This is a genomic window from Mucilaginibacter aquatilis, from assembly GCF_009755275.1.
Classification (GTDB): Bacteria; Bacteroidota; Bacteroidia; order Sphingobacteriales; family Sphingobacteriaceae; genus Mucilaginibacter; species Mucilaginibacter aquatilis.
This window is the reverse complement of the sequence record NZ_WQLA01000007.1, coordinates 57,672-173,014: the sequence shown is the minus strand read 5'-3', so window position 1 is coordinate 173,014 and position 115,343 is coordinate 57,672. Positions and strand designations below refer to the sequence as shown.

At 40.8% G+C, this 115,343-nt stretch carries 92 protein-coding genes, 1 tRNA gene and 1 pseudogene (1 of these 94 only partly in view); 59 read left to right on the top strand and 35 right to left on the bottom strand.

Annotation, left to right across the window (positions count from 1 at the left end; translation table 11 throughout):
- The 12 genes from GO816_RS16705 to GO816_RS16650 all read left to right on the top strand — a co-directional run.
- A protein-coding gene (locus GO816_RS16705; protein ID WP_157543092.1) for a glycosyltransferase family 4 protein crosses the window boundary here: on the top strand, positions 1-923 show its 3' portion. The gene continues 172 nt to the left of window position 1, outside the view; 923 of the gene's 1,095 nt are visible here — the last part of the coding sequence; its start codon lies beyond the left edge, outside the window; it ends in the stop codon at positions 921-923.
- Position 924: 1 nt separating this feature from the next.
- Positions 925-1,494 (top strand): acyltransferase, encoded by a 570-nt coding sequence (locus tag GO816_RS18990; RefSeq protein WP_157543091.1) that lies wholly within the window; start codon positions 925-927, stop codon positions 1,492-1,494.
- A 192-nt stretch (positions 1,495-1,686) separates the two neighbouring features.
- Positions 1,687-2,712: a glycosyltransferase family 4 protein gene (locus GO816_RS16695; protein WP_157543090.1), complete on the top strand. Its 1,026-nt coding sequence runs from the start codon at positions 1,687-1,689 to the stop codon at positions 2,710-2,712.
- A 4-nt stretch (positions 2,713-2,716) separates the two neighbouring features.
- Positions 2,717-3,955: a glycosyltransferase family 4 protein gene (locus GO816_RS16690; RefSeq protein WP_157543089.1), complete on the top strand. Its 1,239-nt coding sequence runs from the start codon at positions 2,717-2,719 to the stop codon at positions 3,953-3,955.
- Between the two features lie 14 nt (positions 3,956-3,969).
- On the top strand, positions 3,970-5,337 hold the full coding sequence (locus GO816_RS16685; protein ID WP_198171549.1) for a hypothetical protein: 1,368 nt from the start codon (positions 3,970-3,972) through the stop codon (positions 5,335-5,337).
- Positions 5,334-6,479: a glycosyltransferase family 4 protein gene (locus GO816_RS16680; protein ID WP_157543088.1), complete on the top strand. Its 1,146-nt coding sequence runs from the start codon at positions 5,334-5,336 to the stop codon at positions 6,477-6,479. The genes GO816_RS16685 and GO816_RS16680 overlap by 4 nt, the downstream gene beginning before the upstream one ends.
- 4 nt (positions 6,480-6,483) lie before the next feature.
- A complete protein-coding gene (locus tag GO816_RS16675) occupies positions 6,484-7,149 on the top strand; it encodes an acyltransferase (protein ID WP_157543087.1) in 666 nt (221 codons plus the stop codon).
- Between the two features lie 6 nt (positions 7,150-7,155).
- Positions 7,156-8,298 (top strand): XrtY-associated glycosyltransferase XYAG1, encoded by a 1,143-nt coding sequence (locus GO816_RS16670; protein ID WP_157543086.1) that lies wholly within the window; start codon positions 7,156-7,158, stop codon positions 8,296-8,298.
- Between the two features lie 24 nt (positions 8,299-8,322).
- On the top strand, positions 8,323-9,102 hold the full coding sequence (locus GO816_RS16665) for a glycosyltransferase family 2 protein (RefSeq protein ID WP_157543085.1): 780 nt from the start codon (positions 8,323-8,325) through the stop codon (positions 9,100-9,102).
- An 85-nt stretch (positions 9,103-9,187) separates the two neighbouring features.
- Positions 9,188-10,000, top strand: a complete 813-nt coding sequence (locus GO816_RS16660) for a polysaccharide biosynthesis/export family protein (RefSeq protein WP_157543084.1) — start codon at positions 9,188-9,190, stop codon at positions 9,998-10,000.
- Positions 10,001-10,043: 43 nt separating this feature from the next.
- Positions 10,044-12,446 (top strand): GumC family protein, encoded by a 2,403-nt coding sequence (locus GO816_RS16655; RefSeq protein WP_157543083.1) that lies wholly within the window; start codon positions 10,044-10,046, stop codon positions 12,444-12,446.
- Positions 12,447-12,521: 75 nt separating this feature from the next.
- The gene (locus tag GO816_RS16650; RefSeq protein WP_157543082.1) at positions 12,522-13,100 is read left to right on the top strand and encodes a WcaF family extracellular polysaccharide biosynthesis acetyltransferase; all 579 of its coding nucleotides are present in this window, start codon (positions 12,522-12,524) and stop codon (positions 13,098-13,100) included.
- A gap of 7 nt (positions 13,101-13,107) precedes the next feature.
- Here GO816_RS16650 and GO816_RS16645 read toward each other — a convergent pair whose 3' ends face one another.
- The gene (locus GO816_RS16645) at positions 13,108-13,665 is read right to left on the bottom strand and encodes a hypothetical protein (RefSeq protein ID WP_198171548.1); all 558 of its coding nucleotides are present in this window, start codon (positions 13,663-13,665) and stop codon (positions 13,108-13,110) included.
- 128 nt (positions 13,666-13,793) lie between these two features.
- On the opposite strand from GO816_RS16645, the gene GO816_RS16640 reads away from it, so the two are divergent.
- Positions 13,794-14,012, top strand: coding sequence for a hypothetical protein (locus GO816_RS16640; protein WP_157543081.1), 219 nt, complete (start codon positions 13,794-13,796; stop codon positions 14,010-14,012).
- Positions 14,013-14,134: 122 nt separating this feature from the next.
- Here GO816_RS16640 and pruA read toward each other — a convergent pair whose 3' ends face one another.
- From pruA to GO816_RS16625, 3 genes are all read right to left on the bottom strand, one after another.
- Positions 14,135-15,769, bottom strand: coding sequence for an L-glutamate gamma-semialdehyde dehydrogenase (gene pruA, locus GO816_RS16635; RefSeq protein ID WP_157543080.1), 1,635 nt, complete (start codon positions 15,767-15,769; stop codon positions 14,135-14,137).
- A 154-nt stretch (positions 15,770-15,923) separates the two neighbouring features.
- Positions 15,924-16,148 carry a hypothetical protein gene (locus GO816_RS16630; RefSeq protein ID WP_157543079.1) on the bottom strand — a complete coding sequence of 75 codons (225 nt, stop codon included), beginning with the start codon at positions 16,146-16,148 and terminating at the stop codon, positions 15,924-15,926.
- 137 nt (positions 16,149-16,285) lie between these two features.
- Positions 16,286-18,187, bottom strand: coding sequence for a rhamnogalacturonan lyase (locus GO816_RS16625; protein WP_157543078.1), 1,902 nt, complete (start codon positions 18,185-18,187; stop codon positions 16,286-16,288).
- Positions 18,188-18,403: 216 nt separating this feature from the next.
- Between GO816_RS16625 and GO816_RS16620 the strand changes: the two genes are divergently transcribed.
- The 5 genes from GO816_RS16620 (at position 18,404) to GO816_RS16600 (ending at position 23,699) form a co-directional block, all read left to right on the top strand.
- Positions 18,404-18,964 (top strand): hypothetical protein, encoded by a 561-nt coding sequence (locus GO816_RS16620; protein WP_157543077.1) that lies wholly within the window; start codon positions 18,404-18,406, stop codon positions 18,962-18,964.
- 142 nt (positions 18,965-19,106) lie between these two features.
- Positions 19,107-19,649: a hypothetical protein gene (locus tag GO816_RS16615; protein WP_157543076.1), complete on the top strand. Its 543-nt coding sequence runs from the start codon at positions 19,107-19,109 to the stop codon at positions 19,647-19,649.
- Positions 19,650-19,724: 75 nt separating this feature from the next.
- Positions 19,725-20,780 (top strand): tetraacyldisaccharide 4'-kinase, encoded by a 1,056-nt coding sequence (lpxK, locus tag GO816_RS16610; RefSeq protein ID WP_157543075.1) that lies wholly within the window; start codon positions 19,725-19,727, stop codon positions 20,778-20,780.
- Positions 20,752-21,567 (top strand): purine-nucleoside phosphorylase, encoded by an 816-nt coding sequence (locus GO816_RS16605; RefSeq protein WP_157543074.1) that lies wholly within the window; start codon positions 20,752-20,754, stop codon positions 21,565-21,567. The genes lpxK and GO816_RS16605 overlap by 29 nt, the downstream gene beginning before the upstream one ends.
- Positions 21,568-21,620: 53 nt before the next feature.
- Complete coding sequence (locus GO816_RS16600; protein WP_198171547.1) at positions 21,621-23,699, top strand: putative porin; 2,079 nt, start codon at positions 21,621-21,623, stop codon at positions 23,697-23,699.
- A gap of 36 nt (positions 23,700-23,735) precedes the next feature.
- Here GO816_RS16600 and GO816_RS16595 read toward each other — a convergent pair whose 3' ends face one another.
- On the bottom strand, positions 23,736-24,917 hold the full coding sequence (locus GO816_RS16595; RefSeq protein ID WP_232336604.1) for an asparagine synthetase B: 1,182 nt from the start codon (positions 24,915-24,917) through the stop codon (positions 23,736-23,738).
- 241 nt (positions 24,918-25,158) lie between these two features.
- Between GO816_RS16595 and GO816_RS16590 the strand changes: the two genes are divergently transcribed.
- Together GO816_RS16590 and GO816_RS16585 are read left to right on the top strand one after the other, a co-directional pair.
- Positions 25,159-25,596, top strand: a complete 438-nt coding sequence (locus tag GO816_RS16590; RefSeq protein WP_157543071.1) for a peptidylprolyl isomerase — start codon at positions 25,159-25,161, stop codon at positions 25,594-25,596.
- 72 nt (positions 25,597-25,668) lie between these two features.
- Entirely contained in the window at positions 25,669-26,103 is a 435-nt protein-coding gene (locus tag GO816_RS16585; protein ID WP_157543070.1) for a DUF5606 family protein, read from the top strand.
- 39 nt (positions 26,104-26,142) lie between these two features.
- On the opposite strand, the gene GO816_RS16580 is transcribed toward GO816_RS16585, so the two are convergent.
- The 3 genes from GO816_RS16580 to GO816_RS16570 form a co-directional block, all read right to left on the bottom strand.
- On the bottom strand, positions 26,143-27,426 hold the full coding sequence (locus GO816_RS16580) for an alkaline phosphatase family protein (protein ID WP_157543069.1): 1,284 nt from the start codon (positions 27,424-27,426) through the stop codon (positions 26,143-26,145).
- A 70-nt stretch (positions 27,427-27,496) separates the two neighbouring features.
- Positions 27,497-27,730 (bottom strand): hypothetical protein, encoded by a 234-nt coding sequence (locus tag GO816_RS16575; RefSeq protein WP_157543068.1) that lies wholly within the window; start codon positions 27,728-27,730, stop codon positions 27,497-27,499.
- 179 nt (positions 27,731-27,909) lie between these two features.
- A complete protein-coding gene (locus GO816_RS16570) occupies positions 27,910-28,554 on the bottom strand; it encodes an ankyrin repeat domain-containing protein (protein WP_157543067.1) in 645 nt (214 codons plus the stop codon).
- 96 nt (positions 28,555-28,650) lie between these two features.
- Between GO816_RS16570 and GO816_RS16565 the strand changes: the two genes are divergently transcribed.
- Together GO816_RS16565 and GO816_RS16560 are read left to right on the top strand one after the other, a co-directional pair.
- Positions 28,651-31,332, top strand: coding sequence for an FtsK/SpoIIIE family DNA translocase (locus GO816_RS16565; protein WP_157543239.1), 2,682 nt, complete (start codon positions 28,651-28,653; stop codon positions 31,330-31,332).
- A gap of 94 nt (positions 31,333-31,426) precedes the next feature.
- On the top strand, positions 31,427-32,098 hold the full coding sequence (locus tag GO816_RS16560) for a LolA family protein (RefSeq protein ID WP_157543066.1): 672 nt from the start codon (positions 31,427-31,429) through the stop codon (positions 32,096-32,098).
- A gap of 52 nt (positions 32,099-32,150) precedes the next feature.
- Here the strand turns inward: GO816_RS16560 and GO816_RS16555 are convergent, their stop codons facing one another.
- From GO816_RS16555 to GO816_RS16540, 4 genes are all read right to left on the bottom strand, one after another.
- Entirely contained in the window at positions 32,151-34,037 is a 1,887-nt protein-coding gene (locus GO816_RS16555; RefSeq protein WP_157543065.1) for an acyltransferase family protein, read from the bottom strand.
- A gap of 126 nt (positions 34,038-34,163) precedes the next feature.
- Positions 34,164-34,811, bottom strand: coding sequence for a uridine kinase family protein (locus tag GO816_RS16550; protein WP_157543064.1), 648 nt, complete (start codon positions 34,809-34,811; stop codon positions 34,164-34,166).
- Positions 34,798-35,721 (bottom strand): DPBB and LysM peptidoglycan-binding domain-containing protein, encoded by a 924-nt coding sequence (locus GO816_RS16545; protein ID WP_157543063.1) that lies wholly within the window; start codon positions 35,719-35,721, stop codon positions 34,798-34,800. Before GO816_RS16545 ends, GO816_RS16550 begins: the two co-directional genes overlap by 14 nt.
- A 12-nt stretch (positions 35,722-35,733) precedes the next feature.
- Complete coding sequence (locus GO816_RS16540) at positions 35,734-36,495, bottom strand: DUF4905 domain-containing protein (protein WP_157543062.1); 762 nt, start codon at positions 36,493-36,495, stop codon at positions 35,734-35,736.
- A gap of 103 nt (positions 36,496-36,598) precedes the next feature.
- On the opposite strand from GO816_RS16540, the gene GO816_RS16535 reads away from it, so the two are divergent.
- Entirely contained in the window at positions 36,599-37,078 is a 480-nt protein-coding gene (locus GO816_RS16535) for a Dps family protein (RefSeq protein ID WP_157543061.1), read from the top strand.
- A gap of 214 nt (positions 37,079-37,292) precedes the next feature.
- Positions 37,293-37,655 carry an SRPBCC domain-containing protein gene (locus GO816_RS16530; RefSeq protein WP_317163660.1) on the top strand — a complete coding sequence of 121 codons (363 nt, stop codon included), beginning with the start codon at positions 37,293-37,295 and terminating at the stop codon, positions 37,653-37,655.
- A gap of 46 nt (positions 37,656-37,701) precedes the next feature.
- Here GO816_RS16530 and GO816_RS16525 read toward each other — a convergent pair whose 3' ends face one another.
- Complete coding sequence (locus GO816_RS16525; RefSeq protein WP_157543060.1) at positions 37,702-38,829, bottom strand: metallophosphoesterase family protein; 1,128 nt, start codon at positions 38,827-38,829, stop codon at positions 37,702-37,704.
- A 107-nt stretch (positions 38,830-38,936) separates the two neighbouring features.
- Here GO816_RS16525 and GO816_RS16520 point away from each other — a divergent pair, with 107 nt between their 5' ends.
- Positions 38,937-39,773: an endonuclease/exonuclease/phosphatase family protein gene (locus GO816_RS16520; RefSeq protein WP_157543059.1), complete on the top strand. Its 837-nt coding sequence runs from the start codon at positions 38,937-38,939 to the stop codon at positions 39,771-39,773.
- Positions 39,774-39,776: 3 nt separating this feature from the next.
- Here GO816_RS16520 and GO816_RS16515 read toward each other — a convergent pair whose 3' ends face one another.
- Positions 39,777-40,334: a CAP domain-containing protein gene (locus GO816_RS16515; protein WP_157543058.1), complete on the bottom strand. Its 558-nt coding sequence runs from the start codon at positions 40,332-40,334 to the stop codon at positions 39,777-39,779.
- Between the two features lie 315 nt (positions 40,335-40,649).
- On the opposite strand from GO816_RS16515, the gene GO816_RS16510 reads away from it, so the two are divergent.
- The 4 genes from GO816_RS16510 (at position 40,650) to GO816_RS16495 (ending at position 43,196) form a co-directional block, all read left to right on the top strand.
- Positions 40,650-40,877, top strand: coding sequence for a hypothetical protein (locus tag GO816_RS16510; RefSeq protein ID WP_198171546.1), 228 nt, complete (start codon positions 40,650-40,652; stop codon positions 40,875-40,877).
- 68 nt (positions 40,878-40,945) lie between these two features.
- Positions 40,946-41,305 carry a hypothetical protein gene (locus GO816_RS16505; RefSeq protein WP_157543056.1) on the top strand — a complete coding sequence of 120 codons (360 nt, stop codon included), beginning with the start codon at positions 40,946-40,948 and terminating at the stop codon, positions 41,303-41,305.
- 47 nt (positions 41,306-41,352) lie between these two features.
- Positions 41,353-42,408 (top strand): nucleoid-associated protein, encoded by a 1,056-nt coding sequence (locus GO816_RS16500; RefSeq protein WP_157543055.1) that lies wholly within the window; start codon positions 41,353-41,355, stop codon positions 42,406-42,408.
- A 179-nt stretch (positions 42,409-42,587) separates the two neighbouring features.
- The gene (locus GO816_RS16495; RefSeq protein ID WP_198171545.1) at positions 42,588-43,196 is read left to right on the top strand and encodes a DUF1349 domain-containing protein; all 609 of its coding nucleotides are present in this window, start codon (positions 42,588-42,590) and stop codon (positions 43,194-43,196) included.
- A 15-nt stretch (positions 43,197-43,211) separates the two neighbouring features.
- Here the strand turns inward: GO816_RS16495 and GO816_RS16490 are convergent, their stop codons facing one another.
- The 4 genes and pseudogenes from GO816_RS16490 to proS all read right to left on the bottom strand — a co-directional run bounded on the left by GO816_RS16490 (position 43,212) and on the right by proS (position 47,284).
- The gene (locus GO816_RS16490) at positions 43,212-43,586 is read right to left on the bottom strand and encodes a hypothetical protein (protein WP_157543054.1); all 375 of its coding nucleotides are present in this window, start codon (positions 43,584-43,586) and stop codon (positions 43,212-43,214) included.
- 63 nt (positions 43,587-43,649) lie between these two features.
- Positions 43,650-44,495, bottom strand: a complete 846-nt coding sequence (locus tag GO816_RS16485; RefSeq protein WP_157543053.1) for a TIGR02757 family protein — start codon at positions 44,493-44,495, stop codon at positions 43,650-43,652.
- A gap of 93 nt (positions 44,496-44,588) precedes the next feature.
- Positions 44,589-45,731 (bottom strand): annotated as a pseudogene (locus GO816_RS16480) (cystathionine gamma-synthase); the annotation flags it as partial.
- Positions 45,732-45,811: 80 nt separating this feature from the next.
- Positions 45,812-47,284: a proline--tRNA ligase gene (gene proS, locus GO816_RS16475; RefSeq protein ID WP_157543051.1), complete on the bottom strand. Its 1,473-nt coding sequence runs from the start codon at positions 47,282-47,284 to the stop codon at positions 45,812-45,814.
- 105 nt (positions 47,285-47,389) lie between these two features.
- On the opposite strand from proS, the gene GO816_RS16470 reads away from it, so the two are divergent.
- The 15 genes from GO816_RS16470 (at position 47,390) to GO816_RS16400 (ending at position 74,078) form a co-directional block, all read left to right on the top strand.
- Positions 47,390-48,283, top strand: coding sequence for a hypothetical protein (locus GO816_RS16470; protein ID WP_157543050.1), 894 nt, complete (start codon positions 47,390-47,392; stop codon positions 48,281-48,283).
- A 23-nt stretch (positions 48,284-48,306) separates the two neighbouring features.
- Positions 48,307-49,779: an OmpP1/FadL family transporter gene (locus tag GO816_RS16465; RefSeq protein WP_157543049.1), complete on the top strand. Its 1,473-nt coding sequence runs from the start codon at positions 48,307-48,309 to the stop codon at positions 49,777-49,779.
- Between the two features lie 178 nt (positions 49,780-49,957).
- A complete protein-coding gene (locus GO816_RS16460) occupies positions 49,958-50,527 on the top strand; it encodes a chemotaxis protein CheB (RefSeq protein ID WP_157543048.1) in 570 nt (189 codons plus the stop codon).
- Between the two features lie 152 nt (positions 50,528-50,679).
- Positions 50,680-52,881 carry a right-handed parallel beta-helix repeat-containing protein gene (locus GO816_RS16455; protein ID WP_157543047.1) on the top strand — a complete coding sequence of 734 codons (2,202 nt, stop codon included), beginning with the start codon at positions 50,680-50,682 and terminating at the stop codon, positions 52,879-52,881.
- A 237-nt stretch (positions 52,882-53,118) separates the two neighbouring features.
- Positions 53,119-54,888, top strand: a complete 1,770-nt coding sequence (locus GO816_RS16450) for a hypothetical protein (protein WP_157543046.1) — start codon at positions 53,119-53,121, stop codon at positions 54,886-54,888.
- A 165-nt stretch (positions 54,889-55,053) separates the two neighbouring features.
- A complete protein-coding gene (locus GO816_RS16445; RefSeq protein WP_157543045.1) occupies positions 55,054-59,187 on the top strand; it encodes a hybrid sensor histidine kinase/response regulator transcription factor in 4,134 nt (1,377 codons plus the stop codon).
- A 117-nt stretch (positions 59,188-59,304) separates the two neighbouring features.
- Positions 59,305-61,596 (top strand): right-handed parallel beta-helix repeat-containing protein, encoded by a 2,292-nt coding sequence (locus GO816_RS16440; protein ID WP_157543044.1) that lies wholly within the window; start codon positions 59,305-59,307, stop codon positions 61,594-61,596.
- 21 nt (positions 61,597-61,617) lie between these two features.
- The gene (locus tag GO816_RS16435; RefSeq protein WP_157543043.1) at positions 61,618-63,339 is read left to right on the top strand and encodes a glycoside hydrolase family 3 protein; all 1,722 of its coding nucleotides are present in this window, start codon (positions 61,618-61,620) and stop codon (positions 63,337-63,339) included.
- The gene (locus tag GO816_RS16430) at positions 63,339-65,321 is read left to right on the top strand and encodes a sialate O-acetylesterase (protein WP_157543042.1); all 1,983 of its coding nucleotides are present in this window, start codon (positions 63,339-63,341) and stop codon (positions 65,319-65,321) included. Before GO816_RS16435 ends, GO816_RS16430 begins: the two co-directional genes overlap by 1 nt.
- A gap of 287 nt (positions 65,322-65,608) precedes the next feature.
- Positions 65,609-68,743 carry a SusC/RagA family TonB-linked outer membrane protein gene (locus tag GO816_RS16425; RefSeq protein WP_232336603.1) on the top strand — a complete coding sequence of 1,045 codons (3,135 nt, stop codon included), beginning with the start codon at positions 65,609-65,611 and terminating at the stop codon, positions 68,741-68,743.
- 12 nt (positions 68,744-68,755) lie between these two features.
- Complete coding sequence (locus GO816_RS16420; protein ID WP_157543041.1) at positions 68,756-70,369, top strand: RagB/SusD family nutrient uptake outer membrane protein; 1,614 nt, start codon at positions 68,756-68,758, stop codon at positions 70,367-70,369.
- Between the two features lie 18 nt (positions 70,370-70,387).
- Positions 70,388-71,287 carry a DUF5017 domain-containing protein gene (locus GO816_RS16415; RefSeq protein WP_157543040.1) on the top strand — a complete coding sequence of 300 codons (900 nt, stop codon included), beginning with the start codon at positions 70,388-70,390 and terminating at the stop codon, positions 71,285-71,287.
- A gap of 46 nt (positions 71,288-71,333) precedes the next feature.
- Positions 71,334-72,005: a GDSL-type esterase/lipase family protein gene (locus GO816_RS16410; RefSeq protein WP_157543039.1), complete on the top strand. Its 672-nt coding sequence runs from the start codon at positions 71,334-71,336 to the stop codon at positions 72,003-72,005.
- A gap of 174 nt (positions 72,006-72,179) precedes the next feature.
- Positions 72,180-73,022, top strand: coding sequence for a hypothetical protein (locus GO816_RS16405; RefSeq protein WP_157543038.1), 843 nt, complete (start codon positions 72,180-72,182; stop codon positions 73,020-73,022).
- Positions 73,023-73,139: 117 nt separating this feature from the next.
- Complete coding sequence (locus GO816_RS16400) at positions 73,140-74,078, top strand: hypothetical protein (RefSeq protein ID WP_198171544.1); 939 nt, start codon at positions 73,140-73,142, stop codon at positions 74,076-74,078.
- Between the two features lie 164 nt (positions 74,079-74,242).
- On the opposite strand, the gene GO816_RS16395 is transcribed toward GO816_RS16400, so the two are convergent.
- The 5 genes from GO816_RS16395 to GO816_RS16375 all read right to left on the bottom strand — a co-directional run bounded on the left by GO816_RS16395 (position 74,243) and on the right by GO816_RS16375 (position 82,212).
- The gene (locus GO816_RS16395) at positions 74,243-75,082 is read right to left on the bottom strand and encodes an endonuclease/exonuclease/phosphatase family protein (protein WP_157543037.1); all 840 of its coding nucleotides are present in this window, start codon (positions 75,080-75,082) and stop codon (positions 74,243-74,245) included.
- A gap of 21 nt (positions 75,083-75,103) precedes the next feature.
- Complete coding sequence (locus GO816_RS16390) at positions 75,104-76,888, bottom strand: RagB/SusD family nutrient uptake outer membrane protein (RefSeq protein WP_157543036.1); 1,785 nt, start codon at positions 76,886-76,888, stop codon at positions 75,104-75,106.
- A gap of 24 nt (positions 76,889-76,912) precedes the next feature.
- Complete coding sequence (locus GO816_RS16385) at positions 76,913-80,506, bottom strand: SusC/RagA family TonB-linked outer membrane protein (RefSeq protein WP_232336602.1); 3,594 nt, start codon at positions 80,504-80,506, stop codon at positions 76,913-76,915.
- A 129-nt stretch (positions 80,507-80,635) separates the two neighbouring features.
- Positions 80,636-81,610, bottom strand: coding sequence for a FecR family protein (locus GO816_RS16380; protein WP_157543035.1), 975 nt, complete (start codon positions 81,608-81,610; stop codon positions 80,636-80,638).
- Positions 81,611-81,690: 80 nt separating this feature from the next.
- Positions 81,691-82,212 carry an RNA polymerase sigma factor gene (locus tag GO816_RS16375; protein ID WP_198171543.1) on the bottom strand — a complete coding sequence of 174 codons (522 nt, stop codon included), beginning with the start codon at positions 82,210-82,212 and terminating at the stop codon, positions 81,691-81,693.
- Positions 82,213-82,475: 263 nt separating this feature from the next.
- Here GO816_RS16375 and GO816_RS16370 point away from each other — a divergent pair, with 263 nt between their 5' ends.
- Positions 82,476-83,216 (top strand): SDR family oxidoreductase, encoded by a 741-nt coding sequence (locus GO816_RS16370; RefSeq protein ID WP_157543033.1) that lies wholly within the window; start codon positions 82,476-82,478, stop codon positions 83,214-83,216.
- 40 nt (positions 83,217-83,256) lie between these two features.
- Positions 83,257-84,162 (top strand): helix-turn-helix domain-containing protein, encoded by a 906-nt coding sequence (locus GO816_RS16365; protein WP_317163659.1) that lies wholly within the window; start codon positions 83,257-83,259, stop codon positions 84,160-84,162.
- Positions 84,163-84,293: 131 nt separating this feature from the next.
- Here GO816_RS16365 and mnmE read toward each other — a convergent pair whose 3' ends face one another.
- Positions 84,294-85,673, bottom strand: coding sequence for a tRNA uridine-5-carboxymethylaminomethyl(34) synthesis GTPase MnmE (gene mnmE, locus GO816_RS16360; protein WP_157543032.1), 1,380 nt, complete (start codon positions 85,671-85,673; stop codon positions 84,294-84,296).
- A 202-nt stretch (positions 85,674-85,875) separates the two neighbouring features.
- On the opposite strand from mnmE, the gene GO816_RS16355 reads away from it, so the two are divergent.
- Positions 85,876-86,631 carry an SDR family oxidoreductase gene (locus GO816_RS16355; RefSeq protein ID WP_157543031.1) on the top strand — a complete coding sequence of 252 codons (756 nt, stop codon included), beginning with the start codon at positions 85,876-85,878 and terminating at the stop codon, positions 86,629-86,631.
- A gap of 97 nt (positions 86,632-86,728) precedes the next feature.
- Here GO816_RS16355 and ssb read toward each other — a convergent pair whose 3' ends face one another.
- From ssb to GO816_RS16335, 4 genes are all read right to left on the bottom strand, one after another.
- Entirely contained in the window at positions 86,729-87,061 is a 333-nt protein-coding gene (gene ssb, locus GO816_RS16350; RefSeq protein WP_157543030.1) for a single-stranded DNA-binding protein, read from the bottom strand.
- 246 nt (positions 87,062-87,307) lie between these two features.
- Complete coding sequence (locus GO816_RS16345) at positions 87,308-87,958, bottom strand: response regulator transcription factor (protein ID WP_157543029.1); 651 nt, start codon at positions 87,956-87,958, stop codon at positions 87,308-87,310.
- A gap of 327 nt (positions 87,959-88,285) precedes the next feature.
- A tRNA-Ser gene (locus tag GO816_RS16340) sits at positions 88,286-88,372 on the bottom strand.
- Between the two features lie 80 nt (positions 88,373-88,452).
- Positions 88,453-90,516 carry an HD family phosphohydrolase gene (locus tag GO816_RS16335; RefSeq protein ID WP_157543028.1) on the bottom strand — a complete coding sequence of 688 codons (2,064 nt, stop codon included), beginning with the start codon at positions 90,514-90,516 and terminating at the stop codon, positions 88,453-88,455.
- Positions 90,517-90,661: 145 nt separating this feature from the next.
- On the opposite strand from GO816_RS16335, the gene GO816_RS16330 reads away from it, so the two are divergent.
- The 5 genes from GO816_RS16330 to GO816_RS16310 all read left to right on the top strand — a co-directional run bounded on the left by GO816_RS16330 (position 90,662) and on the right by GO816_RS16310 (position 95,376).
- Positions 90,662-91,579 carry a hypothetical protein gene (locus tag GO816_RS16330; RefSeq protein ID WP_157543027.1) on the top strand — a complete coding sequence of 306 codons (918 nt, stop codon included), beginning with the start codon at positions 90,662-90,664 and terminating at the stop codon, positions 91,577-91,579.
- A 355-nt stretch (positions 91,580-91,934) separates the two neighbouring features.
- Complete coding sequence (locus GO816_RS16325) at positions 91,935-93,653, top strand: peptide MFS transporter (RefSeq protein WP_157543026.1); 1,719 nt, start codon at positions 91,935-91,937, stop codon at positions 93,651-93,653.
- 115 nt (positions 93,654-93,768) lie between these two features.
- The gene (locus GO816_RS16320) at positions 93,769-94,503 is read left to right on the top strand and encodes a polyprenol monophosphomannose synthase (RefSeq protein WP_317163658.1); all 735 of its coding nucleotides are present in this window, start codon (positions 93,769-93,771) and stop codon (positions 94,501-94,503) included.
- A gap of 250 nt (positions 94,504-94,753) precedes the next feature.
- The gene (locus GO816_RS16315) at positions 94,754-95,122 is read left to right on the top strand and encodes a SpoIIAA family protein (RefSeq protein ID WP_157543025.1); all 369 of its coding nucleotides are present in this window, start codon (positions 94,754-94,756) and stop codon (positions 95,120-95,122) included.
- Positions 95,123-95,151: 29 nt separating this feature from the next.
- The gene (locus GO816_RS16310; RefSeq protein WP_157543024.1) at positions 95,152-95,376 is read left to right on the top strand and encodes a hypothetical protein; all 225 of its coding nucleotides are present in this window, start codon (positions 95,152-95,154) and stop codon (positions 95,374-95,376) included.
- A 39-nt stretch (positions 95,377-95,415) separates the two neighbouring features.
- Here the strand turns inward: GO816_RS16310 and GO816_RS16305 are convergent, their stop codons facing one another.
- Together GO816_RS16305 and GO816_RS16300 are read right to left on the bottom strand one after the other, a co-directional pair.
- Positions 95,416-96,276 carry a polysaccharide deacetylase family protein gene (locus GO816_RS16305; protein WP_157543023.1) on the bottom strand — a complete coding sequence of 287 codons (861 nt, stop codon included), beginning with the start codon at positions 96,274-96,276 and terminating at the stop codon, positions 95,416-95,418.
- Between the two features lie 120 nt (positions 96,277-96,396).
- Entirely contained in the window at positions 96,397-98,691 is a 2,295-nt protein-coding gene (locus GO816_RS16300; RefSeq protein WP_157543022.1) for a GH92 family glycosyl hydrolase, read from the bottom strand.
- 86 nt (positions 98,692-98,777) lie between these two features.
- On the opposite strand from GO816_RS16300, the gene GO816_RS16295 reads away from it, so the two are divergent.
- Positions 98,778-99,542: a GDSL-type esterase/lipase family protein gene (locus tag GO816_RS16295; RefSeq protein WP_157543021.1), complete on the top strand. Its 765-nt coding sequence runs from the start codon at positions 98,778-98,780 to the stop codon at positions 99,540-99,542.
- 31 nt (positions 99,543-99,573) lie between these two features.
- Here the strand turns inward: GO816_RS16295 and ruvB are convergent, their stop codons facing one another.
- Complete coding sequence (gene ruvB, locus GO816_RS16290; protein WP_157543020.1) at positions 99,574-100,596, bottom strand: Holliday junction branch migration DNA helicase RuvB; 1,023 nt, start codon at positions 100,594-100,596, stop codon at positions 99,574-99,576.
- Between the two features lie 188 nt (positions 100,597-100,784).
- On the opposite strand from ruvB, the gene GO816_RS16285 reads away from it, so the two are divergent.
- Positions 100,785-102,740, top strand: a complete 1,956-nt coding sequence (locus tag GO816_RS16285; RefSeq protein WP_157543019.1) for a glycoside hydrolase family 97 protein — start codon at positions 100,785-100,787, stop codon at positions 102,738-102,740.
- A 156-nt stretch (positions 102,741-102,896) separates the two neighbouring features.
- A complete protein-coding gene (locus tag GO816_RS16280; protein WP_157543018.1) occupies positions 102,897-103,379 on the top strand; it encodes a tetratricopeptide repeat protein in 483 nt (160 codons plus the stop codon).
- Positions 103,380-103,460: 81 nt separating this feature from the next.
- On the opposite strand, the gene glgB is transcribed toward GO816_RS16280, so the two are convergent.
- Entirely contained in the window at positions 103,461-105,899 is a 2,439-nt protein-coding gene (gene glgB, locus GO816_RS16275) for a 1,4-alpha-glucan branching protein GlgB (RefSeq protein ID WP_317163657.1), read from the bottom strand.
- A gap of 487 nt (positions 105,900-106,386) precedes the next feature.
- Between glgB and GO816_RS16270 the strand changes: the two genes are divergently transcribed.
- From GO816_RS16270 to GO816_RS16255, 4 genes are all read left to right on the top strand, one after another.
- Positions 106,387-108,858, top strand: a complete 2,472-nt coding sequence (locus GO816_RS16270) for a glycoside hydrolase family 31 protein (RefSeq protein WP_157543017.1) — start codon at positions 106,387-106,389, stop codon at positions 108,856-108,858.
- 119 nt (positions 108,859-108,977) lie between these two features.
- Positions 108,978-109,868: a glycoside hydrolase family 25 protein gene (locus GO816_RS16265; RefSeq protein WP_317163656.1), complete on the top strand. Its 891-nt coding sequence runs from the start codon at positions 108,978-108,980 to the stop codon at positions 109,866-109,868.
- A gap of 150 nt (positions 109,869-110,018) precedes the next feature.
- Positions 110,019-111,182, top strand: a complete 1,164-nt coding sequence (locus tag GO816_RS16260) for a zinc-dependent alcohol dehydrogenase (RefSeq protein WP_157543016.1) — start codon at positions 110,019-110,021, stop codon at positions 111,180-111,182.
- A 59-nt stretch (positions 111,183-111,241) separates the two neighbouring features.
- Positions 111,242-112,033: an SDR family NAD(P)-dependent oxidoreductase gene (locus GO816_RS16255; protein ID WP_157543015.1), complete on the top strand. Its 792-nt coding sequence runs from the start codon at positions 111,242-111,244 to the stop codon at positions 112,031-112,033.
- A gap of 54 nt (positions 112,034-112,087) precedes the next feature.
- Here the strand turns inward: GO816_RS16255 and GO816_RS16250 are convergent, their stop codons facing one another.
- From GO816_RS16250 to proB, 3 genes are all read right to left on the bottom strand, one after another.
- Positions 112,088-112,594, bottom strand: a complete 507-nt coding sequence (locus GO816_RS16250) for an SRPBCC family protein (protein ID WP_157543014.1) — start codon at positions 112,592-112,594, stop codon at positions 112,088-112,090.
- Between the two features lie 239 nt (positions 112,595-112,833).
- On the bottom strand, positions 112,834-114,081 hold the full coding sequence (locus GO816_RS16245) for a glutamate-5-semialdehyde dehydrogenase (RefSeq protein ID WP_157543013.1): 1,248 nt from the start codon (positions 114,079-114,081) through the stop codon (positions 112,834-112,836).
- Between the two features lie 3 nt (positions 114,082-114,084).
- Entirely contained in the window at positions 114,085-115,167 is a 1,083-nt protein-coding gene (gene proB / locus GO816_RS16240; protein WP_157543012.1) for a glutamate 5-kinase, read from the bottom strand.
- Positions 115,168-115,343 lie beyond the last annotated feature (176 nt).

The following is a 115,343-nucleotide window of genomic DNA, read 5'->3' as shown; positions in this document are numbered from 1 at the left end:
AAGCCTATCAGTATTTTAAAGGCCTTAAAATAAAGCCTGTTAGTTTCATTGTTCATGAACCTTCCGCAGGTGTTTTTGCAAAAAAAGGTATACCATGTTTTGTAGAAAGCCATGGCGTTGAGCGTCGGTATTGGGATGCAACCTTGAATGGCACAGTACCCGGAGCCGATGATGAACCTATTAAGTGGCGCACAAAGATACTTTTCCCTATATGGCGCTTAAGCGGATGCGATAAAGGCCTACGCCATGCTGACAAGCTTTTACTGATTAATACAGACGATAAAGAATACGTTAAACAAAAGTATAACCGTAGCGAGCAAGACATCTATGTATTTAAAAATGGTGTAACGCCAATTGCTGATGTTAAGGTGTCTGAACATGCCGGTTTTACAGTGCTGTTTAATGCAAGTTGGGTTATACGTAAAGGCATTAAAATTTTAGTTAAAGCCGCCGAACTACTGCAAAAAGAAGGTTTGCAGATTAATTATCTACTGATTGGTACAAGTAAAGACGAGCAAACCGTTTTAAACGACTGGCCCGAAACTCTTAAGCCAAACGTGAAAGTGGTTCCGCGCTTTAAACAGCAAGATGAGGTTAATTATTTAGCCAAAGCCTCTGTGTTGGTGTTACCCAGTTATGCCGAAGGTCAGCCCCTTAGCCTATTACAAGCTATGGCGGCGGGCAAATGCGTCATTACTTCCAACAGCGATGGGCAAAAAGATATGATTACAAATGGCGTAAACGGTTTCCTGTTTACAAATGGAAATTATATTGAGCTTGCAACAGCTATAAAACATTGTTATAGTAACCCGCAAATAGTTGCCGAAGTTGGGAAAAACGCTCTGGCTTATACGGCAAACCGTAATTGGCAAAAAGTATCAGACCAGGTTGTTGAATTTGTTTTAGCTAATAGCAAATCATAATATGAGCTACTTTTTACAGCACGGCTTTTTTGTGTTAAAAGTAAGATACTTAAATAAATTAAGCAGTGGGTTACGCAAGTTACGCTACGGTTTACTGGGAATGAAAGTTGGCGAAAACACTACATTGCCATCAGTTCACGTTACGTGGCCACATCAGGTAGCCATTGGAAACAATTGTTTACTTGAGCGTAGTATCTATTTTAAATATGACGGAATTTGGAAACTAGGTCCGTCAATTAATATTCACAACAACGTTTTTGTAGGAACGGGATGTGAATTCAATATCACTAAAGGCATAACCATTGGCAACGACTCACTTATTGCCTCAGGATGCCGTTTTATTGATCACGATCATGGTATGCAGCAAGGCCAGTTAATGCGTATACAAAATGGCCCTGAAGAAGCTATTAGCGTAGGCCAGAATGTATGGATTGGCTGCAATGTAGTAGTATTAAAAGGCGTAACGATTGGTGACGGAGCAATTGTGGCTGCGGGCTCAGTGGTTACCAAGAGTATTCCTTCAAATGAAATTTGGGGAGGGGTGCCTGCAAAAAAAATTAAAGACAGGTAAAACCAAAAAGCATTAATATTAAAGGATAGTCTGATAGTTAAATGTTACTATAAAATAAGGAATTTAAATATTTATATTATCTTTAGCCATTGTAAGTAAAAACGATAATAAAATAAGGTATTTTTTGAAAGAATTAATAAATTCAATCATTTAAAATTCAATTTTTGTCACTTACTACACCATCTACCTGTTTTGAAAATATTATTTTTATCATACAAGTTCTACCCTGATGTGGGTGGCATTGAAACCATGTCTGACGTGGTTTGCAATGCTTTACACGCCCGCGGATATGAGATAAAGGTAGTAACTACATCCGCAGCAAACGCTGCAACACAAAACCGTGATTATCCTGTAATTCGAAATCCATCAAAAATGCAGTTGCTAAAACTACATTTTTGGGCCGATCTTGTATTTGAGAATAACCCTAGCCTGAATTTGTCATGGCCAAATTTGCTAAGCGGTAAACCTTTAGTAGTAGCATTACACACCTGGATTGCCAGGGTTGATGGTCAAAAGGGTATTCAAGATAAGCTTAAACAGTTTTGGTTGAAAAAAGCCGAAAGTGTAATAGCATGTAGTAAAGCCATTGCATTAGCCTGCCATCCTGGAGCCACCGTAATACCAAATCCTTATAACGACGACTTGTTTAAAGTTAAACCCGAAATTCGTCGTGATAAGAAGTTTGTTTTTTTGGGTAGGTTGGTTTCTGATAAGGGAGCAATTATAGCCTTAAAGGCTTTTCACGGGTTCATTACAAAGTCAGGAGATACAAACGCAACTCTAACTATTATTGGTCAGGGTCCTGAGTTAGAGAGTCTTCAACGTGAGGCTCAAAATCTTCAGATAGATGGTAAAGTGTTTTTTGAAGGCACCAAAAAAGGTGAGGCTTTAGTAGATACGTTAAATCAGCATCAATATATGCTCATTCCTTCTGTTTGGGAGGAGCCTTTTGGCTTGGTGGCTCTTGAAGGGATGGCCTGCGGCTGTATACCTGTAGCATCAAATAGCGGCGGATTAAGTGAAGCTGTAGGTAAAGGAGGCATCTTATTTGAAAAAGGAAATGTTGACGATCTTGTTGCTAAACTTCTTAACTTAGAAAACGACCAACAACTCAAACAAACGCTTCTACAAAACGGCGTTGAGCACCTCAATTTGCACAAACAAGCTTATGTTATGGATAAATATGTTCATGCTATTAATCAGGCACTAAATAAATAACAGCATGGGTAAAGTTATTGTATTGCATCCAACCGGAAATACGTTTTTAAGAGCAATTGCAACAAGCTTGGCAAATGCAGGCAAGTTGGAGGCTTTTTACACTTCAGTGGCTTCTTTCCCTGGTTCAACGCTGCAAAAGCTTGGTGGAATTGGGCCGTTGAGTGAAATTAAACGTCGTGAATTTGATCCCATTCTGCAGCCTTATACGCATATGTACCCGTGGATTGAGTTAGGGCATGTAATAAGTAATAAACTTAAATTCAAAAGTCTTACTGCACACGAAAAAGGTGTGTTTAGTATGGATAACATTTATCAAAGTTTAGATAAGCATGTTGCTGGCCAGCTTTCAAAATTTTCAAAAGCGAGTTTAAGCAGTGTTTATGCGTACGAAGACGGTGCATTGGCCACGTTTGAAAAAGCAAAAGCCATGAATTTAAAACGCGCATATGATTTACCCATTGCTTATTGGGAAACGGGCCGCAGACTAATGAGCGAAGAAGCTGAGCGTTTGCCACAATGGGCGGTAACGCTGGGTGGTGGTATACAAGATTCGCCAGCAAAGCTTGAGCGTAAGGTTGCCGAATTGCAACTGGCAGATGCGGTTATAGTGCCAGGCAATTTTGTAAAAGATTCACTGCCTGATTGGGCTCAAAATAAAGAGGTTATAGTTTCTCCTTTTGGTTCGCCGGTAACTCCAAGCTATAATGCTGCTACAAAACAACGCGACCCTAATAAGCCGCTACGAGTATTATTTGCAGGTTCAATGGGTCAGCGTAAAGGGTTAGGAGATTTGTTTGAGGCTGTAAAAATGCTTAACACTGCTAATGTTGAATTGGTGGTTATGGGTTCATTATTAACTGATGCAGGTTTCTATAAAAATCAGTTCTCGGGTTTTACTTACGAAAAAGGACGTCCTCATGCGCAGGTGCTCGAATTAATGCGCACTTGTGATGTTTTCTGCTTACCTTCAATTGTTGAAGGCAGGGCATTGGTTATGCAGGAAGCCATGAGCCAGGGACTGCCGCTTATTATAACGCCTAACACCGGTGGTGATGATTTGGTTATAGAGGGCGAAACAGGTTTCCTGGTGCCAATCAGATCGCCAGAATTAATTGCCGAAAAGATTACATGGTTTCTTGAAAATAGAGACAAGATACAACATATGGGCTTACGTGCACAACAACATGCGGCAGCCTATACCTGGGAGAAGTACGCAAGTAACATTTTGCCTGCTATTATTTAGTAAATGAGATTGCCTTGATAATAGTCAAAGACATATTAAGTTTTTTAAAGAGCTTTAAAAAGGACAAAAAGCGTCGTTTAAGTAATAAAGAAAAACAGATTGCTGATTTAAAGCGCTGGATTTGGATATACTTTTGGCTTTTGATTTTTGAAGGTGCTTTGCGTAAATGGGTGTTGCCTTTTTTGGCTACGCCACTCCTCATTGTGCGCGACCCTATAGCTATAATTCTTATTGTTAAAGCCCAAAACGCCGGCTATTTTAAAATTAATACAAATATAATGGTGGCGTGGCTGGTCACTGTTATATCTTTAATTATGGCGTTGCTGGTTGGGCATCATAATATTTATGTGGCACTTTTTGGTGCGCGTATAATGTTTTTGCACTTCCCTTTGATATTTATAATTGGCGCCATATTTAACCGGGATGATGTTTTAAGGCTGGGTGAGATTGTGCTATGGCTAGCCATACCGATGACTGTTTTAATTGGATTACAGTTTTACAGTCCGCAAAGTGCCTGGGTTAACCGTGGCATAGGTGGTGATGAGGCCGGAGGTGGCTTTGCCGGTGCCATGGGTTATTTCAGACCACCCGGAACGTTTTCTTTTACCAATGGGGTCGTATCATTCTTTGGTTTAGTTGGAGCCTACGTTTTCTACTTTTGGCTGGATGAAAGTTTAGTTATCAAAAAGTGGTTTTTAATAGTGGTTACAGGCTGCCTTGTTGCGGCTATACCGCTTTCAATCAGCCGTACATTTTTGTTTCAAATTATTATTAGTGCCCTGTTTGCTACTATTGTAGCCATACGTAATCCGCGGCTTACCGGTAAATTTGCTATGGCGGGCATTGCTGTATTTATATTGCTTACCGTATTAGGTAAAGCCAGTTTTTTTCAAACAGGTACGCAGGCATTTAATGAGCGCCTCACCGTAGCAAACAACGCTGAAGGCGGTACAGAGGGCGTGTTTTTCGGGCGCTTTATTGGTGGTTTGCTTGGCGGTTTAACTGAAAATGAAAAGGTGCCGTTTTTTGGATATGGCTTGGGTTTAGGCACCAACGCAGGTGCGCGCTTGCAAACCGGTACAAACAAATTTCTCTTCAACGCCGAAGTTGAATGGGGGCGTATAATTGGCGAAATGGGATTTTTGCTTGGCGTAATAATCATTTTTATAAGGGTTGGCGTTACGCTCGATGTTACACTAAAGTCATACTCGGCATTGGCAAAGAAGAATTTTTTACCTTGGATGCTGCTTAGTTTTATTTTGGTAAATCTTGCCCAGGGACAATGGGCGCAGCCAACAGCTTTAGGATTTGGTGCGTTAACCGGAGGCTTAATCTTTGCCGCTCTGAGACAGAATAAGAAAAAGTTTATAGCTCGTTCATGAAAATTATCCTGATATCAAATTATATACCCGACAGGCAGGAAAGCATGAAACGTTTTGCCGAAATGTTGCATCGCGAATACCCGAAACGCGGCGTTGAAACCGAATTGTGGTTCCCCAATGTGATATTAGGAACAGGATTTAAATCAACCAATACAGGCATAGGTAAGTGGTTGGGGTATATTGATAAATGGATTTTATTTCCACTTATAATTCGCTGGCGCATTCTGATTAAAGGCTTAAATAAGCCCGACGTTTCATTTCATGTTTGCGATCATTCAAACTCTCCTTATCTGGCGCACCTCCCCGCAAATAAAACGGTGATTACGGCGCATGATATGATTGCCATACGTGGTGGTTTAGGATATGCCGATTCGCATCAGCAGGCTTCTTCTTTTGGCAAAATCCTCCAAAAGTGGATTTTGGGTAACCTGAAAAAAGCGAAAAAACTTGCATCTGTATCTGCATTTACACTTAACCAGTTAAAAGAGCTTGCACCCGACGCAAGTGCCAACTACACAAACTGGAAAGTTATATTAAATCCATTCAACGCTGATTTTGGAAAACTAAACGCCGATCAGATTCATCAAATATTATCTACATCAGGGTTAGCCATAAACCAAAACTTTATATTGCATATTGGTTCGGGCCTGCAGCGAAAGAACCGTGTTATGCTGGTAAAAATGGTAGAGGAGCTAGGGACAAAATGGAGCGGTTTGGTTTGTTATGCAGGTGAAGAACCTGACACAGACCTTTTAAACGCTGTTGATAAAGCAGGCCTCAAAGAGCGTGTTATTTTTATCAGCAAACCCTCACATGAATTATTACGTGCGTTGTACAATGCTTGTGAGGCCTTTGTATTTCCATCATTTAACGAGGGCTTTGGCTGGCCTCTTATTGAGGCACAGGCATGTGGTGCTGCAGTAATAGCAAGTAGTTATGAACCCATGCCCGAAATTAGCGGCGGAGCAGCGCTTTATGCCGATCCTCATAGTCCTTCAGAATTTGCTCAAGCATTGATCAAGTTGCAAGATGAAGCGCTAAAAAATGATTTGATTACAAGAGGTTTTCAAAATTGTGAGCGTTTTGAAATGGAAAAAATTATTCAGCAATATATAGCATTAGATAAACTGCCGGTAGCTTAATAACATGTTTTTAAAACTAATAGCATTAATACTTCCTTGGTCGCTAAAAAGGCGGGCACTGCAAAAGTGGTTTGGATATAATATTCATCCCTCAGCTAAAGTTGGTTTAGCCTGGGCATTTCCACGAAGTATGACAATGAAGGCAGGTTCGCGCATTGATCATTTTACTACCGCTGTACATCTTGATTATATTGAGCTTGGACAAAATGCCACAATAGGCAGAAGTAACTGGATTACCGGTTTCAGTACTTATGATACGCAAACCAAACACTTTAAGCATCAACAAAATCGTAAAGCCGAATTGATATTAGGCGAAGAAGCAGCAATTACAAAAAACCATCATATTGATTGCACCAGTGCTATTCATATTGGAAGGTTTTCAACTATTGCAGGTTATAACTCGCAGTTACTTACTCACTCAATTGATGTATTTGAAAACAGGCAAGACAGCTCACCAATAACAATTGGCGATTATTGCTTTGTAGGAACTAACGTTGTGGTTCTTGGGGGATCTGTTTTACCTTCACATTCGGTTTTGGGTGCAAAATCGTTATTAAGTAAAACATTTTCTGATACCTGGACATTGTACGCCGGAGTTCCGGCAAAGGCCATTAAAATCATACCGCAAACTGCTAAATATTTTACCCGAACAGAAGGCTTCGTGCATTAATCGCTTATGAAAATTCTTTTTATCGTTCCTTCTTACAAGCCGGCTTACATTTATGGAGGCCCTATAGTTGTGGTAGCCTTACTTGCCGAAGAGTTAGTTAAGGCCGGGCACGAAGTTGTTGTTTACACCACAACGGCCAACGGCAAAAGTGAATTGGATGTTATTCCCGGACAAGAGCTTTTAGTGGATGGCGTTAAAGTAACTTATTTTAAGCGCGTAACTGGCGACCATACCCACGCCTCTCCGGACTTATGGAAGCACCTGGGAAAAACGGTAAAGCAATTCGATGCCGTTCACATACATTCCTGGTGGAACTTGTTGGTAATTGGTGCAGCATGGGTTTGCAGGCGTAATGGTGTTAAACCTATTTTGTCGCCGCATGGTATGTTCAGCAATTACATTTTGGAGACTAATAACTCCGGCAAGAAGCGGTGGATTCATAAACTGTTAGGAAGAAAGTTGCTTGAATATAGCTGGCTTCACGTTTCAACTCAATTGGAGTGGGAAGAATCAAAGGCTATAATACCAAGCTGGAAGGGCGCGGTAATACCTAACCTGGTGAAGTTATCTGATAAGCGATATCCGCGTGTTAAAAACGACATCTTCACAGTAGCTTTTTTGTCGCGTGTTGATCCGAAGAAAGGCCTTGATGTTTTGATAAAGGCTTTGAGTAAGGTTGATTTTGATTATCATTTGAAAATTGCTGGTTCTGGTGAAGAAGAGTACCTTAACTCGCTTAAAGAATTAGCAAAAGAGTGCGGTAACGCCGATAAGCTTGAATGGGTAGGTTGGAAAAGCGGTGAAGATAAATTTGAGTATCTTTCTGGTGTAGACTTATTTGCGCTTACCTCTCATAGCGAAAACTTTGCTATAGTTGTAATTGAGTCGCTTTCGGTAGGCACACCTGTGATGATAAGTAAAAACGTAGGCCTTTACAACTATGTACAAAGTAATAACCTGGGCTGGGTTACGAGCATGGATATTCAAGAAATTGCATCTCAGCTAAATACAATAGTACAGTCTAAGGAAAAGCTCGAGCGCATCAATACTCAGGTACCGGAAATTATTCATCATGAATACAATGGACAAGTGTTGGCCAACCAATATTTAGATTTGTACCAAAAGGCAGGTTCAGGTAAGCTGAAATAATTTTAAACATCTAATTTTTACCATATGGAAATTGGACAAAGTGTTTTGCAAGTACTAATACTTACAAAAAACGAAGAGCCTAATATTAAGAGAGTGCTTGACAAGCTAACCTGGGCTGAAAAAGTTGTTATACTTGATAGTGGAAGTACAGACGAGACACTAGCAATTGTAAACCATTACACTAATACAGAAGTAGTTTACAGACCATTTGACAGCTTTGCACAGCAGTGCAACTACGGGCTTTCATTGCTTAACAGCAAATGGGTATTAAGCCTTGATGCCGATTATGTTTTGACAGATGATTTTATTACCGAAACCAAGCAAATACTTTCACTAACAGGTGATACTAATGTTGGTTATTATACAAAGTTTGAGTTTTTAGTATTTGGCAGGCAATTATTGAGTAACAATACTACACCGCGGGCTGTATTATTCAAGCATGATGCAGGATCTTATTTTGATGACGGGCATGCTCATCGCCTTAAAATTGAAGGCCCAACCGGTAACTATAAAGCCAAAATTTTGCATGATGACAGGAAGTCGTTATCAAGATGGTTGGCTAATCAGGATGGATATTCGGTTAAGGAAACGCATAAATTATTGCATAACAACGGCGAAAAGTTGTCATTCAGTGCCAGAATCCGCCGTAACAAGGTAGTGGCGCCCTTCTTTGTATTCTTTTACTCACTATTTGTAAAAGGATTGATTTTTAACGGTTGGGCCGGATGGCACTACACTTTACAGCGCACCATGGTTGAAATGCTAATGGCTATAAGGCTTATAGAAGAAGAAAAATTAAAATAGATCACGCTATATTGATTTTCGGCAACACGTTTTTTTTGAATAACTTACACAAGTGTTAATCAACTTACTTTAAATATCTAATCTCTTGAAAAACAATAAATTACCTATTGTTGCACAGTTCCTTGGGCTATTCGTAGCACTTGTTTTCTTTTCATCATGTTCATACAGGTCTAAAAACACGCTTTTTCATACGCGTGAAAAGTTAAATGTTGATAGCGTTAAAGATGTTTATGTGATGCAACGTGGCAGCGATCCCGACCAAAAAGCTCATATAATTTCTAGAAATGATATTATAACAATTCGCAACCTTCAAAATCCTAATCTTATATCTGGTTTATCATCAGGTATGGAGTTTGCTACAACGGCAATGGTTTACAGGGTTGATGTTGACAGCACAGTAGCTTTGCCGGTAATTGGTCGTGTTAATTTGGTTGGTCTTACCATAATACAAGCTGAGAACAAGCTCAAAGAAATTTATCAGAAGCCGCCACTTATGCTGCGCGATCCTATTATAAATATTCTGGTTACTAACGCAAAAGTAACAGTGTTGGGCGAGGTAGGCAGGCAAGGTAATTTTTTGCTTACCAAAGAGCGTACAAGTTTGATTGAATTACTTGGCGATGCAGGCGGATTAACGCCTCGCTCTAATAAGAAAACGGTTCAAATTATCAGAGGTAACCCTAAAGATCCTCAGGTGATTTATGTGAATATGCGAAACATTGACGTTTTAGCAAGCGATAAAATTTATCTTCAAAACAATGATATCGTTTACGTTCAACCAAACCGTTTCTCGTTGGGACTTGAGCAATTACAGCAAACATTGCCCTTTCTTAGTGCCTTTACGTTGCTGTTAAATACAGGTTTGCTTATCGACAGGTTGAGCAATTCCAACCGTTAATATTTATTGTCCGGATAAAAATTATAAAGAATAAAAGTCTTTTATGGAAGATAGAAGTGCCGAAATTGAAAATGAGCCGGCAGGTGGTAAGATTAACATAGGGAAAATCCTTCGTGTATTTCTTAGCAAATGGTATTGGATAGTTGCCTGTATTGCAATAATGTTGGCGGGTGCATATGTGTACCTAAAATTTGCTAAAGAAATTTATGCTACAACGGCTATCATCCGTATGGCCGAAACTAAAACTGAGTTTACCGAATTGGTAAACCTTGGAGATCAATCAGCCAGTGACGAAAATGAAACAGAAATGTTCATTTTGAAGTCGCAGAGCTTGTTAGAGAGTGCAGTTAATAATCTTGACTATCCGGTTACTTACTACACTAAGGGTCGTGTTAAAGACGTGAATATTTATCCGCAAAAGCCTTTTCCTATTGAAATTGTTTCAGCCGATAGTTTGTTGCGCGGCGTACCCGATTTTGAGGTTACGCGTAAGGATGGTGCAAGCTTTACCCTGGCTTACGAAAAAGGTGGCGATGAGGTGAAACGCAACTACAAATTTGGACAGATGATCACCTTTGATCAGCTTAAGTTTATTATTCGTAGTGGTTTAAATATGGGTAGCCATACCTACCGCATTCATTTCAACACAGTACCTGAATTGGTTAATGAAGTAAGAAGGGGTTATAGTATAACACCGGGTGGCAAAACCAAAATTATGTCTTTGAGACTATCAGGACCTAATCCGGTTTTGATTGCCGATATTTTAAATACAATTATTGAAGAATACATCAAAAATGACGCTGGTCGTAAAAAACAGGCTGCAACACAAACCATTGATTTTATTGATAGCCAGTTATTGCAATTTTCACAGCAGGTTAATAAGTCACAAGATGAACTTTCGAATTACAAGAAGAATAATGATATAGTTAACCTGAGTGCAAAGGGCAACCAATTGTTAGCGGAGGTAAATTCAAATGAGCAAGCTAAAAATCAATTAGAAATTGAACAGCTTTATATTCAACAACTGGAAACAGAGATGAAGCAAAACCGTAATGCTATTACCCTTAACCTTGGTTTAGGTGGTCAAACGGAATCTTTGTTATCTACGCTGATAGCAAACCTCAACAACCTTATTAAAGATCGTAACGTTAAATTAGAGCAGTTCGACGAGCAATCATCATTAATCCAGGTTATCGACAATCAAATTAACGAGATTAAAAGGGCTGCTATGAATAACATACGGTTGTTGAAAGACCGTAATAATAAAACAATAAGATTTTTGGATAGTGAAAATGCCAAATTAAAACAGAATTTGCGCGCCTATCCAACAGATGAGCAAAACCTATTTAACCTGCAAAGCAATTTCGATATCAAACAAAAGATATATACTTACCTTAACGAAAAAAAGCTTGAATCGGAGATAAGCAGGGCAGCAACTGTAGCTAACGCAAGTGTTGTTGAAAATGCTAAACCCAACTTTGCATTGGTTAGTCCTATATCTGCAAGCATCTACCAGAATGCCATCATTTTTGGCTTGATGCTGGGCTTGGGATTGATCTTTTTAGCGCGTGCGCTAAACCCTTATTTGCATGACCCTGCGGAGGTGCAAATAGCTTCTACCGTGCCTATTTTAGGTATGATAAAGAAGAACAATGAGGTTTTGAACGAAGATGAGAAACAAAGCCTTGATCTTTTAAGTTCAAAGTCGGCTTTTGCTGAAGCAATACGCTCGGTAAGAACCAACCTGAGCTTCATGCAAGCCGATCAGGCGTCAAAGATAATTTGTATAACTTCTGAAGTTGCGGGTGAAGGTAAATCATTCGTATCGGTCAACTTATCAAACAGTTTATGCCTTATGGATAAAAAGGTAGTGCTTATAGCTGCCGATTTAAGAAGGTCACGCCTTCATAAAACTTTTGATATGTCTCCTGATCATAAGGGTTTAAGCGAATACCTATCTAATCAGGCGTCACTGGAAAATATTACCAACAAAACTGTTATTGAAAACCTGACATTTATATCATCAGGAAAAATTCCACCAAATCCGTCGGAGTTATTGCATCGAGATAGAATGAAAGAGTTGCTGGTAATTTTAAGACAGCAATATGATTACATTATTATTGATACGGCACCGGTAGGACTGATTTCCGATTCTATTCCGCTTATTCAGATGTCTGACATTAACATTTTTGTCATTCGTTCAGGTGTATCAAAAATAAGCGCTGTTAAACTTCCTGCACGTATTGACCGTGAATACCGCATGAATAAATCGAGCATTATTATGAATGCGTTTGAACCAAACGCATTCAGGGCAAGTTTCTTCTCGGCAGATAGCACTGAAGGAAATTATAATAGTTATTATTACGCCGATTACAATTACAACTCGCCGTATTACGATGATGAGCCGGTGAAAAAATCTTTCTGGAAAAAGATTTTCGGTAAATAAATATTGAATGAATAATTTAACCCATTAACATAGCTTACGCTGGTTAATGGGTTTTGTATTTAAAGATTTTGTTAAATGAGTGACATTCTAAAGGAAACTGCACAGCCCTCAAGAGTAAGGTTAGGTGATTTTAATTCAGCAGGTTTTGAGCGTGGAGCAAGTAAATTAAAAGAAGTTTGCTGGTATCTTATTAAGATGATGTTCTTTTTAACAGCGTTTCCATTTCCAAGTAGCTTGAAATGTGCTCTCCTCAAGTTGTTTGGTGCTAAAGTGGGTAACGGTGTAAATATAAAGCCACGCGTAAACATTCATTTCCCTTGGAAAATTTCAATTGGTAATGACTGCTGGCTTGGGGAAGAGGTATTTATTTTGAACTTTGAGAACACCACAATAGGTAACAACGTTTGCATATCACAACGTGCTTTTATTTGTGGAGGTAACCATGATTTCAAACAACCATCCATGCCTTACCGTAATGGTTCAATAACGCTTATGAATGGTTGTTGGGTTGGAGCATCATGCTTTATAGGGCCAGGTGTTACTATTGGAACTGATAGTGTTATTACTGCCGGCAGTATAGTTACCACTAACATTGAAGGTAACGGCATTTATAGGGGTAACCCTGCAACATATGTAAAACAGCGGTGGGCGTAATAATTTGTTACTTTTCAAGTTCTGCTAATACTTGGCAAAAAGCTATATATACAGGTTTTAATAGTTCAGGTGCGGTTAAACCTAAATTTACATTTAGTTCCAGGTAGGGTTGCTCATCGTCACTACCTTCAGGAGTATGTAAGTGTATGCCAAAGTCAAAGTCTTTTAAATTGGTAAATACGCTACGTAATTCCGGGTTTGCAAACAGTTCTCTAACCCGGGTCTCATGGTTTGTTTTTATAATGACGTGCTTATCAAATTCAGGATAGCCGGTGTGTAAATCTTCCATGCCCAAAAATTTGCCAATTGAATCCAGAAAATCTTCATCATGCAGGGCAAATCTAAACGGCGTAGCCACAGCTAATGGAGCAGACAGTTGTGTTATTTCTGAGCCGCCTTCAAATCCGCCGCCCAAGTCAATATCAATGTATAGTTTTATGGTTTTGCCTTCCTGGTTTATTAAAGCTTCGTAATTAAGTATCCCTTGGTCGGCTTGTAAGTCGGCTTCAATTTGTTGCCAGCTATCATTTACACTGCTGCCATTAATCATTTTTTGTGTTTCCATATGCTTATTTAACAGCTCCAACAAACTAATTGTTTATGACGTTTAATCTGCTCCGTTACAGACGCTGTTACACAATTGCTAAAACAATTCAACTCATCGTTTACTTATAATTTAAAAACTATATAACGATGGAAGCTGAAAACACCACACCAATAAACGAAGAAGAGAATCAAAAGGCAAGTACCCGTAATGCTGAGGATACAGAGCTAGGCAATGCACATGATGTTGAGAATAAAGATGCCGGCGAAATGGAAGCCTGGCAGCACGCCTATGATGCATCAACGCCATCATACGAATTAAACGTGGATGTAGGAATTGCTGACAAAACTGAAGAGGGAGAAGAATAGTAGTATTTTTTATTCCTAAAACTTCAAAGTAAACAAAAAGGTCATTTCAATTTAAACCGAAATGACCTTTTTGTTTTGATGCTTAAAGACTGATAAAAGAGTCAAGCAATATTGTAGAGGCGTTATACCTCTTTATCTAAAAATGGGTAGCGGTAATCTTTAGGCGGATCAAAAGTTTCCTTAATGGTGCGTGGTGATGACCAGCGCAGTAAATTTTGCATTGATCCTGCTTTATCATTCGTTCCCGAGCCACGTGCACCACCAAAAGGTTGCTGGCCAACTACAGCACCTGTAGGCTTATCATTTATATAAAAGTTCCCCGCTGCATTTCTTAATCGGGTAGTAGCTTGTGTAACAGCGTAACGGTCTTGTGCAATTATCGAGCCCGTTAATGCATAAGGAGAGGTATTGTCAATGATATTCATGATCTCCTCAAACTGCTCATCCTCATAAACATAAATACTTAAAACCGGCCCAAACAGTTCCTCGCACATGGTTACGTAATAAGGGTCCTGAACCTGTATAACTGTAGGTTGCACAAAGTATCCAACTGATTTATCATAAGTTCCACCCGTGATAATTTCAACATCAGGGTTAGCTTTCGCTTCATCAATGTACTTAGCAAGTTTATCAAATGAAGCCTCTGTAATTACGGCGTTTACAAAGTTTTCAAAATCTTCGGTTGGGCCAACTTTGAAGCTTGCAATATCAGCAATCATCTTTTCTTTCACTGCAGGCCATATTGACTTAGCAATATATGCACGTGAAGCAGCCGAACATTTTTGTCCCTGATATTCAAATGCACCACGTACTAAAGCAGTAGCTACCACTTCGGCGTTAGCGCTTGAATGGGCAAGCACAAAATCTTTGCCGCCTGTTTCGCCCACAATACGTGGGTAACTACGGTAATTGCTGATGTTGTTACCAATTATCTTCCATAAATTTTGGAAAACGTGGGTAGAGCCTGTGAAATGTAAACCAGCAAAATCGCGGTGGGTGAAAATTACATCGCCGGCAACAGGGCCGTCAACATTTATCATATTTATTACACCCGGAGGTAAACCTGCTTCGTTAAAAACCTGCATAATAACGTTTGCAGTATAAAGTTGGGTAGGTGCAGGCTTCCAAACCACTACGTTGCCCATAAGTGCAGGGGCGGCACAAAGGTTACCGGCAATGGCCGTAAAGTTGAAAGGTGTAATTGCAAAAATAAATCCTTCTAAAGGGCGGTGTTCAACCCGGTTCCATACTCCTTTAGATGAAATGGGCTGTTGTGCGTAAATCTCGGTCATGTATTGCACGTTGAAGCGCAAAAAGTCTATAAACTCACATGCCGCATCTATTTCGGCCTGGTAAGCGTTTTTGGATTGGCCCAACATAGTAGCTGCATTGATTTTTGCACGGTAAGGACCAGCCAACAAATCAGCAGCTTTTAAAAATATGGCGGCGCGTTGCTCCCAAGGCATGATTTCCCAGTTTTCTTTGGCAGCTAAAGCCGCATCTATAGCAGCTTTTACATGGCTTGCATCGCCTTCATGAGCGTTAGCCAATAAGTGTTTATGGTCATGCGGAGGACGTACTTCAAGCGTTTTGCCTGTACGCACCTCTTCGCCACCAATATACATAGGTATATCAATAACCTGCGCACGGCCTTCGGCCAGGGCAGCTTTTAAAGCGGCACGCTCAATACTACGCGGACCGTAATTTAAAACCGGCTCGTTTTGAGGTGCCGGTACATTGAAAAATCCTTTTAACATAGGCTTATCTATTTACATACAAAGATACGGGTTAATATGTATTACCAACAATATCTTAAACGTAGCCATATAAAATTACGTAACAATTGCTTTGTTCAAGTGCTAAACAAAGTGTTTCACTGCAATGCTATTAACTCTTACACAATGCCGCCAATTATAATTTGGCTTCAAACCTGTTTTTTATGTTGCGGGAGATATATGTTGCAAGGCCCTTTCCGATAGTGGCAAGATGTTTCATTTCTTCAACATGGCGTTTTCCGGGTTTTGCGTATGAATATAAATAAACATCGCCGCCTTTGAAACGTATTTTTATATAATTGTTGCCAATGTCATAAGCTTCAACGCCTGAGTTGCCACTCAAATCGCTGTATTTAACCATGTATTAATAATAAGTAAATGAGCTCTTTGTTTACTTAGAAGCTTTAGAAAAACGTAAGTTTTAAAGGAGGCTATAATTAAGCAATCCGGCAGTTTATAAGTGCCGGATTGCTTATGTTTTATATTATGCGAGAATGTTTATTTTTTGACATCAACAACCACAATGTTTGGTTTAGGTGGTGTTTTCATGTCTTTGCCAATAAAGAAGCTGGTATGTGGCGGCTGGTTGTAAGCAACATTTTGCCAGGCAATGCTTAGGCGGTATTGCGGGTCGTGCATAAAGGTATAAAAACGGTTTTTAGCCGGAATGGTAGTTGTGAAAATTCGCAATTCTTTTCCATCGCGGGTAGCATAAATCGCTTCTTCGCGCCAATCGCCCAATATATCACCGCTAAGTACCGGGTTTTGCTTAGTGCCGTTGTTGCTTACACAATCATAATTGGCGGCGTTGAACAACATGTCTGCCTTTGAATTCTGATAGTCCCATTTGGTAATGCGCGTGCCATCCAATAGTTCACTTAGCATATCATCATCCCAAAATATTCCAAAGTTAACTGAAGGATTGCGTTCAGATATTTTATTTCCCTTAACGTCAAACATGCCACTTATACCTGCACCTGCAACCCACGATTCGAATCCTGGATAACGGGGATCAACATCTAATGATAAACCTCTTCCGGGACCTTCACCATCTTCACCCGCCTTAACTGATGGGATTTTCCATATCATTTCACCGGTACGCGCATCCCTGAAATTAGCACCTGCATCACCGAAGCGTTCTTGGATATCAAAAACTTCCAGCCCCGGACGATTCGGATCCAAATCAGATACATGCAATGCATCAGCGTGCCCCGTACCGGTGCTGTAAAGACCTTTTCCATTATCATCAACCACCATGGCACCGTACACAATTTCGTCTTTGCCGTCATTGTCAACATCGGCAATGGTCAAATTATGATTTCCCTGTCCGCGGAAACGACGGTTTTCGGCATTGGCGTCGCTATCAAATAACCAGCGCTGTTTTAACTTGCCTTTTTGAAAGTCCCAGGCAACAATAACGGTGCGGGTATAGTAACCACGGCACATTATTAAACTGGGGTGCTTGCCGTCAAGGTAGGCAACCGCTGCAAGGAACCGGTCACTTCTGTTACCCCTGCCATCGCCCCAAACTGCCTTTAATTGTTCCGTAGTAGGATTTTCAGTGTCGGGATGACGTACCGCAACAAAGCCTGTGGTATTAATGGCGGCACCTGTTTGTCCGTTAAAAATGGTTAGATATTCCGGGCCGCTTAAAATATGCCCGTTTTCGTTACGCCATGTTTTGGTTGAATCGCCTATTACTTTTCCCTGGCCATCAATAGTACCATCGGCGGTTTTGCACACAATCTCCGCTTTACCGTCTCCATCAAAATCATAAACCATAAACTGGGTATAATGCGCACCCTCGCGAATGTTGCGCCCTAAATCAATACGCCACAACATAGTGCCGTTGAGTTTATAAGCTTCCAAAATAGGATTTGATGTGATTCCGTTGTGCGAGTTATCATGACCGCGACTTACCTGATGCAAAACTATTTCGTATTCACCATCGCCATCCAAATCACCAACAGATGCATCGTTAGGCTTGTAATCAGCCATGGTTTGCAGCGGTATTGAAAGGTAAGGCTTAGCACCGTTATTTGCCGGTAGTAAAAATGGCTTGCTAACTTCCGATTCCTTGCCGTTTAAAACCGTTTTTACAAAGTAGCTGGTTGCTGCGGTGGAGTCAACATTGCTATCAACGTAATTTGTAGTAGCAGTAATAGGAGAAGAATTGAGTTTAACGGCCGCTTTATTACCTGTACTCTTGTATATATTAAAGGCAATATTATCAGGATCGGTACCCAGCATGCGCCAGCCTACATAAATTTTGCCACCTCCCTGGTTAATTGCCACTACGCCACGCCCAAGTTTTTCCATCATACGTTGTGAAAAGGCGGTTTGATAAGTAATAAAAGACAGCAGGCATGCCGAGCATGCTGCAATGAAATTAAATCGCATAATTGGGTTAGTAAGTCTGGTTATAATTTGCACTAAAATAATATTGCACAGATAGGTAACTGTGCTGTACTATGGGGTTTTACTTGTAACTATTTTGTGATATGACTGTTGCAGTTAATCCATTAACACAAATTGTAGTCTGCACTATAAAAAGTGTTACGAGTTAAAACCTTGATTTTTTGATGGGGTTTAACACTAATCTGCTATAATTGTATCATGATAAATAGATATTTACCTTCAATAAGCAAAACATACATATTTAAGGCTATAATGGTGCTTTGTGCTGTATTTGTTTCGTTGCAGGTAAAGGCACAAACAGCCGCATCAGACATTGATCGTTTATATCAAAAATACAAAGGCAATACCGAAACAACCATATTTGTTGGCGATAAGGAGGTTAACGCGCGTGTGCTTATAAATTACAATGCACATAACAAACCATACCGTATTATTATTTATGGCGAAGCCCTTGCAGACAGCGATATGGACGAACTGATTGACCAGCTTTGTGATGCAAAGATTAAAGCCGGCTACAGACGTTCACCATCAAAAAATGTTGTAAACTTTGATCAAAACGGCATTTACGAAAATAATATTGATGTATCCACCTTTCAAAAAGGAACTCAATACGCCAAGTACGGCATAAAAAAAATGGAGGCCCGAAACCAATTAGTTGGCGAAAATGGTACACCCAAGTATTCAAGCGACTTTTTTTACTTTGAAGTAGGGGATAATGCAAGAAAGCGAACTTCAAAACCTGAGAAGTTTGATTTCTAATGCCAATTGGGCGTAGCTAACCTATTAGCTTTGCAATATTTGTAAAATACATTATCTGTTAGCTTCAATGTGAAGGGCACTTAATCATTAATTGCTTAAATATTGTATTTTTGCGTATATAAATAAGCGTACCGGCAATAATATGAAACGGATATTTTTTGTACTTGTAAGTGTTTTACTATGTAGTGAGCTTTGGGCACAAAAAAAGGTTTCTGAACCCGAACTTGATGTTGACCGGATATACAATCTTTATAAAGACACTAGTGACATTGTTATAAAAACAGGTGGCAAGGAGATTAAAGCTAAAATAAAAATCACCTTAAACGCATTTGATAAACCATACTCGGTTATAGCATATGGCGAAGCAGATGCCGAAGTGGATGACGTTTTGCAAAAGTTGAAAACCGAACTTGGTGTAGCTAAGTTGCAAGCCGGCTACAAACAATCGCAAGGTACATTTCCGGTAACGTTTAACCCAACAGGTAGTTATGAGCATACCTTGCAAATTTCTTACTTCCAAAAGGGAACGCAATCAGCCAAGTACGGTATCCAAAAAATCATGTATAATGATCAGGATATTAATGGCTTGAAAGTACCAAGGCATGTAAGTGACTTTTTCTACTTTGAAGTTTGTGACGAGGGAAGACGTAACGCAGCTAAGACCGAAGAAAAATTTGTTTTCTGATCAAATAATCGCTTACCCGTACACCGTTAACCCAAGCCTATCTTACTGGCTTTTTATATATTTGGGGTAGCTGGTATGAAAAAATTACGCTTACTCTTGTTTCCGTTTACCGTATTGTACGGGTTTGGCGTGGTTGTACGTAACTGGCTGTACGATGCAGGAGCTTACGCAAGCGTTAAATTTAACCTGCCGGTAATTGTAGTAGGTAATCTTGATGTTGGAGGAGCCGGTAAAAGCCCGATGACAGAATACCTGGTAAGGTTGCTTAGAAGTACAGGTAGAATAGCTACATTAAGCAGGGGATATGGGCGTAATACCAAAGGCTTTTTAACAGCCGAACGGAATAGCACCGCATCAGGCATAGGTGATGAGCCTGCACAGTTCAAACAAAAATTTCCGGATATTACTGTTGCTGTTTGCGAAAAGCGGGTAGAAGGTATAAAGCAATTGGAAAATGATCATGATGTAATTATACTTGATGATGCATTTCAGCACAGGGCTTTAACTCCCGGGCTAAGCCTATTACTTTTTGACTTTAACCGTATATGCGATAACAAGCTTATGTTACCTACAGGTAATTTGCGCGAGCCGTTTATAGGCCGTTACCGGGCCGATATTTGGGTAGTAAGCAAATGTCCTATTAATCTTTCCACTGAACAGCAACAAGAAGTGTTGCGAGTGTTAAAGCCCTTAAACTATCAACAAACGTATTTTACAGCAATTGATTATTTGCCGCTTCAAACTATAAATAAGCTGGCAGCCGGACCAATGCCCGACGCCCAGACAACTGTGTTTTTACTAACAGGTATTGCCAACGCACAACCTTTATTACAATATATCAAACAATTCACATCAAACGTTATTCATCATAGTTACCCCGATCATCATCAATATAGCTCAAAAAATATTGGTAAACTTGCAGCCGATTTTAGCAACTATAATTCTTCAAAAAAAGTAATTATTACAACGGAGAAAGATGCTCAACGACTGCATGACCCTTCATTGATGGCTATTTTAAATGAATTACCAATTCGTATACTGCCAATTGGTATAAAATTTTTGCTTGGAGGGGGAGAGCAGTTTAATAAACAGATAAACAATTATGTTAGAGAGTATACAACGCACAACTGAATATATTAAAGGCCGCATAGGTGATTTTGAACCTGAGGCAGGTATTATTTTAGGCACCGGTTTAGGTGGCTTGGTAAAGGAAATTGAAATTGAAAAGCAAATGCCTTACGCCAACATTCCCGGCTTTCCCATCTCTACGCTTGAATTCCATTCAGGAAGGCTTATTTTTGGTAAACTGGCTGGTAAAAAAGTAGTAGCTATGCAAGGGCGCCTTCACTACTATGAAGGGTACAACATGCAGCAAATTACGTTTCCGGTTAGGGTAATGAAAATGCTGGGTATAAAAACGCTTTTTGTTTCAAATGCCAGCGGTGCTTTAAATCCGGCCTTTAAAAAGGGCGATCTTATGGTTATTGATGACCATATCAATCTGCAACCTACTAATCCGCTGGTAGGCACAAATTATGATGAGTTAGGTCCTCGATTTCCGGATATGAGCGAACCTTACGACCAGCAGTTAATACAAAAAGCTTTACAAATTGCATCATCAAACAATATAACCTGCCATAAGGGAGTTTATGTAGCGGTTACAGGACCAAATTTAGAAACACGTGCCGAATATAAGTACCTGCGCATTATTGGTGGCGATTCGGTGGGTATGAGTACTGCACCCGAGGTGATAGTGGCAAACCATATGGGTTTACCTGTATTTGCTATATCTGTTTTAACTGATGAAGGCTTTCCTGAAATGCTGAAGCCGGTATCAATTGAAGAGATTATAGAGATAGCGCAGCGTGCCGAACCTCATATGACCCATATACTTAAAGAACTCATTGCCGGACTGTAGCCTGTTACCACAAAAAAAAAGATATTGCCCGCAGGCATATGCATAAACACACTTTGAAGCTTAGTCAGCTGCGTTACTTATTTTTTACCCTTTGTTTGCTGGTAATCGGCAACTGTGCTTTTGCACAAATACCCGACAGGCCTTATGGCGTTGACACCATACGTAACGGACGCTCGGTTGGGCAAACTCAGTCAATTGATAGTGTAAGGAAAAGGCAGGAAAATCAGGGCGATACTGTTATATACACTTCAAAGTATGTAAAGGTTACTACCGAAGACTTACTGAAAGACAGCACGCAGGTGTTTCCTTTAGATACAGGGTTAACTAATTTTGAGAATTACAGCCCGCTTATGCAGCCAAGGTCGCCGCGTATACATTTAGGTAACACGGGTTTGCCACAACGCCCGTTGTTGTTTGAGCCAATGAAAACTGTTGGCTTTGATGTGGGCCTGCATGCACTTGATGTATACATGTTGAAACCTGAAGATATTTTATATTTCAGAACTCGTGTGGCTTACACCAATTTATCGTTTTACAGTGGTGCCTTTGGTAACTCAAACAGCGAACAAATTTTCAGGCTTATTCATACGCAAAACATTAAGCCAAACTGGAACTTTACCGCAAATTTCAATTCAACAGGTTCGCGCGGATTTTACCGCCGGCAAAACGTTAGTGATCTTAATGCTGCTATTGCCACTTGGTACGAGTCAAAAGGAAAGCGCTATAACCTACTTGGTAACCTGTTTTTTAATAATATTAAGGCACCTGAAAACGGTTCGGTTATCAATGATGTTTTTAACGTTGAGCCTGGCCAGCTGTTTGATAAGTTGCAGGAGGGTGTGCGGCTTAACAGCTCCTACATAAATTACCGGAATAATGGCGCTTACATCAAGCAATCTTACTATTTAGGCCGTATTGATACACTAAAAAGTGCCGGCACCGAATCGGTAAAGATATTGCCTACGCAGCGGTTTACCCATACATTTTTTTATAACACTCAAAAGTATAGGTTTATACAAAACGAGCCTGATAACTATAGGGTATTTCCTGATTACTTCTTCAACTCAACTGTTTCGCAGGATTCGCTTTCGGTAATGAACATTCGGAACGACTTTTCCTACAGTTTTTATTTGCGTGGAAAATCAGTAAGTTTTGTAAAAAATGAGGTAAAGCTTGATGTTGGTTTAACTCATGATTTATTTCATTATAACCAATTCATAGTTGATTCATTGCAGCAGGGTACTAATCTCCGTAACCAAATTAGAAAGGTACAAGGCTCAAGCTATCAAAACATAAAATTGAACGCCAAATTCAGTTATCGTTTTAGTGATCGTTTAGGTCTTGATGGTAACTTTCAACAGGTGGTGCAGGGTTATAACTTTGGAGATTACCTTTATGATGCCAAGCTAACGATTGCAGGAGGCGAAAAGGCAGGTCGTATTATTTTTGGTGCTTACGCACAAAACAATGAAGCCCCGCTTATTTACAAAAACTGGATTTCAAACCACTACGTTTACCGAAATACCGACATAGGTAAACAGCAAATCAACAACCTGTCGTTCAACTATATTAATGACAAGCTTAAACTAGATTTAAAGGCAGAGTACTTTTTAGTTAGCGGTTATCAGTATTTTGCGGCTCAAACTCCGGGCGGTATTGATGCTGCACCTGCACAACTAAGCTCTCCATTAAATTTACTAAAAGTTGCTTTAGGAAAACGGTTTGACTTTGGTCGCTGGCATTTTGAAGATTATTTTGTTTACCAGCGATCTGATTACCAGTCAACGATACGCACACCTGAGTTTTACAACTACGTAAATATCTATTTTACACGCTTGTTTTTCAAGGTGCTTAATGCTTCAATAGGTGTAAACGCTCGGTACAACACAAAATATACTGCACCTAATTACGCCATTGGTATAGGGCAGTTTTATAACAGTTCTGACATAAGCTTCCTTACTTATCCGGTTATAACGCCTTACATTAAAGCCACGTTGTTCCGCACCAATTTGTTTATTATGTATGATTATGCCAACCAGGGCCTGCAAAGCAACGGCTACTACACAGTTAACCGTTACCCAATGCCCGATAAACAATTAAAGTTTGGCGTAAGCTGGGCGTTTTATAATTGATAATTTTGATTTTAAAGAAGCTGGATTAAGCTTCATTTAGGTCTTCTGCTTTTTCTTTTTAGCCGCCGGGAATAAAACGTTGTTAAGTATAAGGCGGTAACCTGGCGAATTTGGATGCAGCTTTAAATCAGTAGGAGGATCGCCTACGGCGTGTTGATAATCTTCCGGGTCGTGGCCACCGTAAAAGGTCCATTGGCCTTTGCCAAAATCACCATGTATGTAACGGGCTTCATTGCCGGTTTTCATTTCGCCCATAACAGTTACATCCGGCTTAATACGCGCTTTATTGTAAGCTGTTGTAAGTCCCATAAATCCTTTAATAACTTTATCGTGGTTTTGGGTAAGCATACTTGGCACCACATCCCACTTGGCCGAAAAGTCAAAAAGCGTAAAAAAATCGCGGGTACGGTCAACCTGCCTGAAATTAGTCATATCAATATCGCTGAACTGATGCGACATTGGATTCATGTCTAATTGAAAATTTTGAAAGGCAAAGGTTTGATTAAAATCGAGCTTGCCTTGAGCGCGCGAATCTGCGGCGTCACCATCAAACATGGTTTCGCAAATATCAGTTTTAGCCGCAGCCGCGGCAATGTCAAACGTATCAGTACCTGAGCACATAGCAAACAAAAAGCCGCCGGCATTACAAAAGTCATGTATACGCTGCACTACGGCCAGCTTCGTTTGTGATACTTTTTTGAAGCCTAGCTTATGTGCGGTTTCTTCCTGTTTTTTAACATCGTCCTGGTACCAAGGCTGGAACCTGAATGCAGCAAAAAACTTACTGTATTGCCCGGTGAAATCTTCATGATGCATGTGCAGCCAGTCGTACTTGCTTAGGTCGCCTTTCAAAACCTCTTCGTCGTATACCACGTCATAAGGTATCTCGGCATACTTTAACACAAGCGTTACAGCATCATCCCAGGGAAGTTTGTTTTTAGGCGAATAAACCGCCATTTTAGGCGCCTTTTGAAGCTTTACAACATCCATATTTACTGATGGGTCACTCACCCCTGTTAATATTGCGGTTACTTTGGCATCGGGCAACACTTCATAGCTTACCCCCCTTATTTTGCATTCATCTTCAATTTGCTTGCCGTAAGTAGTCATAAAACTTCCACCACGATAGTTCAGCAACCAGTCTACCTCGCCTGCATTCTTTAAAATCCAAAAAGCTATTCCGTATGATTTTAAATGGTCTTTCTGTACTTCATCCATTGGTATTAATAAGGACGTAGCCTTTGTTACAAAGGCTAATAACAAAAGAATTAATGCTAAAAGGTACTTCTTCATTTTAAGCCACAAAAACCAAATATGAGCTTTTGTTTAGTTCAACCCTGCTATATTAAACGAAGCGGGTATATTCAAATGTAACGAATAATTACTTAAGCTATTATAAGTTCACGGTAATGCTCAAAATGATTAACTTTGCCCTCCTTGTTTTATAAACATAAGCAATATGAGCAAAGCAATAATGAAAACCGAAAAGGGCGACATGACCATCCAGTTTTATGATCAGGATGCCCCAAATACAGTTGCAAACTTTTTAGGCCTGGCTAAATCAGGCTTTTATGATGGTGTAACCTTTCACCGCGTTATCCCTAATTTTGTTGTTCAGGGTGGCGATCCAACCGGTACCGGTGCAGGTGGTTCAGGTACCCGTATTGACTGCGAACTTACCGGGGGTAATCAATACCACGATCGTGGCGTTCTATCAATGGCACACGCAGGACGTAACACAGGCAGCTCGCAATTTTTTATTTGCCACAGCCGTGATAATACTGCTCATTTAGACAGACATCATACCTGCTTTGGTAAAGTAATTGAAAATGTTGAAGTTGTTGACGCAATACGCCAGGGCGATAAAATTTTAAGTGTAGAAGTTATTGAAGAATAATTAGTGTTGGGAGTAATGGATTGATAGTTATGCACTGTTAATCCACCACTCACAACCTGCAACCTATGAAATATGAATTTACAAACAGTTGTATCGGTTGCCGGTAAACCGGGACTATGGAAAGCGCTTGCACAAAATAAAACCGGTTTTATTTTGGAGAGCCTTGATGAGAAAAAGACGAAGTTAGTGGTAAACTTATCAACTGCGAAACTTGCGGCTTTAGACGAAATTACCATCTTTGGGACAGAGGATGATATCAAACTAACCGACGTGTTTGAGCGCATGAAAGCTGCAGCTTCGGTTCCTGATGCAAAAGCAGACGGTAAAACCATGCGTGAGTTTTTTCGCGAGGTTGCACCTGATCATGATGAAGAGAAGGTTTACGCCTCAGACATGAAAAAGATATTAACTTGGTATGCACTTTTAAAAGATATGCCAATATTCAACGAGAGTGCCGTGGCCAGCAATGCGCCTGCTGAGCCTGAAGTTGAAGAACAGGAAAATTAATAGCTAAAAAAAGAGCCCGGTGATATCACCGGGCTCTTTTTATTTTAAAACCCTTCTGGCGGTATCGTAATTGCTGTCTACCTGTTCGTTAATGTGTAATCCTAACAGCTTCGCTACTATAGCATAAACGTCTACATTGTAAAAGGCTGGTACTTTCAAACCTGATTTAATGTTTGGCCCCCACGCATAAAAAATAGCTTTCATGTCAGGCACTAATGTAGGGTCGTATCCATGTGCACCAATATTTGGTTTGCCGTTTTTAGTATAAACAAACACATTGGGATGGCGGGGCACTAGTAGTATATCGCCAATACGATTATACCTGTCATTTTTAGAATCATAGTGCCATCTTTTTGGAGTTTTGTATTTTAAATAAACGTCGTACTTGCCATCGGTATTGTTTTTTAAGCGACTGAAGGTTGCCTGTATAGCAGATTTATCCTTGGCGTAAATATGCACTAATACATCTTCTCCAGTTACTCTGAACTTTGCTGTATCAATTAAATTGTAGGGTACTTGTAGTGGTTTAGCATGATTGATGTTGGTCATGCCATGGTCCGAAAGTACAATGTAGTTTATAGGCAAGCCGGTTTTGCTCACTGCAAGTTGTAGAGCGTTAATAGCAGAATCAATCAGTAAAACAGCTTTCCGGGTTTCATCAGATTCTGGCCCGAAGTGATGTCCGGCAAAATCAACCTGTGGGAAATATAAGTTTATAAGATGCGGGCGTTTATCCTCAGGTAATGTCAACCAGTTTACAACAGTATTTATGCGGCTGTGTAAGCTTATCTGTTCATTATAGCCATAATAGTAGGACGGGTAGGTGTTCTGTATAGCTACGTCAGATCCTACCCAATAAAAGCCGGCACTAAGCATATGTTGTTGTTCGGCCAGTACCCATAATGGCGTTCCGCAATACCAATGTGCTTCTTTAGCAACAGCACCTTTAGAAACGTAAAATCTATTAAGCTTGCTATCGTAAAATTTATTACCAACCAAGCCTGAGTGGGAGGGGTATAAACCCGTTACCAGCGTATAGTGATTAGGAAATGTAATTGAGGGGTATGATGGTATAAGGCCTTCCGCCACTACGCCACTTTTTACAGCAGCAATTAAGTGCGGTGCGTTGTATTTGGTTGCGTAATCATAGCGCATACCATCAACTGAAATCATTATAACGTATGGCTTCTGCTGCTGTATGCTGCTATTGCTACGATTGGCTATTGCGTGTTGAACAGTATCAATGTTTTGACTTGAGGCAAGCTCACAAAAAAATGTGCTTAGTAAAAAAGATAACAGTGGGCCGTATAAAAAGCTCTTCATCTGTGCAAAAATACTCAATTAGCATTTAAGCCCGTGTTTGCTTCTGTCATTTAATACACAAGCAACAAGATTAGGCCTCGTATTCAATTTTTACCTGTACCAGGTTGTCGTTATGAACTTTTGCATATTGTTGAGGATTGCGGGTGAACTCAGGGTCAGTATCAAGATAAATATCTGTGATGCGAACATGATCAGGATTAAAGCTTGTACCTGCATTAAACTCGTAATGAGGTTGACTTTGTAAATGCAGTTTAATATCCTGGTATTGCTTACCGGTAAGCATCACGGTTTTTTCAGCTTTCATTTTGTTATAAGTTTAAATATTAAACACCCAGGCGGGCAAATTGATTGGTTAGTTATACAAAGATATATCTGGATTTTACTTTAACAACTCAAATTACTTGTTACTCGCAAACCTATTAAATAGAAAAAGTCCTTAACAGCTAAGTTAAAGACCTATCAAGTTGGAAGCAGTTTGGGAATTTACAAACTTAAAATTGAAGCAATTTCTTCATGTCCATTTTCCCGGGCCAGATCAGCAGCTAATTTTCCATCCTCCATTCTTATGGAAACGTCAGCTCCGTTTTCCAATAAAACAACCAGCATCTCTAAGTTACCATTCCTTGCTGCATAGTGTAATGGAGTAATTCCTGTATCATGCTGTGTGTTAATCTGTACATTGTGTTCAATAAGCATTTGAACAACATCTGTATGGTTGCCTGCCACTGCTAAGTGTATTGGGCATATGCCTGACGCACCTGCTATAGGTTGGTTAGGTTTTGCACCTTTAAAAATTAAGTATCGTGCAGCCTCGTAATGGCCAAAGTAACACGCCAAGGCTAACGGAGTAAACCCGTCGGCATTGTATTCGTGTATTAAATCTGCGTTATTATATATCTGGTAAGCTAAAACATCGAATTTTCCAGCTGCAGCAGCATCAAAAATGTCAATTTCATCAAGGTATTTAAGCAAAACGTTAGTAACGTCGGGCTTTTTGTAATAGCATGATAGCATTAACGGTGATATATCTTCGTCTGCAACACTCTTTGCTAACTCCGGATTTTTTTTCAGCAACAAATTTAGATTATAAATGTCATCTGTTGTTATTAAATATTCTAACTGTCCCATACTCAGTGTACTCTATATTTAAACTATAAATTAAAAATCGTGCCAAATAAAATTCTTATTAATACTTTTATATTTGTACTCTAAGTGTAGATGAAGATGCCGCCAAAAGGAAATCAGTTAAGATCTAATTCTTTTAAAGATGAAAGCCGTCCGCGCCAGAGTTCTGCCAGCCGTAACGAGCGCGAAAGACTGAGCCGGCCAAGGCTGGAAAGTTTGCCGGTATTTAATTTAGGAGATGGCCGGATAATCAAAATTGCAGGACTGTTGTGCCTGATAATTTCGGTATTTTTCCTGATTGCATTCACGTCATACATTTTTACCTGGGAGGCTGATCAAAGCTATGTTCTTGAATCAAACGGAGGATGGGGCAATTTATTTAAAACCCAACAAGAGCTTATTGATAATGGAGTAACTAATCCGGTTGTGCAAAACTGGTTGGGTAAGTTGGGAGCCCTTATGGCAAATCAGTTCATGTTTGAGTGGTTTGGTCTGGCGTCTTACTTTTTTGTTCTTGTATTTTTTGTTATTGGTTACCGCTTACTTTTTAAGGTACGATTGTTTTCTGTTGCCAAGTTATTAGGTTACTCATTTTTTGGACTGATATTTTCATCAGTTGCAATTGGGTATATTCATGGCTTTGTAAACAATTATCCGCATTATTTTGAAGGTGAATTTGGCTATTGGAGTACGCGGTTATTAAACGCACAAATTGGCCCTGCCGGTACCGGCTGTGTGCTGGCGTTTGCTGCTCTTACTGTTCTTATCATTGCCTACAATATTGATTTTAAATTACCTGAACGACCTAAGAAGCAAGTGAGGGGCAGTGATAGCGACATCATTGAACCTGACAGTATTGAACTGGAGGATGAGGTTATATTTGAGCCAGTTGAGTGGCCAAGAGCTAATAATCGTTCCCGTGAATCGGCTACGCCGGCTCCGCTTGCTCCAGAAAGTCAGGAACGATTAAAGCAAGAACCATCATTTAGGCCAACGGTAACAGCGCCACTTACGCCAGAGCCTGTATTAACTCATAATTTGGCGCATGCTGCTGCAATAGCAAATGTTGCCAAGGTAGCTGATGAGGTAATTTTATCTCCAGAGATTAGTTACGATCATAACGAAGATGAGAGCGATTCCGAAGAGGTATCAAACGGTGACGAAATCCCTTTAACCGTAGAAGATTCGCGCCCGCAGGCAGAATTGAGTATTGAAAAGGAAGCTGATAAAAATACTAACGAGCTGGTTGAAAAGTTTGGAATGTATGACCCAAAACTTGATTTATCAAGCTATAAGTATCCCACCCTTGATTTGCTTGAAAACTACGGAACTAATAAGATAAACGTAGATGCCACTGAGCTTGAAGCCAACAAGAACAAAATTGTAGAAACGCTCAATCACTACAATATTGAAATTGATAAGATAAAGGCAACCATTGGCCCAACGGTTACTTTATATGAGATAATTCCTGCACCTGGCGTACGTATCTCAAAAATCAAAAACCTGGAAGATGATATTGCACTGAGCCTGGCAGCGTTAGGTATACGTATTATTGCGCCAATGCCTGGTAAAGGTACTATAGGTATTGAAGTGCCAAACCAGCATCCTGAGATGGTGTCAATGCGTTCGGTTTTGGCAACCGAGAAGTTTCAAAACACAACGATGGATTTACCAATTGCATTAGGTAAAACCATATCGAATGAAGTGTTTGTGGCCGATTTAGCTAAAATGCCTCACTTGTTGGTTGCAGGTGCAACCGGGCAGGGTAAATCAGTAGGTATAAATGCAATTTTGGTTTCACTGCTTTACAAACGTCACCCTTCTGAGCTGAAATTTGTGATGGTTGACCCTAAAAAGGTTGAGTTGACCCTATTTAGAAAGATAGAACGGCATTTTTTGGCAAAACTGCCTGATGAAGCCGATGCCATTATAACCGATACAAAAAAGGTAATTAATACCCTGAATTCATTGTGTATTGAAATGGATCAACGTTATGACTTGCTTAAGGATGCACAGGTGCGTAACCTAAAAGAGTATAACGGTAAATTCGTAAACCGTAAACTTAACCCGGAAAACGGACATAGATTTTTACCTTTCATTGTTTTGGTTGTTGACGAGTTTGCCGATCTGATGATGACCGCGGGTAAAGAAGTTGAGATGCCTATAGCCCGGCTTGCACAATTGGCACGTGCAGTGGGTATTCACCTGGTAATTGCTACTCAGCGTCCATCCGTAAACATCATAACAGGTACAATTAAAGCCAATTTCCCGGCCCGCTTAGCATTCAGGGTGTTATCAAAAATAGATTCACGCACCATTTTGGATGCCGGAGGCGCTGATCAGCTGATTGGTCGTGGTGATATGCTATTAGCCACAGGAAGTGATTTGATACGCATTCAATGTGCCTTTGTTGATACACCTGAGGTAGAGAAGATATCTGACCACATAGGCAACCAACGCGGTTATCCAAGTGCAATGCTGCTTCCGGAATACGTTGGAGAAGGGGAGGCGAGCGCGCCAAAAGACTTTGACCCTAACGATCGAGACCCTATGTTTGAAGACGCAGCACGCCTTATTGTATTGCACCAGCAAGGATCTACTTCACTTATACAACGCAAAATGAAATTGGGTTATAACCGCGCAGGCCGTATTATAGATCAATTAGAAGCAGCGGGTATAGTGGGTCCGTTTGAAGGAAGTAAAGCTCGTGAGGTTTTATACCCCGACGAATATAGTCTTGAACGTCATTTAGAAGAACTTCAAAAATCTTCCGGTAATTAAACCATCCCTACAAAATCTTGTTCTAAGATTTAATTAAACGTATTATTTAACGTGTATTATCGTTACTTGCTTTTGCAGGTACCTACCTAAAATTATGAAAAAAGCTTTCACTGGACTATGCCTTCTTTTGGCAGTCTCTATAAATTCTTACGCTCAAAAAGATGCCGATGCTAAAGCCATATTGAATGATGTAAGTAAAAAATATCGTTCATACAATACAGTAAAAAGTGATTTTACTTTGGCTATATCAAATCCTCAAGAGGGCGTAAATCAGGTGCAAAATGGTGTACTTATTACTCAGCCAAAAGCTAATAAGTACCGATTGGATATTTTTTCTAATGCTGCAAAAAAGGAAATCCTTCAGGAAATTGTAAGTGATGGTAAAACGCAGTGGACTTACATGCCAAAACAAAAGGAAGTACAAGTGACTGATGCCAGCACAGCTGAGGGATTAAACCCGGCTCAAATTTTTACTATATATGAAAAAGGGTATAAATATATATATGCAGGGCTGCAAAAGCGATCAGGGAAACAATACCAGGTAATTGATCTTACACCCACCGACGCAAAGCAAAGCATTTTCAAAATCAGGTTGCTGATAGACAAGCTCAAAAAACAAATTTACAGCGCTCAGTTGTTTGATAAAAATGGTAGCCGCTATACGTACACTATAAAGTCTTTAGTTGCCAACCCAAATGCTGGTGGGGAGATTTTCTCCTTTAATCCAAAAGCTTATAAAGGCGTTGAAGTTGTTGATTTGAGGTAGGTATCTTACAAGTGCATTTTGATTTAAAGTTCAATAACTTAGTGTCAAAAAATTAATGTGTAGTTATTAAGTAGTTAGCAAAGTGGGGATTTTTTAAAACTTTTTCTACCAGTAGGTCAGCTCCATATTTTGATACGTGCTGATTATCAGTCATATACGGAACTAGGTTTTTCGAAATCAATGGTAATGAGTCTTTTTTATTAATAATATCTATATACAATTCACCAAATTCCATTTTTAGACGATTGTTCACTTCATAATCTTTCTCGTTGAGATAACTAGCACGTGAATTGCTTCGATCTCTGTATTCTCGGGCTGCAATCATTGGGAATGAATTTTCATAAGTCTCCGTCTGACCTAAAACTAATATTCTGGGATTATATTTGCTTATATACTTTATTGTTTCATTTATGCCTTTTATCAAAGTATCTAAGTTTTTGACTTTCTTGTAACCTGCCCAATTTGCCGTAATTAAAATTAAGTTTAGTGATTGAGCATTTTTTGGTATAAAGTCAGAATACATGTAGTTTATAAGAGATCGGGACTTGGCGTTAGTTTGTTGATAGTCATTAATCAGCGGTAACGTAGCCGAAGCTGTTGCTTGTAAAAAATTCACATTATTTCTTTTACCCATCTCGTTGAACGATTGAGCAAGTTGGCCCATATGGCTGTCGCCTATCAACAAGACGTTTCTCGTTGCTGGTATATTACAAAGACATATTTTTTTGTTGAAGTTTGATATGCTCTCTACATGGCAAGTGTCTTCCCGATATTGTTTTTTTCGCTTTTCAACGTTTTGAGTTTGATAATCAGCGATGGCTATAGTTTCTTTTTTAAATAAAACTGTATTTGAATCAATTTTGCTTAGAGATGCTGTAGCCATTAATACGGTGGCGGTATAAATAACGAGCCGGAGGTTACTTTTAAAACGAATACTTTCAATGTATTTGTAGGATAAAAATCCCGCTACAAGAGAAGATGTTACATAGATAAGGATTGTTAAAGGAGAAAGTTTAATAAATAAATATTGACCAACTACAAATATTGGCCAATGCCATAGATATACAGAATAAGAGATAGATCCAAGAGTTTGAAACACATCTCGTTTTAGAAGACGAAAGTCTTCATTTGTCACAAGTAATAGGTAAGTTGCTGCAACAGGTATAACTGTTAAAACATTGGGCCAAGCGCTGGAAGGACTAATTAGTATGTAGCTTAAGAAAATTGTAATGTAGCTGAAAATTGATATTATAGTGTTGACGCTTTGATTCCATAGTTTTTTTTTATCATATAGAAAAGCAACTCCACCAATCAGCATTTCCCATGCTCTTGTAGGCAAAAGATAAAAAGTTGCCGTAGGATTTCGATTTGATAAGTACAAACAAAGGAAGAATGATAATAAGGTTAGTACAATAATTACGCTCCTTACGGCAGTTAGCCTATGCTTAAGTTTGTAAAATAATGAAACTGTAATTGGGAAAATCAAATAAAACTGCCACTCAACAGAAAGAGACCAAGTATGAAGGAAAATATTATAGTCTGACGAAGGAGCAAAGTAATTAATTTCTCGCCAGTATATTACGTTAGATATAAATATTGCACTACTGGCAGCGTACCTCTGAATATTTTTATAGTCATCCGGAAAATACACAAAAAAGCCAACGACGGTTACTACGGTCAGCATCGCTAGTAACGCCGGAACAATTCTTTGAAACCTTTTTTTGTAAAAATCTAATAATGAAAAGCTTCCTTTCTCTAAGGAATTAATTATAATTTTTGTCATCAGGTAACCCGAGATGACAAAGAAGATATCAACACCTACAAAACCGCCCTCGAAAAACTTAACTTTATAGTGAAATAAAACAACACCTATAATTGCTATAGCCCTTAAAGCGTTAATGTCATAGCGAAATGTGCTGGTTGAGGCAGATGAAGTCATGAATTGATATTGATAGTTTGTAAATATAACTATCTAAAATCATCCAATAAAGCTATATTTTTTTTAACTAAGAGTTGTGTTGCATTGTAATTATTGCAAGCTAAACGGATTTATGTAAACAATGTATCAATTTTCCCCAAACAGTTTGTGTCGTAGCTCTGTGGATATTTCATCAGTTATACGCACAATATCCTGTGCATTATTGGTGTTGTTCAAAACAATTTTATGACAGCTCTCTCGGTAAGGTAATAGGTATTCTTGATAAGCAGGTACCACGTGGTTATGCCATTTATATAGAACGTCATCATTTGAATATCCCCGCTCATTTAAGTCGCGTTTTAAACGTCGTTGCAGAGCTACATCTTCGTCAGTATCTAAAAATATTTTCAGATTTAAGCTATCTGCAATTTGTTTAAAGTGTAGTATAAACAAGCCTTCAACAATCAATATGGGCGCCGGCTTTATCTCAAGAGTTTTAGGTACAGCATTTGGATTGTTAAACGTATACTCCTGCTTAATAATAGGCTCGTAATTAATTAAGCTCTGAACATCTGCAAGGAAGTGCTCACTATCAATTGTTGCAGGTAAATCAAAGTTGTAAAGCTTGTTCTCTTCAGGCGTCATGTTGTGTGCTACAGGAATATAATAGTCATCCTGTGATACAAGGCACACTTCTTCGGCCGAAAAGTGTTCAAGAAAGCATTTTAAAAAAAAGGTCTTGCCAGATCCGCTTCCCCCAGCGATACCAATTATGTACGGCTTATTCTTGCTCATTAGGCATTCCGTAGCTTATAGTTACATGAAAGCGTTTGTCCAGCGAACCTAGCGCGTCTGCGGCACTTTTGGTAAGCACAATGATCACGTCCTTTGTCATCTCATTATCGGTAAACCGACCAACTACTTTTGCATAGGTGGTTCGATTAGTCATTGGGTTGATTATTTTCAATACGGTTCCAACCGGAGCGGTGCGATGCAGTACAAGTTTTTTGTTTGGATCAAGTCCAAGTCCGGCATCATCTAAAAACGTCGCAACTCCTTTTTCATTACGTTCGGTTAGGCCGTAACGATTAGCAGGCAGGCGGCGCTCAACTGAAATCGAGTCATTGGCTGCAACTGTAGTTGAATCGCGTTTTGCTGAATCGATAGCAGGGTTTGAAACAACGGGAGTTTGTTGCGCAGGTTGAGGCGGTGTCACGGTAGCCGGATTTTGAGTAACTGCTTTTATTTTTAAAATTTGACCAGGTTGAAGTGCATTTGACGTCAGGTTATTCTGACTCATTATATCTTCCACCCGAACATTAAATCTTTTCGAAATGGCGTATAAAGTTTCACCGGGAGAAACCTTGTATTCTGTTATTTGATTACCGCCTGAAGCTGCAGGTGTACTTGTACTTACGCTTGGCGCTGGCGTATTTCCGGGGCTTACAAAAGGCAAATCGGTTGGAACCTTTATTACTTTACCAACTCGCAGCGATGTGTTACTGTTAAATTGAATTACAGCAGTTGGCTTAACGTTATAACGGCGACCAACGGAGTAATAATTGTCTTTCGGGTCAAGTTTATGAAGGATAACCTTTTTTCCATCAAGATTTTCTACCCCTATGGAGTCTAGCGGCGAATGCGCCAAAACCGGTGTAGCAAAGTATGATATGATGCTACCCAGGAAAATTAATTTAGAAGTCATGTTAAAACCTTGTCAGCTTAAATTAAGTACCTTAATCTCCACCTTATCTTTTAAATAAATAAGCTGGTTACGGTATAAAACAAACGCCTCAGGTTGCAATTTTTGTATGTTGGTATTTAATATATCCTCAAAAATTAGAACGCCATCTTTAACAAGGTATAAACTTTGTTTAAGCTGGCCGGCCCAAAGCGAGTGCAAAGATACAATTATCCAGTTATTGTATTCCAGATAATGAACATTGTTATGATAAGACTCTGACGGCAACTTTGGTAAATTTGCAGGCATCGGAATGGTTTGCGGTACGATAATCTGATTATCAACAACAAGGTCAACATTAGAATCAAATTTGCGTAAAGCTGCTCCATTGTTAATATTTAAAAGCGAATATGTTGCAGGTTGAAAGCGACTGTCAAAAGCTATAGGCCCGTTTGAGCTTAAGTTATCAAAGGTTAAGTTAAAGTTATACCATAGCAATTTACCTGTTGCTGCCTCAATAGCTGTTAACCCTTTGTGAGCAGGACTGGCCGTGCTTTCATAAAAGTGTAACAAGAGAACGCCATTGTAGGCTGTTTCTATACCTGTCAACCACTTTTCGTCTATGGTGTAATTTTTAAAATTTGTCTTCCCGCTGTCGAGATTAATAGAAGCAAAGCTTACGGCCCTATCTTCAGTATTTCGTATCTCGGCAAGTAGTGTATGGGTAACATAATCTACTTCCATACGCCATATTTCACCAGTAAAATGTTCGGCAACCAAAAGCTTGAAAGTGCTCATGCTTTAAAAATAGAATTTTTATTTAAATGAGATTGAAATGTTGGCTACTTTCAAACACTTCACTTAGGTTTGTGTTGAAAGATACACTTACAAATACTATACTATGGACGCAAAAGAAATAAGTTTGAACGAACAGGAAGTGAAGCCTGTAGTTGATCATTTAAATGAGTTATTAGCTAACTACCATATACATTACCAAAAATTACGCGGCTGCCACTGGAATGTAAAAGGACCAAGCTTTTTTACCTTACACGTTAAGTTTGAAGAATTATACACAGAAGCGCTTACTTTTATTGATGAGCTAGCAGAGCGCATTTTAACCTTAGGAAAGCCACCTTACAGCACTTTTGCCGAGTACATTCAAACCTCGCAAATAAAAGAGATAAATACCATTGGTATGAAAGATACTGATATGGTAAAAGCACTGATTGCTGACATGGCAGCGTTGATTGAAATGGAACGCAACATACTTGACATTACATCTGACGCAGGTGACGATGGTACTAACGATATGATTAATCGTTTTATGCAGTATAAAGAGAAAAACACCTGGATGCTACGTTCATTTGTGAACGAAGATTAATTTTATCTTTTCGTTATTGTAAAGCCGTGGGCAATGCTCACGGCTTTTTTTGTTGATGAAGAGAGATGTTTTCTTCGCCCCAATTTTGTCGCATATAGCCCGTGTACAGTTTACAAACTTGTGCTAAATTTGAGAATATACAGACCCAAAAAATGGAAACAAGCAGTAAATACCCAATAGTAATCAAGGCAAACATAAATGCTCCGATAAAAAAGTGTGGGAGTTTTGGAATCATCCGTCGCATATAACAAGCTGGGCGTTTGCATCTGATGATTGGCATGCACCTCATGCCGAAAATGACTTGCGTACAGGCTGTTCTTTTAAAACCACTATGGCCGCAAAAGATGGTAGCTTTAGTTTTGATTTTGGCGGAAAGTATGATCGTGTTGAAGAATTTAAAAGCATTGCTTACACCATAGATGACGGGCGTAAGGTTGAAATTTTATTTGAAGAAAATGATGGCCAAACCATAATCACAGAAACATTCGAACCGGAAGATTCAAATCCTATTCAAATGCAACGCGATGGCTGGCAAGCAATTTTAAACAACTTTAAAAAGTACGCAGAGAGTAAATAGCAATTAAGTAAAAGGCCTCTTGGTTTTAAACAGGAGGCCTTTTGCATTATTTGATAACAAGGCTAAATTCATCATCGAGCGATGCAGGTTCTTTTATTTCACCTTTTTTATGTGGCAAACTAAAATATTGTCCTGATAGAATTAGCTGATCATTAATTTTTTCGATTGCTATTTTAAGGAAGCCATGACGGTTATCGCAGTAGTTCATGAGTTTTACGTTTTTGAATACTTCGCTTTGGTTAGTAAAACGTTCATCATCTACCCTAGCAATGGCATGTAATTCGTCAAAACCGCCTGAGCCGGCAACTATAAAAGGTACTTCTTTGCCATCACTATACGTTTTGCTGAAGCGTTGATAATTATGCACATGCCCGCTGAAAACAATATCCGGTTTAACACCGGTTTCATTGAAAGCAGTTTCTAAAAAGTTGATCATGGCAAGGCTTGAACCATGATTGATATCAGCAGAGTAGGGGGCATGATGAATGCAAATTATAATTGCCTTTGCCGGCCTTTCGCTGCCGGCCCGCTTCAATTCTTCAATAAACCATGCGCGTTGCTCATTAGTGATAATGCCAAATTTAGGTACATTGCTGTGTAAGCCAACAATGTTGGCCAGTGGTGTAATCAACGTCCAATAGGTGTTGGGTTGCGTGTTACTCTTCCACTTTACATCGTTACTAAACGGCACAATATGCTCATGGGCCGAGCAAAAAACCTGCTTAAATGCATCAAGGCTTTGGTATGGCGTTTTACTTTCGGCGTTTACGTCGGTATCATGGTTGCCGGCAATAGCAAAAACCGGTGCAGGATAGTTGCGGTAAGGATTAAAAAACTGGTCGTAATAGCGTTCCGCTTCTCCGTGATGATAAACCACATCGCCCAAATGAAACAAAAATAGCGGTTTATCTTCAGGTGACTTTGCTTCGTTAAACTGTGTTATCATCTCCTCGGCAACCTCGCGTTGAAAGGCCGGGTTGCGCACACTTCCGGTGTCGCCAACCATCTGAAAAACAATTTTTTGATCAGATACAGCAGGAACTTTATCAGTAAGCGACAAGTGGTAAGGATAATTACCAACCGGTGCAGGCAGCGACTTAAATTTATGGCTATCGTCGGGTTGATTCAGTTTTATAACCGGGGTAGAATGTTTGGTAGTTGTAAATTCGGTCATCAGCAAAAATACGTGTTTTATATTAAACGTAGATTAACATTGCATGTTGACAATTTAACATCAAAACACTAATATTACTTTCGAAAGCCTGAACACAAGTTTGCCTTATGAGAAAAAGATTTTTGTTGTATGCCGTTTTTGCATTCACAGTTGTGGTTGCAAAAGCCCAGCAGTTAACCGTAGCTTCGTATAACTTACGTTTTGATACTAAAAACGACACAGGTAATTTATGGAAAGACCGTGCACCGGTCGTAGCCAACCTTATAAGGTTTCATGACTTTGATGTATTTGGAACTCAGGAAGCTTTAGAAAACCAGTTATTAGATATAACCAAAACGTTACCCCAATATCAACGATATGGTGTTGGCAGAGACGATGGAAAAGAGAAAGGCGAACACTCGGCCATATTTTTCAAAAAAGACAGATTTAAATTGTTAGCCAAAGGAGATTTTTGGCTGTCACAAACTCCGCAAAAGCCATCACTAGGGTGGGACGCCAGATGCTGTTACCGTTTATGCTCATGGGTGTACCTGCAAGATGTTGGTTCGGGCAAAAAGTTTTACTTCTTTAATGTGCATTATGATCATGAGGGCAAAGTTGCGCGCGAAGAAAGCAGCAAACTTATACTGCAAAAAATAAAGTCAATAGCAGGCAATAGCAACGTTATACTAACCGGCGATTTCAATGGCGATCATACCAGCACCTGGTACCAACGTATTGCCGACTCCAAAGTGCTTGAAGATACCTACCGCAAAGTGAAATTTCCTTACGTAAATAGTGGAACGTACAACGGTTTTGGCAGTGATATAAAAAGTCTGGAAATTATTGATCATATATTTACCTCGCCTGGAGTTAAGGTAAACAGCTGGGGTGTGCTTACTGATAGCTACCAGGGCAAATATCCTTCAGATCATTTTCCGGTTGAGGCAAAGATTGTAATGTAGACGTTATTTAACGCGCCTTATTTTTATCCTGCCGCTTTTTATCAACTCCTTTTCGCGGTTGGTGAAAGCTTCGCGTCCGCCAAAGTCCTGTACCCAGTAAGTGTTATTTTCGGCAACGCCAATTTCTGTAAAATCGCGGTTCATCAGGTTCATACAATGACGCGGACTTTTAAACCAGCCCTCATTAACCTCGGCAATACTGGTTTGCCCTTGGGCAATGTTTTCACCTATGGCAAAACTTTTGTAACCATCATAAGTATAGCCTGCATTAGTGATACGAGACTCAATTGAGCGGCCGTCTCGGCTGTTATGGCTAAAGTAGGTGTTGCGGGCCATATCGCGTGCGTGGCCTGCTGCAGCAGCTGCTAGTTCATCGTTCCAAACTAATGGCGCAACCGGCGGCATGTTGGTTGTGCCGCACTTGCAACCCTGCTTTCGTATTTTGTTTATGCGCGTTAAAAATTCATTCTTAAATTTTGAGCTTGCAGTCTGAGCCTGGCTCGGCGTAAACAAGCTGCTCACAATCAGCGTTAAAAATAAATTAATCCAAAATCTACCCATAGCGGTTTTAAGACTAAAATCTTAAGTTTTGGTTTAGCTTAATGCGATATTTTTTTAACTCCATTTTTCAGGGATTTATTTTTTCTTTCAAAAATTTAATGTGTTAAGATACTTTTAAGTAAATGTAATTTTATTGAAACCCCGGTTGTACTTTTGACGTCTAAAGAGATATATAAACATCTATCAATCATTTAGTTTCGGCCTTAAATGTTTACTCTTAACAAGTTTATTATCGCATTTTCAGCAGTTGGTTTTGCCGGCATTTTTCTGATAATTTATATCATGAGTCGCCAGCATAATAAAGTAAGCAGCATCATGAAGCAAAATAAAAACGTAGCGCCGTTACTGCTTCAAAAATCAACGCTGCATAAATTCAATACTATACGTACAAAGCTACCCCATTCATCACACCCCGAGCATGAGCGTTATAAAAATAAGCTTGATGAATTGGTGTGCCTCTATAAAAATGAAAGCATTTGTATTAAAAAGTACAATCACGGTTTAGATCAGTTGATGAGGCAATTGAATAATGTGAAAAAGTAATTGGCCTTGCCTATAATTTTATATGTTTGTTTGCATTAAGTAACGTAATTGCAAACAAAGCATTATCTATGTCTGACGACGCGGTTATTAAACGCCTTAAAGTTATTGTAAAAGAACATGGCGGCCAGTTAGGTTTGGCCAAAGCCATTGAGGTTGACCAGGGTTTTATAAGCAAGGTAATTAACCGCAAGCAGGAAATTAGCTACTATCTTATTCGTAAACTGTGCTTTCAGTTGAAGTATTCTCCTGAGTGGCTTATTTTAGGAAGCGGCGAAAAAAAGATAACTAAAACAGAATCGCCTAAGCTAATTACTGAAATACAAATGCTGCGTACAGAAGTTGATATTTTGCATGCCCGCATGAAAACGTATGAAATTCAGCTGAATGAACTGCGCCGTCAGGAGGAGGAGCATGTAAAGGCAGGTTAAGTATCTCTTTAGCGGCTCTCAAATTATTAATTACCTTTGCCGCCTCTATGGTAACTTCATTCGAGGCTTCACTCCAAACTATCTCGGTACATCATGTTGGCAATCCGCTGCAGGATGAACGCTATGCGCTTTCTGATGCACCAATTGACCTTAAAGATGAGATAATACCGCGCTTGCTTATGCAGTATTTTTTAACTCCGTTTGAAAAAACAAACGAAGTTTACCATCTGATGCATCCGGGCGGCGATTTGCATTTGAACGAAATCCATCATTACTGCACAGATATTTTTGAAGACAAGCAGCGCTTTCACGAGCTTTCGCAGCAAATTGCTAAGCATTTGTATAGCACATCGGGGCATCCTAAAATTAAGGCAGGTGAGGTTTATATTGGCTATTTTACCAATGTGCAGTTGGAGGGCGAACTGCTTGATGCCATAGGTATATTCAAATCTGAAAATAAGGAAACGTTTCTGAAGGTGTATCCTCAGGAAGGGGGCTTTGGTTTGGATTATGAAGAAAATGCCATTAACATTAACAAGCTTGATAAAGGCTGTTTGATTTTCAATGTGCAAAAGGAAGATGGTTACAAAGTGGTAGCTATTGATCAAACTAACCGTAGCAATGATGCCGTTTACTGGAAAGATGATTTTTTAAAGTTGAAGGTCCGTAACGATAACTTTAATCAAACCAATAACACCCTTAGCATTTATAAAAATTTTGTAACGCAAAAGCTCGACGACGAATTTGAAATGAGCAAGGCTGATAAAATTGACCTGCTCAACCGCTCGATGAAGTATTTTAAGGAAAAAGATACATTTGAGATGGATGAATTTGCAGGTGAGGTGTTGGGCAACGATCAAGCCATAGAATCATTCAAAAACTACAAAAACCAATACGAAGAGGAGTACGATACCCGCATACCCGACTCGTTTGAAATTTCAGATAATGCTGTAAAAAAGCAGGCACGTGTATACAAAAGTGTTTTAAAGCTCGACCGTAACTTCCATATATATATTCATGGTGATAAAGATTTGATTGAAAAGGGATTTGATGATGCCAAGGCCATGAATTACTATAAAGTTTATTTTAAGGAGGAAGAATAGGAGAGGGACACCTGCTAAGTTATGTCGTATTGATTTAGGTTCCAACCATGGATTGTCAACACGGAGCATTCAAATTACAAGAGTTAGATGCTGGAACCAGTTAATCATAACATATCAGGTTAATAACAAAACTATCAGCCAAAATCCTTTATTTAGCTTCCGTTTACATTTAACCAATTATGAAAAAGCTTATATCTTTAATATGCCTTACCCTAGCATGTTTTTATGCTAATGCACAAACCAAAACGATGAAATGGTTTAATCAACCTAAACAATGGAGCGGCAATGCTCAAAAGCTAACTTTTACCGTTGACCCGGGTACTGATTACTGGCGTATTACTCATTATGATTTCATTCGTGATTCGGGGCCGTTTTACTATCAGGAAACCGAAGGTGACTTTGAAGCTACTGTAAAAGTTACGGGCAGCTATCAGGAGTTGTTTCACCAGGCCGGTTTAATGGTGCGTATAGATAACAAGAACTGGATAAAAACCGGTATTGAGTATGTTGACGGTGTGCAAAATGTAAGTGCCGTGGTTACGCGTGAAGTTTCTGACTGGTCGGTTGTGCCACGTACGGACAGCCCAAAATCAATATGGCTGAAATTACTGCGCAAAGGCGATTACGTGCAAATAGAATACTCTTTTGATAGTAAAACTTTTAAAATGCTACGTTTAGCGTACTTCCCTCCTAAGGTGAAAGCCCAGATTGGTGTAGTGGCCGCTGCACCGGGCAAAAAAAGTTTCCCGGTAGTGTTTGAAAATTTTGTTGTAAAAGCGGTTAAATAAATTGTTATTCAACAATTATGAAGACATAGCCATCTGCATGAACTTCAGTACCTCGTCGTTCAAATCTTCTTTTTGCAACATCCTTAAATGATGGTTAAACTGTAGCTGTCCGGGTACTTGTGCTATTTTGGCAAAGCACAAGTTCTCCTCATAAGGCTTGTGAAACGGAAACACCACATGAATAAAATTTTTTCCTAGTTGAGTTATCCATGCAATCCGCTTTTCCGGTACGCCTATTCCTATCATGGTTTTAGTCGGATGCAGTATTATATTACCCAGCTTTTTATACTCGCTCACAAAATGGTGAAACAGGGCTAAAGTATGGTCTGACTTACCGTTGAGGAAAGTTTGCAGATGTTGCTCGGTTTCATGAGTTGGGGTATAAGGCATGATTGAAGTTACACAAACTTCACGTCATTTTGAATGATATAGATAAAGTCTTAAAAGAGCAGGCTACAACTTAACACCAGCTAATAAGTTATCCAGTCCCCACCGTTCTTCAATACCTAAACCAAATAAAGCAAAATCATATTTTACCGGGTCGGCGGGGTCAAATTGGCGGAGGTGATCGGTAAGTTCGAGGGCCGTTTGCCAATCAGTTTGTTTGCGGGTTATGAGTTTAAGCTTGCGGGCTATGCGATCAACGTGTAAATCACACGGACAAATTAAATCTTCTGGGCTAATACGTTTCCATATACCAAAATCAACCCCGGCATCATCTTTACGCACCATCCAGCGCAAAAACATGTTCAGGCGCTTACAGGTAGATTTTTGAGATGGTGATGATACGTGCTTTTTAGTACGATGCGGAAAATCGGGCAAGGAGAAGAAATACGTTCTAAAGTGATTTAAGGCCTTCTGTGTGTCAGGCCCTGCATTGTTTGATTCACAAGATCCACTATCATCTGAAATCAAAGAGTTTGTTACCGAAGGTAAAAACGCGTCTTCCAGCGAGTGATAATTACTATAGTGATGCTTGAAAAATTGTATGAAATACAGGGTATCGATATCGTTAAAAGTGCGGTGCTTAAAGCTCAGTAGCTTTTTGAGGTCGGGTTCCTGATGATTGATGATGAAATCATGAGGAGCGCCATCCATTAAAGCAATTAATTCGCGGCATTTTTTGATGATGGTTACGCGCTGTCCCCAAGCCAGAGTAGCCGCCCAAAAACCCATGATCTCAATATCCTGTTTTAGCGTAAACTGATGGGGTATAACTATGGGATCGTTCTCAATAAACTCGGGTTGGTTGTATTGTGCTACTTTTGCGTCGAGGAAGGATTTAATGTCGGTGACCATATTTTAAAGGTAAGAAGCAAGAGCCACGAAACAAGAACCCTTGAAAACTTTTTAGAAGTCTTAGCTCTTGTTTCTTGGCTCTTAGTTCTATTTTTATGACAACGCGTTTTTCAAATCTTCCAGTAAATCCTCAATATCTTCTACCCCAACGCTGATGCGCAGCAGGTTGTCAACCACCCCAACTTTTTCTCGAACTTCTTTTGGAATAGAGCCGTGGGTCATGGTGGCGGGGTGATTGATTAAAGATTCTACACCACCCAATGATTCGGCCAAAGTAAATACTTTAAAGTTGGATGAGATGCGGAAGGTCTCGTCCAAGTCAGCATCTTTAAGCACGATGGAGATCATGCCGCCAAAATCACGCATTTGTTTTTTGGCTACTTCGTGGTTAGGATGATCAGTAAAGCCCGGCCAGTATATTTTTTCAACCTTTGGATGTGTCTTTAAAAACTCAGCAACGGCACGGCCGTTTTCGCAATGGGCTTTCATGCGCAGGTGCAGGGTTTTTATGCCACGCAGGGCCAAAAAGCTATCCATTGGTCCTGGTGTAGCACCGCAGGCATTGTATATAAACCAAAGACGTTTGTACAAGTCCTCGTCGTTCATCATCAAAGCACCCATAACCAAATCAGAGTGACCGCCAATGTATTTTGTAACTGAATGCATTACAATATCAGCTCCCAAATCCATGGGGTTTTGCAGGTATGGCGAGGCAAATGTATTGTCGACCACCAGGGTAAGCTCGTGCTTTTTAGTGATTGCTGCAATGGCTTCAATATCTACAACCTGCATGGTTGGGTTGGTAGGTGTTTCTATCCAAACCAGCTTGGTATTCTTATTCACATACTCTTCTATAATAGTCGGATCGCTGAGGTCAAGAAAATGGAATGTGATGCCATAGCCTGCAAATATCTTAGTGAAAATGCGGTAGGAGCCGCCGTAAAGATCGTTACCGGTAATAACTTCATCTCCAGGCGAAAGCAACTTTATTACCGCATCAGTTGCACCCATGCCACTTGAAAAAGCCAGACCGTATTTAGCATTTTCTAAAGCGGCTAAACAGTCTTCCAAGGCTTTACGGGTAGGGTTGGTACCACGCGAGTATTCATAACCCTTATTATCGCCCGGTGCAGCCTGTGCATAGGTTGATGTTTGATATATTGGCGTCATTACCGCGCCAGTAGTTGGATCGGGATGTTGCCCCGCGTGTATTGCTTTGGTTCCGAATTTCATTTTCTGTGATTTGAGTTTGGAGGCCCGAAGCCGGTATTCTTATATTCTCTTACAACAGAACACCGGCCACTGGTCTCCGAAAATTAATATGCTCGCGCAAAAAGCACCCGCTGAGTTGAAGGCTTACCTGTCAGTATACATTTGCCTTCTTCCTGTTTGTTGTTTAATGGAATACAGCGAATGGTGGCTTTGGTTTCTTCTTTAATGCGTTGCTCGGTTTCCAGAGTACCGTCCCAATGTGCTGAGATGAATCCTGGCTTTTCGTCTAATAGTCTTTTAAACTCCTCGTAGTCATTTACTTCAACTGTGTTTTCCGCGCGGAAGTTAAATGCTTTATCGTATATGTTTTTTTGTATCTGCTCAAGTAACTGCTCAATATGATCAGCCAAACCTTCCTGGTTTACAGTTTCTTTGGTTTTGGTGTCGCGGCGGGCAAGTTCTACCGTTCCGTTTTGCATGTCGCGGCTACCAATGGCTATACGCAATGGCACGCCCTTCAACTCATATTCGGCAAATTTGAAGCCCGGGCGCTGGGTGTCACGGTCGTCAAATTTAATAGAGATTCCTTTGGCACGCAGCTCGGCACTTAAGCCTTTAATGTAAGTGCGGATGTTTTCTAATTCCTCATCGTGTTTATAAATTGGGACAGCAACAACCTGTATTGGAGCCAGTTTTGGAGGAAGTACTAAACCGGCATCATCAGAGTGGGTCATAATTAATGCACCCATTAAGCGAGTAGATACCCCCCATGATGTTGCCCAAACGTAATCCAGTTTGCCCTCTTTACTGGTAAACTTTACATCAAATGCCTTTGCAAAATTCTGACCTAAAAAGTGCGATGTTCCTGCCTGTAGAGCTTTTCCATCCTGCATTAAAGCTTCAATACAATAGGTATCCAATGCGCCTGCAAAACGCTCATTGGCAGTTTTACGCCCTTTTACTACCGGTACGCTCATCCAGTTTTCAACAAAGTCGGCGTATACTTCCAGCATTTGTTCGGTTTCGGCAATAGCTTCTTCGGCAGTTGCGTGGGCTGTGTGCCCTTCTTGCCACAAAAATTCGCTGGTACGCAAAAACAGGCGTGTACGCATTTCCCAGCGCATTACGTTAGCCCATTGGTTAACCAGTATAGGTAAATCGCGGTAAGATTGTATCCAGCCGCGGTAGGTATTCCATATGATGGTTTCAGATGTTGGACGAATAATTAATTCTTCTTCCAATTTTGCTTCCTCGTCAACAATAATTTGGCCTTCGCCATCGTTCTTTAAACGGTAATGCGTTACCACCGCACATTCTTTAGCAAACCCCTCAACGTGACTTGCCTCTTTTGAGAAGAAGGATTTTGGTATTAACAGCGGAAAATATGCGTTGCTGTGCCCGGTATCTTTAAACATCTTATCAAGCGCGGCCTGCATTTTTTCCCATATGGAGTAGCCGTACGGCTTAATGATCATGCAACCTCTTACCGGTGAGTATTCGGCAAGATCAGCTTTTATTACAAGGTCATTAAACCATTGCGAGTAATCTTCGTCTTTACTTATAATCCCCTTGCTCATATGTACTTTGTGGAATGAATTTTGACTATTGAAATATGTAAGTTTGCTGCCAAATTTATAAATTAATTATGTTTTTAATCTTCAACTTTAAATATACCCTATAAAATGAAAAGGAACTTTTTGCACGCAGCCATTCTTGTAAGTGCATTAGCCTTTGCTTCCTGCTCAACCACCAGTCAGTTGGCATCCAACGCAAAACAGGATGACGATGTGTACTTCAGCAAAGCAGAAGCCGGTGATGCACCTGTTTATCGTCAGGCTATAAGTGATGATGAACGTTACGTGGCCACCAGTGGCGACGATGATGATTACTATTATTATGACAGTTATGCCTCGCGCATAAATCGTTTTGGTTATAACTCGCCGTTTGATTATTATGGCGATTACTATTATGGTTATAACAACCCGTACGCATATAGTGCATTTGCCAGCCCTTATGGGTATGGTAATGGCTGGGGCGGCTACAGTGGCTGGGGACTGGGCGTTGGCCTTGGTTACGGCTATGGTGGCGGCTGGGGCTGGGGCGGTGGCTTAGGCTACAGTCCGTGGGGTTATGGCTACGGCGGCTGGGGCTCACCATATTCTTTCTGGGGAACCGGCTTGGGTTATGGTGGTGGTTATTGGGGAGGCTACTCGGCCTACAACAATCCAAATTACCGCAGCAGACCTAATCGTAACTTTAACGGATCAGGCTCTTACGGCAGCACAAGCGGCCGGAGGGTTGGTTACAGCGGCAATTATCCAAACGCAGGTAACTATCCGGGCAGAAGAGGTACTAACAGTGTAAACGGTAACGGCAATTCAGGAGCAAACGGAAGTTATGGTGGCCGTGTATCACGCGGTGCCCGTGGCGAATCAAATCCTCAACCTGTTTATCGCCCAACTACTGTTGAAAGACCTACTTACAACCCAGGTAACAGCGGCGGTAGCAGAGGTGGCGGCGGCGGTTACTCAGGTGGAGGAGGCGGCGGTGGCGGCGCACGTCCATCAAGACCATAAACATCTTATTGCACATTTAACATATGAAAATCAAATATTTATTAAGCGCACTTGCTACAGTAGCATTTGCTCAAAATAGCTTTGCACAGTACGCGCAAGACGCGCTGAGGTTTTCAACCTTTCAGCCGGGCGCTACAGCACGCATTAGAGGTATAGGCAACGCAGGTACTGCCGTTGGTGGAGATTTGAGCTCCATAGGAAATAACCCGGCAGGCTTGGGTTTCTTCACCCGTTCTGAATTTAGTTTTACGCCCGAGTACAATGGTTCAAATGTGAAATCAAGTTATCTTGGTAACAACATGAGCGATAAACGCAGTGCTGTTAATCTAAGTAATGCATCTATTGTATTTCACTCGCGTGTAAATTCGGCTCGCGGAGCAGATAAAAGCAAAGGCCTTTTAAGCTTCAATTTTGGGGTAGGCTATAACCGTACCAATAACTTTTACGAAAACATAACTTACGGCGGTCAAAACGGCGGTAATTCTGTTGCAAATTACTATGCCAACCTAGCTAACGCAAATAGCGTTCCTAAAGAGGAGCTGCCTCAGGAAGGTACACTTCAAGGCATAGCTTATGATCAACGTTTGATTGATTTATATAATTCAAGCAATAGTTATCAAAGTAACGTGAGAGGTTCTGTTGCACAATTATCAAACACCATGCGCACAGGCGGTCAATCAGAGTTTAACCTGGCCTTTGGTTTAAATAGCAGCAACAAAGTATATATTGGTGGTTCGGTTGGTATAAGCAGCCTCCGTTATAACTCTATAAATACATTCACCGAAACCGGAACAGCTTCATTATTTGAAAACGGTAATGATGTAAACAGAAACTTTACTTCTGATTTTATACGCGATCAAAGTACAAGCGGTAGCGGTATCAATGTAAAACTGGGTATGATTTTAAGACCGGTTGAATCGTTAAGAATAGGTGCATTATTTACATCGCCTACATGGTACAACATTGATGATAGTTACTCAGAGGGTATCAGTACACAATTTGATAACATCCGCCCCGTGAGTGACAGGCAGAACTACGACTTTTCGTACAACCTGCGTACACCTTTAAAACTTGCAGGTGGGTTGGCTTACTTCTTTGGTAAGTACGGTTTCATTAGTGGTGATGTGGAGTACGTTGATTATTCAAGTGCCAAGCTATCATTTAATGGTGATAGAGATGATAACACAGAGATAAGAAGAGATTATAAATCGGTAGTAAACTCAAGGGTTGGCGCCGAGGCTCGTTTGGCTGATAGTTTCTTTTTACGTGGTGGATACGGATTTATGGGTAACCCTTTGAAAAATGGCGGTGCAGATATGAATACCGTTAGTGGTGGTTTAGGTTACCGTTTCCAAAACTATTCTTTGGATGCAACTTATACTCACGTAAAAACATCAGGCACTGTACGTCCTTATGATATAGGACCAGCAACGCCAATAGCAAATTTAAATAATCGTTTCAGCAACGTTTACCTTACTTTAGGTGTAAGGTTTTAATTAAACGCATATAACGAATTAAAAGGGGGACTTAGTTGAGTCCCCCTTTTGTTTTTGTAATCGAACTGTTTTAGGCGAACAATTACCCGCAGTGTATGTAGTTTGTTTATTGGCTTAACAAATATAGTGTGCTACGGCGTTGCTACCTGTTTTGCTGAGATGTAAAACTTGTGATTATATGGCAGAATATGATTTTTATTTGATTGGGATAGGTTCATCAGCCGGTGGTTTTGATCCTTTGAAAGAGATTGTTAAAGCATTAACTACTGATGTTAAAGCGGCTGTGATTGTGATACAGCATATTCCGGCTCAAAAGCCAAGTAATCTTAATCATATTTTACAACGCATAACACCGCTCGATGTTATTGCTGTACAAAACGCAGAGCTTTTGGAGCCGAGAAAAATATACGTTATGGCCGAAGGAAAGCAATTTAAAATTAATGACGGTTATATATCTGTAGAAGAGCGTACCTCCGAAAGTAAGATTAACCGAACCATAGATCATTGTTTTAAAAGCATGGCTACTGAAGCTAAAAATAAAAGTATCGGCGTTATTTTAAGTGGCGCCGGTTATGATGGGTTAGAGGGTGCAAAAGCAATTGAAGATGAGAATGGTTTAGTGATAGTGCAAGATCCCATTACTGCACAATTTCCCCTAATGCCGCAAAGTTTGATAGCAAATGATCACCCCGATCATGTTTTGGAACCTAAAGCCATTGCGCAAAAACTGTTGGAATACATAGCCTGATCACATTAGCCCTTTGGTGGCCTGGTATAAGTGTAACTGTTAAAATGGTCTGTTTAAATAGATAAATACAACACCGGCGTAAGGTTTATAAATGTTATTATCATTTACTTTACTCCTCAAGCTGTATTCTGTTTGACGCTAATTGCACACTTATGATTTATTCTTTTATAAATTTTGAAAACCAACTATCAAATTCTGCCAATGCTTACCTGAGGATTACCCTCAAATTTGCAATGCTAAGTATTGCTTGTTTACTCTTGTCCGTCACATCCGTTTCGGCATTTACATTTTATGTAGCAACCAATGGCAGCGATAAGTTTTCAGGCAAATTGGCTCATCCAAACGCACAGAATACTGATGGGCCTTTCGCAACATTGACAGCCGCGCGTAACGCAATCAGAAAAATGAGGCAAAGTAAGCCCACCGAATCCTTCACAGTTGAAATAGCGGCAGGAACATATTATTTGACCGAACCCTTTGTATTGCTTCCCGAAGATTCAGGTACGGCAACGGCACCGGTTGTTTATAAGTCAATAGGTACGGGTGCTGTTTTTATGTGCGGAATGCCCGTTAGTAATTTTCAAGTTAAAAACGGTTTATGGGTCGCCAGGTTGCCCGCTTTGTTAGCCAAACAGGGTTTTGAGCAATTATACGTTAATGGTGAGCGTGCTGTTAGGGCAAAATCACCCAATAATGGTTTCTTCGCTCCCGAAAAGGTTGTTGAAACGGTAATTGAAAAAGGTAGTGATAGGGTAGCGGCTAAGGCCACCCAAAAAGTGTATATAAATGGAAATGATGCCGGATGGCTCAAAGCCGTTAAAAAGGAAGAGATTAATAAAGTAGTCCTCACGTTTTACCACAAATGGGACAATACCCGCAAGTACATCGATAGTCTCAACTTGACTGATTCCAGCGTTACGGTAAGGGGACAAGGCATGAAGTCATGGAACCCACTAAATGATAAAACACAATATATTGCTGAAAACTTTAAAGCAGCTTTGGATACCGCCGGTGAATGGTTCTTAGAGCAGCCGGGTACCTTATATTACAAACCCTTACCTGGACAAACCATTCAAAACACAACAGTATTGGCGCCGGTGACTCAGCAGTTATTAGTTGTTAAAGGTGCATCCGCAGCACAAAACGTAAGTTTCATCAATTTTGAAAACATTGCTTTCAAAGTTACAGGTTATCAGTTACCGGCATTAGGCCAGGAACCGGTTCAGGCGGCAGCTCCTGTTGCAGCTGCTATTATAATAGATTATGCCAACCATGTCAATTTTAAAAACTGCGAAATTGCTAATACCGGCGCAAATGGCATATGGTACAGGGAAGGGTGCAGTAATAGCACAATAAGTGGTTGTTATTTACACGATTTAGGAGCAGGTGGTATTAAGTTAGGCGCTCTAAAGTTCGGTGCCGACACTGCAGAAATAACAAATCATATTACTATCGATAATAATATTATCAATTCAGGTGGTTATACATTCCCTTGTGCTGCAGGTATAGCTGTCTTTCATGCATTTAGAAATACGATTACCCATAACGATATTGCCGATTTCAGGTACAGCGGCATATCAGTAGGATGGGTATGGGGTTACAAACCCAGCGTAACTCATCACAATACAATAAGTTATAACCATATACATCATTTAGGTTGGGGAGAGTTGAGTGATATGGGTGGCATTTACACGCTTGGCCCATCGCCCGGTACGCAAATAACCAATAATGTAATTCATCATATTTACTCCCGCACCTATGGCGGTTGGGGATTGTATACTGACGAAGGATCGAGCGATATTCTATTAGAGAATAATTTAGTTTATGAAACCAAAAGTGCCGGTTTTCATCAGCACTACGGCAAAAACAACATAGTTCGAAATAATATTTTTGCTAAGGGTATTGAATCGCAGTTGCAAATGAGCCGGGTAGAAACGCATCAATCTTTTACCTTTAAACGAAATATCATCTATTACAAGCAAGGCGAGTTATTTAAAACTAACCCAAAAAAATATTGGGAAAACGCTGTTACTGTTGTAGACTCCAACATTTACTGGAATGCCTCAGCCAGGCAACCTAATTTCCCTTTCGGAGGATTGGAAGAATGGAGAAAGTCTGGTCATGATCAACACTCATCCATTGCTGATCCAGGTTTTGTTGATGCTGAGCACTACAATTTTCACATACGCAACACAGCGGTAATTAAGCAAATTGGGTTTAAGCAATTTGATTATAACAAAGCAGGCGTGTATGGCACCAAAGAATGGTTAGATAAAGCAAAACTATCTAAAGCCAAACTGGCATCCTTTGATGAGCTAATGCAAAGCACCAATAAGGTATTTTCTGAACACTAAGCTTGTTAGTTCCTTCAAAGGCAACTGAGATGAGTTTTAGGGCACTGTTACACACATTCTAGAAACATTTGCATTAGCGCCTGCAACATGCGGGTAAGTAAATTATGGGATAGGTTACGACCTTAGCACAGGCTCTGCCTATCAAAATAAGTGTTGGTTGTACTTGAGTTTGATTGCAATGGCCGATACCGCTTACGGGCAGTATCGGCTTACTTTTTATACCTAAATTATAAACCCGTGTTCAAAATAAAAGCTTCGCTATATCTGCTGTTCATTTTATGGATGGTTTGCACCCTTCGTACAACAGCCCAGCCATCTAAAGCCCAGTATATATTAGATATGGTACATAACAACCCGGGCGAGGCGCTTACCGTATCGGCATTCAACGACGCTGCTTACCTGCAAAAAAACGGCTACAACGGCCAAGTATTTAACGATTTTGCTTTTGCCCATGCGGCCCTCACTTTTGATAAGTTAAACTCCGATATATTTCCGGTTGGCAGTAAAGGCCGAAAGTGGGTTAACGATGCAGCAAATAAGGTTAAGGCAAATATTCAGAAAGCGCACAAGGCCGGTATGAAGGCTTATTATTTCACAGATATTATTGTGCTGCCCAAAAAACTGGTTGAGTTATATAGAAATGATATTTGCGATGCAAACGGCAAGATTTCATTTGAGCGCCCGAAAACAATTGAAATACACCGGTTGATGCTTAACGAACTCTTTGATACCTTTCCTGATTTGGATGGTTTGGTTATCCGCACCGGTGAAACGTATTTAAATAATGTGCCTTATCACACCGGCAACAATCCCATAACCCAAGGGGAAGCCAGTCATGTTAAGTTACTTAAATTACTGAGAGAGGAAGTATGTGTTAAGCGGCACAAAAAGATTTTTTACCGCACCTGGTCATTTGGTGGTATGCATGACGATCCGCAATATTATCTTAATGTGGTAAATCAAATCAGTACCCATCCCAACTTGGTGTTTATGGTTAAGCACACCAAAGGCGACTATCACCGCACCTTTGACTTCAACCCAACGCTTATGCAGGGCCGGCATAAACAAGTAGTAGAAGTACAATGCCAGCGCGAGTATGAGGGTAAAGGTGCTTACCCTAATTATGTAATGAATGGCGTAATTAATGGCTTTGAGGAATACAATGGTAAAAGGCCGCAAAAAGGATTCAAAAGTTTGAATGATATTAAGCATCATCCGAATTTTGCCGGAGTATGGTCGTGGTCGCGCGGAGGAGGGTGGGTAGGCCCGTACATTAGCAATGAGTTTTGGTGCAGGCTGAATGCCTATGTACTTAGTCACTGGGCCGGCAATACCAGCCAAACCGAAGAGCAGGTGCTCAAGCAATTTATGATCGAAAACGGTATAAGCCAATCGTCACAATCCGCTTTTCGCCAGCTATGCCTGCTATCAGCCAAGGCTGTGCTTCGGGGGCATGACTCGGCCATGCCAACGTTTAATAGTGAATGGGTATGGTGGATGCGCGACGAATTTTTAGCTGGTTCTGATCTTAATAAGGATTCTACCGCATTTGATTCTGAAGGTACGTTGTACAGGCAATTCACGGAGTATTATCAAAAAGGGCTACTAAAGGCTGCTGTTGAGGAGAAGTTTGAAGCCGCGCGTATGTGGGATACCATTGCCAGCTTAAGTGAGAAGATAAAAATGCGCAATAAAAGCGATGAAGAGTACATACGCGTGTCAAGCACTTACGGGCGCCTGCTGTACAGTATAATAGCCCAAGGGTGGAACATAATGGCTATAGGGTTTGAAGGCGATAAAACATCCACTTACGATAAAGTTAAACTTAAAGCCGCTATAAAAAGATATGATGATTTATGGCTTGCCTATCAGAGGCTTAAGGCAAGTAACCCAATGTGTGCAACCTTGTACAAGCCGTATGCTTTCGTTTATAAAGCTCCAACTTACCATAAGGAGTTAGGAATGGCGGCTTCAGTTAACAAGTACCGACAAATTGCCTTCAATTAACCTTTATGCTCACAAAACAAGTCAAAAGCTGGTTAGTACTGGCTGTTACTTACTGCTTCATGATAATTGTTATTATATGTGCTATATTATATCTATTATAGTTACTTCAAAATTAACAGCCCTTATTTCAATAATTGAGTGCTGTTAAAACCAATGTAAACGTTTATGCTTAAGTACCTGCTCTCATTCACTGCGGCAATATTGTATGGCATTGCAACGGTTAATGCCGGGCAATCAACCTACACATCAAATGACGACAGCGGCATAAGCTTAACCCCGGTATTTAAGGCTTATAACAGTAATGATGGCCTGCCCGATGTTCGCATCAGGAATTTATTTCAAGACAGTAAAGGCTTTTTGTGGGTAGGTACCATGAACGGCTTATGTAAGTTTGATGGTTATAACTTTATAAAGTATTACAAAAACAACAGGCTAAGCAGTATATCGGGTAATTGGGCTCATGCCATATGCGAAGATAAAAGAGGCAACTTATGGTTTGGCACAGAAGCGGGTTTGAGTTGCTTTAATCTACAAACGGAACGGTTCACCAATTATCCGGTCAATAAAAAGCAAGCTTACCCTTTTTTAAACAGGCAGATTAATGCTTTACATGCCGAAGCATCAACAGGCCGATTATGGATTGGAACGTCAGAAGGAATAATGTCGTTTGATCCTCAAACAGGATCTTACAAAAAGTTTAATCAAGCTTCTTTGACCGGCATTGTAAAGATTATTGAAGGTGGCAATAGTTCGCTTTGGATAGCAGCACGCGATGGAATAGTTCGTTTCAATACTAAAAACGGGCAGCATCAGCTTTATCGTATGCCTGTAAAGCCAAACCCATACGGCGATAAGTTTTGGAGTTTGATGTTGTATGGCAATGACTTGTATATAGGAACAGGAGGAGACGGCCTCATCAGATTACCTTATAACGCTGAAGATGGCAGATATATGCCGTATGAATATGTAAACACATTTAAGCAAAGCCCAACCGGACTTAAAAATTACCAAATATTTGATATAACTAAATCGCCATTGGGCGATGTATGGCTGGCAACCGAATATGGTTTAGCCAAAATAGAAAATATAGCATCGCCCAATGCTAGGCTTACCATTTACCGGCATAATGCCATAAGCAATAAAAGCATTAGCAGCAATATTGTGTATAAGGTAATGGTTGATAGGAACGCCGTGTTATGGTGTGGTACAGAGGCCGGCCTTAACAAGGTTGATTTAAACTTACTACCCTTACAGTACTACACTTTTACTAATAAAAACATTAAAGATAGGGTAAGAGGCTTGTTTTCAACTAATGGTAATGATGTATGGTTTGGTACCTCAAATACCGGCGTGTACAAGTATAACTTGGTTAACAATACCCTCACTAAAGCACCGGCAGGTACAACAAACGCCTATCGTAATAACCGTTCGTTAAGTATAATAAATAACCAAGTTTGGGCGGGCAGCCTAGCCGGGTTAACCAAATTCAGTGTCAACAATACAAACAGCTTAACGCAGGTGCTGCAAGGTAAAGCAGTATTTGCGGTACTTAAAGATAGTAAAGCAAACACCTGGATTGGTACAAACTCGGGTGTTATTTACATTAATGAATTGGGTAAGCAAATTAACTTCGCAGAGCAACCTTCGGCACATCAGCTTCTACGATCAGGCTTTTTACGAACTGTTTATGAAGATCATGCAGGCAGGATATGGCTTGGCTTTGAAAACGGAAAGGTTGGATACATAAATCCGGTTACCGCAAAGTTTACCACTGTTGAATCTGACGGACATGGCACTAAAGTGTATGGCAGCAACTTTTTGTCGATCGTTGAGTACCCGCATAATGTTATCTGGGCCGGGTCTGAGTCGGGCCTTAATCAAATCCAGTTATCGGGCAATGAGCCGGGTCCTATAGTGAAGGAGGTAAAAACCTATTTCGAAAGTGATGGCTTGCCTGATAAATCAATTAACGGTTTACTTGCCGATGATGCCGGCAACTTGTGGATAGCCACTATTAAAGGATTAGTAAAATTTAATCTCAAAACAAAACAGTTTAATAATATTATTTCGGGTATTGATTTTAGCGCCGTAAGTAGTTGCCGCGTAAGTAAATCACAATTCTTGTTTGGTACCGATGATGGCTTTTTAAGCTTCAATCCGTTACTGGTAAACAGCAACACGGCTACGCCTCGATTGCATTTAACCGAATTAAAACTGTTTAACAAAACGGTTAACGTTAATGATACGCTGAATGATCAGGTTATTTTAACCAAGCCTATTACCAACACGCGGGCAATAACCCTAAACTATCATAACAATGTATTTACTATAGGCTTTACAGCCTTGCACTTTTCAAACCCCGAGCTAAATGCATACGCTTATAAAATGGAGGGGTTTGATAAGGAATGGATAAACGTTGGAGCCGATAACCGTAGTGCCACATATACCAACCTTAACCACGGTACTTATTGGTTTAAGGTTAAAGCTGCAAACTATGCAGGTAAATGGAGTAATAATCCTATAAGGCTTAAAGTAACTATTTTGCCGCCGCCATGGAAAACATGGTGGGCAATTGTGCTATATATCATCATATTCAATGTTATGCTGTATGTATTTGTAAAATACTTACTTGCACAAAGCCGTCATCGCAGCCTTTTACACTTTGAAAAACTGGAGAAAGATCAGTTGAGAAAACTTAACCAAATGAAGGTTGAGTTTTTTACCAACGTATCACATGAGTTCAGAACGCCGCTATCTTTAATTATAGGTCCGGTTGATGAAATGCTTTCTTCAGATGACTTAAATAGTCCTTTGCGTCAAAAAATGCAAATGGTGTACCGAAACTGTAAAAAACTGCTGTATTTGGTCGACGAGTTGATGACGTTCCAAAAAATGGAACAGGGCATGCTTAAGTTGCATAAGCGGGATGTTGATGTGGTTGATTTTGTCAAAGAAATATGTCAAAATTTTGAACCGCTTGCTGAAAAGAGCAGTGTTCATTTTTTTATAGAGAGTGAGGTGAGTAATTTCATTATTGATTTTGATCCAGGCAAAATAGAAATGGCCATCAATAATTTACTCATTAATGCATTTAAGTTTGCGCCTGCAGGGGGGAAGGTAGCTGTCAAGGTAGCGGAGCTTGCATCGAGCCAGCTAAAGCAACAAGTGCAGGCAAAGGTAAGTAAATGGATTTCCATTACCGTTGAAGATAACGGAAAGGGAATAAGTAACGAAGAGTTTAAGCACTTGTTCGAGCGTTTCTTTTCCGATACTCATATTAAAGGTACCGGCGTTGGTCTTTCGTTAACCAAAAGTTTGGTCGAGCTTCATCAGGGCATAGTGGTGGCAGAAAGTGACCCAGGCGTCAAAACCACCTTTACAATTTTGTTGCCCGTTAATAATGCTTATGTAAACCAAGCCGGCTTAATTGTACCGCAATCAGCTTATCAGCCCGAATATGACTTCAACACATCAATTGCAGGCGGACTGACGGATGTTGATCAGGCTCAGGATTTAAAACCTGATATTCATAAAGAGGTGCTGCTGATAGTAGAAGACAACCCTGATGTGCTGGAGTACCTCGAAAAATTATTTGTTAATAGCTACGAGGTATTAAAAGCAGAAAACGGCAAACTTGCTTTAGGTATAATTGAAAGCCGTGAACCAGCGCTTATTTTGAGTGATGTTATGATGCCCGAAATGGACGGCGTGGAGTTGTGCTTAAACATAAAGCAAAATGTAGCAACCAGCCATATTCCGGTTGTTTTACTTACCGCTAAAGCCGAAGTGCAACATCGGATTGAAGGTTTTCGAACCGGTGCCGACGAATATATAGCTAAGCCTTTCCACCCCGAATTGCTGAAAACTAGAGTAAGCAATTTGATTGAATCGCAAAAAAGGCTGATTGCCAAATACCAATCTGATGGAGTGATGGTGCCAAAAAACATTACCAAGAACCCGCTTGATGAAGAGTTTTTAAATAAAGTAATTGCAGCGGTGCAGGCTAATATGAGTAATGATGAGTTTGGCGTAGAAGATTTAGGCAACATTGTTTGTATGAGCCGCAGCCATTTGTTTAGAAAACTCAAGGCCATTACCGGTCAAAACCCGCTTGAGGTAATTAGTAGTATACGGTTAAAACATGCGGCCGAGTTGCTATTACAACGCAAGCTTAATGTATCGCAAATATCATATGAGGTTGGATTTAAAAATCCTTCATCGTTTACTGCCTCGTTTAAAAAACAGTTTGGCAAAACGCCGTCTGAGTATTTAAACAGCATAATAGAGAATGCAAATTGAATTAACATTGCCTTAGTTTGCTTTTTGAGACATTGCCATCATATTATGCAACATTCACATCATTAGCGGCCATTTAAAAAGCGGTTATTTACATCACCAATTACAACCATTTTTTTGATGAATAGTATTACACCGTTTGGTTATAAACTAACGCTAAACCTAAACCTCATCACAGTATTGTGTTTGCTTTGTCTTTCTGAAAAGACCATTGCTCAACCTGCTGCGAAAAAAAGCCAGACGGTTAATCTTTACGTCTCCAAAGCCGGCAACGATGCGTGGGCGGGAACCTTAAAGGCTCCTTTTGCAACTTTGGGTAAAGCCCAGAAAGCAGCACGCCAAATTGTTAAAAGCAAGCATGGTGTGGTAATATGGATCATGGGCGGAACCTATTCATTAACCGAACCCCTCATGTTTAATGAGGAGGACTCGGGCACACCGCATCAGCCTGTAATTTACCGTGGTTATCCTAACGAGGAGGTTACCCTATCCGGACTAATAAGTATCAGTGGTGATAAATGGAAACCTTTAAGTGCCGATGCGCTAAAGCGGGTTCATCCCAAAACTAATGCCGCTGATATTAAGGAACTCGATTTAACAGGACTTAATTTATCACATGTAAAGCAGTTTGCGCCGGTAAATCAGTTTGAAGACAAATGGTATATTATCGATCTGTTTGCTAGTAACAAGCGTCAACCTTTATCACAATGGCCTAACCAAAATGAAAGCATCAGAAACATTAATGATGCCGGTTGGGTAACCTGCAACGGGGCCAAGGATAATTACACATTTTACTATGCAAACGGCGGCAAGCCAGAGGATAAGGACGAGGTGAACGAGGTTGACCTTGATCGCACCAACCGGTCAGAACGATGGAGCGCCATGATGGCCAATGGCCATGATTTGTGGCTTAAAGGGTTTTGGCGAGTGCCATGGGGTCCTTATACTTCCAAGGTAAAAAAGCTCGACGTGCAACAGCACACCATCAGCTTTATCGAAGAGCCGCCAGGAGGCATGGGGTCAAAATATTCTGAAATTGCTAACCAAAGCCCTTTATGGCGAGTAGGCAATGGCAAAGAAAAATGGATGGCCCTAAACCTTCTTGAAGAAATTGACACGTCAGGTGAATGGGCCTTAGATGTTAAAGACAACAAGATATATTACTATCCACCTGCACCATTGAACAAGATGCAGGTGAGCATAGCTGATTCAGACAAACCTTTACTTACGCTTAGGGGCGCATCAAATATTCAGTTTCAAAGCATCAATGTTAGTGGTACGCTAAGTAATGGTTTTGAAATAACCAATTCACACCATATAAAAATTGCAGGCTGCAATATCAGTAATGTTGGTAATACGGGTATTTGGGTGAATGGAGGAGATGATGTTACAATCCAAAGCAATAATATATTTGATACAGGTGGCAGCGGCATTGAAGTGCAAACAACAGGTAATCGCAAAAAACTGATAGCTACCCGTAGCAAGTTAATCAACAATCATATCCATCATATTGCGCGTATATCTTTTAAGGAGGCAATTCAGTTAAGAGAGTGTGTGGGATTAACCATTGCTCATAATCTTATACATGATGTGCCCAAAAGCGCAGTACGCACCGATTTGATAAACAACTGTGTGTTTGAGTATAACGAGGTACATAACATTGCCTTAAAAGAGGCTGATAACGGAGCGTTTTACAATTACGGAGGATGGTCTACTTATGGCAATATTTTCAGATACAATTTTGTTCACCATGTAAATCGCTCAAACGGCTTCTACTGTGATGATGGCGATAGCGGCGACATGTTTTACAATAACATTGTACATGATGCCATTGATGCCATAAAGTTTGGAGGCGGACATGATAATATTGCACATAACAATGTATTTATAAAAACTAAAAATCAGGTTATAGATGACAGGGGCACAAGCCGTAACTATAAACTTGGTACAGCTTATGAAGAGCGGTTGCAAGACATGGAGCCGTTTAAGGAACCATGGAAATCATACGGCAAAATTATCCAAAAGCAATATGGCCTGCGGCATTCCTTGTGGAGCGACGTGTTAAACCCTGCCTGGCGCCCCGATTTGCCTAATGGATGTGCCATGATTGATAACATTGCCATTGAGAGTGGTCCATTCACAAAACCCGAGCACGGTGATGTTACCATAACAAACAATGCCCGTTTGCCTTTAGTTAAAGATGCCTTATTTCGCAATTACCCCGGCATGGATCTGCGAACGGGCAGCAAGGCCATATTACGCACGTTCCCTAACTTAAATAAGGTGTTTGTATCTATGGGACTCATTAAAGACCAATACAGGTTACGTGTACCTACCCGAAAGGAAACCGGAGGCTTGGTGAACAGAGCCAAGGCTGGCGATGCATGGAACGAAGATCAGTTTGTAGATTAACTAAATTACTCACTACACATAATGAAATACAAAATCTTGGCTGCAATACTGCTGTCGGGCGTGAGCCTGCGCGCGCAGGTTGCCAGTGTTGATGGTTGGAAAAAGCTTACCTTAAGAGAAAAGATAGGTCAAACCATGATTATGCTGCCCGACAGAAAAATGGAGTTGCAGTTAGGTAACGGCAGTTTGCCAGGTTTTTTTAAACGTTACCCGGTAACCGGTTTCTTTATGGGATGGAAATTGTTTCAGGGCGTAGATACAAAAGACAAAATCAGCTTTATAAAGCAAGCCGCTACAGCTTATCAGCAAGCAAGTACGCAACCGTTAATTTTTCAGCAAGATTATGAGCATGGCGTTGCCTTGCCTGGAATGACCGGTATGCCTTATGAAATGGCTATAGGGGCGGCTAATTCTCCGCAGCTTACTTATAATTATGGTAAAACGCTTGCCATGGAATCGCGCTCGGTTGGCATACAGTGGGTGCTGCATCCCATGGCCGACTTAAACTTAAATCCCTTAAATCCAATAGTCAATGTGCGCGGTATTTCCGACGATCCGGATAGGGCCATTAGGTTATTAAGCCGTCAGGTTAAAGGTTTGCAATATAACGGCGTAGCTGCCACAATCAAGCATTTTCCGGGAGACGGGGTTGATTACCGCGATCAGCATCTTACAACCACAACAAATTCACTAACCATGAGTGAGTGGTACCGTTACCATGGTAAAGTGTTTCAAGCGCTTATTGATAGTGGCGTTGCGGCTATTATGCCGGGCCATATTACCTTACCAGCTTATCAAAAACAAAAGTTAAACGGCTTTTTGCCTCCGGCAACGCTCTCGCATGAATTGCTAACTGGTTTGTTGAAAAATGAAATGCATTTTAAAGGCGTAATTATATCAGACGCCATGACCATGGGAGGTTTCAGGGGATGGTTCCCTAATCAGCTTGAAGGCGAAATAGCGAGCTTTAAAGCCGGGGTTGACGTACTGCTGTGGCCTTCATATTCCTTTATGGATACATTAGAAGCCCGTATAAAGCGCAATGAAATACCAATGTCGCGATTGGATGATGCCGTAAGCCGTATATGGGCAATGAAGGTAAGATACAATGCTGCAACAGCTAAACGCCAACTTATTAAACCTATGAGTATAGGTGATAAGGCATTCGCACGGGCAACATCAGATAGTATTTGTGCTGCAGCAGTAACTTTAGTACGCGATCGGGACAAATCTCTACCGCTTAGCAAGAACGTTAAAAAAATATTAGTGGTAGGTGTTGTACCGCAAAGCCGTAAGGGCGGGGATGGTGGTTTGGCCGTATTAAAGAACTTTGCAACCCAGCTTGGGCAAAAGGGCTACCATGTTGATTTTCAACACAACCTGCTCTATGAAAATCAGGGTTGGGATGAGCAGGTATCAAAGCAATATGATAAAGTTATTTTTGCCGTGGTGAGGCAGCCGCATACCCCCTTTGGTCCGTTGCAGTTGTATGATGATGAGGCACAATCGGCCTGGGCGGTTAATGCTATGCCTAAATCAAAGGTTATCGTAATTTCGTTTGGAAGCCCATACATTTTAAATGAATATTTTGAACGGGTCAACACCTGTATAAATGCTTACAGCAATAACGAAGAGATGCATAATGCGGTAATTAAAGTTTTAACGGGTGAGGCCAAAGCCAACGGAACATCGCCGGTTAATTTGCAAAACAACGCTTTTAAAAAATATAGTACTATTGAATAATGACAGCTATAAAACATGTTCGCTGGTATATTGCACTACTGCTTAGCTTTAACTGCTTAACAAGCTTTGGCCAGCTCCGTTTGCCGCATTACTATACCCATCATATGATATTGCAGCGCAATAAGCCGGTTAAGTTTTGGGGTTGGACGGAGCCGGGTAAAAACGTTGCCATAAAGTTTAATGGGCGGCAATTTAATACCCGTGCGGGTAACGATAGCCTATGGACGGTAATGCTCCCTATAATGAAAGAAGGCGGGCCTTACACAATAACAGCGCAATCAGGGGCAGATAGTCTTGGTTTAAACGATGTTTATTTTGGAGACGTTTGGTTTTGCGGTGGTCAAAGTAACATGAACTTCCGCATGAGGCAAATAATGGACCACGACAAAGAGCTGGCAGATGCCAATTACCCGCTGATAAGGACATTTAATGTTCCATTGATAGGTGCCGAAGAGCCACAAAAAGATGTGCTCAAATCAAACTGGCTGGTTGCCAGTCCGCAAACCGTTGATAATTTTTCGGCAGTTGCATTTCAGTTTGCAAAAAACGTTTACAAAGCAACGAAAGTACCTATTGGCTTAATTAATGCATCATGGGGAGGCTCGCCTATTGAAACCTTTATGAGCCCCGAGGCATTAAAGGATTTTCCTTCGGCTTCTGCCAAAGTACAAAGCATAAAACCAGGTTTTATACAAGCCACAAAGCAAGCCCATACTGACATGATAAAGCAGTGGGAGCAAAATTTTGCTGATGCAGCCGAATACATTGATGCAAAACGCGATCTTAATCGCAAAGCGGAGTTTTTTAATACTGATGATAGCTGGAAGGTGGTAAATATTCCTGGCTTTATTGATGATCAGGGTATTGCGGTAAAAAAAGGTATCAGCTGGTATAAAAAGGAATTTACCATAGCAGGAACTCCATCTTCTATGGCAACCATTGATCTAGGGCGTATTAATTTTGCAAGTTTTACCTATGTTAATGGAGTATATATAGGCATACAACCTAATCCTTATTATAATGCCAAGTTTAAACTGCCTGCCGGGTTATTAAAGGAAGGTAAGAATGAAGTGCTTGTATGCGGTTACAACGATAGCGATAAAACTGGCTTCAGGCCTATAGCTAAACAGCAAATAACTATTGGCACTCAAACCATAGTTTTAAGTGGCGAATGGCTTTATAAGCAAGGTAAAGTATTTGATAAAGCAGGAGCTCTTGGCCCGGTTGTAACTCTTGATTTTGAACATGGCTATCCTGTATTAGCTTATAATGCTATTATACATCCATTTTTTAATTATGCGGTAAAGGGATGCTTGTGGTACCAGGGCGAAGCTAATGCAACTATGAAATCATGCTTTGAATATGAGGCTTTATTAAACAGCCTCATTAACTCATGGAGAAAGTCATTCAAAGATGTTACGTTGCCATTCTATATGGTACAAATAGCTAATTACGGGCCAGTAAACGTTCAACCCAAGGCCTCACCGTGGGCGGTTGTACAAGAGGCGCAAACCAAGGTTAGCAACACTGTAGCAAACAGCGGTATTGCTATAACCAACGACGTAGGTAACGCGTTAGATGTGCATCCCACAAACAAACAGGAGGTAGGCAGGCGGCTGGCGCTGGTTGCGCTAGAAAAAGCGTATGGCTATGCAGGCGAAGTTGCTCGGGGGTCTGTCTTAAAATCAGTAAGTACACAGCAAAGCAGTATGGTACTTACTTTTGATAATGTTGATGGCGGGATACAGGTGAAAGGCGGTGGTAGCCAACTTGAAGGCTTTGCTATTTGTGGTAACGATAATAAGTTTTACCGGGCAGAAGCTAAAGTTGAGGGCAACCGGGTTGTGGTAAGCTGTCCTCAGGTAAGTAAACCATTGCATGTGCGTTATGCATTTGAGAGCAGTCCAGCTAAAATAAACTTTTATAATAAACAAGGGTTGCCCGCAGTACCATTCCGCACTGATAAGTTTACCGAATTTTGATAAATAAAGTGCGCTGATGGTGCTTAAATAGTGTTTGAGACATTTGCGTTATCAATTGCAACATCAACAATACCGTTAAGTAAGCTTATAAGCTCACCTTAGTACTCACAACGCCACTGCGTTTTTAACCAATTATTCTAACCTTTTAGAACCTATTTAATTTATGTTGAAGAATTGTTACGTGCAAAGAGTAACTCATGCTCTTGTTTTGCAAAATGCATTGCCTTGCAGCCTTTACCAAGGTTTAACTGTAAAGCCTAATTTATCATCTATTTAACTTGGCGTATATGGAAAAACAATTACGCTTTAATTTATTGCTTGTTCTAATGCTCTGTTGTATTACAGCATTTGGCCAAACTAGCATTACTGTAAAAGGCACCATTACTGACAGGAAAGGAGAGCCCTTACCAGGAGTAAACATTAAAATTAAGAACCTGCAAAAAAGTACGGTTAGCAATGCGCAGGGTAACTATACAATTGTTGTGCCTTCGGGGGAAGCAACATTAGTGTTTACATATGTTGGTTTCAATTCACATGAAGAACCTGTGAATAAACGCACACTAATAAGGGTTACCCTGGAAGAACAGAATAATGCACTTAACGATGTAGTAGTAATTGGCTATGGTACCGTTCGCAAAGGCGATTTAACAGGTTCAGTAAGCCAGGTGAAGGTAGAAGACCTTCAAAAAGCGCCGGTGAGGTCATTTGAAGAGGCCTTGGCTGGACGAGTGGCGGGTGTACAGGTAAGTTCGCCCGAAGGGCAGCCCGGTAACGCCAGTAATATTGTTATACGTGGTAATAGCTCCATTACTCAGGATAATTCGCCGCTATATGTTATTGATGGTTTCCCGATAGAAAATCCTAACAATAACGTTATCAACCCATCAGAAATAGAATCGTTAGAGGTATTAAAGGATGCGTCGGCTACTGCCATTTATGGCGCGAGGGGTGCAAACGGTGTAATTATTATTACCACTAAAAAAGGTAAAACGGGCGCACCTGTAATTACTTACGATGGATACTACGGTTTTCAAAACACAATTAAGGAAGCCAAGCTAATGAGTCCATATGAATTTGTTAGGTACCAGTTGGAGCTTGATCCTGTTAGCTATACCGGTGTGTATACACCTGATGGTACAACATTGGATAGTTACCGCAATGTACAGGGAATTGACTGGCAAAAGCAGGTGTTCAGAACCGCACCTATGCAAAGTCATAATTTTGCTATGCGTGGTGGCAACAATCAAACCTTGTATTCCTTTTCAGGCTCGGTGTTAGGCCAGGATGGTGTGATTATCAACTCAGGTTTTAAAAGATACCAGGGACGTCTGTCGTTAGATCAGACGTTGAAAAATAATATTAAGGTTGGGGTAAACGTAAATTTCTCAAATACCAAAACCAATGGTGCAACACCGTCAACTTACAATGGCACCAGCAACTCATTAAGCTTACTTTACAGTGTATGGGGTTACCGTCCAATTATAGGCGGCGTGCTACCTAATGAAGACCTGCTCGAACTTCCGCTCGACCCGGGAGTAGACGGCACTGGCGATTACCGCTACAACCCAATCCTATCTGCCCAAAACGAGGTTAACTTGTTATACAACAATACCCTGATAGCCAATGCTTACGCTCAAATACCTTTATTTAAAGATTTGACTTTAAGAATAAGCGGCGGTGTAACCCGCGAAGCAAGAAAGCAGGAAATTTTTTATAATACGCTAACCAAATACGGCGACCCGCGCAGCGCACAAGGTTCAAATGGCGCCAATGGCCGCTTATATAATTTTGAGCGTAACGATTACCTGAACGAAAATACACTAACTTATAAAAAGACAATAAACAAAGCTCATACCATTACAGCGCTGGCAGGGTTTACCATGCAAAAGCAGGATAACCAAACATTTGGTTACCAGTCAAACAGGTTACCCAATGAAAGCCTGGGTGTAAGCGGACTTGAAGAAGGGGTGCTGGTGAACGCCACTTCAGCCAAAACCAATAACCTGTTAGTATCTTACTTAAGCCGCGTTAATTACAGTTATAAATCCAAATACCTTTTAACGGCATCAATACGTGCCGATGGTTCATCGAAATTTGCAAGCGATAACCACTGGAGCTATTTTCCGTCGGGTGCATTTGCATGGCGCATAAGCGATGAAAAATTTTTGAAGAAGTATCAGTTTCTGAGCAGTGCCAAACTACGTACCAGTATAGGTGTAACAGGCAATAATCGTGTGTCAGATTTTGCATACCTACCTACAATTACCTTTCCTATCTCCGGTAACTATACTTTCGAAAATGGTTATTATACTGGGGCTATACCAACAAGCCTTGGCAATAAAAATTTGAAATGGGAAACAACCCGTCAAATTGATGCAGGTGTTGACATATCTTTATTTAGCAGCCGTATAAACCTCACGGTAGATTATTATAATAAGAATACCTACGACTTACTACTAAACGCCCAGTTACCTGTATCAACGGGTTATCAAAGCGGCTTCCAAAATATTGGTAAGGTAAGTAATACCGGCTGGGAGTTTGAATTGAGTACAGTTAACATTGCTAAAAAAGATTTTCAATGGAACTCGTCCTTTAACATAACTTTTAACCGTAACAAGGTTTTGGAGTTAACCCGCAATCAGGAAAGTATTGGTACAGCGTTAGCCTGGGAAACCGGTTATAACAACATTCCCGCTTACATAGCAAAAATAGGAAATCCAATTGGGCTGCTTTATGGCTACAAATGGCTTGGCAATTACCAGTACAGTGACTTTGATCAGCAGCCCGATGGACGTTATGTACTTAAATCAACCGTGCCAGACAACGGTAGCGGCCGCACCGCTGTACAGCCGGGCGATATCAAGTATGAAGATATCAATGGAGATGGTACGGTGAATGCTTCCGACCGCATGGTAATAGGTAATCCAAACCCTGATTTTATTGGTGGTTTTTCAAATAACTTTACCTATAAAGGTTTCGACCTCAATGTTTTCCTCCAATGGTCTTTCGGTAATGATGCCTTAAATGCTAATCGCCTGGTTTTTGAAGGTACTAACCGGTTAAGCCTTAATCAGTTTGCCAGTTATGCCGATAGATGGACTCCCGAAAACCCAAACAATGAATACTTTCGTACTAAAGGATACGGGCCCACAGCGTATTCATCGCGCATAATTGAAGATGCATCTTACATAAGGGTAAAAACAGTTGCTTTAGGCTATACACTACCCGCCAAGTGGCTTAAAAAAACCAAAATGCGCAGCGTTAGAGTTTATGCCTCTGCACAAAATCTGTTAACGTTTACTAATTACAGTGGCCTGGATCCTGAAGTGTCCACTAAAAATTCGGCGCTTACGCCTGGGTTCGATTTTGCGGCATATCCCCGTGCAAAAACAGTAGTATTTGGTTTAAGCCTTTCCCTCTAACAATTGTTTCCCATGAAAAGAAATTTATCATTCACATTTATAATAGCTGCTTTTTGCACCTTGGGTTGCAATAAGCAGTTAAATACAATACCCAAAGATTTTATAAGCCCGGTTAATTATTACCAAACCGAGGGGCAATTAAACAATGCCTTAAATGGTGTTTACGATCCTTTGGGCTTGGAGTCGATGTATGCCAACGGCTTGCTTACTTATCTTTCTTATGGTAACGATGAAGGTGTTTGGCGCGCATCTGGCCAGGTAACGGGGCCAATGGTTTATAATTATGACCCCTCTGAAGCCAACATCAACAATTTGTGGACTGCTGCTTACACCGGCATTGGCCGAGCCAACTTACTGCTGGATAACATTGATAAAGCCACGGCTGTAGCTACAGCAACACGGGATGTTATACTGGCACAAGCACTGTTTTTGCGAGCCTATTATTACTTCGTCTTGGCAGATAATTGGGGCGGAGTGCCACTGCGCCTAACCGCAGCTCAAAGTGCTGAGGACGTTGATTTGCCAGCAACCCCGGTGGCCGATGTTTACAAACAGGTAGTAAAGGATATGGAAACAGCAGAAGCCCTGCTGCCCACGGCAGAGCAATGGGGGCCAAATTCGGGAGGCCGCGTTTCTAAGAATACGGCAGCGGGTATACTGGCACGTGTTTACTTAACTATGGCAGGTTCTCCGGTTAATGATAAAGCACGGTATGCCGACGCGCTTAAGTGGTCGAAAAAAGTAATTGATATGGGCTTCAATCAACTAAATGCTGATTATTCGCAGGTGTTTATTAATCATTGCCAGGATAAATATGACGTAAAAGAAAGTATGTGGGAAGTTGAGTTTTACGGTGTTAAAGCCGATGCTTACAATGAGGTAGGCTATGTGGGCAACCGGAATGGCATCGCCTCTAACAATATCGACTTTCCGGGTTATGGCTATGCATTTTTATATGCTACGTCCAAGCTTTATAAATCATACGAATCTCGTATTAATGCAACCACAAAAGTTGAATTTTCGCCTGATGAACGTCGCGATTGGGTAGTATCTCCTTACACTTGGAATGATGCCACCAAAACCAAAACATTTTTAGCTGTTACGGCTACGTATGATCGTTTTCCGGGTAAATGGCGCCGTGATTTAGAGACTAATTTGCCACGAAATAAAAATTATAGTGGTGTGAACTTTCCGTTACTGCGCTACTCAGATGTACTGCTGATGTTTGCGGAAGCTGAAAACGAAATTAACGGCCCTACAGTTGCCGCGTTAAATGCGCTGAACCAGGTACGCCGTCGTGCGTATGGAAAGCTTAAAGCAGGAGCAACTAACGTAACCGAAGCCGATTTAACCGGACTTGATAAAACCACCTTTTTTAATGCCATCAATGCCGAACGTATGCGCGAATTAGCGTTTGAGTGTTTGCGAAATCATGATTTGAAGCGTTGGGGCTTGCTACAGTCAACCTTAAAAGAGTTTGCAGCCGACATTAAATTAAATGCACCGGCTAACCGCAAGTTCACGGCTATTATAGGTGATAATATACAGGATCGTCACTTGTTTTACCCAATTCCAAGCCGCGAAATTTCATTGAATAAGGCAATAAAACAAAACCAAGGCTGGTAACTTAAACCTGAATCAAAAATGAAAATTATAAAAAATATTCTGCCGTTGCTGCTGTTAGTGGGGTTATTTACCGCATGTACTAAGGAGGATGCCTCTACGCCGGATTTTGATGTTTCGGTGTCCTCAGCCTCTAATTTCAAGGCCGGGCAACCTGTAATCTTTTCATTCAACGGCAACCCCGATGTTATTACGTTTTACTCGGGCGAAGCAAACCGCAAATATGAAAACAGGAACCGAAACAGTGTTGAAGGTAAGGCAACGCTGCAGTTTTCAAGCTTTGCACAAAACAGCGGCGCGCAACTTAACTCCTTAACCGTTTTAGCATCAAATGACTTTAAAGGAGCCTACAATGTTGATGGTATAAAGGCAGCTACCTGGACAGACATCACATCAAGAGCTGTTTTATCAACCGGTGCCGACAATGTGGCTTCGGGCGTAATTGATGTATCAGACGTTGCACCTAACGGTAAGCCTGTATATTTTGCTTTCAAAAAGCGCGATGAAAACAGCGCGTTACTTAAGCCGCGCGCCTGGACTATACGGTCGTTTAGTGTTGATTACCAAACTACTGATAACAGCACTTTCAACGTGGCTACTTTGGCTAATGCCGGCTGGGCTGCAGTAGATGTGCTTAACCCAACTTATAAATGGAATGCATCAGCAACGGCGCTTACTATTGGCGGCGGTAACATCAATACACCCGAAAATGAAGATTGGATAATTACAAAAGTGTTGTATCCAAATGCCATAAACCCCGATAGGGGTACAGGTGTAAAATCTGTTGATGCCCGCTTGGACAGCTACCCTTATACATTCAATACACCCGGAAACTATCATGTAGTGTTTGTTGCTTCAAATGTAAGGTTGAAGGGTGCTAAAGAGGTAGTTAAGGAAATGGATATTACAATTGTCAACTAAATATTGATCAATACCGGTTAGCCGGTATTGGTATCTCGTTCTAATAATGAAAAAGATTTTTACAGGCTTTGTATTGCTTAGCTTATTACTTACAAATGTTTTAAAAGCGCAACCCAAACCAGCTTTTTGGGATGATATACAAGCAATTAAGCGGTACGACAGGATATATTTACCACCGCAAAAGCCAATTTTATTCATTGGCAGCTCGTCGGTACGGTACTGGTCTGGCTTAAGCAAGGCATACCCCGATAGGACTGTCTTAAACAGAAGTTTTGGCGGGTCGCGTATAAACGATGTATTGCGTTACGCAGATGAAATTGTGTTCCCTTACCAACCGTCACAAATTGTAATTTACGTAGGTGAAAATGATGTACCTGATCAGCGATTGACCGCCGATAGCATATTGAATCGTTTTAAAGAGCTCTATACTATCATTCGTTCGAAGTTGCCTCAGGTTCCCATCGTTTATATATCCATGAAACCAAGCCCAAGCCGGGCAAAATATGTAGGCAAGCTGATAGAGGCTAATAAACAAATTGAAACCTTTATAAGCACCCAAGCTAGCATCAAATTTTTAGATGTTTATAGCCTTATGCTAGATGCTAGAGGCAATATGCGGCCACAATTATATAAGGAAGATAAATTACACATGACCGCTGCCGGGTATAAAATATGGGAACGGGCACTTGAGCCATTATTAATACGGTCAAAAGAATAGTTGCTTATCTATTTACTGTTACTCAATGGAGGTATGTTTATAGATAAACGTAGTTTTATGTTCACAAATGCCCGGTGTAAGCACCGGGCATTTGTATTAATAGCCGATGAAGATTATGAAGGTATTGATTAAACCATGTCAAACGCGTGTAGTCACACATGAAACTTATGCCTCATGATTTACGCTCTTTTTAGGCCAACGCTTTTTTTGTTGCTTTTAGGGTTTGCCAACGTTTATGGCCAAAACTATTCGGGTAAAACTAGTGTGAACATCTTTGGTGACACCACAACGGTTTACACCGATGATTATGGAAACATCAACCATACGGTTACAAAAAAGACTGACATTTTTGGAAAGCGAACTATAACCACATTAGACCGCAATGGGAAAGAGATCAGTAATCTAGAGCAGTCGACAGATATATTTGGCAACAAAATATTGAAGAGTAGAAGCGGCGACCTTAATGATGTTAAGGTGGTTAAAAGTTCTACTGATATATTTGGAAATAAAGTAATATCAATTTCTGAAAATGGACAACCAGTAGCCACTATTAAAAACTCCACTGATATTTTTGGCAACCGTGTGAAAACAATTGAGAAAAGTGGTAACACCACAACCATTAAAAATTCTACCGATATATTTGGCAATAGTATTAAAACTATTCAGGCTAACGGAAATACGCTTACGCTTAAAACGGCTAAAGACATTTTTGGTAATGAGAGTAAAGAGATAATTGGATACAACGGATCAAAAATGACCGTTAAAAGCAGGTCAGATATTTTTGGAAACCAAATTATGGAGGTGTCAGAAAGCGGTGGTCAAACTATTGCCACTATAAAAACTTCCAGGGATATATTTGAGAATTTAACCAAAACTATAACCAATAATTATGGTGCCGAAGTCCTTAATATTAAACTTGTTAAAGATGCGTTTGGAGATAAGTTTGATATAAAGAATAGTGGCCTTACACCCGAACAACAAGCTTTTTATATGCGTTTGATAGACGGAAAGTTTTGACGTTACTTATGTAATTCCGGCGCACTTATAACTTTAAATTACCAATTCCTCGTCGCTGTTTCTTCAAGTCATCGCTATTAGTATCTTTAACTCATATTAGCAGATACCGTAACAGCAATGAGTTTTACAAGCAGTTTCTTTAAAATGGCACACCTCGCAGCAGTGCCTTTATTTGCAGCGGTATGGCTTTCATCCTGCTCAACGCTTAACGAATCTTCAAAGCTTACTGCTTTAAAAAATGATTACTGCGCTCCAACTGTCAAGTACCAGCAAGATGATAGCGCATCTTTAAATGAGGTTCAAACAATAGACCCGTTAATTAAGGCGAAATTAAACCAACACGACATTTATCTGGCATCACATCTTGGTCTTACAACATTGTTATCAAGCTACTTACATAGCTCAGTCCCGGTTGAAAAGCTTGCAAGTAAACAGCAATTAATTGAAAGAATATTACTTTTTAATACTCAAACAGAAGCGATTGTTGCCGAGTTGGATTGCAATGGAGAGCGTTTTGACCAACTAGCACGTTACCTTGATGATAAGAACAACCATACCATCATTCGCTTAACGGTAGCTTCCATCTTAACTGCAGCAGTGGTGTCCATATCCACAGCACTTGTTAAAAACGAAAAACTAGACAAAGGAATTAACATTGGTGGTGGCATTGCCGGTGCCGGATTAGGATTTATGTTGCTTAATCCAAAGGGTAAAAAAGTTGCTTTAAAGACCGGTAAAGGCTTATTAACCAATGTATGGAACGAAACCAATACCGAGATGGCATTCCCGCCGGCGCTGTGGCGTGTTATGACCGATAAGACTTTCAGTAACAGTGGTGAGCTCTCATTAATTCAAACGTTGAAAAGAAGATGGGAGTTATTTGTATTTAACGGTAAGGTAGAAGCTGAAGACCAACTCAGATTTTTTAAAGAGGGTGGATACTTTTCTGAAGAAGATGTGCAACACCTGGCTGATATGCACAATCAACTACAGGCAAGCGTAAGATCAGTTCAGCAAGATACACGCAGTTTGATTGAGGCTATAAACCACTTGTAATTATTTACATAATTAGGCAGGGAAAAAGGCTTTGAGATAAGCCCGAATATCCTTCTTAATGACCGATAATTGCTCCGCCGATGATTACAAGATTTATTCTGGGATGCTAATTAAGCGCAGGTTTCAAAAGAAACCTGCGCTTAATTAGCACAATTAATGCTATTTTATTTCAACTCCACTTCTGCTAGAACCGGAAAATGGTCTGACGGGAACTTACCGTAGTAAGTATCTGTTAAAATTCCCCACTTGTTTGCGGTAAATGATTTGGTCATAAATATATGATCAATTACTGCCTGGCTGCGTGGCGCTTTAAAGCTATTGAAAGAAGAATTGTTAGCGTAAGGATATTTGACTTTAGCATAAGCATCTGCCAACAGGCTCGACTCGGCCAGTTGCTTATACCATTCGCTGTTTCTGTCACCGTTTAGGTCACCGGTTAAAATTGCGGGCGTGTTACCTGCTATCTCACCAATCTTTTTCAGTATTAATTTGCTGCTTTCCCTACGGGCAACTACACCCTGATGGTCAAAATGCACATTGAAGAAATAAAATTGCTTTTTAGTTTTCAGGTCCTGAAGATAAACCCATGAGCATATGCGGTTACAGCAGGTTGCATCCCAGCCTAAACCTGGTTTGTCAGGCGTTTCAGACAGCCAAAAGTCGCCGCTTTTTAATAGTTTAAACCGGCTTTTTTTGTAAAATATAGCAGAGTGCTCGCCACCCTCTTTGCCGTCATCGCGGCCTATACCATAGCGGGCATATTCAGGTAGCGCGGCGCTCATATCATTTAATTGATTTTTAAGCCCTTCTTGTATACCTAAAACATCAAACCCATGAAAGCGGATAAGATTAGAAACCACCGGTGCACGGTTTACCCAGAGGTTGCCAGTGTCGCGCGGATTATCAAACCGAATATTAAATGTGCCAACTGTTAGTTGTTGTGCGCTTACTAAATGCGTTGCAGTTAGAATGATAGCGGCTACGAACCAAATTTTTATTTTCATTTTATATATTTTGATAGTTAATTATTGCCAGCCCTGGTTTTGTTTTAAGTTAGGATTGCGTTGCAGGTCGGCAAGTGGAATAGGATAATAGTAATTACGTTCGTCCCATTTCCTCGGTATTTCATTCATCCATATTAATTCACCCGAGGTGCCATTCTTTAATAACTGTGAATTTACGGCGTTAGCAGTCCCTATTCTTGGCGAAACGTTAACATAAGTAACACCTGCTACAGCAGCAGGTTGAGTTCCCTGGTAAAAAGCAACGTCAAGTATACCGTCTTCGTTCAAATCCATAGGAGTATTTAATGATGGTACATAGAAACCGTTCCATTCCTGTTCCATTAGCTGGCCTCTTTTCCATCTTAACAGGTCAGAAAAGCGGAATCCTTCCAAACTTAACTCAATACCACGCTCCCGGCGTATTTCCAGTATTGTTGGATCGGTAATACCGGGAAAATAATTATCAACAAGGTATTGGTCGACAACGGTAGGTTTATTAGCAAGGCCACCGGTAATACCTGCCCTGGCGCGTAATGCTCCTATAGTGGCAGCCCATTCGGCGTTTGTTAAGGTACCCAACTCGGCTTTTGCCTCTGCAAAGTTCAATAACACTTCGGCATATCTGAATAAGGAAACGGCGTTGGTATTCAGCGCACCGGCATCGAGGCTTTCGTCGTCCAAAGTCCATTTAATGGGCTGGTAGCCGGTAAAAGTGTAAGAAAACACCGGAGGCGCAGGAACTAATTGCCCGTTGCGTAACCGCTTGTAATCACCCATACGGATAGTTTGGTTTAGGCGCAGGTCGCGATTTTTTACCTCATCTTTAAATAAGGTTGTACGATATGCCGGGTCGTTAGTGAAAGGGGTACCATCTATTTTTAAATAGGTGTTTATGAATGTACGAATAAAGCTTGCCTTGGCTCCGTAAGTTCCGCTGGTCCACCACCAGTTAGCCTCATTGAGTATGCCCAGGCTTGCATCAGCAACAGCGGCTTGTAACACTTCCTGGCTATTTGGAGCACTGCTGGTAAATACCTGGCGGTATGATGCTCCGGGGCCGCCCGTTGTGTTAAGCGAAAATCCGCCATTTTTCATAATCTGGTCTGCCGCCGATACCGCCTCGTTTAACCATCGGTCGGCAGTAGCGGTAAGGCCCAGGTTAGTGTGGTACTTTCTAAATGTACCTTCAAACAAACAAACCCTTGATTTATAAGCGTAAGCTACCCATTTGGTAACGGTAGTGCGGCTTGGGTCATTAGTAGCCTGAATGTTGGTGCAGGCATAATCTAAATCGGCCAATACCGAATCCATTACCATTGCACGGCTATCTCTGCCGGCAGTAAGTGCCGGGTCATCGGCGTTTAAGGCCTTATTGATCCAGGGCACATCGCCAAAACGTTTTACCTTTTCCATGTAAAAATACGCTCTAAAATAGCGTGCAATTCCAAGGTAGTTTTTGCGTACAGCAACGGGCACCGCGGGATTGTTGCAGTTTTCAATAAAGTAATTGATCTGCCTGAGGTCTCGCCAAACCCAGCCCGAACTGTTATTTGCGCCGAATGCGCCGGGGCGAATAAAGTCGGGTACGGCTTTCACAGCAAGATAGTCTGACATGGCATCCTGACTGGTTGAGTTTTTAGGAAGAAAATCAAGACTGTAAAAAGCATTGGTAGCTATTCTAAGGCCGCTTTCTGTACCAAACACAATTTCTTTAGAAGGAGTGGACTGAGGTTGCTGATCTAATTTTTCGCAGGCGGCAAAGCTTATACAAGCTAATAAGATCAGGATAATATGTTTTCTTTTCATTTTGATCTGGTATTTGTTTGCTGCTTAAAAGCCAATATTTAAGCCTAAGGAGTAACTTTTTAAAATCGGGTAATTATAGCCATCGCCGTTGGTAGCATTAGGATTTAAATCCTGGTCAACCGGTACCGCGTTTTCAACATCTATAGTGTTTTTAACAATTTTGTACATAGGCGAATAAGTGAAGAGGTTCTCTCCCGAGAAGAAAACTTTTGCACTGCGTGCACCAATGCGGCTTAACCATTTAGCAGGCAGGGTGTAGCCTATTTGCAGGTTTTTCATACGCAAATAAGCAACATTTTGCAGGTAGCGGGTTTGTGCCACGCCCAAAGTGCGGTTAGTGTTGCTTGAGGCCGCGCGCGACATGGTGCGTGGAAAGTAAGCGTTGGTGTTTTCAGGCGTCCACATATTGCCTAAATGAAATTTGGGAATGTTATTGTACGGGCGGTTGTACTGCCCCCAAAACATTTCAGTTTCGGTACTTGGATACCATTGTTGCTTGCCCACACCTTGAAAGAAGGTTGAGAAAGAGAAATTATGCCAGTTTGCACCCAAATTAATACCATACGTATACCTTGGGGCCGAGTTGCCTATAATTCTTCTGTCGCCTGATTTGCCTACCTTGTTTTCGCCAACGTTGATGAGGCCGTCGCCGTTCAGATCGCGGAGTTTAATATCGCCCGGAAACCACAGGCCTGAAGGGGAAGCACGCATTTGAGGGTCTTGCTTGGCGTGCGATGCTATATCAGCTGCATCTATAAAAAAGCCCTCGGTTTCATAACCCCAAATTTCCCCTAAAGTCTGCCCTTCGTAGTAATCGCTTAACAGCTTATCGGGGTTGTTGTATTTATCAATTTTTGTCTTATTATCAGCAAGGGTAAGCCTCACATTGTAGCTGAAAGGGTTTTTACCGGTACCAATACGGTCGTTCCACGCTAATGACAATTCCCAGCCGCGTGTGGTTAAGTTGGCATAGTTACCTTTTGGCGCATCGGCTCCGAAAACAGCCGGAGGCGTAATGGCCGAGGTAAACATATCAGTTGTTTTACGTGAGTAAATGTCACCGCTAAAGCTTAATCGGCCTGCAAGCATAGCCAGGTCCAAACCAACGTTTGTTGTGGTTGACGTTTCCCAGGTTAAGCCATCAGGCAATACAAACTCCAAACGGGTAGTGGCCGGACGTGTACCATTCAGAATTACGCCCGATTGATTGATGAGAAAGTTCTCAACAAAACGGTAAGAGGGTATATTACCGTTGCCTAATGAGCCGTATGAGGCGCGCAGCTTTAAATCAGATACCAGTTTTTCTGAAACTTTCCAAAACGGTTCGTTATTGATTCTCCATCCCGCAGAAACTGACGGAAAGAAACCAAACCGCTGATATGATGGAAATTTAGACGAACCGTCATAACGTGCGTTTACTTCCAGCAGGTACCGGTCTTTAAAGGAATAATTTAATCTTGAAAACCCTCCCGAAATAACCCAACGTTCGTAACCACCTGTGCCGCCGGTAGGGGTAATGTACTGGCCAACGGTAAGATTCGGATCCATGGCATCTTCAAACAAAATCCCATTGCGTTGCACGGCAACCCTGTTGTAGGTAGATTGCTCATAGTTATAACCTACCATTGCTTTGAAATAATGGTCGTTACCAAAGCGGTTTTCGTATTCTGTATAAATATTAGTTGCCAGGTAACGCGTTTTGCGGGTGTCAAACAGCAAATCATTGGTAGTGGTACCAACATAACCTGTTACCCCTTTTGAGTTACTGTAAGGCACCTGTACTCGTCTTTGGTTGCGGTCTTCATTGGTATTGCGAAACGTAAAATCGGCGTTAATGCGAAACTTGTTATTAAAGAACTTGCTTCTTAAGCTGGCTATGTTTCTAAGGACTTCGCGTCGGGTATCCAAACCATTTTTACCGTAAATAAAGTCACCCACGGTATAAGCAGATGCAAAGGTTAATGATCCATCAGGGTTAAAGAGGGGCATAGTTGGTTTACCCTCATCGGCAATGTTTCTCCAGATACCGCCACCTTCACCAACGTTTATAGGGTTGTGATACTTCATTGCCGAATAGTCGGTATTGTTCTCAAAACTCAGCCATGGAAATACTTGTACTGAACCTCTTGCCCGCAAGTTTTTCATGTTATAATCATCACTGTTATACCTGAACAAGCCGGTTTGGTTCAGCATGCGGCCCGATACTAAATAGGTTGCCTTATCACTGCCGCCACTAACCGAAAGGTTATTTTCATATGCAGTATTATGATCTTTGTATAAGGCTTTATAATAATCTGTACTGCCATAATATGTGTACTCGCCGGTAGTTGGATTTACCTCAACTTCATTGTAGGGCTGGCCGGATTCTACTCTTCTTTTAAATTCATCAAGATATGCCTGTGAAAACTTTTGCGTTTTGTTGGCATTTTGAGGAAAGGCCCCATCACCGTTAACAAAAGCTTCTGCAAACATTTTTGCCCAGGTGTAACCATCGGTTACATAATCGGGCCTGGTAACAGGAGCTTTAAAAGCGAAATTGGTACTGTAAGTAACGTTGGTTTGTCCTTTCTGACCTTTCTTGGTAGTGATTAATACAACACCAAACACACCTCTTGCCCCGTAAATGGCGGCAGATGCAGCATCTTTCAAAATTGATACGGTTTCAATATCATTAGGATTCAGCAAACTTGGATCACCTTCAAAACCATCAATCAATACAAGTGCGCTTCCTCCTTGCCCTATAGATGTAGTTCCCCTGATGTTATAGCTGGGCGATTGTGTTGGTTTTCCGTCCAGCATTCTGAGGTTAAGGTTGGGTAACAAACCTTGCAGGCCCTGGGTTAAGTTGGTAATGGGCCTGTTTTCGAGGTTTTTTGCAGTTATCTGGTCAACAGCGCCGGTAGCATTGGCTCTTTTTTGGGTTCCATAACCTACTACAATTACTTCATTCAAACTACCGGTCTCGGCTTTTAAAGTAATATTTAACGGCGCATTTTCGCCATCTTTCACGGTTACCTTACTTAAATTTAAAGTTACGTAGGATACGAAGCTTACGGTTAAATTGTAAGTACCCGCCGGAACGCTTATTTCAAAAGTGCCGTCCGGTCCTACCATTGTTGCTTTGTTAAGCTCTTTAACAAGCACAGTAGCACCTGGCAGCGCTTCGCCCTGCTCATCTTTTACTGTACCTGAAATACGTGTAGGGGCGGCATTACTTACTTGCTTTGCAGGTACAATAGCCACAGGTTTCTGTTTCTCTACCTTTAGTAAGATATGTTCGTCATCAACCTGCTGAACTGATCCCTGGTAACCTGATAACAGTTGTTTAAGGACGTTAATTACTAACTCATTATTTACATTCAGGCTGATGGATTTATTGGAATCAAAAACATTTGAATTATAACCTATTTTAAAAGGTGTTCTTTGTTCAATTAATTTGAAGACATTTTTAATAGGCTCATTTTTTACCGACACGCTGATGCGCAACGTGTTCATGGTTTGACCATCGGCAGAATAAGACGGTGTTGTGGAGGTAATTAAAATAAGCAATATGCCCAGGAAAGCAGGAATTTTCCTGAAATTGCTTTTGATTGAAAAATATTGATAAAGATTTCTCATTTTTACTAATGTTATTACTATGATTTAGGAATCGTTGAAATGACATGGCCTGCTGCTTCAGCAGCCATCAACAGGCAGGTGTTCTCAAGGCATCAGCCTGTTTTCGTTTTTAAGAATATTACATCATGTTTAATGACAGTTTTTTGAGTGTATGATGATTTTGTTTTGGGCAGTTTGGTAAGTGATGCCGGTTAGCTGGCTAAGTACTCCAAGTACCTTGGGCAGGGGCTCGTGCAAAAAACTGATGGTGTAACTGCATTTTCCTACAGGCTTATCGGCAAGCTGAATATTACGGTTGTAATGACGTGATAAAGCCATTACTATTTCTTGTATGTCTGCATCCTCAAAGTATAACCCACCATTTTGCCATGAGGCAATCTTTTGTGCGTCTGCATTTGCGGTTTTATAACGTTGGCTGCTCACATTGTAGGTAAGCATAAGGTTGTGGGTGAGTATATCGCCTAATGGTTTGCTGGTGCCATTTTGCTTATACTCACTTACGCGTACTCTGCCATCAACTACAGCCACTTTAATGCTGCTTTCGTTTTGATAAGCATGCACGTTAAATTCGGTACCTAATACCCGGGTTTTAAGTTTACCTGTGCTTACTATAAATGGTCTTGTGCTATCGTGTGCAACCCTGAAGTAAGCCTCTCCTGAAAGCTTTACGTTGCGGAACTTTTGATTAAAATCGGTGCTGATAGTTAGTGCCGATGATGCGTTAAGGACAACCTCTGTACTATCAGGTAACCTGATAATTTTCCGTTCTCCGGCTAAAGTGCTGAATTCTTGCTTAGCTACAACAACCTGTTTTGGTTGGTTGCTATATATTAAATATACCAGGGGCAGGAGTAGTAGAGCCGCGGCTACGCGCATGTATGGGCGCATAACTTTATAAACACTGCGTTGAGGAGCAATATTTTTTAACACGTGTTTGCGTGTCACTCTAACAAATTTTTCTTCACTGTTGTTTACGGCATCCGAAGCACCTTTGCCAAGAGTATGCAGCCATTGCTCTACCTGTTGCGTTTCATTTACTGTACTTTTTCCTTCACGGTATTTTTGTAACAAAACGTTAATCAGTGCCGATTTTTTGTTGTTCATCTGCACCTATAATCGGGCGTTGAGCCAAAAAGTACCGTTAAATAATCATCAAAAATCTGTTAACTTAAAAACAGGTGATGCTAACGGAAAAAGCATATTCTTAATACTACTAATAGTAAAGAGATACTTTGCATACGATTAAAGCGCACTTGCAGGCGCTTTAGAGCAATGGTTAGATTGTTTTTTACGGTTTGCTCCGATAGTGACAGGCGGGCGGCAATATCCCGTACGGGTAGTTGCTCATTGCGGCTAAGTGTAAAAACATTCTTTATAGTTTCGGGCATTTTGTCAACCTCGTTGCTAAACCAGTCCTGCAGTTCAGCAGCCAGTATGCTTTCGTCTGCCGCAGGTGCAACTTCTGCCTCGTATTCAGGTAATAAAGCCTGGTAGTTTACAATTTCACGGTTTGCAGCCAGGTAGTAATCAACCACCTTGTTTTTGGCCGCTTTATATAAGTAAGGAGCAAGAGTATCTGTTATATTAACGCCGTAACGGTTATTCCATAAGGTCAGGAAAATATCCTGTATGGCTTCCTGTGCGTTCTCAGGTGAGTTTATGCGGACATCAATATATCTGAATAGCATTCGGTCATACTTTTTCATGAGAGAAAGTAGTGCCTTTTGATTATTGTCCTGCATTTGGCTTAACAATTTGATATCCGAAGGCTCGTTGCTTTTCACGCCCCAAACCTACATGTGACGTTTTAAGTGATTGTTACGTATAGATAAAATTACATACCAAGCCCTGCGGCTATTTAGCAATACGGTAGTAAACAAAAGTTTACCAAAATTGCTACACATCCAACTGTTTTGGCTACTTGCAAGCCATCAGGTATCATGACCTTTGTATATCAAAAAGTCAATATATGGAAAACGTAATAGCAGGAAAAGTAGTTGTAATTACCGGTGCCAGCAGTGGTATTGGTAAAGCCACAGCAGAATTATTAGCAGCTCAGGGTGCAAAAGTTGTTTTAGGCGCTCGTCGTGCTGAAAGATTGGAAAACATTGTGCAATCAATTCGAAACAACGGAGGCGATGCTGCATATGCAGAAACAGATGTAACCAACTGTAAAGATTTGAAGTTATTGGTAGCATTGGCTGTAAAGCAATATGGCCAATTGGATGTTATAGTAAACAATGCCGGTATAGCGCAGTTGAACCCAATGGAAGAAACAGACATAGCAGGCTGGGAACAAATGATTGATGTGAACATTAAGGGTACACTTTATGGTATAGGGGCTGCAATGCCGGAATTTTTAAAGAATGGATCAGGGCACTTTGTTAATATAATTTCTACGGCAGGTATTGCAATTGTGCCTACTATGGGTGTTTATGCAGGTACAAAAAATGCAGTACGCACAATTAGTGAAGCACTACGTCAGGAATCTCAGGGGCGCTGGCGGGTAACAGGCATTTCACCAGGGTATGTAGCAACGGAGTTTGTAAGTAATATTAAGAACGACGCCATACGTTCAGCCAGTCAGGATACTGCTGATAAAATATCCATTACTCCTGAGTCCATTGCACAAGCTGTTGCGTACGCTATAAGTCAGCCTCATAATGTGGATGTAGGTGATATTGTTATCCGGCCAACCGCTCAGGGCTAAAAAAGTCAATTTATAATTAGCATATCAATAGTACCAACCAGTGAGTACACTAAAGTTTGAAACAATAAGTGATTTGATGAGCCGCCTTCATTTGAAAGCACCTGCCCATCCTATGATTACGCTGGTGAACTATGATGAAGAAGAGATTGATTTGCGTGATGCGGGCTGCTGGGTTATGCTTGACTTTTATAAAATAACCTTTAAAAGAGGTTTCAAAGGCAGCGTTAAATACGGGCCGGGCACATATGACTTCAAAGAAGGAGGCATGGCGTTTCTTGCTCCCGGTCAGGCTGTAAGAATGACGCCCGACCCGGGAGATTATCAAGGTTATGCTCTATACTTCCATCCCAATTTACTGATAAATCATCCTCTTTCGCAGCGCATTTATCACTATGGCTTTTTTGATTATACTGTAGCCGAAGCTTTGTTTTTATCAGCTAAAGAAAAGCATACGATGGAAGCACTATTTCAGGCAATTGATACTGAATTGAATAATACAATCGATCAGTTCAGCACGGATGTATTGATTTCACAATTGGAGCTATTACTAAATCATAGCAACCGGTTTTATAACAGGCAGTTCCAAACCCGAAAAAACATGCACCATGAGCTGATTGTAAAGATGGAGGAGTGGCTAACGGGGCAGTTTGATAAGGCAATCTTAGGCGGATTGCCCTCACCACATGATTTGGCAAATCATTTGAATGTTTCCCAGCGTTACCTCTCTGATATGCTTAGGTCTCTCACCGGGAAAACCACGCAGCAACATATTCATTTGGCATTGATAGATAAAGCAAAAGCGCTGTTAAATCAAACCAACCTTACTACTGCTGAAATTGCTTATTATTTAGGTTTTGAGCACCCGCAATCATTCAATAAGCTTTTTAAGCAGCGCACTAATGTGTCACCGGTACAATACCGGCGGGGGCAGCTTCAGGATAATTAAACTATTTACATTTCCTTAACAAGTTCTTACACCTCACTGAATATATAAAACGCTGGTTATTGTAAGAATGCGAAGGCAAATCAAAGAAAGCTATTGATGATCGTGTGTCATTTACTGACGGTCATTATATATTACTTCCCGATACAGAACTTAGAAAAAATATTATCCAGTAAATCGTCGGTGGTAACGGTGCCTGTAATTTCGCCCAAGTAGTGCAAGGCTTGCTTAATGTCCATGGCTAAAAAGTCTGACGTTACCTGCATGTCAATACCGCTTAAGGTTTTGATGAGGGCCTGCTCAGTTTTTTGCAATGCTTCAAGATGACGAATATTAGTTACAAGCGTTTCATTGCCATTTAAGCGGCCTTGAATGGTGGTGTCATAAACCAACTGCTTCAGTTGCGAAATGTGTAGTTTCTCCTTTGCTGATATGGCCACAAGAGTTACACCTTCGGGTAAAGCTGGGCTATACCTTTGTTTATAATCAGGTACTATATCTATTTTATTAGCAACCAGCAGGGTAGGGAGTCCGGGTTTGTAAAGGTTTTGAATATCCTGACTTAACTCGTCAGGAGTGATTGATTCCACATCAAACACATAAAGAAGCAATGCCGACTGGCTTATCTTCTCCATAGTTTTTTGCACGCCTATTTGTTCAATAGCATCAGTTGCTTCGCGTATGCCCGCCGTATCAATTAAACGGAAATTTATGCCGTTTATATTCAACGTTTCCTCAATGGTATCACGTGTGGTACCGGCAATGTGACTTACAATTGCCCGCTCCTCATTTAAAAGTGCGTTAAGCAGTGTTGATTTACCAGCATTTGGACGGCCTGCTATAACAGTGTTAATGCCTTGCTTAACAGCATTCCCTAACTCAAACGACTGTATAAGCTTGCCTATAACACGCGTTAAATCATGTATAAGCTGTTTTAATTGCCCACGATTAGCAAACTCTACATCTTCTTCCGAAAAATCAAGTTCAAGTTCAATCATTGAAGCAAAGTGCACAAGTTGCTCACGCAAATCTTTTAATTCAGAACTGTAGCCACCTCGTAATTGCTGTAAAGCAACCTGTTGTGAAGCTTTAGAATCTGAAGCAATCAAATCAGCTACTGCCTCGGCCTGCGAAAGGTCAAACTGACCGTTGAGAAATGCCCTGAGTGTGAACTCTCCGGGTTTGGCCGACCGCGCACCCTGCCTAATGAGTAATTTGATAATGCTTTGAATGATATAATTTGAACCATGGCATGATATCTCCACCACGTTTTCACGGGTGTATGAACGCGGACCAACAAATAGTGAAACCAAGACCTCGTCAAGTACCAGGTCGCCGTCGGTAATGGTACCAAAGTGGATAGTGTGGGATGCTTGCTTAGTTAAATTCTTCCCCTTAAATACACTGTTTGCAATAACAACAGCATCAGGACCTGAAAGCCTGATTACACCAATTGCTCCAGTACCGTTTGGCGTAGCTAGGGCTACTATAGTATCGTGCGTTAAATGATTCATTTTGAAATGCAAAAGTGCTTATAATTATCATTATTTATGTTGAAGTATCGCAATAATGTTGGGCGTGATATTAACCGCTAAATTCTATGTTTGATTATATTAATTAATTTATAATTAAAACCATCATTACAACCTGAGTGTTTAATAGCTGATGGCAATTTAAGCTTGCCAAAATATAAACATTAATTAATCAACACTCAGAATGGCTAATTTTCAAACTGACACTCAAACACTGGAAGGTAAAAATATTCTTATTACCGGCGGTACAACCGGCATAGGCCGGGCCACAGCTTTGGCCTTGGCCGCTGCCGGCGCAAACGTTTTAATTGTTGGGCAAGATCCGCAACATTTGCAAGATGTTTTAAGCGATGCCGAAAAGGCGGGTATATCAAATAAAATCAAAAGCTTAATTGCAGATATGTCCGTTGAGGATGGTATTAACGCAGTAACAAACGCTGGCAATGCAGAACTTGATACCTTGCATGTTTTAATTAATTGCGCTGCATTGGCATATCAGGGTATAAGTGATGGTAATTATGCGGAGTGGGCAAAGATAGTGAATACCAATGTGCTTGCTTACCTTGCGCTATCAAATTACGCTGTTAAACGCATGAAGGAGGCAAAAGGTGGACATATTGTAAATATTGGTTCGATGAGTGCCGATGTGAGGGAAAAAGATAGCTCAGTGTATGTGGCCACAAAGGGAGCAGTGCAAGCTTTTTCAGAAAGCTTACGTAAGGAAGTAAATGAACTAGGCATAAAAGTTACCTTAATTGAGCCAGGTGCTGTAGGTACTGATATGCAACCGGTCTCAGTTCCTGATCAGCAAAAGAATATTGAAAATTTAGAAATGCTCAAGGCCGAAGACATTGCCCAAGCTGTAATTTATGCTATTACTCAGCCGCAGCGCAGTGATGTAGTGGAGATTAAAATACGGCCTCACTTACAAATTATATAGAAGGTTCAAATGGCCTATATAAAAACACCAACAGCTCATTGAAGAGCTGTTGATGTTTTTATATGACTTAAATTCAAAGATGAGAATAGAACTATTACTAGTTCAAAAGTTCCAGATGAATTACCATAACCTCGGTTTTGTATCTTTTTATACGGTTTTCATCAATCCAGCTTTTGGTTTGCAGCTTACCTGTAACGTGTATAAGCCTTCCTATAAACAATTCTGTTTCCTTAACGTCGGTTGTTTCTGGACAAACAATTATTGAATGGTGCTCTTCATGAGCTGAAGTTTGATCGCCCTTGCGAAAATGCTCATTGGTAACAAGGTTAAAGCAAATAGTATCGGGTTTATTTTGAAGTTTGTGTCGTCGTGGTTCTGTTTTAATGTGGCCTATTAGAAATACCTTATTAACGCCTGAGTTGTTATGCATGTAAAGAAAAAATCAATTCTGTTGTTGAGTGTGTTAACTGATAATTTTTGTTTAATTATTAAGGGAAAAATAATGTCGATGCCTTTAGCAATAAAAGCCTTATGCTAAGTACATCAATCATTATTTAGGGTAAAATTAAATTAACCGAAACGTTCAAATCAGCGTATAAATACGTAATCATGCATCGTATAAATACGTTATTTATCGCTAAGATTAATTGGCTTAATTATTATTAACGGTAATTAATTAATTTATTACCCCGTAGCGCATAGCAAAGCGTATAAGTGCCACTGTGTTACGCACACCTGTACGGGTAATCATACTTTCACGATAGCCTTCAACCGTGCGCTTGCTTGTAAACAGCTTATCAGCAATTTCCTGGTTGGTCATGCCATCAGCCAGGTAGTTTAAAACCTCTGTTTCGCGTGCCGAAAATCTGATTTCATTTGTTTCTTCTGTATCAACAGGTTCTGAGGAGGTCATCATTCTGTTCAGAAATCGTGTAGTTAATTCAGAGCAGATATATTGATTGCCTGCCGATACATGTTTTATAGCAAAAACAAGTTCATCGGCACTTGTATTTTTTAAAATAAAGCCGTGAGCGCCTGCGTTAAAGCTTTGCACTACGTAGCGTTCATGATCAAGAGCGCTAAGTACTATAGATTTTACTTGTGGAAACTGGGCACTTACCTGTTTGGTTAGCGCAATGCCGTCCATAACCGGCATATTCAAATCAGTTAAAAGAAGATTTGCCTGAAGGCCTTCCGTTAATAGCGAAATGGCTTCTGCACCATTTTTTGCTTCAGCTACCACGGTTAGGTCAGGCACCATTTGTAATAACGAACGAAGTCCGTGTCTAACGATGCTGTGATCTTCAGCAATTATAATATCAACCATTGTTCTTAATCTTTACCCAATTTCAAATGATTTTCGGTCAAAGAGTATCGGCTATTGAAAAGACCGCCCAAAAGTTATTTTGTTCAATTTAATAAAGATATTGTGATTGAACTGGCAACATTTGTAAACCTGATAATAAACTATAGCTTCAGGTTGTAATAGATCAGAAAAAGCGCAAATATATCACAAGATTTAACTTACCGGCTATGTATTGCTAAAATAAAAGGCTTAGGCCGCATTTTGCTGCTTTTAGAAGTTAAATAGGTGCATAAAAACACTTAATAATAGAAAAGCCCGTAACGTTTGTTACAGGCTTTAAAGTTAGAGCGGTGAGGGAGGGATTCGAACCCTCGGTACAGTTTCCCGTACGTCAGTTTAGCAAACTGATCCTTTCGGCCTCTCAGGCACCTCACCGGTTGTTTACAATATGTGTCCCGTTTGGGACTGCAAATATAGTAATTCAACAATCTCGTCAAAAAAATATTTCAGGTATTTTAATAATCTATTCTAACGTGATAAATGCTCATCAGCATTCGTTTAAATATACTTTTAATAGTTTCTAAATCTTTGAGTGTTATGTCGCTGTCTTTCAATTGGTTTTGATTGAGCTTGTAATTTACAATGCGGTCAACCAGGTCGCTTATTGATTGGGCGTCGGGTTCTTTAAGTGAGCGCGAAGCTGCTTCAACTGAGTCGGCAAGCATCAAAACTCCGGTTTCTTTTGAAAAAGGAATAGGCCCGGGGTAGCGAAAAATGTTTTCGTCGATGAATTTTTCAGGGAAATTTTTTAAAAACGACTGATAAAAATAATCAACCCTTGTATTGCCATGATGCGTACGAATAAAATTGATGATTGTTTCGGGGAGGTTGGCCTTTTGGGCCATGTCAACCCCCTTGCGCACATGGCTGATAATGATTTGAGCACTTTCTTCATATGAAAGCTTATCATGCGGGTTAAAACCCGCTGTTTGGTTTTCAATAAAGTAAAGCGGGTTTTCCATCTTGCCAATGTCATGATACAATGCACCAGCTCTCACCAGCAAGGCATTGCCACCAATGCTGTAAATGGCGTTTTCGGCAAGGTTGGCTACCTGTAACGAGTGCTGAAACGTTCCGGGAGCCTTAAACGCCATTTCGCGTAACAAAGCTGCGTTAGTGTTGGTAAGCTCAATAAGTGTTAAATCAGATGTTATACGGAAGGCCTTTTCAAATGCGTAAATTAACGGGTATGCCAGCAGGGTTAGCAGCACGCTCACAACAAACGGGAAGAATTCGGCCCATTCAATGGTATTGATATCACCCTCGCGTATAAACGATATACCTAAGAAGGTTGCAAGGTAGGTAAGTGTTATAATTAAGGCCGACGTAAGGAACTGGCCACGGCGCAGCAGGTTTTTAATGCTGTAAATAGAAACCATACCAGCCGTTATCTCATAAAAGGCAAACTCAAAGCTGTTGGGAACATAAAATCCCGCTATCATAATCACCAACAAGTGTATATTTAAAGCCAGCCTGGTATCAAACAGTATTCGTATAATGATTGGAACAATACAGTACGGAATGTAGTAAAGGTTTGGCAGCTGTATTTTAATAGCCCATGATAGGGTAGCCAGCATAGCCGTAATTACCAGTAGAATAAGGCCTACCAAGCGGTTGTCATAATAGATGTCTTTACGGAAGAGGTAAAGAAATACAATGAGTAATGTAAGCGTTAACCCCACTAGTAAAAACTGACCTAGTGAAACCAGCTTACGGTCGCCGTTTAAGCGCGCACTGTCTTCAAAGTACTTTTTGTATGACAAGAGCTTTTGATATACCTCATCATTAATCACGGCACCTTTGGTAATAATCACCTCATCCTTTTGCACCATGCCCAACGTGAGCGATATGTTGTCAAGGGCATCGTGCTTTAGGCGGCTGGTTAACTTATCGTCATATACTAAATTATTCAACAGCCGGTTTTGCAGTAAATCAAGCAAAAAGGCACGGTCAAGATTATACAATGCAAGCTCCTTTTCAAAAAAGCTAATTGCTTTTTCTTTAGTGTAAAGGCCTGATGTGTTTTTGTTGGTAGCTACGTTATTGTTAACTACCGTAATGTTGTAGTTTTCATCGGCAGGCTGGTCTTTTATACCCGGGGTGAGCAGTCCAACGCTATAAACTTTGTTAAGTAAAACCTTGCCGGTTTCAATGTAACGTGCCTTAAATTTTTCGGGTATTCCGGCGGTAGTCCATTTTAAGTTTAAATCATCAACAAAGCCCAAAACCTGCTGGTTTTGCACATCGGCTTTAAGCTGGTAAACAGGCGAAACATTTTTAAGCGCATCGGCCTGGTCGCGCTCAAGCTCGGCCGGTGTTTTAAGTATAGCAAAACTATGAGGAGCTATCAGTTCTTTTTGGTTCCATACCCTGCCTTTTTCAAATTCGTACCTGAATTTGGTTTGCTTGGGCAGGGCCAGTATAATAAGGAACACACTGCCCACTATCATGATAAACTTTACCCAAACAGCGTATTTACGCAATAAAGCTTTTTGACGCGATATACTAAATTTTGCCATTAAAACTCTTTAAATCAAACATAACCGTATTTTGAACCGCCAACGGCTAATAGCTGCAATAATACTGTAAATTGCAACAATTATACAGCCTAAGCGTTTGTTTAAATAATTTGGCGTAGCGCTGTAATTTGCTTTTTTGAAGAATATGAAACGTTTAAGCATTATTTTATTGCTTATTGCCTGCATAGTTGGCAGGGTTAACGCACAACGCTTTAACACCCCCGATCAGCTTAACCAGTTGCGCCCATTGCAAGATAGTTTGGTAAAGCTTGGCCGCCAGATGTTTAATAACGAAAACGACTTAGAACGCAAAAACGCTAATTACTCTTTTATACGTACGCTAGTTAAGGCCCTTAAGGTGCCAAACTCTTATGCCTTCAATTTCGATTCGCTGAAAACTATCAGCATACTACGCTCGCCCGATAATAAATTCAGATTACTGAGCTGGTTTATAATGAATGAGGATGGCAGTTATCGTTTTTTTGGCACCATTCAGGTAAACACCGGCGGTAAATTGCTGCTTCATCCGCTTGAAGATTATTCGCCATTGCTTAAAAACCCCGAAGACTCTGTGGTGAACAACCATAAATGGTTTGGTGCACAGTATTATAAAATTATACCGGTTGGTACAGCTAACCCTTACTATGTGTTGCTTGGCTGGAAAGGCAATACCGTGAAATCTACCAAAAAAGTTATCGATGTACTGTCGTTTAAAAAGGGTGAACCTGTATTTGGTATGCCGGTTTTTCAAGGCAACAAAAAAACACGAAACAGGGTAGTATTTGAGTATAACAGGCAAACCTCTATGCTGCTGCGTTATATACCCGATCAAGATTTGATTGTGTTTGATCACCTGGCACCGCCCGATGATAAGCTAAAAGACCAACGCGACACATACGGACCGGATTTAACGTATGATGGTTACAAACTAAGTAACGGAAAATGGATGTACAAAGACAATCTTGACATGCGTAACATTCCCGCACCAGATGATGTTGATATTATTGATCCTAAAAAACAAGCGCTTAAAGACAGAAGCCTTGTTCCATTGAAAAGAAACTAATTATTCAAATTTACACCGCTTTAAAAGCGGTTAGTAGAGGGGGAGTAAGACAAATCCAAGAAAAGTAATTGATTTAGAATACTGAGTTTTTTTCGATTTAAAGCTACGCCTTGATGATTGCGAAAAATTGTTCATTGACGCAAATTTAATTCTCCAATGCAGAATAGGAGTTTATATTTGATAAGCTCATAAGGTTGTAAATCAACATAGTATTTTCATATTGTGCCAAAATTTATTTGGCAAGTGCGAGTTATATGTATCTTAGCCGCTTTTAATGTTGCAGTCCTAAAAGATTTCAACACAACATTTGACATTAATGGAGAATGCCTATTTTTAGATAATTTTAATTTAAACTATGAGTACTGAACCTGAAATTTCTTTAGACTCGTCTCTTGCCGCACAGCAGGGTAAAGGTCATCCAAAAGGTTTATATGTTTTATTTTCTACAGAGATGTGGGAGCGCTTCAACTTTTATGGTATGCGCGCCCTGCTTACATTGTTCCTGGTAAATGCCCTTGCTTTTTCTGATAAGGATGCTTCTCTGGTTTATGGCGGCTTTTTAGGCTTGTCGTATTTAACGCCAATGCTTGGCGGTTACATATCTGACCGTTACCTGGGTAATCGTAACTGTATTATTTTAGGTGGTTCGGTAATGGCGTTGGGGCAATTTTTGCTTTTTGCCAGTGGTTACACTTATGCCGGTAACCTTGACCTTGCAAAAGGAATAATGTGGCTGGCATTAGCGGTTATCATTTTTGGTAACGGCTTCTTCAAGCCAAATATCTCATCAATGGTTGGCCAGTTGTATAAAAAGGGAGATTCGCGGTTAGATGCTGCATTCACCATATTTTACATGGGTATAAACGTTGGTGCCTTTTTGGGTATGAGCATTTGTCCGTTTTTAGGCGATGTTAAGGTAGGAGAGGTGCGCGTTGTTGAGGCATTTAAGTGGGGTTTCCTGGCAGCAGGTATAGGTATGATGTTAGGCGTGCTTCTGTTTATCTTCCTTAAAAACAAATACGTAACAGACCCGGAAGGCAATGCCGTAGGTTCGAAACCCGATTTTTCTAAAGCTACACTCAGCCCTACCGGTGAGGCCGAAAAGGCGAACTTTTCTACGGCCTCAATTATTGGTGTGGCTGTGCTGATGGTGGTATTGTTTTTCGGTATTCACTACATATCTGCAGATCCTAACCCAATAAAAAGCTGGGTGTATCCATTTATATATGCTTCGGGTATTAGTTTGGCAGTGCTTATTTTAACCGATAAGTCAATTACCAAAATAGAGCGTGAGCGGATTTTAGCACTGTATACCGTAGCATTTTTCGTAATATTCTTTTGGTCGGCATTTGAGCAGGCCGGGTCATCTTTAACTTTTGTTGCCGATAAGCAAACCGATTTAAACCTGTTTGGCTTTCAATTGCCTCCAAGTTTTGTTCAAAATGCTAATTCGCTATTCATCATTGTTTTTGCCTTTCCGTTCAGCTGGCTTTGGTTAAAATTACAAAAACGTAACCTTGAGCCAATTTCGCCGGTGAAGCAAGCTATTGGCTTATTGCTGCTGGCTACCGGCTACTATGTAATTGCCATGCAGGTTAAGGGTATAGGTACGTCAGGTAAAATTGGGGTTATATGGTTAATTATCATGTACTTGTTTCATACCTTGGGCGAGCTTTGTTTGTCACCAATTGGTTTATCTTTAGTTTCTAAATTAGCTCCAAAGCGTTTTTCATCGTTATTAATGGGAGTTTGGTTCATAGGTAATGCTGCAGGTTATGCTCTTGCAGGAACCTTAGGTGCCATTATTCCGCCTACGGGTGATAAGTTTGAGTTCGCTGCCTCAAAAGGTATTGATTTGCAAGCCGTGCTTGATGGTAAAATTCAGGCTAGTGCATCACAGCTTGCAATATTAGCTCAAGAGAAGATTGATGTGCATTATCCTACGTTTGTTGGCTTCACCATTCATAACCTTTATGAGTTTTTTATGGTGTTTGTAACGCTGTCTGGCGTTGCTTCTGTATTGCTTTTCTTAATATCGGGCCTGCTCAAAAAAATGATGCACGGCGTACGATAACCTATTTAACAACTTTTAACTTAAAGCAGGGTGATAGTTATCATCCTGCTTTTGTTTTTTAAGGGCCGAATTGCGTACTTTTGCCCGCTCATACTTTATTTGAAACAGCAACTACGTGCCCGATAGCATAGTCATTATACCAACCTACAACGAAAAGGAAAATATTGAGCGTATGATACGCAAAGTGTTTTCGCTCCCGCATGATTTTCATTTACTGATTATAGACGATGGCTCGCCCGATGGTACCGGTAACATAGTTAAAAGTCTGCAAGCGGAGTTTATAGGCAGGTTGTTCATCGAGGAACGAAAAGGCAAGTTGGGCCTAGGTACGGCTTACATACATGGTTTTAAATGGTGTATAGCGCATAAGTACGATTACATTTTTGAAATGGATGCTGACTTCTCTCACAATCCTAATGATTTGCTGCGCTTGCGTGAAGCGTGTGTTGAAGGGGCAGATATGTCGGTTGGCTCGAGGTATGTAAGAGGTGTGAACGTTGTAAACTGGCCTATGAGCCGGGTTTTAATGAGCTATTATGCCTCCATGTACGTGCGCATTATCACAGGAATAAACCTGCATGATGCTACCGCAGGTTTTGTATGCTACAAGCGCAAAGTGCTTGAAACCATTAGGCTTGATAAAATTAAGTTCGTTGGCTACGCTTTTCAGATAGAAATGAAATACACCACTATTAAACATGGCTTTAAGGTGGTTGAAATTCCCATCATATTTACCGACCGTACCGAAGGCGTTTCAAAGATGTCTACCCGTATTTTCCGCGAGGCTTTTTTTGGCGTTATACAAATGCGCATCAATAGCATTTTCAGAAAGTATCCGGAAGGTGATTGAGCAGTCTTATTATTTGAAAAAGCAGGAACTTCACCTGTCAATTTCTTTTCTATCTTATCAAAAAAGTGAGCCTGTTTGCTGAGCAAAGCAGTCAAGTACATTATTAGGTATTTAGGAATTAATTGGTATAAATTAAGGAATACCGGGTGCAAAATACAGCCGCTATTTTTCTTGCTGGCTAAATTTGTATGCTTTAAGGAAAACAGTATAAGGCAATAACCGTTGTATAATCAACTAAAATTTGCCTATTATGCTTCAATTCATAAATGATTTACCAGATAATGTTGTAGGCATTCATGCCATTGGTGAGGTTACAAAAGATGACCTTGAAAAGGTGCTTATACCTAAGCTTGATGACTTGGTTAAGCGTCAGGGTGAAATTCATTATATCCTCGTGCTTGAAACTGATGTAAAAAACTTTACAGCAGGGGCGTGGTGGGATGATATTAAGGTTGGCCTTAAACATTTTACCAAATGGAAGAAAATTGCCATTGTAACCGATCAAAAAGCTGTGGAATGGTTTACCAGTAACGTATTCAGATTTATGGCTCCCGGGCAGTCAAAAGGATTTCCATTGGGTCAGCTAGATGAAGCCGTTAAGTGGGTGACTGAAGAGTAATCAAATATCAACTAATAAATACAATACCTATGTCTACCGAAGAAAACAAAAATACCGATCCGCATGAGGATCAATTAGGAGAAAACACGGGCGATTCATCACTTGAAAAAGGCAACACGCCTACTGAGCATACTAAAGATGATGAGCATCGCGTAGATACCGTTGTGCCTGATAACGATAGCGGCGTACCGGGACCACCTAGCGATGAGGAATCATCAAACAAAAATGAAGGTCCGGCCAACGAAGATTTATAACAAAAAAACCTTTCTCTTAATTGAGAAAGGCTTTTTTTATTAAAAACTGTTTTTGATACTATTGCGTAGCGTTTTGGCGCTCCAGTAACCGCTGTCTAATATACGGCGCACGGTCATCAAGGGGTCGTTCGCATCGCGCTTTTCAGCTAACTGGAAGGCCATCTTAAATCCGCGGCTATGTAGTTCAGGTAATCCTTGCGCGTTCCATAAACCAAAAGGATAGGCAAAATATTCAATTTTTTTACCGGTAATTTCCTCCAGTTTTTTGGTTGGCTTATCTATTTGTGTCTTCCAGTCGTCGCCGGCAAATTTCTTGAAATTATGGTGATCCCAGGTGTGGCTGCCAATTACGTTACCTTCATCAGCCAGCTGTTTAATTTGCTCCTTGTTCATGTAATTAGGTCTGCCAATTGATACCGTCATTATAAAGTATACGGCTTTAAAACCATACTTTTTTAGCTCAGGGTTAGCAATGGTAAACTGGTCAAGGTCGGTATCATCAAACGTTAGCATAATAGGCTTGCTGGGTAAAGCTGCACCTGTTGTAAGATAAGCGTATAGCTGATCGGGCAGTATAGTGTGATAACCACTATCAGCCAGCATTTTAATTTTTTCTTTAAAGCTGGCAATTGGAACTATGTAATCTTTAGCCGTTTTAGAATCTTTTGGTCGCCAGTCGCGTATTTGGTGGTAGCATAAAACTGGCACCTGCTTGCGTGCGATAATTTCTGCGTTAGAAGCTTTCTTTCCAGGCTTCTCATTGGCTACAACCTCTGTAGTTGTGCTTGTAGTCACCGTTTTTGTAGAAGTACTATCGGTTACGGTGCTGGTTTTGCCCGATTGGCATGATATAACACTTAGGGCTAATGCGGCTGCAACTGCCGTGTATAATTTAAGCATGGGGTTTAAAAGGTAAAATGTTAAAACGAGCGAAAATAAAATAAATAAGAGGACTTAAACAAAAAAAGTGTGGTTTGATGTGCATCAAAAAACCACACTTTTTTTATTGTTAAGATTTAACTACTGGCGGGCCGACATAGAAAACGGATAATCGGTTGCCTTAGTTCCTTTAGTTTTATTGGGTGTAGCCTGCATGCTAAAATCAAGCTTGGCACCGTTTAACAATGCTTTATGGCTTAGCCAATTATAGCTATGCGGCTTGCCGTTGTACATTAGTGTGCTAACGTATTTATTAGATGCGCTGTTGGCAGGCGCATTTATAACTACAGTTTTTCCATTCTCAAGGTTTAAAGTAACCTTTTTAAATAAAGGAGCACCTAAAACATACTGGTCGCTCGCAGGGCAAACCGGGTAAAAGCCCAATGCACTAAATACGTACCACGCCGATGTTTGACCGTTATCCTCGTCGCCGCAATAACCATCAGGCGTAGCTTTATACAGGCGGTTCATAACCTCGCGCGCCCAGTATTGTGTTTTCCAGGGTTGGCCGGCATAGTTATACAAGTAAATCATGTGCTGTATGGGCTGGTTTCCGTGAGCGTACTGGCCCATGTTCATGATCTGCATTTCGCGTATCTCATGAATTACACCACCGTAGTAGCTATCATCAAATATTGGCGGTACGCTAAACACAGAGTCTAACTTGTTTACAAACCTATTTTCGCCGCCCATAAGGTTAATCAGTCCCTGCACATCATGAAAAACCGACCATGAGTAATGCCAGCTGTTACCTTCTGTAAATGCGTCTCCCCATTTAAATGGGGAGAAAGGTGATTGAAAACTTCCGTCCTTGTTTTTGCCTCGCATAAATCCCGTAGACTTATCAAACAGGTTACGATAGTTTTGACTGCGCTTTTTATATAAATCAACTTCAGCCTGGGGGCGGTTCAATGCTTTTGCCAACTGGTAAATGGCAAAGTCGTCATAGGCGTACTCCAGCGTTCGTGCAGCATTTTCATTTATCTTAACATCATAAGGTACATAACCCAACTCGTTATAATACTTAACGCCATAACGCCCTGTAGCCGATACCGGGCCTTCGTTGTTTGCTCCATGCACCAACGCCTCGTAAAGTTTGTTGATGTCGTAACCACGCGCACCTTTCAGGTAAGCTTCGGCAACTACTGATGCCGAGTTGTTGCCTACCATTATATCGGCATAACCCGGGCTGCTCCATTCGGGCAGCCAGCCGCCCTCTACATAATCACTGATAAGGCCCTGCTGCATCTCTTTGTTAATAGATGGATACACCAGGTTTAAAAAAGGATATAGTGCACGGAATGTATCCCAAAAACCGGTACCAGCAAATTTATAGCCGGGCATGGTTTTGCCAGTGTAAGGGCTGTAATGCACTACTTTGTTTTGTGCATCAATCTCATACAGCTTATTAGGGAACATAACCGTACGGTAAAGGCATGAGTAGAATGTGCGGGTTTGGTCTACCGTGCCACCTTCTACTTGCAGGCGGCTTAAAACTTTGTTCCAGGCAGTATGTGCCTTTTGTTTGGTGGTCTCGAAATTATCAGTACCCAATTCTCTTTTAAGATTTAACTCGGCCTGCTCAAAACTAATAAGGGATGAAGCAACGCGTAAGTGTACCTTTTCACCACGTGTAGTTTTAAACCCAATAATAGCACCCGCATGATTATTGGTGAGCTCTAATGAGTCGCCGCCGGCTAAGGTTTTGCCGTGCCACGTTTTGGCAATTGAGAAGGCCTTATCTGTATAAATTACAAAGTAGTTTTTAAAGTTTACAGGCTTACTGCGTGCTGCACGCGTGGTATAACCAATAATCTTATTTTCTGCGGGAATTACCTTAATATATGAACCTTTGTCCAGCGCATCAATAACTATAAAAGAGCTATCACTTTTAGGATAACTAAATTGAAACTGAGCTGCACGTTCCGTAGTAGTCAGTTCGGCATTTACATCGTGGTCGGCCAGGTAAACGCTGTAATAATAAGGTTTTGATACTTCGGCTTTGTGGCTAAACCAGCTTGCGCGGGCGTCCTGGTCAAATTTCATTTTTCCGGTTACTGGCATAATGGCAAACTGGCCATAATCATTCATCCAGGGCGATGGTTGGTGCGTTTGCTTAAAACCTCTGATTTTATCAGCAGCATAAGTATACATCCACCCGTTACCCATGGTGCCTGTTTGCGGCGACCAATAGTTCATGCCCCATGGCAGGCCTATAGCCGGGTAAGTGTTACCGTTAGATAAATCGGGTTTTGAATCGGTACCCATTAACGGGTTAACCCATTCGGCAGGGTCGGTTACCCTGGTTACTTGTTGGGCACAAGCGGCAGCTCCAAATAACAGAGCCACAAGCGAGAGCCAGATATTTTTGTTCATCTGCAGTAGTTAGTTAAACAAATATATAGCATTGCCTCTTGCGTTGCACTATAAATCACAAAATGCTTATGTTTACCATCACAATTATGAAGTTCAACAAGCTGCCTTATTACTTACTGCTGGTTTTTATTGCTTGCAGTGCTTTTATCTATAATGATAATCAAAAAGTTAACGTAGTTTTTATCGGTGATAGCATAACCCACGGCACGGTAGCAAAAGATCAATCGCCACCGGTTTTTACCGGTCATTTGTTAAGAGAAAAGCTTGGGCCAAATGTGCAGGTATCAAACCAAGGGGTTAGTGGTTTTACAACGGTAGATTTCTTACCAGCAACCAAAAAAATGTTTCCAAAAGTAAAGGCAGCTGCCAACAACTTTTATGCAGACAGCACGGCACAGCTTGTGTTTTCAATAATGTTGGGTACTAATGATAGTGCTATAAAGGGTCCTAATGGTTCACCCGTTTCGCCCGAAAACTACCAGGCAAACTTAAAAACTATAGCAGATAGTCTGTTAGCTGCCTATCCAAAGGCGAAGATTGTATTCAACTACCCTTTGTGGTACAGCGATAATACCCATAATCGTTCGTCGTACTTAAAAGAGGGGCAACAACGTGTGCTGTCATACCATCCGCAAATTCATGCGCTGGTTAAGCAGTACAAAAAAAGCAATCCACATCATGTATTTGAAGGTGATAGGAAATCCTTTAAATACTTCGAGAAAAATTACCTTACTTACCTAAAACCTGAAAACGGAACTCAGGGTACGTTTTACCTGCACCCTAACACGCAAGGAGAACAGGTGCTGGCCAAATTGTGGAGCACTGCCATATTAAAAGCACTTAAAAATTAATGAATAGCAGGGTTTGTTGCCCAACGCGTTCTTAAAATAAAGTTGGTAGTTGCCCCGGGCGATGAATGCCCAGGTGTTTGTAGGCATTTTCAGTGGCTTCACGTCCACGTGATGTTCGCATGAGGTAGCCTTCCTGTATAAGAAACGGTTCATAAACCTCCTCTATAGTGCCCTCATCTTCACCAACAGCCGTAGCAATAGTTTTAACGCCAACCGGTCCGCCCTTAAATTTCTCAATAATGGTGAGCAATATTTTATTGTCCATTTCATCAAGGCCATGCTCATCAACATTAAGTGCGTTTAAGGCATACTTTGCAATGGCGGTATCAATACTTCCATTACCTTTTATTTGAGCAAAATCGCGTGTACGGCGTAGTAATGCATTAGCAATACGCGGTGTACCACGGCTGCGGCGCGCAATTTCATAAGCACCCTCATCAGTAATAGGCGTATTTAAAATGGCTGATGAACGGAGTACAATTGTGGTTAGCAGTTTGGCATCGTAATATTCAAGCCTCGAATTTATGCCAAAGCGTGCCCTTAGCGGAGCGGTTAGGAGGCCTGAACGTGTAGTGGCGCCAACCAGTGTAAAAGGATTTAATGATAACTGTACAGAGCGCGCGTTAGGTCCGCTCTCTAACATGATATCAATTTTAAAATCTTCCATGGCCGAGTACAAATACTCTTCAACCAACGGGCTTAAACGATGTATCTCATCAATAAATAAAATGTCGCCCGGTTCAAGGTTGGTTAACAAACCGGCTAAATCACCAGGTTTATCGAGTACAGGGCCGGATGTGATTTTAATGCCAACACCCATTTCATTGGCAATAATGTGCGATAGCGTAGTTTTACCCAGTCCCGGAGGCCCGTGAAGAAGTACATGATCCAAAGATTCGCCGCGCTGTCGAGCAGCCTGAACAAAAATCCGCAGATTGGCTAAGATTTTATCCTGGCCTGTGAAATCTTCAAAAGCCTGCGGGCGCAAAACTTTTTCAATATCACGTTCAGTGGTTGTCAATTTTTCAGCGCTTGGATCTAAGTTTTCGTTCATTGCCAACAAATTTAGCATTTATATTAAATGGCTGCAATAACAAGCTTGTTTTGATGCAGATGTTTTGTAAACCGCCATTACTGCAAAATTATTTTATAAATGTATTGTTAACACTTATTATTGTAGCATATTAACTCTGGCTTGTACAAAATTGCCAATAGTTTTAATGAACCAATAAATCCATAATAATGAGAAAGCTCATACTCTTCTTCACCTTACTTACAGTTTTTGCTTTAGCTGTTTGCGCACAGGATGGGGCTAACAATGGCGTGGTTACCAGCCCCGATAAAAAGCTTGTGGTAACAGTATCACTAAACTCTGCTAAAGGTTTGCAGTATACAGCAGCATACAACGGTAAAACGGTTATAGAGAATTCACCCTTAGGATTGGTAACCGACGTGAGTGATTTTAGTAAGGATTTGCGCTTTGTTGAACAAAAGGCAACTGCAATTAATGAAAGCTATGAAGAGAAGCGTATTAAAACAAGCAAAGTCAACTATACGGCTAACGAAGTAATTTTTACTTATCAAACAGCTAAGAAAGGAAAAATAAGTTTGGTTATGCGTGTAAGCAACGACAACATTGCATTCAAATATCAGCTTGCTCAAACCGGTGAAGCTGCGCGCTGTACTATTGAAAAAGAACTAACAGGCTTCGACTTTCCGGCTGGTACAACTACCTTTTTAACTCCACAGGCTACGCCAATGAGCGGATGGAAACGTACCAAACCAAGCTACGAGGAAGAGTACGTTGCCGATGAAGCCATAGGCACAAAATCAAAATATGGTATAGGCTATACGTTCCCATCTTTATTTCATATTGGTAACAATTGGGCTTTAGTGTCTGAAACCGGGGTAAGTAGTTTGTATTGTGCAAGCAAGTTGAGCGAGGCATCAAAAGACGGTTTATATACAGTAGCTTTTCCGGAGGCAGGGGAAAATAATGGTTTGGGAAGCGCTAAACCTGCCATAAGTCTTCCGGGCGAAACGCCTTGGAGATCTATAACTATAGGCGATAACCTAAAGCCTGTTGTTGAAAGCACTATTGCTTTTGATGTGGTTAAACCCTTATACAAGCCGTCAATAAACTACCAGTTTGGCCGCTCAACCTGGAGCTGGCTGTTATGGCAGGATAACAGCATAAACTTAAACGATCAAAAAACATTCATTAATTTATCGGCACAGTTGGGTTACGAGTTTACCTTGATTGATGGGTGGTGGGATACTACAATTGGTTACGCTAAAATTGAGGAGCTTGTAAAGTATGCGCAATCTAAAAATGTAGGCGCTTTTTTATGGTATAACTCTAACGGCTTTTGGAACGATGCCCCGCAAGGTCCTAAAAATAAAATGAGTACCTCCGTAGAGCGCAAAAAGGAAATGGCATGGATGAAGAGCCTGGGTGTAAAAGGCATTAAGGTAGACTTTTTTGGCAGCGACAAGCAAGAAACCATGAAACTTTATGAAGACATACTTTCGGATGCTAACGACTATGGGTTATTAGTAATATTTCATGGATGTACACTACCACGCGGCTGGGAACGCATGTATCCTAACTTTGTGAGCAGCGAGGCTGTGTTGGCATCAGAAAATCTCATATTTACACAGCGTGCAAATGATATGGAAGCTTATAATGCCAGTTTGCACCCATTTATCCGTAATAGCGTAGGTTCAATGGATTTTGGTCCGTTGCTGTTAAATAAGCGCCATAACCGTAATAATAACAGTGGAACTACCCGTAAAACAACGGATATTTTTCAGTTGGCTACCACCGTGTTGTTTCAAACATCAGTGCAAAACTTTGGAGTTACTCCTAACAACTTAACCGAGTGTCCCAACTTTCTGATAGACTTCATAAAAACTGTTCCTACCACGTGGGATGAGACAGTGTTTATAGATGGTTACCCAGGTAAATATTGTGTGTTGGCACGCCGTAACGGTAACCGCTGGTATGTAACCGGTGTAAATGCCACCAAAGAAGTGAAGAAGCTTAAGTTGAAATTGCCTATGCTGGCTAACCAGAATCTTAACCTATATTCAGATTCTAAAGAAAGAAAGCCACAGCTAAGTAAAGTGAAAGCGGGCAAAGCCGGCGACCTGGTTGTGGAGATGCAGCCGGACGGCGGAATGATCATAACTAATTAAACCAGGAGAGGCCCTTACTTAGGGCCTTTTTCGTTGCCAGGCCTTAAGCGTGAATTTAACACAGTACCTAACATCAATCATTATTATTTGACGTTAGCATGCTAATAGGAGTTGGATTTATTGCGTATCTTGCAGTTTTACCCAATTAATTTTACTATGCATAACTGGGAAGATATATATCTTGAGGCTGAAGAAGCAATTAGGAACGCCAATTACCTGCAGGCTAAACAACTGCTTGAAAATATAATTTTAGAAGAACCTGCAACAGCACAGGCTCATAACTCATTAGGCTGGTTATACCGTACACAGTTTGACGATTATGCCCGTGCCGAAAACCATTACAAAGCTGCCATTAAAAGTAACGCACAATACCCGCATGCTTATATAAACTTAATAGTTTTATATACCAACCTTGAGCAATGGGACAAAGCACGTGACATTGCCGCCACTGCATTGCACAGGCCATTGGTTGATAAGGCATTGATAAATTACCGCTTAGGTATACTAGAGGAGTACAATCAAAACTTTGATGAGGCAATAGTATTTTATAAAAAGGCTATCAAACTTTGCCTCAACTTTGATTCAATTGAAGATTATAAAAGAGCAATCAGCAATTGTGAATATAAGGCAACGTTATAAACAAAAAGCCGGAGAATCAGATGCAGGCATTGCCAAACATGCATCTGATTTTCCGGTTTAAAGCTTTAATTAAATTTAAGGTTATTTTTGGGCAAACACCACTGCACTTAACGGTGGTATGGTAATTTCAATAGAGTTTTCTTGCCCGTGCCACTTTTTGTTTTGTGATTTAAGCGGGTACGGATTATTTACCCCTGTTCCCCAAAAGTTCTTATCGTCTGAATTGAACACTTCGCGCCACTCGCCTTGCTGGGTTACACCTACACGGAAGTCATAATGAACCAGTGGCGTCATATTAAGCATAACCACCACATCATTTCCGGCATCGTGGCCTTTACGGGCATATACTATAATGGAGTCTTTGCTGTTACCGCCATCTATCCATTCAAAGCCGTCTTTGCCAAATGCTTTTTCATATAATGCAGGGTAGCTTTTATATAGCTTGTTAAGAGCTTTTACCGTTTCTTGCATACCCAGGTGGCAATCATATTGAGAAATCCACCAGTCTAACGACTTCCCAAAATCCCATTCAGCGTTTTGCCCAAACTCGGCACCCATGAACAACAGTTTTGCTCCGGGGTGGGTAAACATATAGCTGTAAAGTAAGCGCAGGTTGGCGTAGCGCTGCCACTCGTCTCCAGGCATTTTGCATAGCATGGAGTGCTTGCCGTAAACCACCTCATCATGTGAAAACGGCAGCATAAAGTTTTCCGTAAACGCGTAAATAAGACTGAACGTAATTTCATTATGATGAAACTGGCGATGTACTGGGTCAAGCTTAAAGTAATTTAAACTGTCGTGCATCCAACCCATCATCCATTTCATGCCAAAACCAAGTCCGCCTAGGTAAACCGGTTTGGTTACGCCGTTAAAAGAAGTAGATTCTTCGGCAATGGTTTGAACGTCGGGGAAGTGACTATAAACAGCCATGTTAAACTCCTTTAAAAAGTCAATAGCTTCTAAGTTGAAGTTATTGCCATACATATTAGGTTCCCATTCGCCTTGCTTACGTGAGTAATCAAGGTAAAGCATTGAGGCTACACCGTCTACGCGTATACCATCGGCGTGGTAACGCTCAAGCCAAAACATGGCACTGCTTATTAAAAACGCTTTAACTTCGTTACGTCCGTAATTAAAAATGTATGACGTCCAGTCGGGGTGGTAGCCTTTGCGTACATCTTCATGCTCGTAAAGGTGCGTGCCATCAAAGCGGTACAACGCATGTCCGTCTCCCGGAAAGTGCGATGGTACCCAATCTAATATAACGCCAATACCTTCAAGGTGAAAGCGCTCAATAAGCTCCATGAGCTGCTGAGGCGAACCGTATCTTGAGGTAGCGGCAAAGTAACCGGTTAACTGGTAGCCCCAGCTCGGATAAAACGGGTGCTCCATTACAGGCATGAACTCCACATGTGTAAAGCCCATCTCTTTTACATAAGGCACCAGCTTATCTGCAAGTTCGCTATAAGTCAGGAAACTGTCCGGACTCTCGGGGCTACGCGCCCACGAGCCCAGGTGAACCTCATAAACTGAATATGGACGGTCCAAAGCATTGTGCTCGTACCTGTTACGCATCCAGTTTTCATCCTTCCACTCATAATAAGTGTGGCTTACAATGGAAGCCGTTTGCGGCGGCTGCTCACTTTGTAGCGCATACGGGTCGCTTTTTTCAAGCTTTTCGCCACTGTGTGAGTGTATAAAGTATTTATAAATTTCGCCATGCCCAACGTGAGGTATAAAACCTTCCCATATGCCTGAGGCATCCCAGCGGTGATATAACGCATGACTGCCCCTGTTCCAACCATTAAAATTACCAATAACCGATACATATTGAGCATTTGGTGCCCATACGGCAAAGTAAGTGCCTACTACATTTTTATGAGTAACTACATGCGACCCCAACTTTTCGTAAAGCTTATAATGCTTGCCACCTTTAAACAGATCGATATCAAAATCGGTAAAGCGGCTATAAGCTTCAACTGCCTCAAACTCCTCACTTGGCAAATTGCTCTCCGTAGAACTGTGTATTACCGGTAACGCATTAAGGTCGTTGTTTTTTGTTGATGAAGATTGTTCAGTAACGGCATTCGGCTCATTAGTTAAACCTGCTTCACTTGCTCCAGATGGTTGTTTTTTTGTAGCCTTGGCACCAGATTTTTTTACCGCCTTAACAGGAACCGATTCCGGAAAGGTTTGGCCATCTGCCACACTTTCTGTTTTGCGTGAAGCTTTTTTTGCCTTCACCGGTTGCGACTCCGGAAATGTTTCTGCAGCGGATGTAGCCATTGAGGCGGCATCTTCAGCCTTGCTTTTTTTGGCCTTTATACCTTTGACAGGTGCATCAGTATCATCAGCTTTTTTTGTTGACTTTGGTTTTCTATCCTTATCTGCTTTTGTCTTAGCCTTGTCATTCAATAACAATGCATCATTGGTAGTAGTGGTATCATCAGATAAAAGGTTAGTAGCCTCATTACCTTCTGCAATGTTCAAAGGTTTAGTTTTCTCGGTTTTTTTTGCCATGGTAGATAGTCTGTTCAGAACGACGGTAAATCAAGATGAATGCGTTAAGCAATCGGTAAAGATTTTGTTGAAAGCAAATTATGCCTTATATGTCCAACATATGCTACCTGTTGCTTGTTTTACCTGTGTGCACAATACTAGTAAAATTTATTTAACATAAGCTGCTATTTGCACTATAAGAAATTAACGATCAGGCTGATGAGTTGCCAGTGTTTTTATTTATAAACAAGCTGTGGTAACCAATTTCATGGATGATGTTTACAATGCCTGGTAAAGTTGAGTTAATATTTCCCCAAAAACCGTATTTAAATCATCCAATAGCAAATTAAGTTAGGCTAATGGTAAATTTCTTTTTACTTTTCGGTCGGTAATTACGTATAAGTAAACGCAGGTTGCATTTATGGTGTAACATGGCTTGGTTATTGAACAATTAGTTTGATACCTGCCTTAAAAAGCAATACTTAATTAATCAGAACTAACTAACTCAATGGAACAAAACAATCCATCAAACGATCCGATACCTGAATCGCCGGCGGTTAAACTTATTGAACAGGAAGAAGAAGTTTTTCAGCACGTTAATAACCCGGTTCTTGGTTTAAAGCCAATTGTAAAAAAGTACCTTACCGCACCGGAAAATGTTGAGCAAAAGGGGAACAAGTTTTTCTTTCGCGACACTGAGGCTACTGTTGAAGTAACCATTGTAACCGACGAAATAATAAGGGTGCGCATGGCACCTCACAGTGTTTTTTTAGAAGAGTTTTCATATGCTGTACCTAAGCTTGAAGTTAAGGTATCGGTATTTCATTTGCATGAAAATGAAAACGAATACCGTATTTCAACAAGTACAGTAAACTGCCACATCAGCAAAAAGGACTTCCTGGTTTCATTTTCTGATAGCCAAAATCATGTAACAAGTGCCGATGCAACCCCAATGCATTGGGAAGAAAATGTTCAGTTTGGCGGTTACTACGTATTTGGTACAAAGGTTTGTCATCCTGAAGAAGCCTTTTATGGCTTGGGTGATAAACCTACCGACTTAAACTTGCGCGGTAAGCGCTTTGTGAACTGGAATACCGACGCTTACTCATTTGCCTGGAACCAGGACCCTATATATCGCAGTATACCGTTTTACATAAGCCTTAACGAGGGTATTGCACACGGCATATTTTTCGATAATACCTTTAAAGCTCACTTTGACTTTGGTTCTGAAGACCGCAATAAAACAAGTTTTTGGGCAGACGGGGGAGAGCTGCAATACTATTACATACATGGCCCAAATATGATGGACGTTGTTAAACGTTACCATTTATTAACGGGTACTCACCCAATGCCGCCGTTATGGGCGCTTGGCTATCATCAGTGCCGTTGGAGCTACTACCCCGAATCAAAGGTTAAAAAGGTAGCTAACGGTTTCCGCGAAAATAAAATTCCGTGTGATGGTATTTACCTTGACATAGATTATATGGACGGGTACCGCTGCTTTACCTGGAACCGTAAGTATTTCCCTGATCCTAAAAAGATGATTAAGGAATTGGCGGCTGATGGATTTAAAACTGTGGTTATTATTGACCCGGGTATACGGGTTGATGACAATTACTGGGTTTTTAAAGAAGGCAAAGAAAAGCGTTATTTCTGTCGCAGATGCGATGATTATTTTATGGAAGGCCACGTATGGCCGGGGCGTTGCCAATTTCCTGATTTTACCAACCCTGAGGTGCGTGAATGGTGGGGCACATTGTTTGACGAGCTGGTGCAATTAGGCGTAGCGGGCGTTTGGAACGATATGAACGAACCTGCCGTATTTGGCGCCGGTACCTTCCCTGATGATGTACGTCACCAGTATGATGGTTACCGCGGATCGCACCGTAAGGCACATAACGTGTACGGCATGCAAATGGTAAGAGCTACGTACGAAGGTATGCGTAAGCTTATGAAAAATAAGCGTCCTTTTACCATTACCCGTGCAGGGTATTCGGGCGTACAACGCTTTACCTCTGTTTGGACGGGCGATAATGTGGCATCATGGGAGCATTTGCGCCTTGGCAACGTACAATGCCAGCGTTTGTCAATGTCGGGCATACCGTTTTGCGGTACAGATATTGGCGGCTTTAGTGGCGAGCCTGATGGCGAACTATTTACCCGATGGATTCAAATGGGAACATTCTCGCCGTTTATGCGTGCACACTCTGCCGGCGACACTAAAGAACGTGAGCCATGGAGCTTTGGAGAGCCGTATACTGCCATTAACCGTAAATTTATCGAGCTTCGTTATAAGCTTATACCTTACTTGTACTCTACATTTTGGGAGCATCACCGCTACGGGTTCCCAATTTTGCGTCCGGTTGTAATGCAGGAACAAGACGAAATAAACAACCAGGCCCGCCAGGATGAATTCACCTACGGTGATAAAATATTAGTTTGCCCAGTTATGGAACCCGGCCAAACAAGCCGGAAGGTTTACCTGCCTAAAGGTAATTGGTTTGGCTACTGGGATAATGAATTAATAGAAGGTGGCCGCGAGGTTGAAGTTGCAACACCACTTGAAACCATTCCGCTGTTTGTAAAAGCAGGTTCGGTAATACCCGAATACCCAGTAATGCAATACGTGGGCGAAAAGGAAATTGAAGAGGTTAAGCTTAACGTTTACTACAGCGAAGCACCTGCTAACTCTTTCTTTTTTGAAGATTATGGCGAAACTTTTGCCTACGAGCAGGACATATACTCTGAGAAAAAATTTGTTGCAAGCGGTAAGCCAACAAGTTTTACGCTACAGCAAAGCATGGAAGGGTTATATACACCTCGTTACGAAAATTATCACTTCAATGTGGTTGGCTTGCCTTTTAAACCATCAAAAATTATTGCTGATGGCAAAGAGGTTACCGACTTTGTTTTTGATGCCGAAAAGTTGATTCTCGACTTTAAATTCACCAAAAACTTTAAGCAAATTGAAATAGCTTAATTAATTTATAGAGCAAAAAAAGCAACCTGAAAATGGTTGCTTTTTTTATGCATTTAAGTGTTTACATTATTTGTTAAGTAAATTAATTTACGTGTTTATATAGTGCGTAACTTTGCCGGGTGACTACCCCTAAAGAGTTAAAACCTATTAAGCCCCGAAAGGTACAAACGGCAAAACCGCGTGCTAAAACAGCCAGGAAACCTCCCGTTAAGAAGAAAACCCAGACATTTTCATGGAAGCCCGTAGTTATCGGAGCGTTACTGGTATTATTGTCGCCATTTTACTATGGGTACGTTGTAAGCTTTTTTTCGGCAAGCTGGCAGTGGGTAAAAAATATAGGACAAAATCCGCATTACCGCAATTATAAAAGTTTTGGTATAGATATTCCTACGCGATACAAAATTCATGGAATTGATGTTTCTTACGCACAAGGAAAGATTGACTGGCCAAAGGTACGGGCAATGGAAGAGGATAGCGTGCGCATAAGCTTTGCCTTTATAAAAGCTACGGAGGGTTTGCTAACTGTTGATCCTTATTTTAAACGTAACTGGCGTGAAGCTGCCAAAAATGGTATACGCTGCGGGGCCTACCATTTCTTCAGGCCTTATAAGGATGGTTTATGGCAGGCCCGCTTTTTTCTGCAAAACGTAAATATTGAAAGCGGTGATTTGCCGCCGGTAGTTGACATTGAACGCCTTGATAATGTACCACCGCAGGAAATGCGAAAGCAATTAAAAACTTTTTTAAAGCACGTTGAAAGTAAGTTGAAAACCAAACCCATTATCTACACCGGGCTCAGCTTTTATAAAGATTACCTGGAAGGCGGCTTTGATGAATATCCCCTATGGATTGCACACTATAATAAGCCTGAACTTAAAGCCGGTAAAGATACCAATTGGTGGTTTTGGCAGCACTCAGAAACTGCTCATATAACTGGTATAAATCATACTGTTGATTTCAACGCATTTAAGGGTGACAGCTTGCAGTTTGAGCAGATGCTAATTAGATAAATACAATCTTGTTTTAATTTAATACGCTGAAATTTAGACGAATTCAAAATCTGTAGTTGTCGGTTTTTAGTATTTAGAAAAAACCTGTCTTTAGTATTTCTGTTAGTGTTATGTGATTTAATTATAAATTAAAGTTACTTAACACTACCTATGAAAGCAGCAGTATTTCACAAACCCGGAGATATCAGCGTAGATACCGTTGAAGATCCCAAAATTCAGCATCCAAATGATGTAATTTTAAAAGTTACATCAACAGCCATATGCGGTTCTGACTTACACATATTAAGTGGTGGCGTACCACAACCTAAAGACCTTATACTAGGTCATGAGTTTATGGGTATTGTTGAAGAGGTTGGCGCAGGTGTTACCAAATTAAAAAAGGGTGATCGCGTTGTAGTTCCTTTCCCAATATCCTGCGGTCAATGTTTCTTTTGCACACATGGTGCATCACCTCATTGCGAAAACTCAAATTACGAACACTACGGTCCTGATGGCGACTTAACCGATAAAAAAGGTGGTGCCCTTTATGGTTATACCGATTTATATGGAGGTTACTCGGGTGGCCAGGCAGAGTACGTACGTGTACCCTATGCCGATATAAGTCCGCGAATTGTACCTGATAATTTAACGGATGAGCAGGTACTGTTCTTAACAGATATTTTTCCAACCGGATGGTCGGCCATTGATTGGGCGCAGCTTAAAGGTGGCGAAACTGTGGCCATATTTGGCTCAGGTCCTGTTGGGATGATGGCACAAAAGGCAGCCTGGCTTAATGGTGCCGGACGTGTAATTGCCATTGATGTACTTGACTACCGCCTGGAGAAGGCAAAAGCCGTAAACCATGTTGAAACCTTAAATCCGCATAAAGTAGATGTTGTTGAAGCCATTAGGCAAATGACAGGCGGCCGTGGCGCTGATGTATGTGTTGATGCAGTAGGTTTTGAGCCGGAGCGCGGCGTAATGGATAAAATTAAATCGGCCGTGAATTTTGAAGTAGGCAGTATGAAAATACTCGACCTGTGTTTTGAGTCGGTACGTCGCAGCGGTACGGTTAGTATTGTGGGCGTGTATGGTTCTCCGTATGATAACTTCCCAATGTTTAGAATATTTGACAAGGGTATCACCATTAAACAAGGTCAGGCTCCTGTACTTAATTACATTGATCATCTTATTGATTTGGTGAAAGAAGAAAAGGTAGTGCTTGATGACATTATAAGCCATACCCTTCCATTAAGCGAGGCGGCAAAAGGCTATGAAATGTTCCAGAAAAAACAAGATGACTGTACCAAGGTAGTATTAAAACCTTGGGGTTAATTCAATAAAGTATAAACCAAATTTATAATCCGGTTATAAGCCGGGCAAACTCAATAGTTATGAACAACAAACCATGTGCATTAATAACCGGTGCCTCAGAAGGTATTGGTTTTGAATTGGCTAAGTTATTTGCTGCCGATGGTTACAACCTTATTTTGGTAGCCCGTAATGAGCAAAAACTTGATAACTGTGCCGCCCAGCTTCGCCAAAGCGGTATTGAAGTAAGCACTATTGCCAAAGATTTATTTAGCCGCCAGGCTGCGTTTGATTTGTATGATGAGGTGAAGGCCAAAGGCATGCAGGTTGATGTATTGGTAAATGATGCAGGCCAGGGACTATATGGTGAATTTAAGGATACCGATATCAATCGCGAGTTGAGCATCATTGATCTTAACGTTGCATCATTGGTTATTTTAACCAAATGCTTTTTGAAAGATATGGTGGCCCGCAACGAGGGTAAAATTTTAAACCTGGCTTCTATTGCCAGTAAGGTTCCAGGTCCGTGGCAGTCAGTTTATCATGGTACAAAGGCATTTGTTTTATCATTTACAGAAGCTATACGCGAAGAGTTGAAAGATACAGGTATAACGGTAACAGCGTTAATGCCGGGTGCAACCGATACCGATTTCTTCAACAAAGCAAATATGCAGGAAAGCCGTATAGTGCAGGATAAAAGCTCCTTAAGCAATGCTGCTGATGTAGCCAAAGATGGTTACGAAGCTATGCAGGATGATAAAGATAAGGTAATATCGGGCTTTAAAAACAAAGTGCAAATTGCCATGAGCAATTTAACACCTGACAGTACAGTTGCCCATATGATGAATGAGCAACAAAAGCCGGCTAACGAATAAGCAGGTGATGTAAAACAACAAAGCCCAATCAATTTGATTGGGCTTTGTTGTTTATTATGCGTTTTGCATACCAGCCAGTAAATCATCAAGGTTATTAAGGCCCATGGTAAAGCCTTCTTTAAAACCCATTCCTACAATTTTATTTAGTGCGGCTTCATCTTCAAAGGTAATCTCTGTTAACAGGCTCATGCTTTCACCATTTGCCGAAAAGTTGTTGTCCCAATGCATAGGCGGAAAGCTGGGATCTACGTTACCAGCTTCATCACAAAAGTAAGCGGTTGCGGTAAACCGGTTGGGTTCTTCAATTGATTTAAAATCAACCTTACACCAGCTGCATTCACCTTTGGGTCCGCGCATGGCGTAAAGCCAGGTGCCACCTTCGGTAAAGGTTAATTGCTTAGTTTCGGCTTTCCACGGTTTGGGTGCCCACCATTTGTCAAGCAAATCTGTTTTTGTCCAGGCGTCCCATACCTGTTGTAAGCTTGCATTAAACTCCCGCGTAACTATTAGCTTTGTGCCAGACGGATCTTGCGTTATGGCTGTTTGCTGTGCGTCTATCATCTTATAAGTTCTTTTTTAATGTGTAATGTTGAAAAGCTGTAGTACTCTGCTTGTAAACCCTTATAAGGCTTCTGAAATAGCAAAAAATTTTGTTTGAACGGAAAAGAATGGTTGAACGTAAGCTTAGTGATCGCTACATGGTTTATCTAATAACTATTCTTCTATAAAATAAACCTTTTAATAACAACCCGCTGAAATGCTCTTTGTTTGATGAAAAAATAGACTGGCTTTTATAAATATTATGACCTAGTTTGCCCGTGCCCTTTTACAATCCACTTGTAGCTTGTTAGTTCGGCTAAGCCCATTGGCCCACGTGCATGCAGTTTTTGCGTGCTTATGCCAATTTCGGCTCCCAGGCCAAACTGTGCCCCGTCAGTAAATGCGGTTGAAGCGTTTACATAAACCGCAGCTGCATCAACCTTATTCAAAAAGCGTTCTATGGTATTAGCATTTTCCGATATAATGGCTTCACTATGTTTTGAGCTGTGATTTGCAATGTGGTCTAGCGCTTCCTGTAGGCTGTCCACCGTTTTTACCGCCATCTTCATAGCTAAAAATTCGGTGCCAAAGTGCGTTTTATTTGCCGCCTTTAACAGGTGTTGTGGGTAATAGCGCGTTAGTTGCTGTAGTGCTGCTTCATCAGCAAATAGCTCAACTCCCGCATCGCCGCACTTGCTTAGCAGGCGAGGGAGTTCGGTTAAACGGCTTGCATGAATAATTAGGCAATCCAACGCGTTGCACACACTTACGCGCCTGGTTTTGGCATTGTATATTATGGGCGCTGCAATTTCCACATCGCCAAACTCATCAAAATAAGTGTGTACAATTCCTGCCCCTGTTTCAATAACAGGTACTTTGCTGTTTTCACGTACGGCGTTAATAAGAGCCTGACTGCCGCGCGGAATAAGTACATCAACATAACCAACAGCGTTGAAGAGGGCATCCGTAGCACTTCTTTCGGCAGGTAACAATATGGCAGCATTTACATCAATATCAAACTTTTGTAGCGCCTGATGAATAAGGCCAATTATGGCTTGATTTGAACAATCGGCATCGCTGCCGCCCTTTAACAAACTAACATTACCGGTTTTAAAGCATAGTGCAAATACATCAAATGTAACATTTGGGCGGGCTTCATATATTACACCAACCACACCCAGCGGAACGCGTATTTTGCTTATATGTAAACCATTAGGTCGTTCAGTTTCTGAAAGTACTTCGCCCAGCGGACTGTCAAGCTGTGCAACATTTCTTATATCAGCAGCAATACCCTCAATACGTTCATGAGTGAGCATGAGGCGGTCATACTTTGGATCAGTTGAATCCATCCGGTCCAAATCTTTTTGGTTTTCGGCCAGTAAAACTACAGACTGTTCAACAGCAATATCGGCAAGGTAAAGTAATACCTTATGTATAGTTTGGGCATCTAAGCCTGCAATGTTATAACCGGCAGCAACGGCATTTTCAAAATATGCTTTATAGCTCATAATTTAAGCTTGTAAATAGAGGTAATCATAATGTACGAGGGCCTTTTCGTTCTTCTTGCCAAGTCGCTCGCGGGCCTTGTCGGCTCCGTATTCTGCTATGCCCTGGCCAATGAGGTTTTGTTGTTCATCAACAATGCGTATAATGTCGCCTTTTTTAAATTCAGTGTTTATGGTAATTAAACCTATGGGCAGCAAACTGGTGGCACGGGCTGACGTAAGCGCTTGTTTAGCGCCATCATTTATGGTTACCATACCCGTGGCAAAATTGCCTGAATGTGCTATCCATTTCTTTTTGCTCGATGCTGATTTTTTTGGAATGAAGCGTGTATGCCTTGCATCTCCACTTAATATGAGGTTTAGAATTCCATCTTTGGTTCCGTTGGCAATATGCACATTTATACCCAGGCGGGCCACCTTTTGAGCCATGGTTGATTTTGTAATCATGCCACCCCGCCCAAACTGCGATTTTACAGTACTGCTTATGAACGAAGAAAAGTCTAACCCATCGTGAGTAATCTCTTCAATGAGTTTTGAACCGGGTAGTTTTGGGTCGCCGTCGTAAATGCCGTCAACATTACTCAATATAATTAAAGCCTGTGCATTCAGCATTGATGCAATGAGTCCGGCCAGTTCATCATTATCAGTAAACATTAGTTCGGTTACGGATACCACATCGTTTTCGTTAACAATAGGCAATACCTTATGCTTTAACAGAATATCCAGGCAGTTCTTCATGTTCTGGTAATGCGTTTTGTCTCTGAAATCTTCACGCGTTACCAAAACCTGTGAGCATACCATATTATATTTTTCAAGCAGCTGTGCATAAGTATTAATTAGCTTAACCTGCCCAACCGATGCCAGTAGCTGGCGTGTTGCTATGGCATCAACTTTTTCGGGCAGTGAAATTAAACTTCGGCCCGAAGCTACCGCCCCCGATGATACAAGTATAACCTCCTTGCCAGATGCCTGTATGGCAGCAATCTGATCAACCAGGTTAGCAATGCGGTGCGCGTCGGGCAGCCCGTTTGCCTGCGTTAACACATTCGATCCTACTTTAATAACTATACGCTGGTATAATGAGCTCATAAAATATTGCAGGCTGCAAGTACAGCCGGTATTGTGATTAAGATTGCTAAAATAGTCAACCCTATTAATTAAGTAGACTTTTGTTTCAAAATAACCTGATGCTATTTGCCGGCGGTTAACTAAAAATTAATCTCACTGCTAATTGTGAAAAAATAAATATTAAAATTCCTTCTAAT

What these genes read in the sequence shown, in the direction of transcription:
- GO816_RS18990 (WP_157543091.1), top strand. Translation starts at nt 925, where the DNA reads ATGAGCTACTTTTTACAGCACGGCTTTTTTGTGTTAAAAGTAAGATAC.
- GO816_RS16690 (WP_157543089.1), top strand. Translation starts at nt 2,717, where the DNA reads ATGGGTAAAGTTATTGTATTGCATCCAACCGGAAATACGTTTTTAAGA.
- GO816_RS16680 (WP_157543088.1), top strand. Translation starts at nt 5,334, where the DNA reads ATGAAAATTATCCTGATATCAAATTATATACCCGACAGGCAGGAAAGC.
- GO816_RS16675 (WP_157543087.1), top strand. Translation starts at nt 6,484, where the DNA reads ATGTTTTTAAAACTAATAGCATTAATACTTCCTTGGTCGCTAAAAAGG.
- GO816_RS16670 (WP_157543086.1), top strand. Translation starts at nt 7,156, where the DNA reads ATGAAAATTCTTTTTATCGTTCCTTCTTACAAGCCGGCTTACATTTAT.
- GO816_RS16665 (WP_157543085.1), top strand. Translation starts at nt 8,323, where the DNA reads ATGGAAATTGGACAAAGTGTTTTGCAAGTACTAATACTTACAAAAAAC.
- GO816_RS16655 (WP_157543083.1), top strand. Translation starts at nt 10,044, where the DNA reads ATGGAAGATAGAAGTGCCGAAATTGAAAATGAGCCGGCAGGTGGTAAG.
- GO816_RS16650 (WP_157543082.1), top strand. Translation starts at nt 12,522, where the DNA reads ATGAGTGACATTCTAAAGGAAACTGCACAGCCCTCAAGAGTAAGGTTA.
- GO816_RS16645 (WP_198171548.1), bottom strand. Translation starts at nt 13,665, where the DNA reads ATGGAAACACAAAAAATGATTAATGGCAGCAGTGTAAATGATAGCTGG.
- GO816_RS16640 (WP_157543081.1), top strand. Translation starts at nt 13,794, where the DNA reads ATGGAAGCTGAAAACACCACACCAATAAACGAAGAAGAGAATCAAAAG.
- pruA (WP_157543080.1), bottom strand. Translation starts at nt 15,769, where the DNA reads ATGTTAAAAGGATTTTTCAATGTACCGGCACCTCAAAACGAGCCGGTT.
- GO816_RS16630 (WP_157543079.1), bottom strand. Translation starts at nt 16,148, where the DNA reads ATGGTTAAATACAGCGATTTGAGTGGCAACTCAGGCGTTGAAGCTTAT.
- GO816_RS16625 (WP_157543078.1), bottom strand. Translation starts at nt 18,187, where the DNA reads ATGCGATTTAATTTCATTGCAGCATGCTCGGCATGCCTGCTGTCTTTT.
- GO816_RS16620 (WP_157543077.1), top strand. Translation starts at nt 18,404, where the DNA reads ATGATAAATAGATATTTACCTTCAATAAGCAAAACATACATATTTAAG.
- GO816_RS16615 (WP_157543076.1), top strand. Translation starts at nt 19,107, where the DNA reads ATGAAACGGATATTTTTTGTACTTGTAAGTGTTTTACTATGTAGTGAG.
- lpxK (WP_157543075.1), top strand. Translation starts at nt 19,725, where the DNA reads ATGAAAAAATTACGCTTACTCTTGTTTCCGTTTACCGTATTGTACGGG.
- GO816_RS16605 (WP_157543074.1), top strand. Translation starts at nt 20,752, where the DNA reads ATGTTAGAGAGTATACAACGCACAACTGAATATATTAAAGGCCGCATA.
- GO816_RS16595 (WP_232336604.1), bottom strand. Translation starts at nt 24,917, where the DNA reads ATGGATGAAGTACAGAAAGACCATTTAAAATCATACGGAATAGCTTTT.
- GO816_RS16590 (WP_157543071.1), top strand. Translation starts at nt 25,159, where the DNA reads ATGAGCAAAGCAATAATGAAAACCGAAAAGGGCGACATGACCATCCAG.
- GO816_RS16585 (WP_157543070.1), top strand. Translation starts at nt 25,669, where the DNA reads ATGAATTTACAAACAGTTGTATCGGTTGCCGGTAAACCGGGACTATGG.
- GO816_RS16580 (WP_157543069.1), bottom strand. Translation starts at nt 27,426, where the DNA reads ATGAAGAGCTTTTTATACGGCCCACTGTTATCTTTTTTACTAAGCACA.
- GO816_RS16575 (WP_157543068.1), bottom strand. Translation starts at nt 27,730, where the DNA reads ATGAAAGCTGAAAAAACCGTGATGCTTACCGGTAAGCAATACCAGGAT.
- GO816_RS16570 (WP_157543067.1), bottom strand. Translation starts at nt 28,554, where the DNA reads ATGGGACAGTTAGAATATTTAATAACAACAGATGACATTTATAATCTA.
- GO816_RS16565 (WP_157543239.1), top strand. Translation starts at nt 28,651, where the DNA reads ATGCCGCCAAAAGGAAATCAGTTAAGATCTAATTCTTTTAAAGATGAA.
- GO816_RS16560 (WP_157543066.1), top strand. Translation starts at nt 31,427, where the DNA reads ATGAAAAAAGCTTTCACTGGACTATGCCTTCTTTTGGCAGTCTCTATA.
- GO816_RS16555 (WP_157543065.1), bottom strand. Translation starts at nt 34,037, where the DNA reads ATGACTTCATCTGCCTCAACCAGCACATTTCGCTATGACATTAACGCT.
- GO816_RS16550 (WP_157543064.1), bottom strand. Translation starts at nt 34,811, where the DNA reads ATGAGCAAGAATAAGCCGTACATAATTGGTATCGCTGGGGGAAGCGGA.
- GO816_RS16545 (WP_157543063.1), bottom strand. Translation starts at nt 35,721, where the DNA reads ATGACTTCTAAATTAATTTTCCTGGGTAGCATCATATCATACTTTGCT.
- GO816_RS16540 (WP_157543062.1), bottom strand. Translation starts at nt 36,495, where the DNA reads ATGAGCACTTTCAAGCTTTTGGTTGCCGAACATTTTACTGGTGAAATA.
- GO816_RS16535 (WP_157543061.1), top strand. Translation starts at nt 36,599, where the DNA reads ATGGACGCAAAAGAAATAAGTTTGAACGAACAGGAAGTGAAGCCTGTA.
- GO816_RS16525 (WP_157543060.1), bottom strand. Translation starts at nt 38,829, where the DNA reads ATGACCGAATTTACAACTACCAAACATTCTACCCCGGTTATAAAACTG.
- GO816_RS16520 (WP_157543059.1), top strand. Translation starts at nt 38,937, where the DNA reads ATGAGAAAAAGATTTTTGTTGTATGCCGTTTTTGCATTCACAGTTGTG.
- GO816_RS16515 (WP_157543058.1), bottom strand. Translation starts at nt 40,334, where the DNA reads ATGGGTAGATTTTGGATTAATTTATTTTTAACGCTGATTGTGAGCAGC.
- GO816_RS16510 (WP_198171546.1), top strand. Translation starts at nt 40,650, where the DNA reads ATGAAGCAAAATAAAAACGTAGCGCCGTTACTGCTTCAAAAATCAACG.
- GO816_RS16505 (WP_157543056.1), top strand. Translation starts at nt 40,946, where the DNA reads ATGTCTGACGACGCGGTTATTAAACGCCTTAAAGTTATTGTAAAAGAA.
- GO816_RS16500 (WP_157543055.1), top strand. Translation starts at nt 41,353, where the DNA reads ATGGTAACTTCATTCGAGGCTTCACTCCAAACTATCTCGGTACATCAT.
- GO816_RS16495 (WP_198171545.1), top strand. Translation starts at nt 42,588, where the DNA reads ATGAAAAAGCTTATATCTTTAATATGCCTTACCCTAGCATGTTTTTAT.
- GO816_RS16490 (WP_157543054.1), bottom strand. Translation starts at nt 43,586, where the DNA reads ATGCCTTATACCCCAACTCATGAAACCGAGCAACATCTGCAAACTTTC.
- GO816_RS16485 (WP_157543053.1), bottom strand. Translation starts at nt 44,495, where the DNA reads ATGGTCACCGACATTAAATCCTTCCTCGACGCAAAAGTAGCACAATAC.
- proS (WP_157543051.1), bottom strand. Translation starts at nt 47,284, where the DNA reads ATGAGCAAGGGGATTATAAGTAAAGACGAAGATTACTCGCAATGGTTT.
- GO816_RS16470 (WP_157543050.1), top strand. Translation starts at nt 47,390, where the DNA reads ATGAAAAGGAACTTTTTGCACGCAGCCATTCTTGTAAGTGCATTAGCC.
- GO816_RS16465 (WP_157543049.1), top strand. Translation starts at nt 48,307, where the DNA reads ATGAAAATCAAATATTTATTAAGCGCACTTGCTACAGTAGCATTTGCT.
- GO816_RS16460 (WP_157543048.1), top strand. Translation starts at nt 49,958, where the DNA reads ATGGCAGAATATGATTTTTATTTGATTGGGATAGGTTCATCAGCCGGT.
- GO816_RS16455 (WP_157543047.1), top strand. Translation starts at nt 50,680, where the DNA reads ATGATTTATTCTTTTATAAATTTTGAAAACCAACTATCAAATTCTGCC.
- GO816_RS16445 (WP_157543045.1), top strand. Translation starts at nt 55,054, where the DNA reads ATGCTTAAGTACCTGCTCTCATTCACTGCGGCAATATTGTATGGCATT.
- GO816_RS16440 (WP_157543044.1), top strand. Translation starts at nt 59,305, where the DNA reads ATGAATAGTATTACACCGTTTGGTTATAAACTAACGCTAAACCTAAAC.
- GO816_RS16435 (WP_157543043.1), top strand. Translation starts at nt 61,618, where the DNA reads ATGAAATACAAAATCTTGGCTGCAATACTGCTGTCGGGCGTGAGCCTG.
- GO816_RS16430 (WP_157543042.1), top strand. Translation starts at nt 63,339, where the DNA reads ATGACAGCTATAAAACATGTTCGCTGGTATATTGCACTACTGCTTAGC.
- GO816_RS16425 (WP_232336603.1), top strand. Translation starts at nt 65,609, where the DNA reads ATGGAAAAACAATTACGCTTTAATTTATTGCTTGTTCTAATGCTCTGT.
- GO816_RS16420 (WP_157543041.1), top strand. Translation starts at nt 68,756, where the DNA reads ATGAAAAGAAATTTATCATTCACATTTATAATAGCTGCTTTTTGCACC.
- GO816_RS16415 (WP_157543040.1), top strand. Translation starts at nt 70,388, where the DNA reads ATGAAAATTATAAAAAATATTCTGCCGTTGCTGCTGTTAGTGGGGTTA.
- GO816_RS16410 (WP_157543039.1), top strand. Translation starts at nt 71,334, where the DNA reads ATGAAAAAGATTTTTACAGGCTTTGTATTGCTTAGCTTATTACTTACA.
- GO816_RS16405 (WP_157543038.1), top strand. Translation starts at nt 72,180, where the DNA reads ATGATTTACGCTCTTTTTAGGCCAACGCTTTTTTTGTTGCTTTTAGGG.
- GO816_RS16400 (WP_198171544.1), top strand. Translation starts at nt 73,140, where the DNA reads ATGAGTTTTACAAGCAGTTTCTTTAAAATGGCACACCTCGCAGCAGTG.
- GO816_RS16395 (WP_157543037.1), bottom strand. Translation starts at nt 75,082, where the DNA reads ATGAAAATAAAAATTTGGTTCGTAGCCGCTATCATTCTAACTGCAACG.
- GO816_RS16390 (WP_157543036.1), bottom strand. Translation starts at nt 76,888, where the DNA reads ATGAAAAGAAAACATATTATCCTGATCTTATTAGCTTGTATAAGCTTT.
- GO816_RS16385 (WP_232336602.1), bottom strand. Translation starts at nt 80,506, where the DNA reads ATGAGAAATCTTTATCAATATTTTTCAATCAAAAGCAATTTCAGGAAA.
- GO816_RS16380 (WP_157543035.1), bottom strand. Translation starts at nt 81,610, where the DNA reads ATGAACAACAAAAAATCGGCACTGATTAACGTTTTGTTACAAAAATAC.
- GO816_RS16375 (WP_198171543.1), bottom strand. Translation starts at nt 82,212, where the DNA reads ATGAAAAAGTATGACCGAATGCTATTCAGATATATTGATGTCCGCATA.
- GO816_RS16370 (WP_157543033.1), top strand. Translation starts at nt 82,476, where the DNA reads ATGGAAAACGTAATAGCAGGAAAAGTAGTTGTAATTACCGGTGCCAGC.
- mnmE (WP_157543032.1), bottom strand. Translation starts at nt 85,673, where the DNA reads ATGAATCATTTAACGCACGATACTATAGTAGCCCTAGCTACGCCAAAC.
- GO816_RS16355 (WP_157543031.1), top strand. Translation starts at nt 85,876, where the DNA reads ATGGCTAATTTTCAAACTGACACTCAAACACTGGAAGGTAAAAATATT.
- ssb (WP_157543030.1), bottom strand. Translation starts at nt 87,061, where the DNA reads ATGCATAACAACTCAGGCGTTAATAAGGTATTTCTAATAGGCCACATT.
- GO816_RS16345 (WP_157543029.1), bottom strand. Translation starts at nt 87,958, where the DNA reads ATGGTTGATATTATAATTGCTGAAGATCACAGCATCGTTAGACACGGA.
- GO816_RS16335 (WP_157543028.1), bottom strand. Translation starts at nt 90,516, where the DNA reads ATGGCAAAATTTAGTATATCGCGTCAAAAAGCTTTATTGCGTAAATAC.
- GO816_RS16330 (WP_157543027.1), top strand. Translation starts at nt 90,662, where the DNA reads ATGAAACGTTTAAGCATTATTTTATTGCTTATTGCCTGCATAGTTGGC.
- GO816_RS16325 (WP_157543026.1), top strand. Translation starts at nt 91,935, where the DNA reads ATGAGTACTGAACCTGAAATTTCTTTAGACTCGTCTCTTGCCGCACAG.
- GO816_RS16315 (WP_157543025.1), top strand. Translation starts at nt 94,754, where the DNA reads ATGCTTCAATTCATAAATGATTTACCAGATAATGTTGTAGGCATTCAT.
- GO816_RS16310 (WP_157543024.1), top strand. Translation starts at nt 95,152, where the DNA reads ATGTCTACCGAAGAAAACAAAAATACCGATCCGCATGAGGATCAATTA.
- GO816_RS16305 (WP_157543023.1), bottom strand. Translation starts at nt 96,276, where the DNA reads ATGCTTAAATTATACACGGCAGTTGCAGCCGCATTAGCCCTAAGTGTT.
- GO816_RS16300 (WP_157543022.1), bottom strand. Translation starts at nt 98,691, where the DNA reads ATGAACAAAAATATCTGGCTCTCGCTTGTGGCTCTGTTATTTGGAGCT.
- GO816_RS16295 (WP_157543021.1), top strand. Translation starts at nt 98,778, where the DNA reads ATGAAGTTCAACAAGCTGCCTTATTACTTACTGCTGGTTTTTATTGCT.
- ruvB (WP_157543020.1), bottom strand. Translation starts at nt 100,596, where the DNA reads ATGAACGAAAACTTAGATCCAAGCGCTGAAAAATTGACAACCACTGAA.
- GO816_RS16285 (WP_157543019.1), top strand. Translation starts at nt 100,785, where the DNA reads ATGAGAAAGCTCATACTCTTCTTCACCTTACTTACAGTTTTTGCTTTA.
- GO816_RS16280 (WP_157543018.1), top strand. Translation starts at nt 102,897, where the DNA reads ATGCATAACTGGGAAGATATATATCTTGAGGCTGAAGAAGCAATTAGG.
- glgB (WP_317163657.1), bottom strand. Translation starts at nt 105,899, where the DNA reads ATGGCAAAAAAAACCGAGAAAACTAAACCTTTGAACATTGCAGAAGGT.
- GO816_RS16270 (WP_157543017.1), top strand. Translation starts at nt 106,387, where the DNA reads ATGGAACAAAACAATCCATCAAACGATCCGATACCTGAATCGCCGGCG.
- GO816_RS16260 (WP_157543016.1), top strand. Translation starts at nt 110,019, where the DNA reads ATGAAAGCAGCAGTATTTCACAAACCCGGAGATATCAGCGTAGATACC.
- GO816_RS16255 (WP_157543015.1), top strand. Translation starts at nt 111,242, where the DNA reads ATGAACAACAAACCATGTGCATTAATAACCGGTGCCTCAGAAGGTATT.
- GO816_RS16250 (WP_157543014.1), bottom strand. Translation starts at nt 112,594, where the DNA reads ATGATAGACGCACAGCAAACAGCCATAACGCAAGATCCGTCTGGCACA.
- GO816_RS16245 (WP_157543013.1), bottom strand. Translation starts at nt 114,081, where the DNA reads ATGAGCTATAAAGCATATTTTGAAAATGCCGTTGCTGCCGGTTATAAC.
- proB (WP_157543012.1), bottom strand. Translation starts at nt 115,167, where the DNA reads ATGAGCTCATTATACCAGCGTATAGTTATTAAAGTAGGATCGAATGTG.